Source organism: Leucobacter chromiireducens subsp. solipictus (assembly GCF_016758195.1).
GTDB lineage: Bacteria > Actinomycetota > Actinomycetes > Actinomycetales > Microbacteriaceae > Leucobacter > Leucobacter solipictus.
Genome location: NZ_QYAC01000008.1, coordinates 57,672 through 172,326, shown reverse-complemented (window position 1 = coordinate 172,326; position 114,655 = coordinate 57,672). Strand labels below are relative to the sequence as shown.

Here is a 114,655-nt window from a genome sequence, read left to right as displayed (position 1 = left end):
CGGCGACTACCTCGTCGTCGCCGCCTCCTCCGAGGAGTTCAACGCGGGGAAGGGAAAGCAGACCTACCACGACTTCGAAACGCGCAAGAACATGCTCGAGGCGGTGCGCTACGTGGACCTCGTGATCCCCGAGCACAGCTGGGATCAGAAGATCGGCGACGTTCAGAAGTACGAGATCGACGCGGTGGTCATGGGCGGCGACTGGGAGGGCGATCCGCGCTTCGAGGTGCTCCGCGACTACTGCGAGGTGATCTACCTGGATCGCACCGAGGGCGTCTCGACGACAAAGATCAAGCGGGATCTCGGCGTCAACGCGTAACCCACCCGAGTACACGAAACGGCCCCGATCGCCAGGCGCGAATCGGGGCCGTTTCGTGTACTCGGCGCTACAGCACCTTGGAGAGGAACGCCTTGGTGCGCTCCCGCTGCGGGTTGTCGAGCACCTCGGCCGGATCGCCCGCTTCGACGACCACGCCGCCGTCCATGAACACGAGCTTGTCGGCGACCCGGCGCGCGAAGCCCATCTCGTGGGTCACGACGATCATCGTCATGCCGCTCTCGGCAAGGCCCTGCATCACGTCCAAGACCTCCCCCACGAGCTCCGGATCGAGCGCCGAGGTCGGCTCATCGAACAGCATGAGCTTCGGGTCCATCGCGAGCGCCCGCGCAATGGCCACGCGCTGCTGCTGACCGCCCGACAGGTGCGCCGGGTAGTAGTCGTGCCGGTCCGCGAGCCCGACGCGGGCGAGCAGCTCCATCGCCCGCGCCTTGAGCGCCGCCTTGCCGCCCTTGCGGAGCAGCGTGGGGGCGAGCATCACGTTTTCGAGCGCCGTCATGTGCGGGAACAGGTTGAAGCGCTGGAACACCATGCCGATGTCGCGGCGCTGCTTCGCGGCCTCGCGCGGGTGCATCTCGTAGAGCTTGTCGCCCTGCTCGCGATACCCCACGATCTCGCCGTCCACGAACAGCCGGCCGGCGTTGACGGTCTCGAGGTGGTTGATGCAGCGCAGGAAGGTCGACTTGCCCGAGCCGGACGGGCCGACCAGGCAGAGCACCTCGCCCCGCTGCACTTCCAGGGAGATCGACTTCAGCACGAGGTTCGAGCCGTACGACTTCGAGACGCCCTCGGCGCGCACCATCGGCGTTGCCAGTGCGGTTGCGTTCACGGTCATGCTGCTCCCCCAGCTCGCGGTGTTCCTGCGGCACCCTCGGTGCCGGGGTCCTCGGTGCCCACCACGCCGATCACGCCGGTGGGAATGCTCGGTTTCATCACGTCGGGGCGCGCCCCGACCCCCTTCGCGAAGTGGCGTTCGAGGAAGTACTGGCCCACCATCAGGATCGAGGTGACCACCAGGTACCAGATCGACGCCACGATGAGCATCGGCACCGGGTTGTAGGTCACCGCCGCGATGTCCTTCTGCTTCATGAACAGCTCAAGCGTGAACGGCACGGCGTTGACGAGTGAGGTGGTCTTCAGCATCGAGATCACCTCGTTGCCGGTGGGCGGGATGATCACGCGCATCGCCTGCGGCAGCACGACGCGGGTCATGGTGTGCCACCAGCCCAGGCCCAGCGCCTCGGCGGCCTCGTCCTGCCCCTTGTCCACGGACAGGAGCCCCGCGCGTACGATCTCGGCCATGTAGGCGGCCTCGTTCAGCGCGAGGCCGATGATCGCGAGCGTGAACGCGGTCATGATCGTCTTCGTCTCAAAGGCGAAGATCGGGTCCATGAACGGCAGCCCGATGGTGAGCTGCGGGTAGATCACGGCAAACAGGCCCCAGAAGGTCAGCTGCACGTACACCGGGGTGCCGCGGAAGATCCAGAGGTACACCCAGGCGACGGCCTTCACCACGGGGTTGGGCGAGAGCCGCATCACGGCGAGGGCGATGCCCAGCACGATCGCGATCACCATCGAGTAGACGGTGAGCTGCAGCGTGTAGCCCACGGCCGCGACGATGCGGGTGTCGAAGAGATACTTGCCGACCTCGGGCCAGTTGAAGGCCTCGCGGTTCGCGGCGTCGAAGATGAACAGCGCCGCGAGCGCCAGCAGCACGACCGCGAGCACCACGCGGCCCGGGTGCTTCAGCTTGATCGCTTCGATCGGCTCGGATTCGTAGAACGGCTGGGGCTTCGGGTTCGCGCCCGAAGCCCCGCTCGTGTGTTCAGTCATGAGGTACGACGTCCCCCTCAGTACTCAGGGCCTCAGGAACCGGCGTTAATGGTGGCCTTCTCGATGGCCCCGTCCTCGACCCCGGCCTTCGTCAGGATCTCGAGGTACGTGCCGTCGTCCATGAGCGACTGCAGGGCGGCCTGCACGGCCTTCGTCAGGTCCGAGTCCTTCGGCAGCGCGTAGCCGTAGGGGGCGACGTCGAAGGTCTCGCCTGCGGCCTCGATCTTGTCGCTCTGCGCGGCAATCGCGTCGAGCGTCACGGGCGAGTCGGCGCTGAACGCCTCCGCCTGGCCCAGCACCACGGCGTTGGTGGCCTCAGCCTGGCCCTCGAACGGCATGATCTCGATGGCGGGCTTGCCGGCGTCCTCGCAGGCCTGCGACTTCGCGGGGAGCTCGTCGGTGTGCTCGAAGGTGCCCGCCTGCACGGCGACCTTCAGGCCGCACGCGTTGTTCGGGTCGACGGTCTTGCCCACCGGCGCGGCCCAGAGCACACCGGCCTCGTAGAAGTTCACGAAGTCGACGGTCTTCTGCCGCTCGGCGTTGTCGGTGAAGGAGGAGGATCCCATGTCCATGGCCCCGCCCTGGATGCTCGGGATGATCGTGTCGAAGCCGGCTTCTTCCCACTTGGGTTCGAGGCCCAGGCGCGCGCTGACGGCGTTGGCCAGGTCGACGCCCCAGCCCACGATCTCGCCGGAGGAGTTCTTGTACTCGTTCGGCGGGTAGGAGGCGTCGGTGCCGAGCACCAGTTCGCCCTTGTCCTTGATCTCGGCCGGGAGGAGCGCCACTGCGGCCTCGTCAACGGTGATCTTCGAGGTATCGGTGGACTCCTGCTGCGGGCCCTCCTCGTTGGTGACGCACCCGGTGAGGGTGAGTACGGTGGCGGCGGCGAGCGCGGGAAGCGCGTAACGAATCTTCATTGATTTCTCCAATGTGAAGCCGACGGGGCTCCGGGTGGTGCATGTCGCTCTGAGTGTAGTACCCCGGGGGCGGGGTAGACCTACAGAGTCTCTACCCCGCTCCATACAGAGGCTGCTGCCGGGCGCTCGGGGCGCGGAATTGCGCGCCGGATCGCGCCACCCGCGCACATAACATTCCGGTTAAGCGCGCGACGCCACGCCGTCACCGCCCGCCAGCTGGAGCCGATACCCCATCCCGGGCTCGGTGAGCAGGAAGCGCGGAGCGCTCGCATCGCGCTCCAGTTTCTTGCGCAGTTGCGACATGTAGAGCCGCAGGTATCCGGTATCGGTGACGTGTTCCGTCCCCCAGATGTGCGTCAGCAGCGTCTGCCGCGTGACCAGCCGACCCGCGTTGCGCGCCAGCAGGTCGATCATCTGCCACTCCGTCGGGGTGAGCCGGATCTGCCGCCGCCCGCCACCCGCGGTGTCCACCACGCTGCGCGCGGCGAGATCGACCGTGATCTCCCCCAGCTGGACCACGAGGTCGGGTGCCTCCTGGCGCGCGGGGTCGCGCTGTGGAACGCGCCGCGTGAGCGCGCGCACCCGCGCCAGCAACTCCTCCACCGAGAACGGCTTTGTCAGGTAGTCGTCGGCACCCGCATCGAGCGCCTCGACCTTGTCCGCGGTCCCCGCGCGGCCCGACACGACGAGAATCGGTGCCTCCGACCACCCGCGCACCGCGTGAATCACCTCGACGCCGTCGAGCCGCGGCATCCCCAGATCCAGGATCAAGAGATCGGGATGCTGCGCGATCGCGGCGGAAATCGCCGCCGCCCCATCGACGGCGGTGAGGATCTCGTAGCCCTGCGAGGTCAGGGTGATCCGCAGGGCGCGCAGCAACTGCGGATCGTCGTCGGCGAGCAACAGCTTCACGTTTCGGCCACCTCCGCAGGCGCGGGGGCGGCCCGCAACGACACCACCATCGTGAGCCCCCCTCCCGGCGTATCCTCGGGTTCCAGTGTGCCACCCATCGCCTCGACGAAGCCCTTGGAGAGCGCGAGCCCCAGGCCGAGCCCGGTGCTGTTATCCGTGTCGCCGAGCCGCTGGAACGGCTGGAACACCTCGCCGCGGCGATCCGGCGCGATCCCCGGCCCGTGATCCACGACCCGCAGCTCGACCCGACCCGCAAACGTGCTGCTCGCGATCAGCACCGCCGTGCCCGCCGGGGCGAAGCGGCGCGCGTTGGCGAGCAGATTCACGAGGGCCCGCTGCAGCAGCACCGGATCCGCAAGCGCCTGCCGCTCATCGTGCGCGAGCGCGAGCGAGACCTCCGCGGGCCCGAGCCCGAGTTCATCGAGCGCCGGACCGACCACGTCCGCCGGATCCAGCGCGACGGGTTCGATCGTGAGCGCATCCGCCTGGAGACGGGTCACGTCGAGCAGGTCCGTGACCAGGGCCGTCAACGCGGCGAGGCTCTCCTCCGCGGTCTCGAGGAGGGCGCCGCGATCCTCCCCGGACAGGTGGGGGCCGGCGGCACGGAGACCCCCGACGGCCGCGGTCGCCGCGGCCAGCGGCCGCCGCAGATCGTGGCTGAGGGCGGAAAGCAGGGCCCCGCGCACGCGGTCCGAGGCGGCGATCGGCTCGATCTCGCTGGCGGTGTCCGCGAGATGCTGGTGTTCGAGCGCCGCGTCGAGCTGGGCGATCAGCACCGCGAGGAGGCGCTGCGCCGCCGCGGGGAGGTCCGGACCGTACAGCGCGAGTTCGGCGGCCGCGCCGACCGGGTGCTGGGTGGCGGCCGGTCCGTCGCACTCCCCCGAAACGGCCACCACGTCCCCGCCTTCGGTGAGTGTGACCCCGCGCAACCCAAACGCCTCGCGGACGCGATCCACGAGCGCCTGGACCGCGTTGTCGCCGCGGAGCACGCTGCCCGCCGCCGTCTGGATCAGCTCGGACTCCGCGGCCGCGCGCCGGGCGGCCCGAGCGGTGCGCGCGGCCCGATCCACCACGTAGCTCACGAGCGCCGCGATCGTCATGTACAGCAGCAGCGCGACGACGTGCAGCGGATCCGTGATCGTGACGGTGAACAGTGGCGCGATGAACAGGAAGTCGAGCGTGATGCCCGAGAGGACGGCGGCGAAGAGCGCGGGCCACAGCCCGCCCACCAGCGCGACGACGACCACCAGCAATTGGTAGCTGAGCACATCCCCCGTGATCGACTCCGGGCTGCGCAGCGCGTACAGCAGCCAGGTCAGCAGCGGGCCGCCGACGAGCGCCAGCGCGAACCCCGCGAGGCGACGCCGGATCGTGAGCCCGCCGCCCAGGCGCGGCAGCGCACGCGTGCCCCCGGCGGCCGCGGCGTGCGGCACGATGTGCACGTCAATGTCGCCGGACTCCCGGATCACGCTCGCGCCGATCCCCGGCCCCGTGACCGCGGCGGCGAGGCGGCCGCGGCGGCTCGCGCCGAGCACGAGCTGGGTCGCGTTGTGCGAGCGGGCAAACTCCACGAGTGCGGTCGGCACGTCGCCCCCCAGCACCTGGTGGTAGCTGCCGCCCAATTGCTCGGTGAGGGCACGCTGCTGGGCGAGGGCGGCCGGGTGGTCGCTGCGCAGGCCGTCGGGGCTGGTCACGTGGACGGCGACCAGGGCACCACCGGCGGCGCGCGCCGCGATCCGCGCTCCGCGCCGCAGCAGCGTCTCCCCCTCGGACCCGCCCGTGAGCGCGACGACCACGCGCTCGCGCGCCTCCCAGGTGCGGTCGATGCCGTGCTCACTCCGGTAACTCGTGAGGGCCTGATCCACCTCGTCCGCGAGCCACAGCAGCGCGAGCTCACGCAGCGCGGTGAGGTTGCCGAGGCGAAAATAGTTCGAGAGCGCCGCGTCGATGCGCTCGGCCGGGTAGACGACCCCGCCCGCGAGCCGATCGCGCAGCGCCTGCGGGGCAAGGTCGATCACCTCGATCTGGTCGGCCTCGCGCAGGAAGCGATCCGGCACCGTCTCGCGCTGCGGCACCCCCGTGATCTGCTCCACCACGTCGTTCACCGAGGCGATGTGCTGGATGTTGAGCGTCGAGAGCACGTCGATCCCGGCGTCGAGCAACTCGGCGACGTCCTGCCACCGCTTCTCGTTGCGGGACCCGGCGGCGTTCGTGTGCGCCAGCTCGTCGACAAGCGCGAGCTGCGGAGCCCGCGCGAGCACGGCGTCGAGGTCCATCTCCGCGAGGGTCACCCCTCGGTGCACACTGCTGCGGCGCGGGATCTCGGGCAGCCCCCGCGCCGCAGCCGCGGTCGCGGCCCGTCCGTGCGTCTCGACGATCGCGATGACCACGTCCGATCCCGCGTCCCGCAGCCGGTGCCCCTCCTCGAGCATCGCGTAGGTTTTCCCCACGCCGGGGGCGGCGCCGAGCAGCACCCGCAGTCGCCCCCGTGTCCTCATGCCGCGGCCTCCCGTTCGTCAAGCTCTAGATTAAGCCGGAGCACGTTGATTCGTTCGGAACCGAGGAACCCGAGATCCGGGGCCTCGACGTGCGCGGCCACGAGCTCGCGCAGCTCGGCTTCGGGGATCCCTCGCTCCGCGGCGATCCGTGGCACCTGCAGCGCGGCGTACTCCGGGCTGATGTGCGGGTCGAGGCCGGAGGCCGACGCGGTCACGGCGTCCGCGGGGATCGCGTGCTCGGGCACCCCGTCGCGCGCGGCGATCTCGGCGCGCCGCTCGGCCACCGCGGCCACGAAGTCCGGGTGTTCCGGCCCCCAGTTCGAGCCGGAGGATGCAGCACCGTCGTACCCCTCGCCGGCGGCGGAGGGGCGCGGCTGGAAGTACTGCGGCAGCGGCTCACCGCTCGGGTCGGTGAAGGGCTGCCCGATCAGGGCCGACCCGACAACCGCGCCGTCCGGGCCGGTGAGCACCGAACCGTTCGCCTGAGCCGGGAAGACCAGCTGGCCGAGCCCCGTGATCACGGCGGTGTACCCGACCCCGAGCAGCAGGGTGCAGGCGAGCAGCGCGCGGACCGCGACGGCGAGGGTTTTCCCGGCGGTGCGGGAGTGTGCGTTCATGATCTTCTCTCTGTTCCGTGTGACGTGTGGGCTGCGGCGAGCGCTAGAACCCGGGGATGAGGCGGACCAGCAGGTCGATGAGCCAGATCCCGAGAAACGGGGTCACGATCCCGCCCAGCCCGTAGATGGCGAGGTTGCGGCCCAGCAGCTTCGCCGCGGTTGCCGGCCGATACGTCACGCCGCGCAGCGCGAGCGGCACGAGGAACACGATCACCAGGGCGTTGAAGATCACCGCGGAGAGCACCGCGGAGGCGGGCGAGTGCAGCCCCATGATGTTCAGCACCCCGAGCCCGGGGAAGACGCCCATGAACAGCGCCGGAATGATCGCGAAATACTTCGCGACGTCGTTTGCGATCGAGAACGTCGTGAGCGCGCCGCGGGTGATGAGGAGCTGCTTGCCGATCGCCACGATATCGATGAGCTTCGTGGGGTCAGAGTCGAGGTCGACCATATTGCCGGCCTCTTTCGCGGCGGAGGTGCCCGTGTTCATCGCGACGCCCACGTCGGCCTGCGCGAGCGCCGGGGCGTCGTTCGTGCCGTCGCCCGTCATGGCGACGAGTCGCCCGCCATCCTGTTCGCGGCGAATGTAGGCCAGCTTGTCTTCGGGGGTGGCCTCCGCGAGGAAGTCGTCCACACCCGCCTCGGTCGCGATGGCCGCGGCCGTGAGCGGGTTGTCGCCGGTCACCATCACGGTGCGGATCCCCATCGCGCGCAGCTCCCGGAAGCGCTCGGTGAGGCCCTCCTTCACGACGTCTTTCAGGTGGATGACGCCGAGCAGCCGGGCCGAGCCGTCCGCCCGCCGTTCCGCCACCACCAGCGGGGTGCCGCCGGACTGCGAGATGCGCTCGACCGCGGCGCGCATCTCGGCCGCGTCTCCGGCGGGGATCGGTGCCCCGCCCTTCTCGAGCCACGCGGTCACCGCGGATCCGGCACCCTTGCGCAGCTGCCCGCCATCCGCGAAGTCCAGGCCGGACATGCGGGTCTGCGCGGTGAACGGGACCACGACGGCCTCGGGGTCGGTCGCCACCTGCACCCCCTGGAGCTGTGCCAGATCGACGATCGAGGTGCCCTCGGGCGTGGGGTCCGCGAGCGAGGAGCGCGACGCTGCCGCCACGAACTCCGCGTCGCGCACGCCCCCGAGCGCCACGAACTCGCTCGCCCGACGGTTGCCGTAGGTGATGGTGCCGGTCTTGTCGAGCAGCAGCGTCGTGACGTCACCGGCGGCCTCCACGGCGCGGCCCGACATGGCGAGCACGTTGCGCTGCACCAGCCGATCCATGCCCGCGATGCCGATCGCGGAGAGCAGCGCGCCGATCGTGGTGGGGATCAGGCACACGAGCAGCGCGACGAGCACCGTGATGCTCACGGGTGCCGCGGCGAACGAGGCGATGGGGCCGAACGTCAGCGTGACCGTCACAAAGACGATCGACAGTGCCGCGAGCAGGATGTTCAGCGCGATCTCGTTGGGCGTACGCTGCCGCGCGGCCCCCTCCACGAGGGCGATCATGCGATCGACGAAGGTCTCCCCCGGCTTCGCGGTGATCTGCACCACGATGCGGTCCGACAGCACCCGTGTGCCGCCGGTCACCGCCGAGCGGTCACCCCCGGACTCACGCACCACGGGCGCGGATTCGCCGGTGATCGCCGACTCGTCCACGGAGGCGATGCCCCACACGATGTCCCCATCGCCCGGGATCGGCTCCCCGGCGACCACCACCACCACGTCGCCGGGCCGCAGTTCGGCAGAGGACACCTCAGCGGTCTCGGCCCGCTCCGCCGCGGGATCCCCCGCCGGGTCATAGCCGAGGAGCCTGCGCGCCGTGGTGCTGGTGCGCGTCTGCCGGAGCGAGTTCGCCTGCGCTTTGCCGCGCCCCTCCGCGATCGATTCCGCGAGGTTCGCGAAGAGCACCGTGAGCCAGAGCCACACCGCGATGATGCCCGTAAACGACCACGGGATCGAGGAGCCGCCGGAGGCCTGCGGCCCGCCGAGGAACGGTTCCGCGACGGCGAGCACGGTGGTGAGCGCCGCCCCAACCCAGACGATCAGCATGACCGGGTTGCGCCACTGCGCGCGCGGGTGGAGCTTGCGCAGCGCGTCGGGAAGCGCGGCACGCACCTGCACCCAGGTGAGCGTCTTCGCGGGCTTCGCTGCGGCGCGCACGGCGGCCGCCTGCTCGGCGGCCTCTCGCCGCGCCTGCTCGGGGGTGTGAGTGAGCGTTGACATGTGTTACCTCAGCCCTTCCGCCAGGGGCCCCAGCGTCAAGATCGGGAAGAATACGAGGGCGGTGACGAGCACCGCGGTGCCGGCCATGAGGCCGACGAAAAGAGGCCGGTGCGTCTGCAGCGTGCCCGCGGTTGCGGGCACGGCATCCTGGGCCGCGAGCGAGCCGGCGAGCGCCAGCACGAGGGCGATGGGGATGAAGCGTCCGAGCAGCATCGCGACCCCGATCGCGGCCGTGAACCACGGGGTGCTCGCGGTGAGCCCCGCGAAGGCGGAGCCGTTGTTGTTCGCCCCCGAGGCAAACGCGTAGATCACCTCGGAGAGCCCGTGCACGCCGGGGTTCGCGATCGACTCGCCGACCACGCTCTCCCGCACGCCGGGGATCGCGAAGCTCAGGGAGACGCCCACGAGGACCAGCACCGGCATCACCAGGATGTACAGGCTCGCCAGCTTCATCTCGCGCGGTCCGATCTTCTTCCCGAGGTACTCGGGAGTGCGGCCCACGAGCAGCCCGGCGACGAACACCGCGATGATCGCGACGATCAGCATGCCGTACAGCCCGGATCCGACGCCGCCCGGGGCGATCTCGCCGAGCATCATGTTGAGCATCGGCATCATGCCGCCGAGCGCGGTGAAGGAATCGTGCATGGCGTTCACCGCGCCCGTGGAAGTGAGCGTCGAGGCGGAACCGAAGATCGTCGATCCGACGATCCCGAAGCGCAGTTCCTTTCCCTCGAGCGCTCCGCCGGCGAGCTGCGGACCGGTGCCGTTCCCGGCGAGTTCGAACGCCGTCAGCGCCGTCACCGAAACGAGGGCGAGCGTGGCCATGACCGCGAGGATCGCGAGGCCCTGACGGCGATCGCCCACCATCCGGCCCAGGGTGCGCGGGAGCGCGAACGGGATCAGCAGGATCAGCAGGATCTGCACCAGGTTGGTCCAGCCCGCGGGGTTCTCGAAGGGGTGCGCCGAGTTCGCGTTGAAGAAGCCGCCGCCATTGGTTCCGAGCAGCTTGATCGCCTCCTGCGAGGCGACCGGGCCGCCCGGAAGCTGCTGCGTCGCCCCCGCGAGCGTGGACACCTCGGTGAATCCGGCGAGGTTCTGGATCACGCCGCCCGCGAGCAGCACCAGCGCCCCCAGCACCGAGATCGGCAGCAGGATCCGCACGGTGCCGCGAATCAGGTCGACCCAGAAGTTGCCGATCGTGCCGGATCGACGCGCGGCGAAGCCGCGCACCAGCGCGATGGCGACCGCGATGCCGGTGGCCGCCGAGACGAAGTTCTGCACCGCGAGCCCGGCACACTGCACGGCGTATCCGACGGTCGCCTCCGGCGAGTAGGCCTGCCAGTTCGTGTTGGCCACGAAGGAGATCGCGGTGTTGAACGCGATCCCCTCCGGGACGGGCGGGAGCCCCAGCGAGGCCGGGAGCCACTGCTGCGTGCGCTGCAGGAGGTACAGCACCAGGACGCCGACCAGGGAGAACGCGAGCACGGCCCGCAGGTAGGCCTGCCACGACTGCCCACGCTTCGGGTCCACCCCGATCACCCGGTACAGGCCACGCTCGACCGCCCAGTCGCGGCCGCTCGTGTACACCCACGCCATGTAGTCGCCCAGGGGACGGTACGTGATCGCGAGGATCAGGATCAGCGTCCCGACCGTGGCGAGAAATCCGAGCCAGGCCATCAGAACCGCTCCGGCTTCACGAGGGCACACACCAGATAGGCGATGGCCCCGAGGCCCAGCAGCGCGGCGAGCGCTTCCAGAATGATCACAGCTTCTCCACCGCCTTCCCCACCAGCGCCACGAGGGCGAAGAGGGCGAGGGCGCCGAGGAGATACACGACGTCGAGCACGAGAAGCTCCGATCGAAGAACCGCCGCGGGCGGTCCCGCGGAGCGCCCGAACCGGGCGCTGACCTCAGTGCATCACCCCTGAGCGGCCCCCGGGAGACCCCCTCACGGAATCCATACGGGCGCGGCCCGTGCGCCCGCGGATCCTTACGGTTTCCTCACGCCCGGGACCCCAGAAACGCCGGTGGGCGGTGCCCCCCTCAGGAGGCACCGCCCACCGGCGTCACTGCTGCGGACTACTCGGTGTCGTCCGTGCGGCGTCGCGCGCGCAGGGCGAGCAGCCCGGCACCCAGCACCAGCAGCACGCCGCCACCGATCAGCCACGGCGTCAGTGCGCCGCCACCGGTCGTGACGAGGCCGGGCATCGTCCCCGGGGTCCCGGGCGTCGGCGGATCCACCGGCGGCACCGGAGTGGCCGCGAACTCGTTCACCACGGTGAGCTGCGCGGCAGCTCCGGCGGCGACGGTCACAGCCCCCACGGCCGGGTCTCCGAGGTTCGGCGTGATGCTCACCGTGGCGGCACCCCCGGCCTCGGTCTCCCGCAGCTCACAGGCCGCGCCCACAGGGAGCTGCTCGTAGCTGGCGGTCAGTCCGCCGTCCCGCGACAGTTCGCGCTCGGCCCCATCCGGAACCTCGATCTCGACGGTCTTCCCGTCGCGGTCGATGGTGCAGGCCAGCGCGACCGTGAACACCGCGTCGGTGACCTCCGCAGCCCCCGGGCCCGTGATCCGCTTCTCGACCTCGATCGCACCGACGTCGAAGGTGTTGATCACGCGGAGCGCAAGCGCGTCGCCGGCTCCGATCACGACGGGTTCGACCACCGGATCGCCCGCGGCGGTCACGATCTCCGAGGAGGTCGCGCCACCCGTCACGGTCTCCGTGAGCTCACACGCGGCACCGATCGGCAGGCCGGTGTAGTCGGCCTCGTAATCGGTCTCCGCCGTGAGCGGGCGGGTCGCCCCCTCGGGCACGGTGACCGGCTGGCCGCCGATCTCGCAGGCGAGCGACACCTCGAACGGTCCGGTTCCCCAGCGCTCTGCGCCCGCACCCGTGATCTCCTTAGTCACGTGCAAGCTGCCCGCGTCGTAGGTGTTCGCGGCGGAGACCAGCACGGTCTCCTCGAGCGTCTCGATCACCACGGGGCCGTCGGCCGGATCCGGCGTCACGACCGACGTCGTCGCACCGCCGGTGCCGGTCTCCGTCACCGCGCACTCGGCCCCCGTTGGCAGGGTGTCGATGCGCTTCACTGTGCCCGCATCCGCCTCGGCCTTCGTCAGCTCAACGGTGCCGTCGTACACGGGCTGCCCGTCAAGGGTGCAGACCACCGCGAAGGTGAACACGGTCTCCGGGGCGACCGCCGCCGCACCCGCGCCCTCGACGCGCTTCGCGAGCTCGAGCGCGCCGAGCGACATGGTGTTCGTGAGCTGCAGGTCGACGGCGGCCTCGCTGTCGGCGATCACGAACGTCCAGGACCCGTCCTCGTTCGGCGTCACGGGTGCACCGTTGACGGTGAGGCTCGCGTCGCCGCGCTTCGTGTCCGTCTCGGTCAGGGTGCACTCGGCCCCCACCGGGAGCTGGTCCACGAGCCACGCCGTACCGCCAGCGGTCAGCGTCGCCTCCGCGGGATCCAGCGGGAGCTCCTCGCCGAGGAAGGTGCAGACCGCCGCGACCGGGAACTCGCCGTAGTCGATCGCCTCACCGTCCTGGTTCGTCGCGCCGTTCGCGACCTCCTTGGTGACCGTGAAGGCTCCCAGCTCATACGTGTTCGTCAGCTTCGCGACGGGCACGGGGTCGGTGTCCCGCCCGATCGTGACCGTCTCGGCCTGCGACGAGGTCTCGCCGTTCGCACCGGGAACATCCTGCAGCTCGCACTCGGCACCCCACGGGAACTGCTCGTCGAGCGTCACCGTCTCGCCCGCCGGCACCGTGAGCGTGATCGGATCGAGCGTCACGGCGCCGCCGATCGAGCCCTCGCGTTCGGGGACCGTGCAGACAACCTGCACGTCGAAGGTTTCCGGAGCGAACTCCGCGCCGGGGCCGGTCACCGTCTTCTGCACGGCGAGCGGGCCGGTGGCAAGTGCCACACCGACGCGCAGCCCCTCCGTGGGGAGCACGCTGGCCTTCGTGACGCCGTCCGAGGCGACGGTCTGTGCGCCCACCGCGATGGAGTTCCAGGCGACGGTGTCGGCGGTCATCTTCGGGGCCTGCGCCGGAGTGCGGGTCTCAAAGGTGTAGGCGAGACGTTCGCCCGGCTGCAGCGGGTTCGCGGAGAAGTCGAACACCGTCTTCACGTGACGGATGTTCAGCGCGGCGAGTTCCGCCTCGCTGGCACCCGCCGGGATCGGCGTCCAGTAGTCCACACACTGTTCCTGGGTCGGCTTCAGGTCGGCGTTGCACACGGCGTCCTCGGAGCTCGAGTAGAACTGCGTGGGCGCAGCGTCCGTGCGGTATCCGTCGTCCGTCACGACGGCGGTGTTCCCCACCCAGCTCGGCTGCCACTCCGACTTGCGCGGCAGCAGCACGAGCGCGCCCTGATCATCGGGCTTCGGGAGCGAGTCGATCGTGACGACCGTGTCCATCTCGAGCGTGCCCGTGTTCTGGAGCTCCTCGCGCCAGGTCTCGACGCCCAGCGGCTTCGTGATCGGCACGCAGTTGTTGAAGGAGTATCCGGTGTCCGCGTCGCCGAACTGCGGCACGCAGGCCTTTCCGGCGTTCGGGTTCGGGACGTCCGCGAGGCCGAGGCCCGTGTCGTTCGCCCGCACGTACTTCTTGCCGCGCAGCGCGCCCGCCTCGGTCGGGTAGACCTCGGTGTCCGTGCCACACTCGGTGATCTGCACCCCGGGCGGGGCCTCCTCAAAGTTGCAGCCGCCGGTGAAGGGCTCGTCGCTCGAGACGCTGAAGGCGTTCACCAGCTTGTGCTCCTCGCCCGCGAGCACGCCCGGCCGGAACATCATGTTCACGGTGATCGTGTACGCCTCCTGCGGGTACAGGACCGTGCCCTCCGGGAAGGTGAAGCGCAGGTGCGCGGGCTCGGCGCCCGCCGCGATCGGATCGAAGTGCTCGTCGAGATACTCCACCTTGATCTGCGCCGGATCGACCGGCATCACCGAGCGCTCGGGTGCCATGCGGTTTTCCAGGGCGAAGCTGAACCGCTTCTCGACCTCCATGTCGGGGTCGAACACGAGCTGGGGCAGGCCGTCCGCCATCGGGAGCACGTCGACGATGACGGGATCGGAGATCCCGAGCTCCTCGTTCGCGTGCTCGTCGTCGGACCGCGGTGCCGTGTTCGTGGTCTTCAGCGTGAACGGGATCACCACGCCCGGCTGCTGCGCGCCGCGCGGGGTCTTCTCCACCGCGACCTGAATGCCGCCCGCCAGGTAGGTCACCTGGTCGGTCGCCTCGTCCGTCGCGACGAGCGGGAGCGGGTCAGGCGAGCCCGCGACGGGCACCTTCACGTGGCTCTCGGCTTCCGCGTCGACCGTGTTCGTGAACAGGCCGCCGGGTGCCGTGGGCGACTCCCCGGGCGCGCTGAACTGCGCGTTGGAATCCGGCACCGCGCGGTCCGGCTCGGACACGAGGTAGGCGCGGCGCTTCACGTCGAGCGCGATCTCCACCTTCGGGTTCGCGGGGTTCTCAAACGCTCGCGCGTTGCCCGCGCCGTCCACGGTCTGGAACGTGAGTCGGATCCCGCGGATCTTGTCGTAGTCTGCCGGCGCGATGTCGGCGAGCAGCGCGGCGGCCGCCCCCTCGATCTTGCCGCCGGTCACGGCGACCGGGGCCGCGGTCCCGGCGAGCCAGCCGTCCCCGTTGGGGGTGCTCGTGTCTGCCGTGAAATCGAGCGCGTTCGCCGGAAGCCCGGAGGTGAAGTCACCGGTGAGCACCTCGGCCTGCACCCGGTTCACGGGCGTCGGCACGAGCAGCGTGTCGTTCGTGAAGCCCACGAATCGGTAGGCGTTCCAGAAGCTCTTCGCCGAGGCCTCCCCCGGGACGCGGTTCTCGGCCGAATCGGTGACCACGAGCTTTTCGGCCCGCGCCGTGCCGGTGGGCCGCGCCGTCAGATCCATCCGGATCGCCGGCCACTCCTCCGCCGTGTGCTGCGGATCGCCCGGCAGCCACTCCACCCGCTGCTGGTCAGGCGTGAACGTCTTCGTGGTCTGCACGTCGAGCTCGAAGGTGTCGAGCTGGATCTGCGCCGCGTCGTCCGCCTCCGCGTGGGAGCCCGTGGGTGCCCCGGGCACGTCGCACAGATCGCACGCGAGCGCCTCGGCCTCGTTCTTCACCGGGGAGTCGACGCGCGTGACGGGTGCCCCGCCCTCGCGGTGCGTCTTGCGCAGCTGCAGGTCCATCACCAGCGTGGCGGTGGCACCGCTCTCGATGGAGTTCGTGTTCCCCTCCGCGTCGGCACGGCCCTCGGTGTGCAGCTGAACCTTCACGGTGTCGGCGAGCAGGGCCTGCCCGGCCGGCGTGTTCGCGAGCGCCACGGCGGCACCCGGCGCGTGCCGGGTCTCGGTGCCATCGGACGCCGTGAGGATCACGACCGTCTGGTCCGGGTCCGCACCCGCCACCGTGTTCGGCACCGAGACGATGCGCTGCAGGTTGAAGACGTCGAAGGGGCTCGCGCCCCCCGCGCCGGGATCGATGATGTCGAGCTGCTCGAGCCGCGTCACCGAAGTGTTCGTGGCCACGAGCGTGACGCGGCTCGTCGGGTACTGCGCCTGGTCGGCGTCCGCCGGGGGCACGCCGAGCACGCCGCCCGTCCAGCCCTTCGTGAGCTTCACGCCCACGGGCCGGTCGATGATCGAGATGATGTCACCGTCGTCGTCGTGCCCCATGACGGTGCCGTCGCCGGCCACCGAGGTGCCGCTCGCGATGTTGTTGACGTCGCCGAGCGTTGGCGTGTTGAAGGTGGCGGTCCCGAGCACGGGCTCGCCGGCGGGAACGCGCTTCGCGTCCCGCAGCTCCCACTCGAGGTCGAGGGAGCGCACGCCCGTCGATCCCGGGCTCGCGCTGTTGGTCTTCGCGACGCCGGACCCCACGGCGGGGGCGAGCGGATCGGTCGATGCGGCGCGTGCCGCCGAGTTCTCCGCGTACAGGAGCCGGACCCCGGTCGTGCTGAGCTGCTCAGCGGCCGTCAGTGCGAGTTCGGGGACACTCCCCTGGTAGGGCAGGTTCCCCGCCGCCGCGGCGATGGTCTGCCACTGTCCGGCTGCGGCGTTCCACAGCTGCACGTCCGTGACCTGGTCCCACTGCAGCGAGGGGTCGAGCTCGGGCGTGATCGCCTTGATCTTGAACAGGTTGAACGCGTTGTAGACGGTGCTCTGCACGGGATCAGTCGGGCCCGTCGCCGCATCGAAGTTCGCGCCCGGCGCGAGGCGGGTGTCGGCGACCACCATCTGGTCGACGCCGGTGCGTCCGCCCGTTGACCAGTACAACCGCGAGGTCGCGTGCGCACCGCTCCGGGACGGGACAATGCCATCCTCAGGCAGGATCCAGACCTTCTCGAGCAGGTCGTGGACGCCGATGATCGGGTTGTTGATCTGGAGTTCCTGGCAGCTCTCGGCGGAGACGCCCGGCTCAACGCCCGGCGCGCCGGTAGCCGCGGAGGCGGCGCAGTTCTCGACGATCTCGTGCGCACCTCCCGGTGCCTCGACGGCGGGCAGCCCCTCCTTCAGCTCCGAGGTGAAGTTCGGCTGCACGGTGTTCCCGGGCTCAAAGCCGGGGTCCTCGTTCGCGAAATCGAACTGGAGACCGCCCATGCGGTCGCGCAGCTCCTCGGGAATCACCATGGTGAAGCTCGTCGCGCCGACCACGTTCTCCGCGCCCGGCAGATCCTTCCATACGCCATCGACGGTGTCGTAGTAGCGCACGGTGAGCGTCGCACCCGCGGGCACGTCGGTCCGCGTGATCTGCTGGGGACGGAACGAGTCCCAGAAACTCGACGACGTCGGCGCGCTGTTCGGATCGTTCGGATCGCTCAGCGCGGGATCCGTCACCACGATGTGGTGTGCGTTTGCGTTCGAGGCGGGCTTCGGCTTCAGCTGCGTGGGGAGCTGCACCGTGGCCGTCTCGCCCTGGTAGCCCCACATTTCACCCGGGTTGACCTTCTTCGTGGTCTCAAGCTCCAGGTGCTGTTCCGCGAACACGAGGTCGTCCTCGGCTGGCGCGGTCGCGGTGCCGTTCGGGTTCGTTCCGGTCACCAGGATCTCGTTACTGAGGGTGGTGCCGGGCTCGGCCGCATCGGTCGCGGTCGCATCGAACTCGATCGTGCTCTCGCCGCCGGGCTCGATGCCGCCGGGGGCGGGCGAGGTGAACGTGATCTCAAAGAAGTTCAGCGAGCCGAAGTCGGCGGGAAGCTCCGGGTACGGCTGCCCGTTCGCCAGGACCAGCTCCACACTCGCGGGCTGCCCGTTCGTATCCACGTAGTCGAGGGTGACGGTGCCGGCGGTCGCCGTCGTCGGGAACTGCACCGTCCCCGTGAACCCGGTGAACTCGAGCATCTGCACGCCGTCGACCTCGCCGAACTTTCCGGTCGCGGGCTCGCGAATCGTGAGGGTCTCAAGGTTGGTCAGGCTCGTGTTCGTGCCGGTGAGCGTGACGCCGGTGGTCTCGCCCGCGATCAGCTCCTGCTGGGCGAACTCCTTCGTTGCGCCGACAGAGAGCGGATCGGTGACGATCGTGTAGTCGGCCCCGTTCTCGGCCTCAGCAGCGTCATCACCGAGCGTGACCTCGCTGGTCACGGTGTTCTCGACGGTGGTGGTGCCGGGGAGCTCCGCGACGTCGGGGCCCTGGACGAGTCCCAGTGCGAAGCCACCGCCCGCGGTGGCAGGAATCGTGCCGCCGTCGGCGGCGGTGAAGGTGACGCGGATGCCCTTCGCGCCCGCGGGCGGGGCGTTCGGCATGTCGTCGGCGGAGAGCACCTGGGACACCCAGGCGCCATCCACGTAGTACTCGACCGTGGCGGTCGGCGCGGCGCCCTCCGGGAACGTGAGGGTCTCGAGCGCCGTCATGTCGAGGTGGTCAAACGGGTTCGGGCTGGCCGCCGGGTCCTTCGGGTCGGTGAGCACCAGCGATTCCACGCCCGCGTTTGAGGTGTTCGTCCCCTGCACGGTGAGCGTGGTTGGGGTGCCAGGCACGGCCTGTCCGCGATCCGGGCTGTAGCCCTTCTCGACATCGGTGCGGAGCTTCAACTCCACTTCCGGGGTCACCGTGGCCTGGTCCGAGACCTCGGCCGCGTTCTCCGCGTCGGCAACGGCGGTGTTCACGATCGGCACACCGTTGGCCTCGTAGGGGAGATCGTCGCGGAGCTTCACCTGGATGGTGATGACGGCGTCCGCGTTCTCGATCAGGCCGACGGTGCCGTCGCCGAGGGGGTCGATGAATTCGACCGTGACCTGGTTGCCGTCCACGACGGGCGGGTTCGCCGTGGCGTTCGCCACCGAGACGCTGCCCGGAATGATCTCGAACTCTGCGGGGATCAGATCGGAGAGCGTTGCCCCGCGGCAGCCGAGGTCAGTAATCGTGGAGCAGCCGAGCTCGATCCGATACTCCATCGTCTCGCCGGGCTTCAGCGTGGTGGTCGAGGCCGTTTTGGTGATCTCCAGCACCGCCGTGTCTTCGGCGGCCTGCGCGACCTGCGGCGTCGTGATCGCCATGCCCAGCGCAAGCGCGGCCCCGAGTGCCCACGCGATCCCGCGCCGTCCGGTCTTCTGTGTCTGTCGCAAGCGTCGCACGCTTTTCCCCATTCCCAACCCACCGGTGGTACTCCCCGAGGTCGTTCTGAGGGAGCAATTTGCTCTTACAGTATCCGATGAGCGAGCCATGCGCATCATCTGATGACGTCCGGTGTCCCTCAGCGCGTTCGGACGGGCGGCTGGGACGCGAAGAGGGCCCGTGCCAACTGGCACGAGCCCTCCCCTCACTCGTGATTCAGAGATGAATCACGATCTCATCACGCTAGGCGTGCCGTCCCGCCCGGCGACGGGCGAGCAGCAGTGCGCCGCCACCCAGCACCAGCAGTGCCGCGCCACCCAGGCCGTAGGCCCACGGCGCCACCCCACCGGTGACGGCCAGGCCGCCCACGGTCACGGCACCCTTCGGGTGCTCGGGCGTGCCCTCCGGGTCCTTCGGGCCCGGCTTCGCCGGCTCCTCGGGATCGGTCGTGGGCACCTCGGGGCCGGGGCCCTTCGGCTCGCTCACGATCACGCCGGCGTCCCACGTGGGGTCGATGCCCTGCGTCGCCTTGATCGCACCGGTCAGGTGCGCGTACTCGTAGTCGAGCGTCAGATTCGCGTTGGAGTCATCGAGGATGATCCAGGTGCTGAACCCGTTCTTGCCCGCGTCCGAGTCGAGCGCGAGATCGCCGCCACCCGTCTTCGTGAACTCGTAGACCTTCGCCTGAGCCGGCGTCAGCTCGAACTGCACGCGGTACGTGCCCGCGCGAAGCTCATCGAAGACGTACAGCCCGTTCTTGTCGGTCGTGGTCTCGGCGATCAGGGTGCCCTGCTCGTCGAAGAGGCGCACGATGACGTCCTTCAGGGTGTACTCGGTGTCACCCTGCAGGCCATCCTTGTTCGTGTCGATCCAGACCACATCGCCGATCGCGTAGGTCTTGTGCTTGAACCCGAAGTCCAGCGACGGATCACGATCACCGTTGTTCACGAGATCGTCACGCGAGACTGCGGTCCACTCCGAGGAGTCGAGCTCGCGGTCATCCGTGCCGCCGGTCTTCGTCGGGATCAGGCCCTCGAGTGCCTTCTGCGTGCCCGTATCCTCCTGGTCGATCGTGACCGTGTAGGTCTCGCCGTCCTTCAGCGCGGGCAGGTTCGGGAACTCGTAGAAGCCCTCGTTGTCCGTCACGGTCGGCTCAACCAGGTTGCCGAAGACATCCGTGACGGGGTTCCCGTCGGGACCCGTGAGCACGAGCTTGACGCCCGGGATCGGGGTCTCGTCCTCGTGGGTGCCCTGGATGCCGTCGCCGTCCACGTCGAGCCACACATAATCGCCCACGGAGACCGACTTCAGCACCACGCCCGCGTCCCACGTCGGGTCGATACCCTGCGTGGCGCGCACCTTCGTGCCATCCGCGGTCGTGTAGTCGTGCGTGAGGGCGGTGTTCGTGTCGTCGAGCACGATCTTGCCCGTGCGGCCGGAGACCGGGTCCGCGTTGGAATCGGTCTCGGCCGGATCGACGGTCGGCGTGGTGAAGACGTACTTCGCCTGCTGCTCGTCGGTCAGCACGAACTCGACCTCGTAGGTTCCGGCTGCCAGCTCATCGAAGAGGTAACGGCCGTTCGCGTCGGTCTGCATCTCGGTGACCACGTTTCCGTCGGCATCGAGCAGGCGGACGGTGACGCCCTCGAGGAACTCGTCCTCGCCCTGCTGTCCGTCGCGGTTGGTGTCCACCCAGACGATGTCGCCGATGGCGTAGCTCTTCACCTGGAAGCCGAAGTCCAGCGACGGATCACGGTCGCCATCGTTCACGAGATCGTCACGCGACACCGCGGTCCAGGTCGACGAATCCTTCTCGCGATCGTCGGTGCCCTTCTCCTTGGTCGGGATCAGACCCTCAAGCGCCTGCTTCGTGTCCTCGTCGTCCCGCACGATCGACACCGTGTAGGTCTCACCCGGCTGTAGCGCAGGCAGATCGATGAACTCGTAGAAGCCCTTGTCATCCGTCACCGTCGGCGCAACCAGGTTGCCGTCAATGTCGGTCACCGGCTGGCCGTTCGGGCCCGTGAGCGCAAGCTTGACACCCTTGATGGGGTCCTCGCCGGCGTCCTGGATACCGTCGCGGTTCACATCGAGCCAGACGTAGTCGCCGACCGAAACCTTCTTCACCGCGCTGCGCGGGGTGTTGAAGAACTTGGTCTCCTGCGAGGTGCCGTCCTCGTCCACGATCAGCGCGACCGGCTCGGTCTTCTTGACGAAGCCCTTCGGTGCTTTGAGCTCGTGCACGGTGTAGGTGCCGGCCTGCTTCACGGTCGGAACCGCGTCGCCGCCCGTCTTGCCCGCAACACGGAGCTTGCCACCGACGATCTACATATCGGAGATGACCACCTCGCCCGCCGCGTCACGCAGCTCGAAGCGTGCGTCACGGTCGGTGATCGGATCGCCCGTGGGGTCGATCTCGTTCAGCTTCGAGATGTCGAGGGGCATGTCGTTCGTCGGCGTGATCGTGACCTTCTCGGGTCCGATCGCATTCTCGATGCCCTTGCCGTCCTCGAAGTTCGTGATCTTCACCTTGAAGAACAGCTCGGTGAGCTTGCCGCCGGCGATCTGCTGACCCGACGCAACCGTGATCTTGTTGCTTGCCTGGTCAAACTTTGCCGTGAGCTGAGTGCCGGGAATCGTGTAGGTGCCCTTGCCGGCGTCGCCGCCGGTCGTGACCTGATCCGGGTTCACAAAGCCGATGAACTCGAGGTCCTTGACCAGCTCGTCGTTGATGTCGAAGAGCATGTTCTTGTATTCCAGCGTCGGCATGAACTGCACGCGGTAGATGTACTCGTCCTCAACGAGCGCACCATCCTCGGTCAGCGGAGCACGAAGGTTCGTGGTGAACTCGTCCTTCGCCGCGTTGTACACCGTCTTCTTCACGTCGATCTCGCGGCCGGCTGCGCCAGCCGTCGAGGTCGTGTGCGACTTGAAGACGATCTCGCGATCCTCGCCGGTGTAGTCGGCGCGGTTCGTGACCTCGATCGCGCTCTTGCCCTCAATCGGCTTGGTCGGGATGAGGACCGTGAACTCGAAACTCTGAGTCAGCGGCTTGGTTGCAGCCCGTCCGTTGACGTCCTTCGGGAAGGCGGCGTTCGGGCGGAACTCCAGGTTGCCGTCGGCGTTCAGCGCCACATCGATCGTGTCCTGATCGATCGGGAACTCCCAGGCGTACTTGCCCGTGATGCTCTTCGTGATCGCGGGCAGCGTCTTCTCCGAGACATCGAGCAGCGTGTGATCGATGTAATCGGTGATGATCGACTTCTGCGGGTCACCCGTGTTCGCCCCCACCGTGAAGGTGAAGGGGATCTGCGCGACGGTCTCGCCCTTGCCCAGGATGATCGGCTTGGAGTCCGTCCGCTTCTTGAACTTCTCCTGGTCGTTGATCCCGGTCGTCGGGTCCTTTGTCGTCACGACGTGACCGTCGGTCGTGACCGTGCGGCCGTTCCCGTTGTCGTAGGCGAAGTGCGCGGAGTTCTTCAGGCCGGTGAACAGCTGGGACACGTAGGGCTTGTGCTCGGGGTCGTTCTGCACCGCCAGGCCCTCAACGCTCACGAGCTCGGCCTTCGCCGTGATCGTGTGCTTCTTCGTGAGGTCCTGACCGACGTTGATGCGCAGCACCTGGCCGTCGATCATGTAGGAGCCGACGTAATCGTTCCCGGCGAAGTCCTCGGCGGAGACGCCGCTGACGAGCGTGTACGCGGGGCTCAGGAAATCGTCGCCGAGCACCCACTTCTGGTTCGCGGGCAGCGTGTCGGTGATGACCACGTTGCGCTGCAGCTCGTACTTCTTGCCGACGAAATTGGCGAACTGCGTCAGGTCCGCGGTCAGGGTGTACGTGATGGGGAGCGTCGGCTCGATCGCCGGGCCCTCGCCCTTGAGCGTGACCGGGGTGTCACCCGTGAGGTCCGAGGACTTCTTGAACGCGGCGCCATAGTTCGGAGCGGGCGCCTTCGGCGTGGAGGACCCGATGGTGTAGCTCTTCGAGCCCTTCACGCCCGCAATATCAGCGGTGTTGGTGAGCTTGATCTCGAACCGCTGACCTTCCTTGTCCTTGACCAGGTCGTACTGTGCCTGGAGCTGGTCGCGGAGCTGAGCGAGCGCAGCGGCGTCGGCGATCTTCGCGGTGTAGAAGAGCTCGTAGATCGAGTTCTGCTCCGCGGGGAAGGCGTGGGTGAACGAGGTTCCCGTGTACTCCGCGGCGGACATGTCCACGGCGAGCGGGCCCTGCTTGTTCATGCCCTCCGCGTCCCAGACCGTCTTCCGCATCTGGAACGAGCCGGGCACGAGGCTCAGCCCCTCGGGCAGCGTGTCCGTGATCGTCACGTCGCGTGCGGCCTTGCTGTTCACCGTGATCACGTAGTTCAGTTCCGTATTCAGGAACTCGTCGCTGAGGACCACCTTGCCCTGATCGTCGACGGTCACCGCGGGGAACTTCGCGTCGTACCCGTTCTTCGAGCCACCGTCGGTGATGGTCGTGAACTGATCGCCACCCTTCTGGATGATGATGGTCTGGCTCTGTTCCTGGCCGTTGACCTTCCAGGAGATCGGCTGCTCCGACGACTCCGTCACCGTGTCGACCGTAAAGTTCAGGTCGAAGCCGCCGTTCGAGACCGGAATGGGGTCCTTGAACTTGATGGTCAGAATGCCGTCGGCAAGCGTAAAGGACTCGATGGACTCAACGCCCTTCGGCCCCTCCGCGATGGTGAAGCCCTTCGGCACCTCGATGACCGCGGTGTGTCCCGCCGGAATCTCGCTGCGGCTGAAGGTCACCCCGAGGACGTAGGACTCGCCCTCGACATACACCGGCTGGCCGTTGTGCGTCGCCAAGTTGCTCGGCAGCTGCAGGTGCACAGTGCCTTCCGCAGCCATCGCGGGAGCGGCGTTGAAACCGGTCACCACGAGCAGCGCTGTCAGGACGCCGGCGAGCAGGGCTGACAGCCCGCTCCAGCGTCGTTTGGGCGCGGCAATTGCGCCCGGATATGCCGAAGGCATACATCCCCCAATATTTGTATCGGCGCGCCAAAAAACGCCCCGAGTACCCCGTTGTGTGTGCGGGTGGCTCGGCTCGAATCCCCTCGAGTCGTGTCTGCGCGATCCCCATCGCGCTCTGACATGCACCTGCACGGGCCAAAATGCCCCACTCGACACTACCAGCGCGAGGCGCGCCTTACCACGGAACCGAGACGGCCCGCGCGGACTCGACACACCGTCGCATCGCGCCAAGTTCCGCATCACCACGCCAAATTTGGTGCCGCTGGCGCACGTGCGCCCCAGCAACGGTCGCAAAGATCACCCGCCGCGTCACCCTCTCCGCCGGTCGCTCGGCATGCGTTCAGCGAACGGGCGCGCGCGACCCGCGCAGAGTGCAGTGGGCCCGGTTACGCTGAAGATATGGAACGTGGCCCCACGCCTCTGCACGACGCGAGTGCGCCGGGCCCCTGGTTTCTCCGAGATCCGCGTCTCGCCCGCGCCTACTTCGGGCTGCAGGCCGTGGCCGGTGCGCTCTGGTGGGTCGCCGTGTTCACGAGCGACGCCGTCCGTCACGCCACCCTCGGCGCACTGAATCCGGTCCTCATCTTTGGGCTGGATCTTCCCCTGTTTGTCCTCGCTTCGGGTGCTGCGGCAGCCGGGTGGCGGCCCGGTGCCGCGGTGAGCGCGCTCTGGACCACGCTGGTCACGATCGGCATGGTGGCCTATGCCACGGCCACCGGTCTGGCCGGGTGGGGCGCGGTGCTGATGCTCGCGGCCGCGATCGGGAGCATCGGCGCAGCCCTGGTGCTGTGGCTCGGCCGAGTTCCGAGCGAGCTCCTCCTCCGTGGTCCGCTCGCGGGGCGCACCGATATTTCCCGGACCCCCGGGGCGCGACTGCGGCGCACCGCAGCGCAAACCAGCGTGTTCTGGGTGGTGTTCCTCTGCGTTATCCCGCTCGTGATCGCTTGGCTCGAGTCGCGATGGGGCCTCGCCGGCGAGTTTGGGGCCGTGTGGCGGTCAGCCGGGGCCGTACTCTTCGGTGCCGCTGGCGCGCTCAGCGTGTGGTCTGCCGTATCCCTCGCCACCATCGGACGGGGCACCCCGCTGCCCTCAGCGGCAACCACCGCCCTGGTGATCCGCGGCCCCTATCGCACCGTGCGGAACCCGATGGCGCTCGGCAGCATCGCCCAGGGCGTCGCCGTGGGCATGATGCTCTCCTCGTGGCTCGTGGTGATCTACGCCATTGCGGGCGCGATCGTGTGGGACTGGCTGGTGCGCCCTCACGAGGAGCGGGAGCTCACGGAGCGATTCGGCGACGCGTACCGGGCCTACCAGCGCCGAGTGCGGTGCTGGATCCCCCAGCCGCCTCGCGTGTGACGTCCTACCAGGGGTGGGGGGCGTAGTCCTTCAGGAAGCACCCGTAAAGATCTTCCTGGTCCTCCTCGCCGCGCACGATCGGGTCGTAGACCCGGGCCGCTCCATCGACCAGATCGAGCGGCGCGTGGAAGCCCTCCTCCGCGAGACGCACCTTCGTGAAGTGTGGGCGCTCGTCCGTGATCCAGCCGGTGTCCACCGCGGTCATCAGGATCTGATCCGTCTCGAACATCTCACCCGCGCTCGTGCGGGTCAACATGTTGAGTGCGGCCTTTGCCATGTTCGTGTGCGGGTGGCCAGGGCCTTTGTACCGGCGCGAGAACTGCCCCTCCATCGCCGAAACGTTGACGACGTAGGTGCGGCGAGCCGGCGAGGCCGCCATCGCGGCGCGCAGCCTGCTGATCAGGATGAAGGGCGCGGTCGCGTTGCAGAGCTGGACCTCGAGCATTTCGAGGGGATCCACCTCCTGTACGTGCTGGACCCAGCTATTGACGTGCGCCACGTCGGGGACGAGCCCGCCCGCGTCGATCGCGCTCCCGTCCGCGTGCTTCGCCAGCGAGGACGATCCCGGTGCCATCGCGAGCGCGCTCAGATCGGCGCCCGTGAGGCTCTGCGCCAGCCCCGCCGCGACTGTCCCGGCAAGCGCGGTCGCGTCGAGGGGATCCAGTGCGACCGTGCCGTCCGCACCCACGGAGGTCTGCAGGGCCCGCGGATGCAGCTCGGCCGGGCTGCCGAGCGTCATCGTGTCGGGGAACCGCCCCGCGGGCAGCGGCTGCGATTCCGCATCCGCGAGCAACGAGTACGAGCCGGGTGAGCGTCGCACCGTCTGCGCCGCGTTGTTAATGAGGATGTCGAGCGGACCACCGGCCGCGACCGAGTCGGCAAGCGCCACCACCTGCGAGGGATCACGCAAGTCGATCCCCACGATGTGCAGCCGGTCGAGCCAGTCCGCCGAGTCCGGGAGCGAGGCGAAGCGACGTGCGGCGTCGCGCGGGAAGCGCGTCGTGATTGTGAGATCCGCACCGTCGCGCAGCAAACGCAGGGCGATATGCATGCCGATCTTCGCCCGGCCGCCGGTCAGGAGCGCGCGCTTTCCGGTGAGGTCCGTGCGGGCGTTCCGCTTCGCGTGGCTTGACGCCGCGCAACTGGGGCACAGCTGGTGGTAGAAGGCATCCACCTGCGTATACGGCTGCTTGCATATGTAGCAGTTGTGCGCCTTGCGCAGCTCGCCCGCCACGGGCGCTGTGGCACTCGTGGTGAGCGGCAAGCCGCGCGTCTCGTCATCGATACGGTCCGCGGCACCGGTCGCGGTCGCGGCGATGACCGCGCGGTTCGCCTCGGAGATCTCGTTGCGCGTGGTGCGTCGCCGCACCCGCTTCGCGGCCTTGTACATTCCCGCGGTCGCGCGGCGGACCGCCACCACATCGGGGTGGTCCGAGGGCAGCTCGCCCGCCGACTCCAGCACCCGAAGGGCGATCGCAAGGTCGGCGGGGTCGATCGTGCCCGGAGCCAGCTCGGCACCAGCGGGTATTTCGGTCATTGGGCCTATTTTACGCGAGATCCCTGACCGCCCCCACCCGCACGGCTGGGGGGGCGCTACGCGCAGTTTCCGCAGACGCCGGAGAGCGCCATCAGCATGAAGCAGTTCGGGCACACGGGCTGCACCCGCTCCGGTGCGGCCGCGGGCTTCGCCTTCGGCTCGGCTTTGGGCTTCGCGACGCGCCTCGTGCCGGCACGCTTCGGCTTCGAGCCGCCGAGTTCTTCCGTGACGAGGTCGATCTCTGCCGCCTTGCCGCGGCCGTGGTCGGGGTGGTCGACCGCCCAGGTGCCGGGGTAGCGGAGACTCTCCCAGCGCGGGGCCGCGGCCCCCACGACCGCGATGATCTCGTCCTCGCTTTGGAATCCGACGGAGTAGCCGCGATGGACATAGATGTTGGGGGCATCGTCGGAGCGCACCACGGTGATGCCGTCGGCCGAGCGCACCAGCCGATCGATGGGCATCCGGTTGAGGAGGCGCTTCAAGAACACCCGGTTCGCGACCGAGGCCCGGCGGTGCACCAGCGCCTCATCCAGCGAACCGTAGCGATTCAGGATGGATTCGGATGCTGCGTGCTGCTCCATGTGTGTGCCTCTCAAAGAATCGTGCGGACCCGAAAACGGGCCACCCACCAGTATCCCCTACGGCGCGGTGCTCGGCGTACCGCACCGAACCCGTGCCCCCGACGAGCAGGGGCACGGGTCGACCACTCCTGCCGCATATTCCACTACTGGTATACGCGGAAACTCACCCGCCGGACGCCGCCATCGGTCACCACGCCGCTCTCGATCTGGGCGCGAGCGTGCGCGTGAACGTCGGCCACGCCGAGACCTTCCAGATACTTCCGGTGTTCCGTGAGCGCCGCGGTCGCGGCGTCGAGATCTTCATCGGTGACGTCGACCGCGTGCGTCGGATCAGCGTCGGCGAAGACCGCGATATGCCGCACCCCGGACCAGGGCTCGCCCTCGAGGTCCGGGAAAATCCAGGAGTTCCCCGCGTCCGAGACCGCGTCGAGCGTGGCGAGCCCCACCGCTCGGTGATCGGCCTGGTTCCGGTACACCCCTCCGAAGGCGAGCCCGAAGTTCAGCGTGATGACGACCTCGGGCCGGTGCCGCCGGATCGCGCCGGCGAGCGCGCGGCGCAGCTCGAGGCCGAACTCGGTGCGACCATCGGAGAACCCGAGGAACTCAAGCTCGCTCACTCCGACGTGAGCGATCGCGTTGCGCTGCTCAATCTCCCGCGCCGGCCCCGCCTGTTCCGGCGGCATGCCCTCGATGCCGGCCTCGCCGGAGGTCGCGAGCACATAGGCGATCTCCTTGCCCCCGCGCGTCCACCGATTCACCGCGATCGCGGTGCCGTACTCGGGGTCGTCCGGGTGTGCCATGAGCACCAATCCACGGGTCCAGTCATCGGGAAATTCTTCCAGTGCGCTCATCTGCGTGCCTCCGATCGCTCCGCTACCCGGACGGCGGCCCGAGTAGGACAGTACTCACAGTCTCGCAGCTTCCGCCGGCCTCGGCCAGGCCCCGGAACGCGTCGGATCCTCCCGCGCGGGCCGGCGCGGTCAGTCGGTCGAAGGCTCCAGCCGCCACGGCTCGTAGGGCGCGGTGCCGTGTTGGAGGCGGTCCGTCGTGCGTCCTGCCAGGAACGCAACGTGGATGCCCGAGGCGGGTCCCGGGAGATCTTCATGGTCGACCCACACCCGGCCGTCTCGCCCCGTCACTCGGGTTTCGAGTCGTCGTCCGTCCACGCCGCGATCCCGCACGTGCTCCGCGACCCGCCCGTGTGCGGCGGCATCGAGGAACTCCGCGGGGAGCGCCGCGTGCTCGGGCGTCGCCGGGAACCACCAGGAGCCGAAGCCGACGTGGATGCCGATCCGCCCCGCGTCCTCCGGGTTCTTTCCGGCATCCCCCGCGTCCGGCGGAACCCGGATCCACCAGATCGCCGTAGCCCGGTCCTGCGCGGGGTCGATCGTGACCGCCGAGCGGTCCGGAGCCCGGTGGATCGTGCACGTCCGCCCGAACTGCGCCTCCGCGAGATCGGCCGCGATCTCGAGGACCCGCCCCACCGGATCGGACATGAGCTGGCGATGCACGCGTGCGGCGTCTGCGCGTGCCTGTCGCGCAGACGCCGCCTCCTCATCCTCGGCATACGCGGGCAGCTCGCTCGCGTCAGGAACCTCGAGTTCCACGTGAAACACCGCAACGTCGCTTGCCGAGGGGCCCGCCGCGACCCGGGCCATCGGCGTGCGGACGGGTCGGGAGGTATCGCGCGTGAACGCGCGGGGCTGTCCCGGGACCGGCACGAACGGGTACACGACCCCGGCGATTGCGCGGACCGTGCCGGTCACCGGCCAGTGGGGCACCGACTCCGGGGTTTCCCCGTGATGCTCCTCCCGGAACCACGGCAGCTCGGTTTCCGGCAGCGGGAGCGGTGTGGTGCCGGGCTCCCGCGCGGAGTTCGGTCCCGGCTGCGGGTCCACGGCTCGGAGGGTCCAGGTCGCCGACTGCCCCAGCTCGAATCCCATGCCGCAACAGGCATGTTCCCCCTCGCTGATCTCGACAAGGATTCTCATGTCTCGATCGTACGTCCCGCGGATCGCGCGGCACCAGATCCGGGTCCGCGGATCCGGACCCGGCGCCTGATCCGACGCCGGGCGCGGCTGAGGCCCCGGGGGGGGCGGATCACACGCCCGCTGCTGCGGCGAGCGCCCGCTCCCGGCTCCTGCGCGGAACGTGCGCATAGAACTCGGTGTCGTTGTAGCCCTGCGGCAGCGGCAGGCCGAAGCGCTCGGTGATCTCGCGGGGGATCGTCACGCTGATCGTGGCGCCGTCCGACTGGTTCACGTTGCGCGAGACGTCCAGGAACGGGAAGCCGTTGGTCACATCGGGGTCGTAGTCCTCCTTGAGGGCCCGGAGAGCCTCCGCGCGCTCCCCGGTGACCGTGGCCCGGGCGTCGTAGGCGGCCAGGAGCGCGTAGGTTTCAAACATGGTCCACCCCTGCCCGATCGCCGCGTGCAGGGTTCCCCCACTGTAGAACCCGTCGAGCCCCTTCACGAAGGTCTCCAGGTGCTGCCGGGGGTGTCCGCGGTCGTACTCGACGAGGCCATCGGGGAGGAAATCGTAGACGCGTGCGTACCCGGTGGCGAAGACGATCACGTCGACCTCGAGCGTGCGCCCGTCCGTAAACGTGACCGTCTCCCCGTCGATGTGGGCGATGTCGGGACGGTGCTGGATTAGGCCGTGCGAGAAGGCGTGCAGGATCGTGTTGCTCACGATCGGGTGTGTCTGCCCGACCATGATTCCCTCGGCGGAGGGCAAGCCGTACACGGACAGATCCCCCACGGACGCGACGATGAGCTCGAGCAGCTGCTGCGGCTCGATTCCCGAGGTGGCCTCGGTGGCGGGCAGCTGAGCGCGGCCGTCCATCACGTCGGGGAGCGCGGCACCGAAGATCTGCTTCGGCAGCACCGGGTACGCGCGGCGCGTGGAGAGCGTGGCCTCCTCGGCGTGGAACGCCGCATCGGAAGCGATGTCCACGCCGCTGTTCCCGGCACCGACCACGAGCACACGCTTGCCCCGCAGTTCCCGGGGCGATCGGTACTCCGCGGAGTGCAGCGCGCGCCCGGTGAAGCTCTCCAGCCCCGGAATCTCGGGAAGCTGCGGCTGCCACTGGGAGCCGACCGCGGCGAACACCCCGCGGTACGCGCGGACCTCGCCGTTCGAGAGCTCGACCTCCCAGTACTGGCCGGCATCGATGACGACCGGCTCGGCGCGCACCACGGAGAGGCCGAACTCGCAGCGCTCCTCGAGGTAGTGCTCATGCGCGAAGTCGCGGACGTAGTCGCGCATGTCTGACCATTTCGGGTACATCGGCAGGTGCTCCGCCATCGGGAAGCCCACAAATCCGCCCGCGATGCGGGAGGTGATGAGGCTGCACGACTCGTACATCGGGGTGCCGGGGTTCTCGAGGTCCCAGATGCCGCCGATGGCGCGGTGCCGCTCGATGATGTCGACTTCGAGGCCCTGGCTCAGAAAGGCGCGGGCAGCCATCATGCCGACGGGGCCGGCCCCAATGATGCAGAAGGTGGTGGGAAGCGTGGTGAGGGTCATGAGATGTTCCTGTTCTGTGCGGGAAGTCTGTGGGGTATGGGGGTCGGAGGGCGAGCGGAGGCGTGCCTGCGCACCGCTCACGTCACGTCATCGACACGAGGATCTTGAGCTCGGCGTGATCCGGGCTCGCTAGCCTTTCGAAGCCCTGCGCCACGATGTCGGTCACGGAGATCCGGCTCGTGATGAATGCCGCGAGGTCGAGCTTCCCGCTCTGTGCCAGAGCGATCGCCGCGGGGTGCTGATTGGCGTAGCCAAAGGCGCTGCCGATCTCGCGATCCTGCATCGTCAGCTCAGCAGCGATGTTCAGCTCGATCGGGTTGGGGTGCATGGCCACCACCTGCATGCGGCCGCCCGGCGCGAGCAGTCCCAGGAGTTGGTGCACGACCGCGGGAGCCCCCGCAACGTCGAAGGCCAGATCCGCGCCCATGCCGTCGGTGCGGGAGCGCACCAGTTCGGCGAGATCCTCGGCCCCTGGGTCAACCACCGTCCAGGACTCCCCGACCCGAGCCGCCATCGCGCGCCGCGCAGCGGACACCTCGCTGACGATCACGGTGATCCCGCGAGCGGCGAGGACCGCGGCGACAAAGAGCCCAACGGGGCCCGCGCCGCCGACGACCGCGGTCTGTCCGGCGCGTGCCCGCGAGTGCTCCACGGCGTGGAGGGCGACTGCGAGCGGCTCGATGAGCGCGGCCTGATCCAGCGGGAGCTCCCCCACCGGATGCACCCAGCGCTGATCCACCACGACGTGTTCGCTCAGCCCGCCGCCCCCGCCCGAGACGCCCAGGGCGCCCAGCTGCTGGCAGGCGTTGTACGTGCCGCGGCGGCAGGCGGGACAGGTCCCGTCGACGAGCATCGGTTCCACCACGACCGCGTCGCCGACGGCGAGGCCCGTGACCCCCTCGCCAAGCTCCTCGACCACTCCGGAGAACTCGTGGCCGAGCACCACGGGGAGCGTCTCGCCGGTGAGCGGGTGGGGTGTCGTCGCGGAAGGCATCGGCGGCATCGGCCCGTGGAAAAAGAGGTGGAGGTCGCTGCCGCAGAGCCCCGTGTATGCCGGGGCGATCTTGACCGTCCCGGGCCGGAGCTGCGGCTCGGGAATCTCCTCGAGGCGGACGTCTGTCGCCCCGTAATACATGAGTGCCTGCACGGTGTCTCCTTCGAACCGTCGAACTGCTCCCGCACCGTCGCGGGGCTGTCCCTAATATCTCGAATCCCGCCGGCCGTGACTATTGAGTTTCCCGTCGCACTGTTAAGCTCCGGCTTAACTTCCGTCCGCTCGCACTCCTGGAAAGTCGTCACCGTGGCCGAATTCCTTCCGCTCGCCCTCGTACACTCCCTCGACGTGCTGCTCGCCGAGGGGTCGTTCCGGCGCGCGGCCGAACGCCTGCACATCTCCCCGCCCGCCATGACCCAGCAGATCAAGCGGCTCGAAGAGACGGTCGGCTATGCACTCGTGGTGCGCGGGCCCCAGCCCGTAGCGCTCACCGATCGCGGTGCGCAGTTCATGCTGCACGCGCGCGAGGCGCTCGACGCTTCTCGCCGCGCGCTCGGCACCGACGGGCCTCCGCGACTCCGAATCGGGTTCATTAGCGGCTTTCCGCGGAGCCTGGACGAAGAGTTTCTGGTGCGCTTTCGCGCGGCCCAGCCCGACACCCAGCTGGAGTTCGTGCAGCTCGGCTGGGGCGAGCAGGCCAGCCGCCTGCTGGCGGGCGACATCGATGCGGTGCTGGCCCGCCGCCCCTTTGATCACGAGGACGAACTCGACACGGTCGTGGTGCACCGCGAGGCGCGCATCGTTGCCCTCGCCGCGGGCTCCCCGCTCGCGGATCGGGCAACGCTCCGGCTCGCCGACATTGCACAGCTTCCGGTGCTCCGCGCCAGCGCCACCTCCGCCGAATGGAACGACTACTGGAGCGTGGATCCCCGCCCCGACGGCACCCCCGTCACCTATGGCGGTTGGGCGCACACCATGGAGGAGGCGCTCACCGCGGTCGCCGTATCCGGGAACATCATCATCACCGCGGAGTCCATCGGGGTCCGGTTCACACACCCCGGCGTGCGCTACGTCCCGGTGACCGACGCGCCCCGCTGCGCGGTCGAGCTGTGCACGCGCCGGATCGACCGCCGGCCCCTCATCCGCGCGCTTCGGGACGCGGCGGCCTCGGTGGCGGCACCCGGGGCTGCCGAATGATCACCCGACCGTGTCCCCGCCCAGCGAGCACACGCGTGATGGGAAACTAGTCACATGCCAGTCACCGCACTCATCACCGGGGCATCCGCAGGTCTGGGCCAGGAGTTTGCGCGGCAGCTCGCGCGATCCGGCGTCCGCCTCGTGCTCGTGGCCCGCGACGAATCGCGCCTCCGGGCCCTCGCGGAGGAACTCGGCACTCGAAGCGTTCCGCACGAGGTACTCGCCGCGGACCTCACCGTCGCGGCCGAGCTCGACCGCGTGGCTGCGCGCCTGGCAGATCCCGATCGGCCCGTCGACATCCTCATCAACAACGCGGGGTTCGGGGTCTACGCGGGCTTCGAGCGCAGCACTATCGCCGATGAACGACGCCTGCACGAGCTCCTGTCCTGGGTGCCACTGCGGCTCGCTCACGCGGCAGTGCCCGGGATGCTCGCCCGAGGCAGTGGCTGGATCCTGAACGTCGCAAGCGTCGCGGCGTTCACCCCCACCGGCACCTACGGTGCCGCGAAGGCGGCGGTCGTGTCGCTCTCCCGGTCCCTGAACGCGCGATACCGGCGGCGCGGGATCCGGGTCACCGCGCTGTGCCCCGGCCTCCTGGCCACGGAGTTCCACGAGCGCATGGGTGAGGATCACCTACCGCGGCTCCCGGCGCTCGCCTGGGCGCGCACGGAACGCGTCGCCCGGGAGGGCCTGCGCGCGGTCCGCGCCGGCAGGCCCGTGCTCGTGTCGGACTGGCGCTACCGCCTCATGCAGCCGCTCACCCGGATCCTGCCCGCCCGCGTGCTCGAGCGGGTCTCCACAACCACCGAGTAACGGGGCAGCCGCGCCCTTCCTTTACAGCGCCATCCAGCAGTACAGAGCTTGGCCACGATCATGGGCCGCGCGTGCGAGGTCGCGCCACTCCCGCAGCATCGGGAGGAGCTGCGCCGGATCCCCGGCACCCCAGAACTCTTCACTCTCCGCCCAAGGGCCCACTACCGCGGCGAGGCGTTCGTCATCAGACTTCGCCAATGCCTCGGTGAAGGCCTCCGGCAACGCAACCACCCAGGCGGCCTCGTGCTCGGGATCGCTGACGAGCCGGGTCCAGGGCCGGCCACCCGGCACGGCCTCCTCTGGCACGTCGAGGAGCAGCGCCAGCAGCGTCCGTGCCAGCACGCTCGCGTCGACCCCGTCAACGGTCGGTGCGTGTGTGCCCGCCGGGCCCGCGTCCACCGTGGCCGCAGCCGCCGCATCGTCGACCGCCGCGAAGTACGTATTGATGACTCCCATGCGCCCTATTCTGACACCGGCGCTGACCCGGGCATCGAAATCTTCAGCGAACGATATCCGGCCCCGTCTTTCGTCGGAACCCAGCGCCGCCAGTGCGCTGCGGAGAGCCGCACCGGGCATGCCTCCCGCACGGCTGCGACCGCCGTGCCGAGACGCTCGTCGCCCGGGAACGTGAGCCAGAGTGAGAGGGTGGCACCGCTCGTGCCGAACGTCGCACGGATCCCCGAGGTGCCGAGCGTTCGGCCATAGCCATCCACAGCGAACGCGTCCATCGCATCCGCACTGACCCCGGGATACGGTGCCCCCGTTGCCGGATCCCGCAGACTGGCCGGCGCACTCAGCGTGAGCCGCGCCAGCGCGTGCCCGTGCCGCGTCACCTCGGAGCGATCTGCCGTGTCGAGCGCCGCGGCGAGCACGGGCACGTCCTGCTCGCGAACGCTCCACTCGCGGTGCGTTCGCGCCGTACGGCGGGGGCCTCCGAGGCGTTCGGCGGCGAGCGCCCGCCAGCGCTCCGTGGCGGCCTCGGGCCCACCGGACCACAGTTCGAACGCCCACCGCGGCGGCCCGTCAGGCAGCGTGCACGCCGCCAGGAAGGCCTGCACCTGAGCGAGCGCGATGGCGGGTGTGCGCGTGCGCAGGCGGTGGGCACCACCGGATGACGCGGGGAGCCCGTCGTACGTCACACATTCAGGGCGCATCACCCGAACCCCCCGTCCGGGGTTCCCACGAGCCAGAAATCCTCCGGGGAAGCCGCAGGCTTCAGCGCCGCAATCCAGGCGCTCACCGCCGAAACCACCGCCGCTTCCAGGTCCTCACGGCTCCAGCCGCGGGGCCGGGCCGGAACATCCGGATCCCAGCCGTCCTCGGTCCACTCGACGCCGAACAGGTTCCGTTCGCGTTCGAAGCGCCGATCCAGCGCGAACGCGTCGCGTCCCTCGAAGCGCGCCCACACATCAAAGGGGCCCTCAGCATCCTGATCGACGAACACGTCGACCAGGATCGCGTCGGCACCGCCTTCCTGCGCACGGGCGGCGGCCAGGAGTTGCTCCAGATGCCCGGCCACCCCGGTAGCCGTAGCGGCTCGGGTCAGAATCCCCTGCAGGGTGTCGGCATACTCCTCTGGCGTCATGGGGCCAGCGTAGTCGGCCCGGCCGCGTTTGAGTTCGGCGAACCGGGGACTTCCGCGACGACGCTCAGTTCAACGCGCATGTCGGGGCGGGCCAGCCCCGCGACCCCAAGCGCGCATCGAATCGGAGCACGCCCCGAGGGCATGCGTCGCGCATACACCTCGTTAAAAGGGACCCGAGTTGTCTCAATATCGACAAGATAGATCGTCATCTGGGCGACGTTCGCCAGGTTGGCGCCCACCCGCGCCAACTTGCGTTCCAGTTGATCAAACACTGCCTCGCTCTGCGCGGTGATGCCGCCGTCGACGAGGCCGCCCGAGGCAGTCGGGATAACCGTCAAATACGCGACGCCGTCCAGAACGGTGAACTCGGCGGAGAGCGCCGTTCCGGTATCGGCGGGGAAGCGCTGAATGCGTGACTCGAACACTGGGTTTCCTTTCGTGGGAGGATGCGCGGCACGCGCGGGAGGTCAGAAGGCTTTCTCGGGGTTCATCAGATTTTTCGGGTCCAGGGCTCGCTTGATGGCGCGATGCATCTCGATGACACTGGGGCCGAGATCCTGGCGGGCCCAGCCACGTTTCGCGGCACCGATACCGTGCTCACCGGAGACGGTGCCACCAAGCTCAAGCGCGTGTCTGACGATCTGTTCCATCGCGCGCTCAAGCCTTCGCCTCGCCTCGCCGGGGTCCGCGCGACTGTCGGTGGGTGCGCAGAGCAGGAGGTGGAGATTCCCATCCCCTGCATGAGCGGCGATCCGGCTCTCGAGCTGCGCGTGGTCGGCGACCTCACGGATCACTTTCACGATCTGCGCGAGGCGGTCGATCGGCACCGACAGGTCCTGCGGGAGTACGGGCGCGGTGTCGGCCGGCGCCACAAGCGCTTCTTCCACGTCTGCTCGCCCACTGCGCACCGCAGAGCCGCCGCGACGCACCGCCAAAACCTCCGCTTCGTCGGCCGGTGCGACGTCCCGCACAGCCACCGCGTGTGGCGCGACTACCGCCCTGAGCGTCGCGGTCTCTGCATCGACGCCCATGCCGTCGAGCTGGAGCAGGAGCAGCGCCGGATCCGAGCCCCATTCCTGTACGCGGCCGATCAGAGAGGTGAGCACCTCAGTGTCTCGGCTCGCGAGCGCTCCGCGGTCGAGGAGTTCGCACATGCTTGGCACGAGGCGATCACGGATCGCGTGGTTTGCCGCGAGCGCCGCCTCGATTGTGCCGAACGCGGCGAGCATCATGCGTGCATCCGTCGGCCGTGGACAGAACGTGAGACCGACGCTCACGACGATGCCGAGCGTGCCCTCAGACCCGATGAATAGCCGCCGCACGTCGTAGCCCGTGGCATCCTTCATCACGGGGTGACCGAGGTCCGCCATGCTACCGTCCGGCAGGACGACGCGAAGCGTGCGGATCCAGCGGTCCGTGGTCCCGTACTTCACGCATCGCAGGCCGCCAGCGTTGGTAGCGACCGTACCCCCGATCGTTGCGCGACGAAAACTCGCGGGGTCCGGGGGGTACATCATCCCGTGTGGAGCGAGAACGTCGTCGATCTGGCCGAGTGTCACGCCAGCCCCGACGCGGAGGCGGCGCCCGGCGAGGTCGAGCGACTCGATCGCGGTCAGACGCGAGAGGTCGATAACAAGACTGGGCCGCAGGGGAACCGCGCCCCCGACGAGTCCGGTGCGGGCTCCTCGGGGGACTATCGGTGATTCGTGCAAGTGAGCGAGGCGGACGAGCCAGGCGACGTCCTCAGCGGTCGCTGGAAACACCAGCAGCGAGCGTGCGACAGCCGTCACGGGTGATTCGTCACGGAGCCGGGCGGGATCCGAGGTGAGCTCCGCATGGGCCGCGAGGTCGGGGCGCCGCGCCCGGATTTCGTCGAGCAGATCACCGAGTACGCCCTCAATCGTGGTCACGATTCCTCCTCGATGAACAGTCGTGCAAAGAAGTGCTTGGCCTTCTGGATTCGTCGATGCTAGCATCACCGTACGGATTAACAAGACATCGTCTGATATAGACAGACGGCACCTCGTCCCGATGAGCAAGGAATCAACGATGACCACCGAATTGCTGACCGCCCCCCTCCGGCATCCCGATGTCGTGATGGACCCGCGGCGACTCGGCGCCCTGCAGCCGACCCGGCTGAGCGCAGCGCGCAGTGTCTACGCGAAACTCGTCCGCGAGCGTTGGGCGATCGATCTCGTCGACGCCAGCGTCAACGCCGACGGCGCCGGTCGGATGCTGTACCGCATCGATGCGACGGGACACATCATGCACCTCGTGGTGTTTTCCTATGAACCGTCGCTCGTTGACCGCAGTCCCCGCATCATCGGCTCGAGCTGGGACGTGGAGGGCGCCCTCATCGACGGCGAGGTCACCGAGGCGGAACTCCGAGCCACCCAGGAGGCGATCCCCCGCCTCTACGCTGGCCGCGCCACTCCGAGCACATTGATCTGGTTCCGCGCCAACCGGAGCATTCGGCTCTTCGACCACGTCACCGACGCCCTCGTCGCGGGAGGCCAGCCAGATCTCGACCGCATCCGCGAGGTGGGGTATCTGCTCCGGAACACCGGCCTCGACGGGAACGGGACCTTCGGAACCAAGGACTTCCAGGAATACGGTGCCACGCATCCGCTCGGCGTCCCCTTCCACGCGCAGCTCTTCACCGCGTACATGATGCGAGAGATCTCAGTCGACCTTGTGAACGCAATCGCGCGAGTGCGGGCACCGGGTGCCGCACAGGTCGATGCCGCCACGCGTGGCGCAATCGCCGTGGGCAATGGCTCGGCGCTTGGACTCGTCCTCCTCACGATGAACCGACCGCAGCTCGTGAACGCGTGGCTCCAGGGCTACGAACAGCTCGCGGCTGCGGTCAGCAGCCTCCCCATCAATGAGGCGAATCACGCTCGCGTCACCACCATGCTCGAGCAGGCAATCGCGCAGAAGGAGAATGACCGCACCGACTATGGCGTGTTCCCCGCGGGCGAAGCGCTGGCGGTCGATCTCCGGGCCCTGCGCAGAATCCTCCGCAGACTCGCCCACGCGAACGCTGTCGAGGGTGGGACGTTCACGCTCGGCGAAGTGATCGACCGCGCCCCGACGTCGCTGCTCCCCGAGGCCACCGAGCTGTACCGCTCGCTCCTCCTTGAGCTCGCACCGGAAGCCGCGGTCCAAGACGCGCTCGCCGCGCTCTTTGTCTCGGAACGTCGCCAGCTCGATCCCCTCGAGACCGTGGCCGATCTGCGAGCGCAGCTCGCTGATGGCTTCGCCTGGGCCCGGGACCTTCCCGTGGTCGCCCCGGAGGAGCAGACGCGCGTCTGGTACAAATCCCGGAACTCCGAGGAGCCGCGCAGCGGCCCATCCTGGGAGGTCCCCGAGCATACTCATGACCTGGCCATCGACCTCCGGGCCGCGGTGCTGCGGCTCGACGAGTGTCTCCAAGGCACGCCCCCGGATACGCGGGTCGGACACGTCGCGCTTGCCCACCCTGAGCTCGAGCAGGCCATCGCTTCGGTGCAGTGCCTCGCCGCACTGCCCTACGCGGTTCCACGCTTCGACGTGCGCGACACACACTTCGTCCCCGCCCATATCATTCGGCTCTTCAACGCATTCTGCTTCGGGCTCGAGAAGACTCACGACGTGCACCAGCGCAATCTCCGTGGCCTGATCTTCGAGGGCGCGCACTTCCGCGTCGATCGAGACGAACCGGCGCGCGACTGGCGTTGGGAGGTGCAGTCGTGACCGACTCGGCACCGACCAAGGCACCCTCGAAAAACGGCACACCCGTGCTGCAGACCGGAATCAAGATCCTGGCGACGATCGACGCCCTCGCGCGCGCCGGGCGGCCGCTCTCGGTCTCTGCCCTCGCGGAGACCATGGAGTGGAGTCGCGCAACCGCACACCAGTACCTCCAGACCGCCGTTGCCGCGGGCTGGGCATTCCAAGACCAGAACTCCGCGTACTCGCTCAGTTTCCATGTCGCGGAGGTCGGCTCGAAGGTCAACCCGGCCGAAGAGATCCGGCCCGTGCTGCTGCCGCCGATGCAGGACGCCGTCGACCGCCTCGGGGCGCCTGTCTCCTTCGCCGTGCTGGAACAGGCCACCCCCATCATCGTCGAACGCATCGAACCGATGCGCGCGATGTTCATTCGGCGGGGCTTCGAAGCGCGCGTCTCGCCGAAGTCCTCCGCCTCTGGTCGGATCCTCGTTGCCTTCTCCACTCCCGAGGCACGACGCGCCATCGCGCGAGTCGAGGAGGTACTCGCCGAATCGGCCTATACGGAGATCCGCGAGCTCGGCTACTCGATCGTGCACTCGCAATGGCTGGGCGACCTCATCACCGCTGTGGCCGCTCCGATCTTCCACCGGGGCGTCTGCATCGGTGCGCTCAGCGTCATCGCGGAGCGAGGAGCCCATCCCGACGACGTACTGATCCGTTCAATGCTCGAGACGTCGAGCCTCATCAACCGCGAACTGGAAGCCGGATAGCCCGAATGACACACCCTCACCCCGCCGCACCTGCGGCTTCACTGCTCGACGCGTTCCCGGGTACCGATCCCGGGACGCTGCCTGTGACGGATCACGTCCCCGAACAGATTCGCCTGTCGCGCCGGGAGCTCGCGCTCATCTTCGAGCGCCTCATCATGGCCGCAGGATGCCCGTCCGGCGCATGGCCAGGTGCCCGGGACTATGCGCTCGAGACGGTCAGCGTGCTCGGGCCCGACGCCCTCGACGTGTTCGAGCATGCGCTCGTGCGCCGCGAAGGGGCAGCGTGGCCGCTCGTCACTCCGGAAGGGGCCGATACCGTCGACGCCAGTGGCGCGCCGATGATCCTCGTCGGCAACACGATCGCGAATGCGCTCCTCGCGTACTTCGCGGATACTCCCGACGGAACGTTCACAGTGACCGGTCTCTCCGACGTGCGCGGCCACGAGGGCCTCATCGTGCGGGCCGCCTACCACGGCTTCGCCTTGCGCTTCGCGCCGGACCAGGAATCGGGGGCGCTGGCCATCACCGCCACCAGAACGACCGCGGATACTGCGTCCGAGGTCGTCACCCTCCTCCGCGGCGGGGTCGCATGCAGTGGCGCACAGTGGTGGCGCCTCTACCAGCCGTCCAATTTCGCCTTGAGCGAGGAGACCGAACTCTCGCGCTCCCACACCGGGGTGAGCGAAACGCTCCTCCACTACGCCGTATGACCCGCACAGAACAGGTGAATCAATGATCGTCGACAGTCTGATTTGCTCCCGGTTGGACCGGGAGGGAATCGAGGAGATTCGCGCCGGAGGCGTGGACTCGGTAACCGTAACCTGCGGGTTCTGGGAGGACGCGAACGAATCCCTAGATTCGATCGTCCGCTGGCGCGAACTGGTGGCGGAGCACCGCGACATCGCGGCGATCGCGACCACGGCTGCCGAGATGACCCAGGCACGCGACCAAGGTCGCCTCGCCATCGTTCTCGGATTCCAGAACAGTTCGTTCCTCCAGGGACGGCTCGGTTATGTCGAGGCGTTCGCCCAGCTGGGTGTCCGCGTCGCACAACTGACCTACAACATCCAGAACGACGTCGGCGGCAGTTGCTACGACCCCGAAGACTCCGGCCTGACGCGGTTTGGGGAAGAAGTCGTCGCGGAGATGAACCGGCACGGGATGGTGATTGACCTCTCCCATGTTGGGAACCGCACCGCGCTCGACGCGGTGCACACCTCCGAGCTCCCCGTCGCGGCGACGCACGCCAACGTGTTCGAGCTGATTGAGCACCCCAGGAACAAGCCCCTCGAGGTCCTCCGCCCGCTCGCCGAGCGCGGCGGCATGATCGGGTTGACGACCTACCACAACCTCACTCGAGGCTATGTCGCGACCCCAGCCGAGTGGGCCGAGATGGTGGCGCGCTCGGTCGATCTCCTGGGGATCGAGTGCATCGGCATCGGCACCGACTCGAACCAGCGCGGCACCGACTCGTATCGCGAATGGATGCGGCGCGGACGTTGGAGCCGCCGGCCGCAGCTCGGCGCTGCACCTCCGCCAGGCGTCGAACCCTCGCAGCGTCCCGATTGGTTCTCCGGGCCCCAGCACTTCGGAAGGTTGGGCACCGCGCTCGCCGAACGCGGGTTTTCCGCGGCGGAGTGCGAACAGATTCTGGGCGGGAACTGGATGCGGTTCTACGACGCGGTCATCGACACCCCTCTCACGCACACCCCCGATTGGAAGGTGGTCACGCAATGACCCCCACGTCTGCACACGGCACCGGCGCCGTAACCGTCGACTCGGTCGTCAAAATCTTCCGCCGCAATCGGCTCGAGATCCAGGCCCTCAGCGAAACGAGCGTCGACTTCCGGGACGGCGAGTTCATCTCACTCATCGGCCCAAGCGGATGCGGGAAATCGACCCTGCTGAAACTCATCGCGGGGCTCGATACGCCGACCCGGGGCGAGGTTCGCGTGGACGGCACCGTCGTCACCAAGCCGCTCCGCACCGCGAGCGTCTCCTTTCAGAAGCCGACGCTGCTCCCGTGGCGAAACGTTGTCGACAACATCCTCCTCCCGATCGAGGTGCGCGACGGTCGCCCATCCGCGGAGGATCGCGCGTACGCGGCGCAGCTCATCGAGATGATGGGATTGCAGGATTTCGCGCACCACTACCCGAAGGAACTCTCTGGCGGCATGGAGCAGCGGGCTGCGATCGCGCGATCGCTGGTGACCCGCCCCGAGCTTCTCCTCATGGACGAGCCGTTCGGAGCGCTCGACGAGTTCACGCGAGAAGACCTGAACGAGGAACTCCTGCACCTGTGGCAGGCCGAGCCGAAGACCGTCGTCTTCGTGACGCACAGTATTTCCGAGGCGGTGTTCCTTTCTGACCGCATCATGGTGATGTCCGCCCGCCCGGGCCGCATCGTGGACGTCATCGACGTGGACCTCCCCCGCCCGCGCACCGCAGAGCTGCGCACGTCCCCTGAATTCACCGAACTTGTCCGGACGGGGCGGCTCAGCCTCGAGGCGGCGAAGGCCGGAACCCGCACGCCCGCGGTTGCGTGAGAAAGCGAAAGAAGCATGAGCGCGAACACCACTGAACTCCTGCCCGTAGGCACCGGGGAGCGCCCTGTTGCCACCCCCGGGTTCGGCCTCTCCGATATCCGCCGGTTGCTCGCGTCGACGACGACCCGCGCGGTGATCATCGCGATCGCCCTGCTCGCGGGCACCTTCTGGTTCTGGAACTACAGCGCGAAATCAGGTCTGATTTCGCCACTGCTCGTGGCACCGCCCGACGCAACCTTCCAGGTGCTCGGCCAGATGATTGAATCCGGAACGATCTGGGTGAATCTTCGGGCCACCGCACTGATCACTCTGCTGGGCCTCGGCATCGCCATCGTCGCGGCGCTGGCGATCAGCTTCGTGTTCGTGTTCTCCGAGTCGCTGCGCAAGGCCGTCTACCCGTTCCTGCTCATTATCCAGACCTTTCCGAAAGTCGCGATCGCGCCACTCATCATCGCGGGCTTCGGCTACGGCACCACCCCGAAGGTGATCCTCGCAGCCCTCATGGCGTTCTTCCCGATCCTGGTCAACGCGCTCGTCGGGCTCACGAACATCAACCAGGATCAGATCAACCTGTTCAAATCCATCGGGGCCTCGCCCTGGCAGGTCATTCGGAAACTCCGGATCCCGAATGCAATCTCGTACCTTCTCCCGGCCATGCAGAGCGCGGCCGTGCTCGCCCTCATCGGCACCATCGTCGCGGAATTCGTGTCCGCGCGAGAGGGCATGGGCTTCGCGATCCAGGCCGCGGTGCAGACCGGATCCGTGTCGACAACTTTCGCGCTCCTCATCGTGCTCGGCTGCTTCGGCGTCATCATCTGGCTCGTCATGGCGGGCCTCAATTTCCTGCTCCGCCGCTACCGTCGCTGAGCTTGCCACCCAGCACCCACAGAACAATGCCGTTCGAAAGGACCCCACTCATCATGAAACGCACTGGATTCATCGCTCTCGCTCTGATCGGCGTCGCCGCGCTCGGCGGCTGCGCCGCGGGTGACGCCGCGCAAGCGCCAGAGGCCGACGGAAAGCCGCTCGAGAAGATCACCTTCGCCGTCACCGACCAAACGCTCTCCGCAGCGACCGCGAGCTATGCGACAGTCCCCGTTGAACTTGGCTACTACGCCGAGGAAGGCTTAGATGTCACGATGCAGCCGGTCGAGACCGCGCTCGCAGGGGTCCAAGCGGTAGCCGCCGGAAACGCGGTCTGCACGTACGCATCCGCCGCGACCGCGATCCCCACCGCGGCGTCGGACCCGACGATCTCCCTTGTCGGGTCGACCGAGGGCAATATGTTCCGGGTGGTTGCGCCCGAGTCCAAGGGGTTCACCTCCGTTGCTGACCTCGCAGGCAAGACGATCGGCAGCAACTCGGCGACCGCGACAGGGGTGAACTACGCAATCGGCGGTATGGAAGCGGCCGGCCTCACCGCATCCCCCGACCAGTTCCTGCCGGTCGGGTTCGGAGCGCAGGCGGCGTTGGCCTTCGAACAGGGTCAGATCGACGCCTATTCGGCCTGGGACAGCCCCAACCTGGTGATCGAATCTCTGCTCGACGAGAAGCTCGTCAACCTGGATTCGGCGATGAACGACCTGAACGGTACCTCGATCTTCGTCTGCTCGACGGAGGCGTTCGAGAATGATCCCGAGATGATCGCGGGCATCTGGCGCGCATTCTTCAAGGGGGCGGTGTTCTCGGCAGAAAACCCCGAGGCAGCGATCAAGATGCACTGGGAGGCGTACCCGTCCGCGAAGCCGACCGACGGTTCCGAGGAAGAGCGCTTGGCACTGGCGGTACGGCAGCTTGAAACCCGGCTGGAGCTCACGGGGGGCGTCGGATCGGCCGGGAAGTACGGTGAGCAGACCACCGAGGACCTCCAGCAGATGGTGGATCTGCTCACCGAGTCCGGGGTGATTGAGGGCAACGCTGCCGACTACGACGTCGAGGCGCTGTTCCATCACGACCTCATCGACCAGATCAATGACTTCGATCCCGCGGCGATCCGCGACGAAGCCAAGCGCACCGCCGAGTGACTTCGCCGGGGGTGCGGACATCAGCGTCCGCACCCCCGGTTTCCCGTATCCGCCGCACACTCGTGAGGACCCATGACCAGCACCGTCGCCGCCGAAATTGCCCGCCACATTACGCACCGGGGCGTTCCCCGCGCCTATCACGTTCCCGGGGAGAGCTTCCTCGGGCTCCTCGATGCGCTCCGAGACGAGTCGTGCCGACTCATCGTGGCACGGAATGAGGGCGGGGCGGGGTTTATGGCGCTCGCGGAGTCTCGGGTCACCGGGAGGACCGGCGTGGCGATGGTGACCCGCGGTCCCGGTGCCGCCAACATCGCCATTGCTATTCATACCGCATTCCAGGACGCGACCGCTCTCGTCGTCTTCGTCGGACTCATCCCGCGAGTCGACCGCGAACGCGAGTCGTTCCAGGAATTCGACATCCACGCCTGGTTCGGGAGCACCGCGAAAGCCGTCTTCGTGCTCGATCACCCGGAGACCGCAGCGGAGCGGGTCGCACGAGCATTCGATCTCGCCGAGTCGGGGCGTCCCGGGCCCGTGGTCGTTGGTCTTCCTGAGGATCTGCTTACGGTTCCCGTCATTGCGGCTCCGGTGTTCCCGGCGAAGCGCACTCTGCCCCGGATCATGGGTCGCACGGAGGCGGCGGCGGTCTCGGCGCAGCTCGCCACCGCGGAGCGCCCCGTCATGGTCGTGGGCGGTGACGACTGGGACTCGGACTCAGCCGGCTTGCTCCGCCGCATTGCGGAGACCTCGGCGATCCCCGTGGTCTCCGATTTTCGGGCACACGATGCGTTCCCGCACGCGTCACCTGCGTGGGTCGGGAGCCTCGGGTACGGTCGAAACGAGGGTGCACGCCGTGCCTACGCCGACGCAGACCTCGTGGTGTACCTCGGAACGGCTCGGAAGGACGTACTGTCCGACGGGTTTAGCGCGGGCAACGAGGCCACGACAGTCGTGGTCGTTTCCCCCGACCCCGACCTCCGCGAACACACTGGACGCGTGGATCTGCACGCGGTGTGTCGCCCCTCCGAGTGGCTCGAAGGGCTCGCTCAGGCGACGCTGGATGCACCGCACCCCGAGAGGGCAGCCCGGCTCGCCGAGCTCCGTGAGGCGTACGTGGCGTGGAGTCGGCCACTCCCCGAGGACCCCGCGCAGCTTTCCCCCGAGACCGTCTTCGGCGTGCTGCAGGAGGCGCTCCCCAGCGACGCCATCGTCACCGTGGGCGCAGGCAACTATGTGATCGGCGCACTCAGATACCTGCATCACGAACTCCCGCGCAGTTTTGTCGGGCCCCGGAACGGTGCGATGGGCCTCGGCGTGCCCGGCGCGGTCGCGGCGTCACTCGCGTACCCGGAACGCACCGTGGTTGCGTTAGCGGGCGACGGGTGTTTCGGTATGAACGGGCAAGAACTCGCCACGCTCGCGATGTTCGGCGGCCGAGCGCTCGTGTTCCTCTTCGATAACGGCGGCTACGGCACGATCCATGCGCACCAGGAGCGGGAGTTCCCCGATCGCCCGGCAGGGACCTATCTGCAGAACCCGGACTTCGCGGCACTCGCGCGTGCACACGGGATCGTCGCGCACCGTATTGAACATCCCGACCAGCTCGGCCCCCGTGTCGCGGAGGCCGTCGCAGCCGCACACTCCACGTTCTTTCATCTGGTATTCCCGCAGATTAATTCCGGGCTCGGCCTGCATGACGGCTCAGGGACGGAGACGCGATGACGCACGCGACACCTGGTGTCGACGCGGTAGTGACACTCACCGCGGGGGCCGCCGCGGACTGGCGCCGGACTCCCGTCGCCGAGCGCGTGGCAGTTTTACGCCGAGCTGCGGGGTTGTACGCCGAGCGCGCGACGGAACTCGCTCGGACGATGGCCGAGGAAATGGGGAAGCCGATCGCGCAGGGACGGGGCGAGATCGATAGCTGCGTGCGGATCCTGGAATACACAGCCCGCGAGGCGGTGCCTCTGTTGGCCGAGACCACGCTCGATACCGAGCCCGGTCAGACCGCCCGGGTCCGAATGCGCCCGACCGGCGTGGTGTTGGGCATCATGCCCTGGAACTACCCGCACTATCAGCTCATCCGGCTCATCGCGCCAAACCTGCTGCTCGGCAACGGCGTCTTGATCAAGCACGCCCGGATCTGCACCGGGAGTGCCCGCGCCGTAGCCGACATCTTCGCGGCGGCTGGGGCTCCCCCGGGGCTCGTTGCCGATTCCGGCTTCGACCATGCACAGACGGCCGCCGCAATCGATCACCCCGCTATCACGGGGGTCTCTTTCACCGGCGGTGACGCCGCCGGTGCCGGGATCGCCCGCCGCGCGGGTGCTGCCGCGACAAAGGTCGTCCTTGAGCTTGGCGGCAACGACCCCTTCATCGTGTTCGATGCGGCGCGAGTCGACGAGCTCGCCATCGCAGCGGCCGACGCACGGCTCGCAAACGGCGGTCAAACCTGCGTCTCACCCAAGCGGATCATCGTCCGTGCGGACCTCATGCCACGATTCGCTGAGCAGTTCAGCGCTCGCTTCCTCGCAGCCATCCCGGGCGACCCGCTCGAGGAGCACACCGTGCTCGGCCCGCTGGCGACCCCGGCGGGTGCCGCTGCACTCCGCGAGATCCTGCAGTCCGCGGTGACTCTAGGCGTCGAGGTGCGCGGTGACCGCAGCGAACTCACGCGCAGCGGTCCCGCGTTCTCCCCACAAATCGTGTTCGATCCCCCACGCGATCACCCGGTCTGGACCGAGGAACTCTTCGGGCCGGTCGCCGTGCTCTGCGCGGCGGCCGATGTCTCGGAGGCCATCGCCCTCGCTAACGACTCCGCATACGGTTTGGGGGCGACGGTGTACGCCGAACGCGTGGACGAGGCTGACCGCTTCGCGGCCGAACTCGAGTGCGGAATGCTCGCACTGAACGGACCGAAGGGCGGTAACCCGGCGTTCCCCTTCGGCGGAGTCAAACGCTCGGGCTTCGGCCGGGAACTGGGATCCCTCGGCATCCGGGAGTTTGCGAACCAACAGCTGCTCGTCACGCATGATCGTCCCTCTGGCGAGCACTCGCTGGAGGTTCCAGTGACGTGATGAACACGATCTGAGAGAGTCTTACCACCGGTCCCAGTGTGGAGTAGGTGATGATTGTCGCGATGCCTCACGACATCACCGAATGCAGCACGAGAGTGCCCGAGCGATCGCATGCCTCGCTATCGGTGAGGTCTTCGCGGATCCCGATACCCACGTCCTCTCAGAACGCGCGACCTGATTCCTCAAACACCCAGGTCCTGTCCCCCTCGACGACCGCGGAGAGCAACGTCGCAAGATCTTGGGCAATCACCGTGGTCTCCTCGAACTCGGGTTCCTCACCGTGCACGATCACACCGTCGTTCCGCACCGCGAGATACGCGTAGTGCCCCCGCACCGCCAACAGGACTGGCCAGTGCCGCCGCCAGAACCGTGCAATGTCGGCGCGCTGCGCGTCGCTGCCCGCGGCCTCAAGGCTGAGCTGTCCGAACGCGTTCCAGGCAAACGCCTCGGGAACCGGATCACGGTAGTCCTCCGCGGACAGGAACCACACCGCGTCGTCCGCACTGCTCAGTCGAGTAAACGAGGTCGCCCAGGCAACGAACTCGGGCGGTGCATCGCGCAGAGGCTCGGGTACGCCCGCACCCGCGGCCCTATCCGCCACCACCGAAGCCTCGAAGACCCAGCCTCGATCCTGCAGCGCCCGGGCGACGACGTGGGCCTGAGGCGTGCGCGGCTGAGGAGACGGATCCATCCCCGTACTCTACGCACTCACGAAACGCTCCCGCAGCCCCCGCTGCCGGTGCCGGTACCGCTGCCGGTGCCCCACCACCCGGAACCCCACCGAGAACGCAATCTCATGCGTTCGAGCCGACGAGAAGGTGCGAAAGTGCGGTGTCGGCGCAGAACGGGAGTGCCTGAGGAGCCTGAGGAGCTTCAGAAACGCAGCAGGCCCCCGGTTTTCCGGGGGCCTGCTGCGTTACTCTCGTGCGCGAGGGGGGACTTGAACCCCCACGCCCTTGCGGGCACTGGCACCTGAAGCCAGCGCGTCTGCCATTCCGCCACTCGCGCGAGTTGTCGAGCTGAGCGTTTCCGCCCTGCCAACTCCACAACCTTAGCAGCACCATGCCCCTCACACCAAAGCGGGCTAAACTGAAACGAACCGTCATCGCGGATTCGCGGTGCAAACCGAAAGGGCGTCACCAACTCGTGGGCATTCTCGACAGCGTAGAGCGTGGGCTCGAACGTGCCGTAAACGGCGCATTCGCGCGCACATTCCGCTCCGGCGTGCAACCGGTGGAGATCGCTTCGGCGCTCAAACGGGAGCTCGATATTGGCGCGGTGATTGTGGACCGGGACCGCGTGTTGGCCCCGAATCGCTTCACCGTCCGCGTGTCAACGAAGGACGCCGAGCGGTTGCAGAACCTGGGAGCCGCACTCGAACAGGAACTGCGGGGCGTGGTGCTCAAACACGCGAAGCGGCAGAGCTACCAACTGCTGGGTGAACCCGATGTGGAAGTCCGCGCCGACGAATCTTTGACGACCGGCGTGTTGGAGATCGACGCCCTGCGTGTCGAGGGCTCCGTGGACTGGGTGGCGGCCATCGATGTGGACGGCACGCGACACGAACTCCCCCGCGGCACCACCACGGTGGGTCGCGGCAGCGATTGCGGGATCCGGATCTCGGACACGGCGGCCTCGCGGAAGCACCTCGAGCTGATCTGGGACGGTTCCGCCGGCATCGCTCGGGATCTGGGCTCCACGAACGGCTCGAAGATCAACGGCCAGCGCTTCCGCGAGGCGGCCCTGGTGCAGGGCATCACGATCACGATCGGGCAGACCTCACTGGTGTTCCAGATGGTGCCCTCCCGCGACGCCGCAGCGCAGCGCCGCCCGGCACCGGCAGCGCCCACCCGGCCCGCACCCGCGGCACCCGCGGCATCCCAGCCTGCACAGCCCGCGCGGCCCGCGAGCCCGGCGCGTCCCGCCGAGGCGCAGGTGCCGCCGGCGGCGGATCCCGGAAACTTCCCCCTCCCCGGCGCACGTCGGGCGACGCCGCCCGCGTCGAACCGACCGGCGGGCGGACAGGCGGGCGGCGACACGCCCGGCATTGATGAGGACTTTTGGAGAGGCCTATGAGCGAGCTCACCCTCCTGGTCCTACGGATCGGGTTTCTACTCCTGTTGTGGCTGTTTATCTTCGCGATCGTGTACGCGCTCCGAAGCGACCTGTTCGGTGCCCCCGTGCGGCGCATGCGCGGCGACGGCACCGGCGCGGCGTCCGGCTCGGGCGGCGGTGCGCACGTTGTCGCCCCGAGCCCCACGCCCGTCGCGGCGGCGCCACCGCACTCGGCATCCGGCGCCCCGGCATCGTCGGTGCCCCCGCTCACGCCCTCCGGCGGGGCGCTGCCCACGGCCGGTGTGAGCCACTCGGGCGGCCCGGCGGGCACGCTCGCGATCATCTCCGGCGTCGCGAGCGGAACCACGATCCCGCTCGACGAGGACGTCGTGACGATCGGCCGCAGCGGCGATTCCACGCTCGTGATCGTGGACGAGTACACCTCGACGTATCACGCGCGGCTGTCGCGCTCGGGCGATCAGTGGCTGCTCACGGACCTCGACTCCACGAACGGCACGAAGCTGGGCGGCGAGCGCGTCACCAAGCCGGCCATCGTCCCGCTCTACACGCCGGTCACGATCGGCACGACGACGTTTGAGTTGAGGCCATAAGCGTGACGGTTGCGTATGAGAGCGCCATCGGTTCCCACGTGGGAATGGTGCGCTCGAACAACCAGGATTCCGGGTATGCCGGGGATCATCTGTTCCTCGTTGCCGACGGTATGGGCGGGCACGCGGGCGGCGACGTCGCCTCCGCGATCGCCGCCAAGGAAATGTCGGCCTTCGACGTGGCGCCGCTCGGCAGCCCCGAGGCAACCACGAACACGCTGCGCACCGCCGTCCTCGAGACCAACGCGAAGCTGCGGGCCACCGTGCTCGATCGGCCCGAGCTGGCCGGCATGGGCACCACCTTCACCGGCTTCATCACGGTCGGGAACCAGCTGGCGCTCGCCCACATCGGCGACTCACGGCTGTACCTGCTCCGCGACAACGAGCTGCGGCAGATCACCAAGGATCACACCTTCGTGCAGCGTCTCGTCGACAGCGGCAAAATCACCGAGGAGGAGGCCGCGGTGCACCCGCGGCGCTCCGTGCTGATGCGCGTCCTGGGCGACGTCGATTCGTCGCCGCAGGTCGACACGCAGGTGCTCGACACGCGCCCCGGCGATGTCTGGCTGCTCTGTTCCGACGGCCTCTGCGGCTACGTGGACGATCCGGACATCGAGAAGATCCTGCGGCGCCGCACCTCGCTGCAGGGTGCCGTCGACGGGCTGATCGACAAGAGCCTGTCCCACGGGGCCCCGGATAACGTCACCGTGGTGCTCATCGAAACCGTCGAGGCGCCGGATCGCGACCCCAACGAGACCCTCGAGCTTCCGGCACCGAATCCGCGATTTGCCGGATCCGCCGCCTCCGCACCGGCGCCGCGCGACGGCGCCGTGTCGACCGCACGCAACCGGATCCTCAGCCGCCGCCCGGTGCGCCGCCCGCCGCTCATCGCGGAGAGCCACTTCGAACCCCGCGTCGACGAGTACCTCGCCGAGCTCATGGCCGAGACCCGGCGCCGCAACCGCCGGCGCCGCCTCCTGTGGGCCTTCGGCGGCCTCGCCGTGCTCGTGGCGATCGGCGGCGCGCTCCTGTTCGGCTACCAGTGGACGCAAACGCGCTACTTCGTCGGCACCGACGGCGAGACCGTGATCATCTACCGCGGCGTGCAGCAGAACATCGGTTCGTTCCAGCTGCACTCCGTCGCCGAGGACACCGACATTCCGGTGTCCGAGCTCGACGGGCTCGAGCAGCGGCAGGTGGAGCGCACGCTCGCGGCCGGATCCATCGAGGAGGCGCGCGAGATCGTGCTCCGATTGGGGGTGCACGGTGAGTAACGCCCAGACCGGGAACGACGAGCCCCGGACCTTCGAGAAGACCCGGACGAGCGAGACGGTGCTGCAGCGGATCACCGCGCTGCGCGCCCCGCGCCTGCTCATGGGCCTCGAGCTGTCGCTGCTGCTGTTCGCGATCGCCGTGGGCGTCGCGGCCGTCATCATCATCGATATGACGGTGAACGGGGCGGTGACCGCGACGCTGCTGCCCTCCGGGGCGCTCTTCATCATCGCGCTGCTCGCCCTGCACTTCACGATCCGCAAGGTCACGCCCGACGCGGATCCCCTGATCATGCCCATCGCCGCGTTCCTCAACGTGGTGGGCGTGGCAATGATCTACCGGATCGACCTCGCGAACGACCTCACCGGGTGGGGCGCCGACTCGGTGCGGCAGCTCGTGTGGTCCACCGTCGCGGTGGTCGCCGCGATCGTGGTGCTCGCGCTGATCCGCAACCACATCGTGCTGTTCCGCTACACCTACCTCACGGGCCTCGCCGCCGTGATCTTGCTGCTCATGCCCATGCTGCCGGGCATCGGCAAGACCATCAACGGCGCACGGGTGTGGATCCACATCGGCTCGTTCTCCTTCCAGCCGGGTGAGATCGCGAAGATCCTGCTCGCGATCTTCTTCGCGGGCTATCTGGTGCGCAACCGGGACTCGCTCGCGATGGTCGGGAAAAAGGTGCTCGGCATCCGCTTCCCGCGCGGCCGCGACCTCGGTCCCCTGCTCGTGTTCTGGCTGGCGGCCATGAGCGTCCTGGTGTTCCAGCGCGACCTCGGAACGTCGCTGCTGTACTTCGGCTTGTTCCTGTCGATGCTGTATCTCGCGACGGGCAGGATCGGCTGGATCATCCTGGGCGTCGGATTGTTCCTCGTGGGCGGCCTGGTCGCGAGCCAGACCCTCGAGTATGTGAACCAGCGCTTTGAGAACTGGTTGAACCCCTTCGCGGATCCCTACGGGGTGAGCCACCAGATGGTGCAGGGCCTGTTCGGGATGGCCAACGGCGGCATGACCGGCACGGGACTGGGTCAGGGCTACCCGGCCGACACCCCACTCGCGCAGAGCGACTACATCATCCCGAGCCTCGGTGAAGAACTCGGGCTGATCGGGCTGTTCGTGATCCTCGCGGCGTATCTGCTGCTCGTGGGCCGCGGCCTGCGCATCGGCTTTGCCGGGCAGGACGACTTCGGCAAGCTGCTCGCCGCGGGTCTCGCCTTCGCGATCGCGCTGCAGGTGTTCATCGTGGTCGGCGGCGTGACCCGCCTGATCCCGCTGACCGGGCTCACGGCGCCGTTCCTCGCGGCGGGCGGGTCCTCGCTCGTGTCGAACTGGATCATCATCGCCCTGCTCATATTGCTCTCCAACTCTGTCCGCAATCGACCGAAGTTGGTGATCCGCGCATGAACAAGCAGCTGAAGTTCATTACCCGCACCGTGTTCGCGATGTTCATCGCGCTCTTTTTCGCGGTCACCATGATCCAGTTCGTCACCGCGGACGAGCTCCGCGCCAACGAGCTCAACGGCCGCACGGTCAAGAACGGCTACAAGGTCGAGCGCGGCTCGATCCTCGTGGGCGGCGATCCGGTGGCGTTCTCCACGCCCACCGACGACTCCTTCCGCTACGTGCGGCAGTACTCCGCGGGACCGCTCTATGCCCCGATCACCGGCTATTTCTCGCATTCGCAGGGCATCTCGGGCCTCGAATCGGCGATGAACCAGGAGCTCTCCGGCATCGGCAACGCACAGTTCTTCACCCGCATCATGAACACGTTGAACGGCGTCGCCCCGCAGGGCAGCTCGGTGGAGACGACGATCGACGCACGCGTGCAGGAGGCGGCCGCTGCCGCGATGACGGAACAGGGCTTCGAGGGTGCCGTGGTCGCCATCGAGCCGAAGACCGGCAAGATTCTGGCGCTGGTGTCCACCCCGAGCTTCGATCCGAACCTGCTGTCCTCGAACAGCAACGCGGACATCATCACGAACTACAAGCAGCTGGAGGAGGATCCCACGCGACCCCTCCAGAACCGCGCGATTGCGGGCGATCTGTACCACCCCGGCTCGGTCTACAAGCTGCTCGTCGCGGCCGCCGCAATCGAGAGCGGCGACGCGAGCCCCAGTTCCTCGTTCCCGAACCCCGCGCAGCTCACCCTGCCGCAGTCGACGAGCGTGATGCAGAACGCCTCACGCACCGCCTGCGGGCCTGACGAGAAAGCGACCCTCGAGCAGGCGATCGTGCTCTCCTGCAACATCCCGATTGCGGAGTTGGCGATGAAGCTGGACCCCGACGCGGTGTCCGAGATGGCGCGGGCCTTCGGATTCGAGCAGGATCTCACGATCCCGCTCACCGTCACCCAGAGCGTCGCGCCCACCCCGGAGAGCGACGCGGAAGCCGCGCTGTCCTCGATCGGGCAGCTCGACGTGCGCGCCACCCCGCTGCAGATGGCAATGGTCTCCGCGGGCATCGCGAATGGCGGTACGGTGATGAAGCCGACCCTGGTTGAGCAGGTCATCACCCCGGATCTTCGGGTGGAGACGCAGTTCAGTCCGACCGAGTTCAGCAAGCCGATCTCCTCGAAAACCGCGGATGCGGTGACCGGGATGATGGAGAAGGGCGTCTCCTCCGCGGACGGGCTCGCGATGAAGTCAGCGATCCCGGGCGTCCGCGTCGCGGGAAAGACGGGGACCGCGGAGAACGGCACCAACGCCGAAGGGAATGACCTGCCCTTTACGCTGTGGTACACAGGGTTTGCTCCAGTGGACGACCCAGAGGTTGCCGTCGCCGTTGTGGTCGAAGACGGTGGCGGAGAAGCATACGGTTATGTGGGGTCGTCGTACGACATTCCCACGGCCATTGGAAAACGAGTAATGGAAGCGGTGTTGAGCGAATGAGACCAGCAGCAGGGATCACATTCGGCGGACGCTACGAGCTCAGCTCGAGGATCGCCGTCGGGGGCATGGGCGAGGTATGGAACGCTACCGACAGCATTATCGGTCGCACCGTCGCCATCAAGATCCTCAAAGATGAGTACATGGGAGACCCGGGCTTCCTCGAGCGGTTCCGCGCCGAGGCTCGGCACGCCGCACTCGTGAACCATGAGGGCATCGCGAACGTCTTCGACTACGGCGAGGAGCAGGGCTCCGCGTACATCGTGATGGAGCTCGTGCCCGGCGAGCCGCTCTCGTCGATCATCGAGCGTGAGGGCCGCCTCCCACCGAACCGCGTGCTGGGGATCGTGGCCCAGACCGCGACCTCGCTGCAGGCCGCGCACGATGCCGGCCTGGTCCACCGCGACATCAAGCCGGGCAACCTGCTGATCACGCCCGAGGGCCGCGTCAAGATCACCGACTTCGGCATCGCGCGCATCGCCGACCAGGTGCCGCTCACCGCGACCGGCCAGGTCATGGGCACGGTGCAGTACCTCGCGCCGGAGCAGGCGAGCGGCCACACGGCCACCTCGACGACCGACATCTACTCGCTCGGCGTGGTCGCCTACGAATGCCTCGCCGGCCGCCGGCCGTTCACCGGGGAATCGCAGGTCGCGATCGCCATGGCGCAGATCAACGACACCCCACCGGATCTGCCGAGCGACATCCCGGAGCCCGTGCGCAACCTCGTCTACGCGTGCCTTGCGAAGGACGCCTCCGGGCGCCCGCAGACGGCTGCGAAGCTCGCCCAGGCGGCGACCGCGCTGCACCGCGGCGATGTGCAGCTCGCCGCGAGCTACGTGCCGCAGGTGCTCGGCGAGACGGCCCCCGCGACCACGGTGCTGCCCGAGCAGACGGCGGGCATGGACGCGGCGACCACGGCGCTGCCGCGCACCACCGCGCTGCCCGGCCAGGCCGCCGACACGGTCGCGCTCGGCGAGGAGGGCCTCGAGGGCGATCCCGAGGACACCCCGAAAAAGAAGAAGAGCCCGTGGACGTGGCCGCTGATCACGCTCCTCGCGCTGCTCTTGATCATCGGCGGCGGCACCGCCTACGCGCTGCTGAGCGGCAACTCGGGCGATCCGAAGCCGACCACCACGTCGAAGACCCCGCCCAAGACGACCAAGCCGCCCACGACCACCACACCGCCGCCCGTCACGACGGGCGTGGTGGATGACGGCCAGCTCATCGGCATGAACATCGATGAGGCCGTCGGGTACCTGCAGGGTCTCGGGTTCTCAAACGTGAAGCCGCAGCCGGGCAATCAGGCGCCGGACGACCAGCTGAACATCGTCACCTCGGTGAACCCCACGGGCGATCGGGTGCCCTTCGATCAGCTCATCACCCTGACGTACAACGTGCCCTACGGCGAGGTCGCGCAGCCCGCGGCGCCGACGGCGAGCCCGGCGAGTGTGAACTCGGGCGCGGTGTCGAACGTCAGCTGGGGCGTCGCGAGCTGCCCCACCGGCCTCACCCTCCAGGCGTACAACGTCACGATCGGCGGCGACGGGACCGGTCCGGGCTCCGTGCAGTCGCCGAACGTGGCGGTCACCGCGAACGAGCTCGCCGCCGGTGCGAGCGACGGGTCGATCAGCGTGAGCTACTCCGTCACCTGCGGGAACGGCTCCTCGGTGACGCGCACCTCGCCGGCGTCGGAGGCTGCGACCATCACGGTCAAGGCACCCGCCGAGCAGAAGCCCGACCCCGAGAAGCCCGAGCAGGGGTCCGGCGACTAATCCTCGCCGCCCGCCTCCCGCACCTGCCCGCCCGATCCCGATAAACTTGGAGACAGTCCCATGAGCACGGAAGAGGTGACTATGCCCGAGACGGCAGATAACGGCGAGCAGCGCATTCTCGCCGGGCGCTACGCCATCGGGGAGTTCGTGGGGCAGGGCGGCATGGCGACCGTCTACCGCGGCACTGACACGAAGCTCGGACGCCAGGTCGCCATCAAGGTGATGAAGGCCGACCTCGCGGGGGACGACCAGTTTCGGTCTCGCTTCCGCCAGGAGGCGCAGTCGGCCTCGCGCATGGCGCACCCGACGGTGGTGCGCGTGTTCGACGCTGGCGACGACCTGATCCAGACCGCGGACGGCCCGAAACGTCTGCCGTTCATCGTGATGGAGTACGTCGAGGGGCGCAACCTGCGCGAGATCATGGCGGAGCGCAAGCTCTCCTCGTCCGAGGCTGCCCGGATCGTCGACTCGGTGCTCACCGCGCTCGAATACTCGCACCGCGCCGGGATCGTGCATCGCGATATCAAGCCCGCAAACATCATGGTGACCCAGAACGGTCAGGTCAAGGTGATGGACTTCGGCATCGCACGCGCCGTCTCCGAGACCTCATCGACGCTGCAGCAGACCACCGCCATCCTGGGCACCGCCGCCTACTTCTCGCCCGAGCAGGCCAAGGGCGAGGCGATCGACGCGCGCACCGACCTGTACTCCACCGCGGTGCTCCTGTTCGAGCTCCTCACCGGCGTGGTCCCGTTCCGCGGCGACAGCGCGGTAGCCGTGGCGTACCAGCACGTCAGCGAGCGCCCGAAGCCGCCGAGCGAGCAGAACCCCGAGGTCACCCCGGAACTCGATCGCGTGGTGCTGTATGGTCTCGCGAAGGATCGCGCAAAACGCTTCCAGTCCGCGTCGGAGTTCCGTGAGGCCCTGCGTCTCGCGGCGAACGGCACGATGCCGAAACTCGACCTCCAGCAGCAGGACACCGTCCTGTTCTCCGGCGGCGAGGAAGTCTCGGAGTCCGACCTCGCTCTGCGCCAGCTCGCCGAGGGGGGCGGCGGATCACGTACGCAGAGCCGGCCTCCGGTGATGTGGACCTGGGCCGCGATCCTCACGATCGGCGCCGTCATCATCGCCGTCGTGTTCTGGCTCGTCACGCTCGCGCCGAAGCAGTTCCTCCCGGATTCGTCCCGCGAGATCCCGGCGCTCGTGGATCTGGAGCGCGCTGAGGCGATCGAGTTGCTGCGTTCCAAGGATCTCGTCGCCTTGCCCGTCGAGCAGACGAGTGACACGACCGCGGCCGGCCACGTGATCTCCAGCGACCCGGAGTCCGGAATCGTGTTGAGCCCGGGCGATGCCGTCACGATCTATATCTCGACCGGCCCCGAGTCCGCGGAGATCCCGGACTTCTCTCGGATGTCGCTCGAGGAATACACGAAGGCGATCGAGGATCTCGGGCTCACCATCGGCGTCGTCACCACCGAGGACAACCCGCTTGAGGCCGAGGGCCGCGTGCTCGCGGTCACCCCCGAGGTCGGCTCGAAACTGGAGTCCGGCAAGAGCGTGGACCTCACCGTGTCGAGCGGCCTCGTCCTGGTTCCCGACATCACCGGGCAGCCGATGGACGTGGCCAGCTCGCTGCTGGATGGCCTCGGGCTGAGCATCACGCAGACGCCCATCAACAACTGCCCCGCACAGGCCGGGTATCCGATCCTCGAGCAGTCGGTGGTCGGGCAGCAGGCCCAGGGCTCGGGGCTCGAAATGAAGTACTGCACGGGCTAACGCCCCGCGCCGGCTCGACCGCCTGCTGCGGATGCGCGAGGGGCCAGGCACCGGTCGGTGTCTGGCCCCTCGCGCATCTGACGCTCAGTGCGTCACCGCGTCACCGCGTCACCGCGTCACCGCATCAGCGGCGTGAGTGAGCGCGCGATCTCGGCCGCGTTCGGCAGCCCGACGGCCCCGAGCCAGTTGCCCAGTTGCTGATAGCCGCCCTCCGTGAGCACCGATTCCGGGTGGTACTGCACCCCGTAGATCGGGAGCTCGCGGTGCCGCAGCGCCATCACGATGCCGCCCGCGGTCTCCGCGGTGATCACCAGTGTCTCGGGCACCGTCTCGCGCACCACGGCGAGCGAGTGATACCGGGTCGCGTTGAACTCTTCCGGGACGTCCCGGAAGAACGCGTCGTGCGTGTGCCGCACCCGCGACACCTTGCCGTGCATGAGCTCCTCGGCGTGGGTGACCGTCGCACCCAGCGCCTCGGCGATGGCCTGGTGTCCGAGGCACACACCCAGCACGGGGATCCCGGTGCGCAGGGCGATCCCCACCATCGCGATCGAGACGCCGGCGTCGCTGGGGGTGCCAGGGCCGGGTGAGATCAGCACGCCGTCGAACTCTGCGAGCAGCTGCTCGAGATCGCCGGCGGTGAGTTCGTCATTGCGGATCACCCGCGTCGACGCACCCAACTGCTGCAGGTACCCGTTGAGGGTGTAGACGAAGCTGTCGTAGTTGTCGATGACAAGAATGCGGGTCATGTTCCCACCGTAACTTCCTGCGCGGGGAGCTGCAGGGCAACCCAGGGATAGACATAGGTGATGAGCGCGTACACGACGGCCGCGAGTGCCGCCAAGAGCACGATGACCCGGAGCCACGCGGGGCCGGGGAAGAACCGCCACAGAATCGAGAACATTAGCTCGCAGCTCCCTTCAGCGCCGGATTCAGTTCGAGCAGCTCCGCGGGGGGCCCGTCCGCACGGGCTTGGAAGCCCTCGAACACGGAGTAGGCGATGGCGCGCTCGTCGCTGCCCGCCCACTTCGGGTGGCAGGTCGTGAGGGTGAGGATCTGGTCCACTCCGGGCTGCCCCTCAAGCCGAGGGAACGGGTTGAGCACATCGGTCTCGTCGGGCAGCACGTACTCGATCGAGCGGAAGCGGTAGGAGTACCAGCCGTCGGCGGTTTCCACGAACATGGGGTCGCCGACGCGGAGGTTCATCACTTCGCGGAACGAGTTGATGAGCGGCCCGGAGCGGTGCCCCGCGAGCGCCACGTTCCCCGGCTCGCCAGGAAGCTGGGTCATCTCGTAGTGACCGACGCCCATCTCATCCAGGTTGAGCACCGTCCACCAGTCCGTGGTTTCACCGATCCGGTTCGCGTAGGTGGTGCCGAAGGCCGGGGCGTGAAGCACGGCGAAGGCCTCGGAGGGTGCCGGCTTCGGCGGGACCGGGATTCCGTCGGTCTGCAGCGGTCGTGCTTCGGCGTCCCACTTCGCGGAGTCGCTGGCGGAGAGCTCCGATTGCTTCGCGGTGACCGTCACTCCGGTGTGCCACGGCTGCCAGACGATGAAGCCGAGCACCCCCAGGCCGGCGACGAGCAACAGCTCACCGATCACGGTCAGCGGGCTCAGGCGCGCTCTGCGACGGCGACTCCGGCCGCCTCGAGTCTGGGACATGCTGACATTCTAGATCGCGAGCCTGAGTCTCGCCGCGGATCCCGCTAGAATCGAGCCATGGCAGCAGCAGGGAAAAACGTGAGCAAGCGTCAGTCGGGCGAACTCGAGCGCGATCGGGCAGAACGTGCTGCCGCGCGCAAGGACGCCCCGAACCCCGTCTGGTTCAAGCCAGTCATGTTCGGCTTCATTCTCCTCGGCCTGATCTGGATCGTGCTGTACTACATCACGAGCGGCAGCCTGCAGCTCCCCGTTCCTCCGCTGGGGCAGGCAAACATCTTCGTCGGCTTTGGCCTCGTGCTCGTCGGCTTCCTCATGACCCCCTGGTGGAAGTAGCCCAAGCCACGCGTTTTTCCCTCGGAATCACACCGGTGTAATTCCTCCCCAGGCTGGGGACAAGGCTGTGGATAACTTCCCCCCACCCCGGGAATACCGGCCCCCTGGCCCGGTTCGTACGCCAAAGCCCCCTCCGTACGGAGGGGGCTTTGGCGTACGTGGGCCCCGGCGCGGCCGCCATGGGCTAGGCTGACTGCCAACGACACGGGGTGCCGCATCCAGCGGCTGAGATCAGACCCGTCGAACCTGCTCTCGTTAGCACGAGCGAAGGGATGTCTCAATGAACGCACCATTTTTCGAGCCCGCGCCGGATCTCGCGGAGGTGACGGCCGATCTCCTCGCGCGGCTTCGCGAGCGAACGCCCCTCGTCCACTGCATCACCAACGGTGTGGTGCAGGGCTTCACCGCGAATGCGCTGCTCGCGCTCGGCGCGGCCCCCGCGATGGTCGACATCACGGGCGAAGCCGGGGTCTTTGCCCGCGTCGCCGATGCGCTCCTGATCAACCTCGGGACCCCCGCCCCCGAACACCGGGACGCGATGCGCGAGGCCGCGGCCGGCGCGCGAGCCGCCGGGACGCCGTGGGTGCTCGATCCGGTGGCGATCGGGACGCTGCCGATCCGCACGGCGCTCGCCCACGAGCTGCTCGCACAGCGCCCGACCGCAGTCCGCGGCAACGCCTCCGAGGTGCGGGCGCTCGCCGGGCACGGGTCCGGCGGCCGCGGCACCGACTCGGCGGACGCTCCCGCCGCGGCGCTCCCCAGTGCCGCGGCGCTCGCCCGACAGCACGGGGCGGTGATCGCGATCTCGGGCCCCGCGGACCTGGTGCACACGACGGACGCCACGGTCCGCGTCCTGGGCGGGGATCCCCTCCTGACCCGGGTCACGGGAGGTGGCTGTGCGCTCGGTGCCGTCGTTGCCGCGCTGCTCGCGGTGCGCGGCGAGCACGCTCCGGCCACGGCCGTGGCCGCCGCGCACGCGCTGTATGGCCTGGCCGCGACCGCCGCCGCCCGGACCGCCGCCGGTCCCGGGAGCTTCGCCGCGGCACTCCTCGACGCGCTGGCCCGCCTCACGCCGGAGAACGCCCGGCGCGACGCGCGCTTCGGGCGCGCCGATTCTTCGGCGCTGGCCACGGGAGTCCCAGCATGAGGCCCGCGCTGACCCTCGTCACCGACGCCGCGCTCTGCGGATCCCGCGGCCTCGCGGCCACCGTGCGCCACGCGGTGCAGGGCGGGGTCACCACGGTGCAACTGCGGGACAAGCACGGGACGGCGTCCGCACAGCTCGCCGAGCTCGACCGACTGGCCACGGTCATCGACGGACGGGCGGACCTGCTCGTCAACGACCGGCTCGATGTCGCGCTCGCGGCGCGCGAGCGCGGCCTCCCGGTTGCGGGCGTGCACCTGGGGCAGGGCGACGCCGGCGTGCGGCAGGCGCGAGCGGAGCTGGGGCCCGACGCGATCGTCGGGCTCACCGCGAACACCGCGGCACATCTCGCCGCCGTCGCGGCGCTCCCCGCGCACACGGTCGACTACCTGGGCGTCGGCGTGATCCGCCCCACCGTGACCAAGCCCGACCATCCGACCCCGCTCGGAGTGCCCGGGTTCCGCGACTTCGCCGCGGCCACGGCGCTGCCGTGCGTGGCCATCGGCGGGATCCGGCGCTCCGACGTCGGCCCACTCCGCGCGGCCGGTGCCGCCGGCATCGCCGTGGTGTCGGCGCTGTGCGCCGCCGCAGATCCGGAGACTGCGGCGAGGCAGCTCCGCGCCGCATGGCAGGGGGTGTCGCGATGAGCGCCGGGATCCTCACCCCCAACGTCCTGTCCATCGCCGGCACGGACCCGACCGGCGGGGCCGGCATTCAGGCCGACCTGAAGTCCATCGCCGCCGGAGGCGGCTATGGCATGGCCGTGGTGACCGCGCTCGTCGCGCAGAATACCCGCGGGGTGCGCGCGGTCCACATCCCCGAGGCCGGGTTTCTCCGGGCACAGCTGGATGCGGTCTCGGACGACGTGCGTATCGATGCGGTGAAGATCGGGATGCTCGCGAACGTCGAGGTCATCACCACCGTCACCGAGTGGCTCCAGGCGGTGCGCGGGGACGCTGGGTCCGACCGGGAGGGCCCGACGCTCGCGGCGTTCCCCGTGATCCTCGATCCGGTGATGATCGCCGCCAGCGGTGATCCGTTGCTCGCCCCGGAGGCGGTCGCGGCGCTGCGCGCGCTGCTCCCGCTCGCCGACCTCGTCACCCCCAATCTGCACGAACTGGCAGCCCTCACCGCCGAGGCCGTGGCAGGCAGCTGGTCGGAGGCGCTCGCGCAGGGGGCCCGCCTCGCCGCGGCATCCCGCGTGCGGGTGCTCGTGAAGGGCGGGCATCTCGCCGGGGCGGCGGCCCCGGACGCCCTCGTCGCCCCGGACGGCACGGTGACCGAGTTCCCGGGTGCCCGAATCGCAACCCCGCATACGCACGGCACGGGGTGCTCGCTTTCCGCCGGGATCGCCGCACGGCTCGCTCGCGCGCCGGGTGACTGGGCGGGGGCCGTCGCGCGATCCCGCGCCTGGCTCCGGGAGAGCCTCGCTGCGGCCGATCAGCTGCGCGTCGGCGGCGGTTCCGGCCCCCTCCACCACTTCTTCGGGCTGTGGGAGCGTGGCGGCCTCGACACGGCACCGAGTCCGGCGACGATCCGGGCCGAGTGGTGGGACGGCATCGCGGCGATCCGCGCGGACACCGAGGCGCTGGGCTTCATCCGCACCCTCGCGGACGGCACGCTCGATCGCGCGCACTTCCTCGAGTACGTCGTGCAGGATTCGATCTACCTGCGCGCGTACGCCCGAGTGCTCGCGCGCCTGTCCGAGATCGCGCCGAGCCCCGAGGAGCAGGGCTTCTGGGCGCGATCCGCGCACGCCGCGATCATGGGTGAGCTCGAACTGCACCGCGCACGCCTCGGCGACGCGGACGACCGGGCGGGCGCGGCCCCGCTGCCGTCGGCGACGACCAACGGCTACGTGAATCACCTGCTCGCGGCCAGCACGCGCGGCTACGCCGAGGCCGTGGCGGCGGTGCTGCCGTGCTTCTGGATGTACGCGGATCTGGGGGCGCGCCTAGTGAACGGCGACATCGATGCGCGGGCGCGATCGGCGCAGCACCCCTACGCGGAGTGGATCGCCACCTATGACAACGCCGAGTTCGCCGCCGACACGGAGACCGCGATCGGCTACGTCACCGCGGCCGCTGCGGCCGCGACGCCGGAGATCCGCGAGCGAATGTGGCGCGCGTTTGCCGCCGCGGCCGGCTGGGAACGCGAGTTCTTCGGGCAGACCCCCGCGCGATAACGCGGCGGTCTGCCCGGGAACCCGGGAACCGCGCTAGAAGATCGCCGGCATCACCACGAGGTAGCCGCAGGCCAGCCCCGCGAGCACCACCCCGATCGCGACCAGCGCGGCGATTCGGGCGGTGCGGCGGCGCGGTCCGCGCGTGGCCAGCAGCACGCCCATGGTGGCGGCACCCACGATCATGCCGCCGAGGTGCGCCTGCCACGAGATGTTCGTGCCCGGCAGGAAGCCGATCCCGACGTTGATCGCGAGGAGCACGGCCAGCGAGGTCACATTGACCCGGGCGGCGCGGAAGGCGACCAGGGTCGCCGCGAGCACGCCAAAAATGGCTCCGGACGCCCCCACGGTGGGCACGTTGATCGTCTCCGGCGACACATAGGCCCAGTACATGACGCCCAGCGAGCCGCCCACGCCCGCGAACAGGTAGAGGACCAGGTACGTCACCCGGCCGATCATCTGCTCCAGGTTGCGGCCGAACAGCCACAGCGCGTACATATTGAACAGGATGTGGAAGATGAAGCCAGTGGAGTGCGTGAACATCGCGGTGAACATGCGCCACGGCTCAAAGCCCATGTCGGCGGGGAGGACGTCAGCCGGCAGGGAGTACAGCGGGGCGTACCACAGCGCGCGGGTGACCTCGTCGGCACCGAAGTACGAGGTGATGAGTTGCAGCACAAACACCACCGCGCAGGCGATCATGATGCCGTAGGTCACCGGGGTGTCCGAGGCCGCGATCCGGCGCCCGGTGACCCGCGAGGCACGTGCCGCCCGCTTCGCGGTGCTCGGCTGCGTCTGCTTCGTGCACTCCGGGCACAGCACGCCCACGGCCGACACCACCTGGCACTCGGGACAGATGGTGCGGCCGCAGCGCTGACACAGCGTGAAGCTGTGCACGCGCGGGTGGCGATAGCAGACGTCGTCGGGCCCGTATTCGACGCGCTCGCCGAATGCGGGCCCCGATCCGCTCGCCACCATGTTCGTTACGCCTCGACGATGTCGACGCCGGTCATCACGACGTCCTCGACGGGGCGATCCATGGCGCCGGTCTGCACCGCGGAAATGGCATCCACGACGGCCTTCGAAGCGTCGTCGGCGACCTCGCCGAAGATGGTGTGCTTGCCGTTGAGCCAGTCCGGCGCGATCGTGGTGATGAAGAACTGCGAGCCGTTGGTGCCCGCGAGGCGCCCGGTCATGTCGGGGCGCTTGCCCGCGTTTGCCATTGCCAGCTGGTACGGGTGGGTGAAGCCGAGCTCCGGGTGGATCTCGTCGTCGAAGTTGTAGCCGGGGCCGCCGGTGCCGGTGCCCGTGGGGTCGCCGCCCTGGATCATGAAGTTCGGGATGATGCGGTGGAAGATGACGCCGTCGTAGAAGCCCTTCTGGGCCAGATCGACGAAGTTCTTCACCGTCTTGGGGGCGTGGTCCCCGAACAGGTTGATGACGATATCGCCGTGGTTGGTGTGAATGGTTGCTACCGAGGTGTGAGTGGTCATGGCTCCTAGTCTAGGCGGGGCTCTCAGAGACCCCTGAGCACTCGCCGTGGGAAAGCTCAGGGTCACGAGCTGAGCTTTTTCCCCTCCCCAGCGTGGCGATTCTCCAAAAACCCAGGCCTCTCGGTGTAGCGTGGGTGGGAGCAGAGCACTCACGCTCACCGCCTCGCCCAGCTAGGAGGACCGTAATGAATCTCTCACGCAAGCGCCGCCGTGAACTGCGCAGCCTGCGAGGCAACGCGCAGGATCTGCTCGATCAGCAGCGCGTCGTACTCAGCCAGGCCGGCGATGTTCTCAGTCAGGCAGGCCACCAGGCCAAACTCCTGAGCGATGAGCATCTCGCTCCCCGGGTCGAGGAGACGCTCGAAGCGGTGCGTCCCACGGTCGATCGCGGTGTGGCCACCGCCCGCCGTGCCGCCGATAGCGTGCGCCGGGTGACCACGCCGTTCGTGGCCAGCGCGCTGGCGCGCACGATCCGCACGCTCGACGAGCTCGACAACGACGACGCCGCGGCGAAGGTGCGGGGCTTCGGTGAGCGCGCGGGCTACCTTGCGCCGGTCAAGACGAAGAAGAAGGGCCGCGTGGGCGGCATCATCGCGATCGGCCTGGGCGTCGCCGCGGCCGCCGGCGTGGGCTACGCGCTGTGGCAGGCCTTCCGCACGGACGACGAGCTCTGGGTCGCCCCCGAGCACTAGACCACACGACCCGGTTACCGGGTTCGACCACTCCGCCGCCGGCACCCCGCAGTGTCGGCGGCGGTGTGGTTCGTGCGGCGGAGTGTCGCGACCGGCTGTTGCGGGGCCGCGTGACGGAACTCGGCGACCGGTGTTACGCGGCGGGATCCTGGGTCGGCTGCGTCCGCTGCGCGCCGGGCTTGCCGTTCTTCGCGGCGGGCTTCGTGTTCTTCGTCCCGGCTTTGCCCCCGCGTTGCGACGACTTGCCAGCCTTCCCGGCGTTCTTGCCCTGCCCTTTCCCGCCGCGGGCGGGCGCGCGACGAGAAATGCCCGCCATGCGCAACCCCGTCTGCACGAGAGAGAGGGTGCGCAGGGAGCCGAGCTCCTTCATCGACACCCACCGGGCCTCGTCAGAGGAGCCGTCCACCTCGTTCTGCAACGGGCCGTCTTTGACCGAGGCGCGGTAGACGATCCGAATGGTGTGCAGTTCGGGATCGCTGCCCTCCGGCACCTCTTCGCGGACCATGACCCGCGAGTCCACGCCGAGGAGCTTCCCCACGCGGGCTTCCAGCCCGGTCTCCTCCATCACCTCGCGCACCACTGCCGCCCGCGGGTCTTCCCCGCTTTCCAGGCCGCCGCCGGGAAGCGTCCACCCGTGGAGGTGACCGCGACGCCAGTGCGTGAGCAGGATCTTGCCGCGGCGCTCTACCACCGCGTAGGCGGCCACTCGAAGATCCATGCCCCCGAGCCTACTCGGTTGTGCCGGAGAGGCTCGCCGCCGCCCCGCGCGGGCGCGTGCTTGCCTCCTGGGCGCGCCAGCCGATGAGCCACCGGTCGAGCCGTGCGTAGGCATCGGCCCGCGGCCCCGGTGCCGAGAGGAAGAGGTCGTGCAGGCCGCCGTCCACGCGGTCCACCGTCACCGAGGACCCCAGTTTGAGCGCGGCTTTCGCCACTTCCTCGACGTCGAGCACCGTGTCTGCCCGCGTCAGCTCATCGCTCCATCGCAGGGGCAGCGCCGAGCGCGCGGAGAGCAGCACCCCGATCGGGATCTCAATCCCCAAGCCGTGGCTCACCTGTTCGTGCCCCCGGAGGATCGCGCGCAACCAGCCCGTCGACACCGCGTGACTGCGCTCCGGCCGCCATCGCGGATCGAGCGTTGCGAGTTCTGCCTGCGGGCCGACCTCGCGCTGCGCGCGGGAGTAGAAGCCGTAATCGAGCTGCGGCGCGACCTCCTTCGGCTTGAAGCGTGCCCCCAGGGTCACGAGCGGCGCGATCAACTGGCGGCCCGCCGTGGCGAACTGAAACTCAAGCCACGGGCTGTTGAGCACGAGCGCGTCGGCGCGACCCGGGTGCCGGCCCGCCCACAGGCTCAGGACCAGGCCGCCAGTGGAGTGCCCACAGAGCACGAGCTTTCGCGTGGGATCCGAGCCGCCGACCTCGGCGATCAGCTCGAGCGCCCGCCCGATTTCGGCGTCGTATTCCTCGAGCTCGTCAATGTACCCCGCGGTCTGCCCGTCGCGCAGGCTCCGGCCGTACTTGCGCAGATCGAGCGCGAAGAACCGCGCGCCCCGCGCGGTCCAGAACTCCGCGAGCTCGCGCTGGAAGAAGTAGTCGGACCAGCCGTGGACGTAGAGAACATCCACCCCGTCGAGCAGGCGTCGCTGTCCGCGCAGCCGCGACCAGAACCCCGGGGCCGCCGGATCGGAACGCACGAGGGTCGCGCTCAGCGGGCCTTCTTCGTCGGCCCCGAGGTCGATGTCGGTGCATACGTACCCCGGCCCGAGGATGTCATCCCGCCACGCCGTCATGCGGCCAGTCTACGTCGATACGAGCGAGCGATCAGCTGCCGGGCCGCAGCACCAGCTCGCCCAGGCTCACCTCCGCGGAGATCCGCGCGGTCGCGTCCGGCGCGACCCGGAGGTCATTCTGCATGTCGCCGAGGCTCGAGTGGGTCTGCACGGCATACACCTCGTCGGGGAGTTCCAGTGTCGCGCTGCCCACCCCGACCGTCACGTCGACCGTGCGCGGAGCGGGGCCCCGGAGTCGTGCATCCAGCTCTCCCATGGATACGTCGAACGCGGCGGTCTGCACCCCGGTGAATTCCCCGGTGAACTCCCCCACGCCCACGGTGACGTCCAGGTCTCGCGCCATGCCGGTCAGCCGCGCCTCGCCCGCCCCGATCTCCACGGACACGCTCCCGAACCGCCCATCGCTCGTGAACTGTCCCACCCCGACCGTGGCGTCGAGGTCCAGCTCCCGGGTGGCGAACTCCTGCGGCAACGTCAGCGTGCCCACGGTGGATGTGCTGCGATCCGGCGGGCAGAACCCGAACCAGCAGCTCCCTCCCAGCCCGCGCGGGCTCGTCACCACGAGGCTGTCCTCGTCACGGTTCAGGCGCCACTGGTCGCCGCGGGGCCCCGTAACCTCGAGCGTGGCCTCGGTCACCGGCCCGTAGGCGAGGGTGAATTCCGCGGTGCCGATGTTGAGGTCGAGGTCGGTGACGCCCCGCGTGGAGACGGCCTGCGTCCCGCCCGCGGTGCCCTGCACGGCGGAGCCGATCGCGGCGGAGGCGGCGGAGGCGCCGATCCCGAGGATCATCAGGCCGCCGACGGCGGCGGTGGTCCACATGATTGCGCTTCCCACTGCGCTTCGTCCGGCGGGTGTGGTGGGGGTGGGCTGTGGCTGCTGAGTCATGAGGTCGCTCCGGTCTGAGGGTGTGGGAAGCTCTGCGGGGGCACCGCGCCGGTGCTCTCGAGGTGGGCGATCGCGGCGAGCACGCGGCGATTGCCCGATTCGTCGGGGCTGAGCCCCAGCTTCTGGAAGATTGCGGTGATGTGTTTCTCGACGCTGGCCTCCGAGAGGAACAGGAGCCCCGCGATCGCGTGGTTCGAGCGCCCCTCGGCTACGGCCGCCAGCACCGTGCGCTCGCGCTCGGTGAGCGCGGCCATACGGTCGTCACGGCCGCGGCGATTCAGCAGCTGCGCGACCACCTCGGGGTCGAGCACCGTGGCCCCGGACGCGATCCGCTCGATCGCGTCGATGAAGTCGGCCACGTCGGCGACCCGATCTTTGAGGAGATACCCGAACGCCCCGCCCTGCGCGGCGATGAGTTCGCTGGCGTAGCGTTCCTCCACGTACTGCGAGAGCACGAGCACGGGCAGCTGCGGATGCGCCGCGCGGAGCTCACGCGCCAGGCGGATGCCCTCGTCCGTGAACGTGGGCGGCAGTCGCACGTCGAGGATGCACAGTTCCGGGGCCTCCCGCAGCACGGCCGCGGCCACGCCGTCCGTGTCCGGAAGCGCCGCCACGACCTCGTGGCCCGAGTGTTCGAGCAGCCGCACGAGCCCCTCGCGGAGCAGCACGGAGTCTTCGCAGATCAGGATGCGCACGGGACGCTCACCTCCAGGGACGTGGGCCCGCCCTGCGGGCTATCGATGCGGACGGTGCCGCCGGCCGCCTGGATCCGGTTCGTGATGCCGTCGAGGCCGCCGCCGGGGAGCACGCGCGCCCCGCCGATGCCGTTGTCTTCGACCCGCGCCCACAGGGTGTTCCCGTCGCGCAGCCGCACCACCACGCGGCACTCGCTCGCCCGGGAGTGCTTCGCGGCGTTCGTGAGGGACTCGGCGATGGCGAAGTACACGGCGGTCTCGGCCTCGCGGCTGCAGCGGCCCTGGAGCCGCACATCGAGCACGACGGGGATGTGCGAACGCCCGGCCAGCGCGGAGAGCGCCGCATCCAGGCCCCGGTCGTCGAGCACGGAGGCGTGGATCCCCCGCGCGAGCTGGCGCAGCTCCGTGATGGCGGACTTCGTTGAGGTGTGCGCCTCCGCGATGAGGGCCTTCGCGCCCTCGGGGTCCGCGTCGATCTGCTGCTGTGCAAGGCCGAGCGTCATCCCGACCGACACGAGGCGCGGCTGTACGCCGTCGTGCAGGTCGCGCTCGATCCGGGTGCGCTCCACCTCGGCGGCGCGCACGGCACCGGCGCGCTGCTGCGCCGAGGCCTGCGCCTGCCGGGTCAGCTGCTGCGCCTTCGCACCGGCGGTCGCGAGCGGGATCGTGATGAGGCGATGCAGGAGCGCGATCCCGACCGTCACCGCGAGGCTGATCAGGGCGCTCAGGAAGCCCCAGAGCGGCGTGTCCAGGGAGGCAAAGAGCCCCACGATCGAGGTGTATTCCGGCAGGGCACTGAGGTCGCCACCGAACAGCAGCGCGAGTCCCGACGCCGCCGACCAGAGGAAACTCTGCACGAACGTCAGCATGATGACGCCGAGCACGGCCGTGATCAGGAAACTCGAGACCGCCCGCCACATGCTGCCGTCCACGAACTGCCACCACATCGTGCGGAGGAAGCCCGGGAACCCGGGCTCCTGCTGGCGCACGGGCCGCAGGGCGGGCAACTCCAGGCGATAGAGGCCGCCGATCCGCTCGGTCTCGAACCACGCGATCCCGAACAGCGCATAGACGAGCGCGATCAGCGGGAAGACGCCGATCCCGAGGAGAATGATCGTGCCCAACCCGAGGGCGAACAGCGCACAGAGGATCGCCACCACAACCCAGCCCAAGACGCCGATCGCGGCGAGGTGCAGGATGGTCAGGGAGATGCGAAGCGGGGGCCGTGTGGGGGCCGCCGGTGCGCTCGGAGAACTGCTCATACTCCTACGGTAGAGCGCGGGGGACGCACGCGGCAGCCGGAAGGCCGGAGACTCGCGTTCCGGGTTTCCCTACTGCGGAACCGGAGCACTCCCGAGCGCCTCCGCACCCTGGGCCGCGGGGGCCGCTGTGCCGAACCGCGGGGCCCGGGGCGGGCGACGCGCATCGGACTCCCCCGCAAGGGTGCCGTCCGGGGCGATGTGGCTGAACATGTGCCCCACCACCGCGAGAATGTGCGGGTCCTCGATCCGGTACAGCTGGCGGCGGCCGTCTCGCCGCGCCGCGACCATGCCCGCCGCGCGCAGCTTCGCGAGGTGCTGACTCGTCGCGGGCACGGTCGCCCCGGTGCGTTCCGCGAGCGTCGAGACGTCGTACTCCCCTTCCGAGAGCAGCCACACGATGTGGAGACGATGGGGCGTCGAGAGCATGTCGAAGGTGCCCGCGGCCGCAGCCAACTGGGCATCCGTCACCGTCGGGTCAGGGGGAACGTCCATACCTCTATGATCCTCCGTTCTGTGACTTGCGCAAGTCAGTGTGTATTCGAACTATGCTGGCGGGGGTGCCGCGCGGCCACGCCCCGGCACCCGCAGCGCATCCGAGTGGAAACGAGGAACCCGAGTGACGGCCACCCAGCCCGGGCCCTTCAGCGGGGTCGACGTGGCGCTGCGCGCACGCGAGCGCCGGATCGCCGACCTCGTGGTCCTCGGGGCCGTCGCCGTGCTGTTCTGGATCCTCGTCGAGCTCGGTCAGGGATGGCTCGCCCCGTATGACCCGGAGCTCGCCCCGGAGAGCGTCGCCACGGATCCCGCGCAGCTGCCCGCCTACGCGGCCCGATCCCTCCTCCGCATGTTCCTCGCGTTCGGGGCCGCCACCGTGTTTTCCCTGGTCGTGGCGACCGCGGCCGCGCGGCACCCCCGCGCGGGCCGCGTGATCCTCCCCGTCCTCGACGTGCTCCAGTCCGTGCCGGTGCTCGGGTTCCTCTCGGTCACCATCGGGCTCTGGCTCGCTCTGTTCCCGGGGACCATCCTGGGGCTGGAGCTCGCGGCAATCTTCGCGATCTTCACGAGCCAGGTGTGGAACATGACCTTCGCGTACTACCAATCCCTGATCACCCAGCCGCGGGACCTCGATGAGGCGGCGCGGAGCCTCGGCCTGAGCGCCTGGCAGCGGTTCTGGAACCTGGACGCCCCGCACGGCGCGTTCCCGCTCGTGTGGAACGGGATGATGAGCTTCGGGGGCGGGTGGTTCTTCCTGATCGCGTCCGAGGTCATCACCGTCAATCACCGCACCCTGGCTCTGCCCGGAATCGGTTCCTTCGCCGCCGCGGCCGCCGAGCGCGCCGAACCCGGCAATCTGCTGCTCGCCGCGATCGTCATGGTGCTCCTCGTCTTCGGCGTGAACTTCGTGTTCTGGCGCCCCCTCACGGCGTGGGCCGAGCGGTTCCGCACCGGAGACACCAATACGGCGGAACCGCAGCGCAGCGTTGTCCTGGATGTGCTCCGCAGATCCGCGGTGCCGCAGCTGATCCGCCGCGCCGCAGCCCCCGGCGTCGAGCTGCTCGACCGCCTCACCCGCTCACGGGGGCGCGCCACGCGGCTTCGACGGCGCCGCCCGCGCCACCGCACCACGCGCCGCGCGCTCGGGATCCTGGGTGTCGCGATGCTCGGCGGGGGTCTCGTCGCGATGCTCGGCTACATTGCGGAGCACTCCGGGCTCGCCCAGTTCGCGGTCGCGGCGGGGCTCGGAACGCTCACCTTTGCGCGCGTGCTCATCCTCCTCGTGCTGGGCACCCTCGTCTGGGTGCCTATCGGGATCTGGATCGGCCTCAATCCGCGGGTCACCCGGATCGCGCAGCCCCTCGTGCAACTGCTCGCGAGTTTTCCGGCGAACTTCCTGTTTCCCTTCGCCGCCATCGCGCTCCTCTCCACGGGGATCAGTCTCGACCTCGGCGGCATCCTCCTGATGTCGCTCGGCGCGCAGTGGTACATCCTGTTCAACGTGATCGCGGGCGCCGCCGCGATCCCCATCGATCTGCGCGACGCGGCGCGATCCATGCGGCTCTCGCGCTGGATGACCTGGCGCCAGTTGCTCCTCCCCGCCGTGTTCGGCTCCTGGGTCACCGGGGCGCTCACCGCGGCCGGTGGCGCGTGGAACGCCTCCATCGTCGCCGAGATCGTGAGCTACGGGGGCGACACGCTCACCGCGCACGGCCTCGGGGCCTACATCGCGGAGGCGACCGCGCACGGAAACCTCGGCAACGTCCTCGTCGGCGTGCTCGTGATGAGCGTGTATGTCGTGGGGCTGAATCGGTTCCTGTGGCGGCCCCTCTACACCCTCGCCGAGTCACGCTACGCCCTCAACTAACCCCACCGGAGATCAGACATGAGCTTTCCCACGGACGGATCGGCCGCGCGCGCACGGGCGCTGCCGGATCGCACCGAACTGGTCCGCGCGGACGGGCTCTCCCTGTCCTTCCCGACCGCCGAGGGCGGGCAATTCGATGTGCTCTCCGAGGTGGCCCTCACGCTGCGCTCCGGCGAGATCGTGGCGCTGCTCGGCCGGTCCGGATCCGGCAAATCCACGCTCCTGCGCCTCCTCGCGGGGCTGATCGAGCCCACGACGGGGACCGTGTCCTATCGGGGTGCCCCACTCACCGGCGCGAACCCGGGGACCGCCATGGTGTTCCAGTCGTTCGCGCTGATGCCGTGGCTGACCGTCCTCGACAATGTCGAACTGGGGTTGCGCGGGGCGGGGGTGCCGCGCCGGGAGCGCCGGGAGCGGGCACTCGCGGCGATCGACGCCATCGGGCTCGACGGCTTCGAGTCGGCGTACCCGCGCGAGCTGTCCGGCGGGATGCGGCAACGCGTCGGCTTCGCGCGCGCGTTCGTGCAGCACCCCGACGTGCTGCTCATGGACGAGCCGTTCTCCGCCCTCGACGTGCTCACCGCGGAGAACCTGCGCGCCGAGCTGGTCTCGATGTGGGAGGCGCCCGGCTTCCCCACCCGGTCGATCTGCATTGTGACCCACAACATCGACGAGGCGGTGCTCCTCGCCGACCGGGTGCTCGTGCTCGGCGGATCGCCCGCGCGCATCACCGCGGACGTTCCCATTCGGATCCCCCGCCCCCGCGATCGGCGCAGTCCGACCTTCGCCACCGCCGTCGACGAGCTCTACGCGCGGGTCACCGGTCAGGACCATGCGGCCGCGCGCGCGGCGGGCCCGCCCGGTCCGCTGACCCACCCGCTGCCGGACGCGACCGTGGGCGGCCTCGCCGGGCTCGTGCAGATCGTGGTGTCTCACGATGGGCAGACCGATCTTCCCGATCTCGCCGACGAACTCGCCTTCGACGTCGATGATCTCCTCCCGCTCGTCGACGCGGCGCAGCTCCTCGGCCTGCTCGAGGTCGAGGGGGCACAAGCGTTCCTCACCGAGCTCGGCTGGGCCTGGCAGTCGGCCGACATCCAGGGCAGCAAACGCCTGTTCGCCGAGCTCGCCGCAGCTCGCGCCCCGCTCGTGGCGACCATCGTCCGCGCACTGGAGCACAGTAACGACGGTGCCCTGCGCGACGATTTCTTTCGGGATCTGCTCCGCCGCGCGTTCAGCGCCGACGACGCGCAGAAGCAGCTCGATCTCGCGATCGACTGGGGACGCTACGGCGAGCTGTTCGACTATGACGCGGACACCGGCGAACTCGTGCTCACCGAGCTGGCCGCGGGATTCACGAAGTTGCTCCGCGGGGATGGCGCCGCCCCGGACGGCGAGCCGCGGTAGGGCTCCCCGTCCGGGGCGGGAGTTCGGGTTAGCGCAGTTGTCCCGCGCGCTTCACGGTGTAGATCGGGATCACCGCGAGGCAGAACACCCCGATGATTTGCACCCACGCGGAGTACGGCCAGCTCAGCTCGGGCATCACCTCGAAGTTTTGCCCGTACCAGTTGATCAGGGTCGTGCCCGGGATGAGGATGGCCCAGAGCACCGTGAAGATCTTCACCACGTTCAGATCGCTCGTGGAGATCTGCTGCGCCGTGCCCCGTGCATGGAAGCGGTGTCGTTCCACGAGGAACTCCACGCGCCCCGACAGCGCGTCACCCTGCTGGATGAGCGCGTCGAGTTCCCCGCGCGGCACTACCCCGCCTTCCCCGGCGTGCCTGCGGAGGAGCCGGGCCAGCTGTGTGAGCCGCCCCACGGAGTAGGAGACCTGGCTCAGCACCGCGTCGATGTCGGTGAGCACGGTGCTGACGCTCGGGAGATCGCTGACGCTGATCCCGCGGGTGTCTCCGCGCTCCTCCGCGAGCACCGCCACGGAGCTGCGGACCTGTCGAATATCGGCTTCGATGCGGCCGAGGCTTTCCGCGTTCGCCTGGAAGCCGGCACGCACGATCGCGAGTCCCACCCCCGCGGTGCCGCGATCCTGCGCCTCATCCCAGTGCAACCGCGCCTCGACATCCTGGAGCACGGGCAGGCCGTGCCCCGGCTCGATCGTGACGATCTCCTCGGTTCCGAGGACCACGATCGCCTCGCTCACGGTCGCCCCCGTCGGATCCGGCGTGACAAATCGCACCGGGAAGCGGATCCCGGGCGCGGAACCGTCGCTCGCCGTGGTGCTCAGACGTTCGGCGCGCTCCCACTCGTGGGGCCCGGCCACCAGCACGCGCGTCCAGCTGCGGTGTGTCAGGGTGCGCAGGCTCATCGCAGCCACCCCTTCCGCTTGATGTAGGCGAGCGGCACGAGCGCGAAGATCGCGGTCGTGGCCATCACGAACCATTCGCCCCAGGGCAGCGCCAACTCGGGCATGTTCGCGAAGTTTTGCCCGTAGTACGCGGCGATCAGGGTCGGCGGCGTGAATACCGCGGTCACCACCGTAAACACTTTGATGATCTGGTTCTGTTTGAGATCCAGGGTGGTCATCAGGGACTGCTGCACGTTCCGCACCTTGGCGTGCTGGAACCGCGCGTGACGCCGCCCGCTCTGAATATCAGAGAGCAGCGTCGAATAGTCCTGTGCGGCCGTGCCGCTCGAGCGTCGCACCCGCCGGGCCGCGCGCTCGAGCATCAGCTGCCCCTGTACGGTGCGGGCGATGAGCTCCTCCGCACCCCCGAGCGACACCGCGGTCTGAGCGATGTCGGCGACGCCCACCTGCCGGCCCTCGAGGGCGTAGCCGCCGCTACTGTCCACCGCGTCGTCGGCGAGCTGGTTCAGGACGAGAGAGATCCGGTCCACGGTGACCTGCATCGCGTCGTTGAGGGCCTCGATGATGATCAACAGGGCTTCTCGGCTCGTCGCCGTCTCGGGAAGCCGCACGACGCGCTCCTGCGCCGTCGCAAGCGCCTCGACCTGGTGATCCGGTTCGACCGTAATCAAGAGTTCGTCGTTCAGTGCGATCAGGATCGGCGCGCCCGTGAAGGCGGTTTCTGTGGGCGAGGCCGGGGCGTCGGGCAGGGGCAGATCCACGGGCAGCACGGCGAAGTTCTGCTCGTAGATCGGATGGCGCGCGTCTGGGTTCAGGGAGAGCCCGTACTGACGATGAATGTTCGCGAGCATCGCGCGATCGGAGGCCCGCACGCGGAGCCAGCCGCTCCGCGGGAGATCGGCCGGACCGAGTTCCTCGGTGTGCACGGTCGGGGTGGTGTTCTCAGTCATTTCGAACGTCTTTTCTTCTGGGGTCGGCGGCCGAGGGCGGCCTCCGACCAGACACGTAGGGGTCGGCTTACCCGAGGGTGAGCCCGTACAGGTGCAGCCCGGCGAAGCAGGCGATGATGCCGGCGTAGAGCACCACCACGGCCCAAATGATCTCTTTCTCGATCTTCGAGGTCTGCGGTCGCGCCGGCTCGGTCTTCGCGAGCGCGCGCTCGGTACCGGGGGCATCGGTCCCGAGACTGTTGAGTTCCAGGCGCGAGCTCCACACGTTCGGCGAGGTGCGTGAGGTCTGGAGGTTCTTGGTCGACATGGTGAGGTCCTTCACAGTTGCGGTGTGTGTTGATCTGCCCCGCGGGGCATCGGGTGCGGGCCGCGCGGGCCCTAGCGCAGCCAGCCGCGGCGGCGCACGTAGATCAGCGGGAGCATTGCGAACACGAAGCTCAGCACGATGATCATCGGCTCGGCGTAGGTCCAGCTCAGGATCGGCATGAACTCGAAGTTCATGCTGTAGTAGGTCGAGAGCAGCATCACCGGGAGGAACACCGCGGTGACCACGGAGAAGACCTTGATGATCTGGTTCTGCTTCACGTTGAGGGCGAGGTTGTTGGTCTGCTGCAGCAGCCGCACCCGATCGTGCACGAAGTCGATGTGCGGTTCGATCGCTTCAATGTCCTCGATGATGCGTGCCAGATCGGTGCGGTTGTCCCAGTCCCGCCCGCGCGTCAGCGTGCGCAGGTGACGCGCGGCCTCCGCGAGCGCGAGCTGGCTCTCCATGCAGTGCGACAGGAGCTCCTCCATATCCGCGAGCTCCTGCTGGGTGGCGGTGACGTCGCTGACGCCGAACTCGCGCGCCTTCTTCGTCTCCAGGCTGCGCAGAATTGCGCTCGTCTGCGCCATCATGCGTTCGCTGCTCATGCTGAGGTTCGTGACGAGTTCGTCGGTCGTATCCGCGATGCTCTCGAGAATGCTCGCCGCGATCTCGATGGAGCTGTCCCCCTCACGTCCGTCCCGCTCCATGCGGGCCAGCGCGAGGTCAATGGGGGCGCATCCCGTCAGGGGCTCCAGCGTGATCACCGCGTCGCGCCCAACGGCGATAACGATGCTCGTCTCGCGGTACGCGCTCGCGTCGCGGTCCACAAAGGTGACGGCCAGGGTCACGAAGTCGCCGCCGTCGCGGAAGGGCGTCGCCGCGGCATCGCGCAAATCGGCGCCCGTCTCTGCGCGCAGGCGTTCGAGCAGCTGGGCGTCCCCGCCGAGCACGCGCTGCCAGCGGCCGCCGAGCATCGTTTCGACGTGGCCCGAACGGGCCGTCTGCGGTGGTGTGGTGGTCATGGTGTCTCTTTCCGATCGGAGTGGGCGCGCAGCACGGCGCTCACTCGTCGTCCTTGTAGAAGGTGCTGTGGGTCCCCGACGTCGACGACGTGCGGGTCTCCAGGCCGTAGTTTGCGAGGTGCAGTGTCAGGGTCACGCCGAAGGTGATCACCGCACTGAGCAGGACCATCCGGGTCGTGAACTTCTCGTAGCGGGTGGCGCGGCGCCTCTCGCGCGTCGGCACCGCGGTCGTGAAGGCCTGGCTGCGCCAGTTCTGCTCGGCCGGGTGCGAACGAGGGCCGTGGGGGCCGTGGGACGCACCGTCGCGGGTGCGCACCGGCGGGTCGTAGACCTGCCAGAACAGAATGGGTTCGTGGATCGCTGCAGGCATGCCTGAGCCTCCTCTCACGCCTCAGGGAGACGATTCGGGGATCGTGGACAGGCGCTTCCATGTCAGAGCTTCGGCATTGCGTGACGTAGCCAGATGGCAGCCACTTGGGGAACCCCCTTAATCCGAGGGAACCTGTCCTGATCTTGAGCATCTCTCGATACCGTCAGATCAGTGGCCTGTGTTCACGTAAGAGCCTCACCGAACGAAGCGCACGCCCCACACTAGCAATACTTAATCACTTGCGCAAATGAAGTAGAACTGTTCCGTTTCCGATCCCGGCGGGGCGCCCGGGAATCGACAGGCGTCCGGGAACGAAAGACGTCCGGAAACGACGAACGCCCGGTCAGATTTCTCTGACCGGGCGTGTGTGTGGTGGTGGATCCTGGGAGAATCGCTTGCTTGCGAAGAACATCGTTGATATGGTGCGAAATATTTTCGGTCAACCGCAGAAAGTATTGTGAATAGCGCTTATTGTAGCGCTTATCTTGTTATGTGTTTGTCGATTTTTATAAGATGTTGATATTCATATTGGCGGTTGTAGCTCTCCGCCTTCCTTTGAAAAACCCCCTGGAAACCGTCTTGGAATCTGGGGGGTTTCTGTTTATGCGCGCACATCTTTGTTTCATGTGCTGATCTGGTATTTTACCAATTTTTAAAGCTGAAAACCGCTTGAATAAGCCATTTTGCTGATATTGGGAGTGAGTCAAAAACGACTCGTTCAATGACTAATAAAGGAGCTACAACAATGGCAATTCACACAACAGCAGAACACACAAACATTGAAACCGCTTTCATGACCATTCTTCCGGTCAGAGCTGGCGACATGGAAACAAAGAAGGACTTTGAAACAGGTAAGGACAAACTCACCACAGACGGAGAAAAACAGTATCTAACTGGTTTGAAGGCTCTGAGGGTTGAAGGCAACAAACTAACAAGAGAACTCAAAAACGTTTCAATCTCAGTTCTTGAACCTCTCGATTTACAGCCTGGGGTGGTTTATGCCCCTGTTGGCAAGATGCAGATTACGCCTTACATCACTCAAACCAAACAACAGGGATTCTCTTACATCGTTCAGAGCTTGAAGCCTGTGAAAGTTGGCGGTGGTGAGTAATGGCACACCTATGCAGAAGCTTGAAAGAGTTTGATGATCATTTGATGCAATACATGCTCCAAGGTCGTTTGGTTGATACCGCTCTAACAAATTGCTTTCTTGGTGCTGTGGGTCTGATTCCTGAGATCTCTGAGCCTCTACCAACTCGGGATTTTGAACCAATTGAGCAAGTTGAAGAAAAGACTGTAGTAGAAGACCTGTCAGCAGAGTGGGAGGCGTTCAAGAATGGCTCTTAGTGATTTCTTGGAAACCTCGAAGCCGGCTATCTTCCAACGTCCTCGAATGAATTTTGATCGAGTGAGATTGATTGATATCACCGCGGAATTTGGTGCTGGAACTTCTACAAGGTTTGTTCGGAGACTGGCAACAAGACTCGGGATTGATGCGGTCAAAGATGCTGACGGATATCTATGTTTTGTTCGTGAAGATGTTGAAGTTATGAAGGACTGGGCAAAGCATCACCGAGACAAAATCAGATAGTAAAAATCTGGATGCGGCAGGTGGGCGACCATACAGGGAATTCAAGTTGCTATCACGATGGCTCGAAGCGGAGCAAGAGACATAAGTGAAAGCAACGCGGAATGACCGAAATGGGCGAATGCCTGCCGCACTCAGACGCGGAGCGTCTGAGAAGGTTCCCGGTAGTTCGTAGAACAGTATTACCGGGAACCTCTGAGACCAACACTAAATCAACGCAAATTCGTTGAAATCATGCGGATATTTTGGTCTCAACTTTTGGTCTCAACTTCCGTCTGTGAGACCAAATTTGACGAAGTTGAGACCACTTTTCGAAGGTTGAGACCACTAAAACGAAATTTCATTGGTCTGAATTGGTAAGAGATAAGAGCACTGAAAACCAAGGAAAGGAACTCAGGGCACAGACATAAGGAAAAACAAACATGAAGCTAAACAAGAACTATCGGAATAGGAGTTGGATCGGAACGATACCAGCGGAGAAATTTGATCAAGAAGCAGTTGAAAAAGCTTTGGACGAATACACATATATAGGTCAGCTTGAAAGAGGAACTGAACTCACTGAGGCAAATCCCGAAGGCTATTTGCACTGGCAGATCTATATAGAAAACAAAAACCAAATCAAGCTTGGAACTCTTATTAATAAGTTGCATGGTGCTCATTGGGAACCACGTCGCGGAACTCGTCGCGAAGCTTATGAATATTGCACGAAGAAAGACACTTCCCAAGGAGTGCAGATCTCAAACGGAACTATTGATATCACGAAGTCGGAACAGGGTCGGAGAACCGATCTTGAAGAGTTCAGAACAGAGATATTACTAAAAGGGAAAACTGCCAACGAAGTCATTTTGGAAGAACCAACTGCATGGAGATACGCAGCAGGTTTGAAGGCTTTGGAAACTGCTCACCGTGAGCAACGCTCGCACTATGCTCGCTCGAATTTCAGAGATGTCCATGTGTCATATATCTGGGGCGAAACAGGAACGGGAAAGACGTTCGGAGTCTATGAAAAATATGGTTTAGAAAACGTCTTCACGGTTGGAGAGTGGCGACACCCTTTTGACAATTACAACGGTCAGGAAGTGCTGTTGCTTGATGAGTTTTATAGCTCTCTACCGCTTGAAGTCTTGTTAAAGGTTTTGGACAAGTATCCCTATGAGCTCGATGCACGGTATGGGAAACGTCAAGCTGAATTCACGAAGGTCGTGATGACAAGCAACGAACCTCTTTCAACGATGTATCTACAAGAGCAGTCTTTGAGTCCTCGGAAGTGGGAAGCACTTTTGCGAAGGATTGATGAAGTTCAAAACCGTGTCTCATGGACTGAATCGGTCGATGAAACACATCTATATAAACAAACAGATAAAGGAGAAAAGAAGAATGAAAAACGTATTGAAGAGAAAGAGAACAGTGATATCCCTGGGTTCAGCACTTGCGATATTTTGCATGGCACTTACTGCGCTTGTGGTGCAATCTGAGCCTGCTAATGCAGCTGTTCCAACTACTTGCAATTCAAATGGCGTATCTCAGTCTGTGCATTTGACTGGGAAGAAGCACGCTAATGGCTCGGCTGAAGTCTTGGTGAAGTTCAAGAATGGTCAAAGCTGTTTGCTTCCTGCTATCTGGAAGTAGGTGATTCTAATGTTCTTTGGTATTGCTGAAAGAGATTATTCAGTAGGTGAGATCGTTGATCTGTCTGATGACTTGACTCATGTTTTTGAGGTGATGAGTCCGATTCATGAAGGTGATGAAATCTACTTTGATCCATGTGATGAAAGGCATTGCGTTGATTGCTATTCGTCTTAGAGATCATTCTGATCCGCATCCTGGCGGATTTGCACAGAAATAGCCCTTGTTATTAGGTTAAATACCTGGTCAGGGGCTATTTTTGTGGTTGTGCGGAACCATCCGCTCGCGTTCGGGGCGATCCCCGTTATTGAAATTTATTGATAGTTGAAGAAACCTTTTTCAAGTGCTGCGGTTGCCTCGGTTTTCTGACCATCAAGAATATGTGTATATGACTCGGTCATTTCTTCTGTCATGTGTCCAAGAACCTGTTTTGCCACTTGGAGACTGATTCCTTCTTGAGCCATCATTGTCGCTGCCATTTTGCGGATGTAGTGCGGTGTGAATGAGACGGGTTTCACTCCTTCACCATATTCAGGAATCATGCTCACACGGTGATGTTCTTCAAGTAGTGATTTCAAGAGCTTTCTGAAATCGTCTTGCGTTTGTCCATGCTTCTGACCTTCGTAATTCAGCTTGGTGAATACCTGATCTTTTGCCCAAGACTGCACAGCATCACCCTGCACACGCGTGTGCATTTGCCATTCAACAAAAGCAACAACGAATGATGAAGGAAGATGAATCTCACGGTTATAGGAACCTTTGACACGCTTCACAATTTTGTAAGGTGATGGATCCAACTGCCGATCAACAATTAGTACAGTTATGTCATTCGGTCTGCTCTGAACAGAACTCCATTCCATTCCAAGGAACTCTGAGATTCTGAGTCCAAGGCTGAGGAACATGAGGGGATAGAACTCCCACCGGTCAGCGTCTTGCAACCATTTGAGCAACTTCCTGAATTCTGCAACGCGAACTGTCATCTCACGCGCATCAGTTTCTTGTTTCTGTGGTTGATAGACACCAAGGGATAAATGTTCTGCAGGGTTGGTTTTGATCCACCCTTGCTTCATTGCATAGTTAAGAATCTTCTTCATGTCTTTGAGGAAGTTTCTTCGTGCTCCACCCTGCTCGACGGGTATGCGTTCTATTGCTCGCTGAATTTTGGTTTTGGTGATCTCGCTGACCTTGTGGTCTCCAAAGGGTTCAATATAGTGATTTTTCACGGTTAGACGCGTTCGATACTTCGTTTGAACACCTGACCCACTGGATGCATCCCATGCGCTTAGAACGGCGCTCAGGGTCTTCTGAGAGGGCTTCTTGCCTCCACCTTCCAAGAATCTTTCGTAATTCTTGTTGAATCGGGTTTGAGCTTCACTCCAAGAGGCTCCATAGCCACGAACTTGGCTCTTATGCCCTTCAGCGTTGAGAACCTTCTTCTCAATGACGAATCGCCCTTGTGGATCGATGTATTCACTGCCTGAGCCTTTGCGTCTTCTGCGCTTTGGAGCTTCCACAGATTTCACCTCAGAAAAATAGCGCTTATGGTAGCGCTTATTTTACATATAAAAATGCCCCCAAACCGCTGATTTTCAACGATTTGGGGGCTGGTGGTGGATCCTGGGAGAATCGAACTCCCGACATCCTGCTTGCAAAGCAGGCACTCTACCAACTGAGTTAAGGACCCGTCTGGAATCTCACTCTCGTGATCTTCGCTGGGAACTCGGTATTTCTCCGATGTGATTCGCGCCCTGGGGCGGTTCCTCTTCCCGACTGAATAACTATATCCACGCGCCCCAGCGCACGCAAATCCGGCGTGTCGCACGGCCAGGCACCGTCTCCAGGTTCCGAAAACGACTGAAGGGCAGTCGTTTTCTCGACTGCCCTTCAGGATTTGGTGGGGCTACCAGGACTTGAACCTGGGACCTCTTCATTATCAGTGAAGCGCTCTAACCACCTGAGCTATAGCCCCTTGACCAAGAAATGACTTTACCGGAAGTCGGCGCGAAATCGAAATCGAAATCGCAGCTCGGGCGCGTTTCCCGTAAAATCCCGCTCGCGGAGGCCGTGCTCACCCGAAGTTCGGGCGAGACACGCCCGAAAAACGCGTGTGCCCGATCCCGGAACTGGGATCGGGCACACGCGGTGATGCGAGCCTAGTTACTCGTGAAACCGAGCTGGAAGCCGCCGAGTACGCGCACGAGCAGGTTGTACACGAGCGAACCAATGGCGCCGAGGGCCGTGCCCACGATGACGTTCAGGATGCCCACGACCACCGAGAGACCCATGACCTGCGGGAAGCCGATGATCTTCATCAGGCTGTTCTCCTCGCCGACAATGTCCATGAAGAGCTCGTCGACCTTGCCGAAGACGCCCGTCTGGAGCAGCACCGTGTAGATGAGGATGGTCGAGACGACGCCCACAATGGCCAGGCAGATCGACACGAGGAACGAGAACTTCACGGAGGACCAGAAGTCAACGTATACGAGCTTCAGGCGGACCTGCTTGGCAGGGGCCTTCTTTCGGGTCTTCTTCGCGAGCTTGTCTGCGACGGTATTACTCATTCAGGTTATCCTCGTTCTCCGCGTTCTCGGCGCCCGGTGCTTCGGACTCATCGTCGTCGAGCCCGCGTTCCGAATTTCGCGCGATGCCAATGATACGGTCCGCCTCTGGGAATCGTGCAAATACGACCCCCATCGTGTTCCGTCCCTTCGCCGGCACCTCCGCAACGTTCGATCGGACCACCTTACCGCTTGCGAGCACGACCAGCACCTCGTCGCCTTCATCAACGATGAGCGCACCGACCAGGTCCCCGCGATTTTCGTCGAGCTTCGCGACCTTGATCCCGAAGCCACCACGCTGCTGTACGCGGTACTCATTCGCCGCCGTGCGTTTCGCGTAGCCGCCCTCGGTGACCACAAACACGAAGCCACCTTCGTCGCTCACGCGGGACGCCGACAGCAGGGCATCACCGTCGCGGAAGTTCATGCCGCGGACGCCGCTCGTCGACCGGCCCATCGGGCGAAGTGCCTGATCAGATGCAGTAAATCGAACAGACATGCCGTGCCGGGAGACGAGCAGGACGTCGTCGTCGGCCTCGGCGATCAGCGCGGAGACGAGTTCGTCGCCCTCCCGCAGCTTGATCGCGATGATGCCGCCGGTCCGGTTCGTGTCGTACTCCCCCAGCGCCGTCTTCTTCACGAGTCCGTCGCGGGTGGCGAGGAGCAGGTAGCCGCTCTCGAAATCGCGCACGTCGAGAATCTGCGTGACCGACTCGTCGGGGGCGAGCGCGAGCAGGTTCGCGAGGTGCTGGCCCTTCGAATCGCGGCCGCCCTCGGGAATCTCGTACGTCTTCGCCCGGTACACGCGCCCGGTATTCGTGAAGAACAGGAGCCAATGGTGCGTTGTCGTGACGAAGAAGTGCTCGACGATGTCGTCGGCGCGCAACTGCGCACCCTTCACGCCCTTGCCGCCGCGATGCTGCGAGCGGTAGTTGTCGATGCGGGTGCGCTTGACGTAGCCGCCCCGCGTGACCGTGACCACCATCTCCTCTTCCGGGATGAGGTCTTCCATCGACATGTCGCCGTCGTACCCGTGCAGGATCGTGGTGCGGCGCTCATCGCCGTACTTGTCGACGAGTTCCCGCAGCTCGGTTGCCACGATCCCCCGCTGCTGCTCGGGCGAGGCGAGAATGCCCTGGTACTCCGCGATCTGCGCTTCGAGCTTCGCGGCGAGGTCGAGGATCTTCTGGCGTTCCATCGCCGCGAGTCGGCGCAGCTGCAGTCCGAGGATCGCATCGGCCTGAATCTGATCGACGTCGAGGAGCGACATCAGCCCCTCGCGCGCCTCGTCGACCGTCGGCGAGCGGCGGATCAACGCGATGACCTCGTCGAGCGCGTCGAGCGCCTTCAGGTAGCCGCGCTGGATGTGCGCCTCGGCCTCAGCCTTCTTGAGGCGGTACTCCGTGCGACGGACGATCACCTCAACCTGGTGCTTCGCCCAGGCGGTGATGAAGCCGTCGAGCGGGAGCGTCCGCGGGACGCCGTCCACGATCGCCAGCATGTTGGCGCCGAAGTTTTCCTGGAGCTGCGTGTGCTTGTACAGGTTGTTCAGGACAACCTTCGCGATCGCATCCCGTTTCAGGACGATCACGAGGCGCTGACCCGTCCGGCCACTGGTTTCATCGCGGATGTCGGCGATGCCCTGGACCTTCTGATCCTTTACCAGGTCCGCGATCTTCACGGCGAGGTTGTCGGGGTTCACCTGATACGGCAGTTCCGTCACCACGAGGCAGGTGCGTCCCTGAATCTCCTCGATGTTGACCACGGCGCGCATCGTGATCGAGCCGCGACCGGTCTGGTAGGCGTCGCGAATCCCCTTGGTGCCGAGGATCTGCGCGCCGGTCGGGAAGTCCGGTCCCTTCACCCGCTCCATGAGCGCTTCGAGGAGCTCCTCGCGCGACGCGTCGGGGTGTTCCAGGTGCCACATGGCGGCCTCGGACACCTCACGGAGGTTGTGCGGCGGGATGTTCGTCGCCATGCCGACCGCGATGCCCACGGAGCCGTTGACCAGCAGGTTCGGGAAGCGGCTCGTGAGAACCGTGGGCTCCTGGGTGCGGCCGTCGTAGTTGTCCTGGAAATCGACGGTGTCCTCGTCGATGTCCCGGACCATCTCCATCGCGAGCGGCGACATCTTGGTCTCGGTGTATCGGTGTGCCGCGGCGCCGTCGTTGCCGGGCGAGCCGAAGTTGCCCTGCCCCAGCGCGAGCGGGTACCGCAGTGACCACGGCTGCACGAGCCGGACGAGCGAGTCGTACACGGCGGTGTCACCGTGCGGGTGGAACTGGCCCATGACATCGCCGATGACGCGGGTGCACTTCGAGAAGGCCTTGTCCGGGCGGTAGCCCCCGTCGTACATGGTGTAGATCACACGACGGTGCACGGGCTTCAGGCCGTCACGCACATCGGGAAGCGCGCGCCCCACGATCACGCTCATCGCGTAATCGAGGTATGAGCGCCGCATCTCGAGCTGGAGGTCGACCTGATCGATGCGACCGTGGTTCGCCGCGTCGTTCACGTCCGCCGCCTCGACCGTGGCGTCCGTGTCGGTTTCGGGGGTCTGGTTCTCAGATGTCAAGGAAGCGCACGTCCTTCGCGTTCTGCTGAATGAAGCTACGTCGCGCCTCGACATCCTCGCCCATCAGAGTGGCGAAGGTTTCGTCGGCTGCCGCAGCATCCTCCATGGTGACCTGCAGCAGCGTGCGGGTCTCGGGGTTCATCGTGGTGTCCCACAGTTCTTCATGGTTCATCTCACCCAGGCCCTTGTAGCGCTGCACGCCACTCTCCTTGGTGAGTCGGCGCCCGGCCTCGGCACCCGCCGCGAGTCGCTCATCGCGCTCGGCGTCGCTGTACACGTATTCGTGCTCGGCGTTTGCCCATTTGATTCGGTAGAGCGGGGGCTGTGCGAGGTACACGTATCCCAGGTCGATGAGGGGGCGCATGTAGCGGAAGAGGAGGGTCAGCAGCAGGGTGGTGATGTGCTGGCCGTCCACATCGGCGTCGGCCATCAGCACGATCTTGTGGTACCGCGCCTTCTCCGGGTCGAAGTCCTCCCCGATGCCCGCACCAAACGCCGTGATCATGGCCTGCACTTCGGCATTGTTGAGCGCCCGATCGAGGCGTGCCTTCTCCACGTTCAGGATCTTGCCTCGGAGCGGGAGGATCGCCTGCGTGTGCGGGTCACGTCCGGTCTTGGCCGAACCACCTGCGGAGTCACCCTCGACAATGAAGATCTCGGACACCGAGGGATCCTTGCTGGTGCAGTCTGACAGCTTGCCGGGCATCCCGCCGGACTCGAGGAGACCCTTTCGACGCGCGGTCTCGCGCGCCTTCCGCGCGGCCATTCGGGCGGTGGCCGCCTGGATCGCCTTCCGGATGATGTCTTTCGCGGGCCCGGGGTTCCGCTCGAACCAGTCCCCCAGCTGATCGCCCACGACCTTCTGGACGAATGCTTTCGCCTCGGTGTTCCCCAGCTTGGTCTTCGTCTGTCCCTCGAACTGTGGTTCGCCGAGCTTGACGGAAACGACGGCGGTCAGTCCCTCGCGGACGTCGTCGCCCGAGAGATTGTCGTCTTTCTCCCGAAGAATGTTCTTCTCACGCGCGTAGCGATTCACCAGCGAGGTGAGTGCGGCGCGGAACCCCTCCTCGTGGGTACCGCCCTCGTGCGTGTTGATCGTGTTGGCGTAGGTGTGCACGCTCTCCGTGTACGAGGTAGTCCACTGCATCGCAACCTCGATCGCGATCTTCCGCTCGGGATCCTCGGCCTCGAAGCCGATGATGTCCTCGTGGACCAGGTCCGCACGCTTCGCGGCGTTGAGGTATTCGACGTAGTCCTCGATGCCCTTCTCGTACAGGAACTCGTCCTGGCGGGGCGCGGGAGCGACGAGTTGGCCGTCGGCGTCTTCCACCGGCTCCTGCGGACGCAAATCCATCAGGGTAATACGCAGGCCCTTGTTGAGGAACGCCATCTGCTGGAACCGGGTACGCAGCGTCTGGTAATCGAACTCAATAGTCTCGAAAATCTCCGCGCTGGGCCAGAACGTGATCGTCGTGCCGGTCTCGTCGCTGGCGGCGCCCTGGGCGAGGGGGGCGTCGGGAACGCTTCCCGTGAATCCCATGTTCCACGTGAAACCTTGGCGCCGAACCTCGACTTCGAAGCGGGTCGACAGCGCGTTCACCACGGACGAACCCACGCCGTGGAGCCCGCCGGACACCGCGTACCCGCCGCCGCCGAACTTTCCGCCGGCGTGCAGTACGGTGAGCACGACCTCCACCGTGGAGCGTCCCTCAGTGGGGTGGGGATCCACGGGGATCCCACGGCCGTTGTCAACGACGCGGACTCCCCCATCCTCAAGGATGGTGACGTTGATGGTGTCGCAATACCCGGCCAACGCCTCGTCAACCGAGTTGTCGACGATCTCGTACACGAGGTGGTGCAGGCCTCGGGGTCCGGTGGAACCGATGTACATGCCGGGCCGCTTGCGGACCGCGTCGAGGCCCTCGAGGACCTGGATGGCGCCGGCGCCGTAGTCTTCCGCGGCCGTAGCCTGTTCTGAACTCATGCCTTGAATAATCCTTTTCTGGGCGTCTCAGAGCGCTTTTTCACCCCGGATACTTCCGCACGCCAGTCTATCAACTCTGCACGCTGCTACGGGGGATTACGGGCGTGTGGGGGCAAGTTTTCGGCTGGGGTCGTCCCCCAAGGGTTCCCCGTTGGCTGAAACTACCCGTACGTATCCCTCGGGCCGCGTCCGGGAACGCTGCGCGGACCGTGGCGCCAGCTCGGAGCACCCGGCGCAAGAAAACGCAGGTCCCGGATCTCGGCGCCGGGGTACTCGCGGAGGATTCGCGTCAGCATCTCCGCGCGCAGGCGCCGCAACTCGGTCGCCCAGGTCGTTGAGTCGCACTGGATCTGCAGGACGCCATTGCTGATCCCGATCACCTGAGTATGCTCCGCGGTCGCCTCACCGGCAAACTCTGCCCACTCCCCGAGCAAGCGCGCCTGCTCGAGTTCTCCGCTCCACCCCATATCGCCGGCCATCGTCACCAACACGTCACTGAGCGTTCTGGGGTCTCGGCCGTGCCCGAACGCCTGGCCGCCCGGGCTCTCCGCGTTCGCCCGGCGGCGCCGTCGGGCGGGTTGCCCCTTCCACACCGACTTCGCGCGGAGGTACGCGTCACTTGCAAAGCCCATCTCGCCGGGACGTTCACTCATGCGTCGACCTCACCGGAACCCTCCGCAACTTCAGTCAAGGGATCGTCGGGCGCCACAGCGAGTACCGTACCCGCATCGATGTGCACCCGATGCCAGGATACGTCGTCAGGAACGTCTCCCTCAACGGCGGCGGTGACGATCACCTGCTCGAAATCACGTACGGCCGCCATGAGGCGTGTGCGACGGTGCACGTCGAGCTCCGCAAAGACGTCGTCCAGAATGATCACCGGGTCGCCCGCCGCCGATTCGGATCGCAGCAGCGACGCGAGGGCGAGCTTCAGGGAGAGCGCGAACGACCACGACTCACCGTGGCTCGCATACCCCTTGACCGGAAGGTCATTCAACTGCAGGAGGAGGTCGTCGCGGTGGGGACCCACGAGCGTGACGCCGCGTTCCTGCTCACGGCGTCGGGTGTGGGTCAGGGCCTCCCGGAACTGCCCCTCGAGTGTTTCACGTGAAACCTCGGCGTCGAGGGTGTTGGGGGTCGATGTTTCACGTGGAACGTTGCCCGACGAATCGCGCATGGACTCCGCGAGGAAGAGTAGGGGGCGATGATCCGAGGAGACGAGCGCCTCGTAGCTTGCCGCAAGTGGGGCCTGGAGATCTCGCACGAGTTCTCGCCGAGCGAGCATGATCTGGGCGCCGAAGTTGACCAGCTGGTCATCCCAGACCGAAAGGAGCGAGTCTGGGGCGCCGCCGCGCGAACGGTAGGACTTCAAGAGCGCGGTGCGCTGCTTGAGTACGCGATCGTAGTCGGCGAGGGCACCTGCGGCGACCGGATGTCGGGCGACCAGTGCGTCATCGAGGAAGCGGCGCCGAACGGTGGGCTCTCCACGAACGATCATGAGATCTTCAGGCACGAAAGCCACCGAGGAGAACCACCGAGTGACCTCCCGTGGCCGGACTCCGTTTCCATTGACCTGCGCCCGATTGGCGCGGTCGCGGTGGATCTGCAGTTCGAGCACAACCTCCCGGCTCTCCCCCACCACGCGCATGCGGGCAATCGCCGAATCGGCACCGGCGCGAACGAGCGCCGCATCGCCGGTCACACGATGCGATCGAAGGGACGAGAAGTACGCGATCGCCTCGACGAGGTTCGTCTTCCCCTGCCCATTCCGACCAATGAGGAGATTGGGGCCAGGCGCCAAACTGAGCTCAGCGGTGCGGTAATTCCGGAAGTCGCCGAGGGAGAGATGCGCGACTCGCACCGAGGTCTCCTATCGCAGCAGCAGGTTCGGCTGCAGCAGGTACTTGAAGCTCTCCTCGTCGACCTCGTCCTTGCTGCGCTGGCTCGTGATGAGCACCGGCCCGGGCTTGCCGGGGTTGTCGGTGCGCGTGAACGCGATGCGTGCGAACTCGGAGTGGGTCGACCGGAGGCCGTCCAGGAGGAACTGCGGCTTGAGTGACACCACCATGTCGTCGCCCACGAGGTGCGCATCGACCGTTTCGACCGCCTGGGCCGATTCCGTTCCCGCGGCCTCGAGCGTCACGGTGCCCTCAGCAAAGGAGAAGCGCAAGGCTGCCTCGCGCTCGAGCACCAGGCCCACGCGGCCCACGGCCTCGACGAGCTCGGCAGTGTTGACAACCGCGTAGTTGTCGACATTCTCGGGGAACAGGCGTCCCACGGGCGGGTAGTTTCCCTTGATCAGCAGCGAGGTAACGGTTTTCGAGGCGCCGGTGAAGGCAACGAGCTCGCGTTCCCCATCTTTCACGATCGCGACCTGTACCTGGCCGTCACCGGAGAAGGTCTTCCCCACCTCGGTGACGATCTTCGAGGGCACGAGCGCGGTCATGGCGCCCTGGGCGCCAACGTTCTCCCAGTCGATGCCGCGAGTCGCGACACGGTAGCGATCGGTCGCTGTGAGCGTCAATGAGTTCTCGTTGATCTCGAACTGGACGCCCGTAATGACGGGAGTGACATCGTCCTTCGACGCGGCGAGGGAGACCTGCGCAATGGCGTCCGCGAATACGTCCGCGGGAACGGCGCCGGAAACCTCATCTACCCGGGGAACCTGGGGGTACTCCTCCACCGGCATCGCGGGGAGGCTAAAGGATGCGGAGCCACACCGCACCTCCACGCGGCTCTCGAGCAGCGACACCTCGACGTCAGCGTGCGGGAGGCGCTGAGCGATCTCGCTCAGCAGGCGCCCCGAGACCAAGGCCCGACCGGCTTCGCCCACCTGAGCGAGGACCGTGGTCCGAGCCGACACCTCGTAATCGAAGGAGGATACGGTGAGTTGTTCGCCCTCCGCCTCAATCAAGGCGCCACTGAGCAGTGGCTGCGTCGGGCGCTGCGGGAGCAGCTTCACCGCGAACGATACCGCTTCGCTGAACACGTCACGGTTAACGGTGAATCGCATGTGGCTTCTCCTCCCGCCCCGCAAGCGTGGCTGTTTCGTTGGCTTCACAATCTTTGCACACTCGGCGGCGAGGAGCATCAGCAGGGGCTGGAAGCGGAGTTTTCCCCAGATCGGTCCGCGTGATCGAGTGCCCCTGAAAAAGAAGAGAAGTTGTTAACAGTGTTAACGGCTGTGGATTCTGTGGATAACTCCGAACATCCCTGTCATACACAGCGAATTACAGCCTTGTGACTTGTTGGCGAGATCTGGATAGCGCCGCGTTGGCGGAATGACGCCAAATTCTCGTGGCGCCGCTTCTGCACAGGCGCCGCGAAATCCTCCACAGAAACGCCCGGGTTCTCCCCAGCTATCCACACCCGACCCACAATCTGTGGATAACTCGGGTTAGCGGCTGCCCTGTTTGATGCGGGTGGTGAGCTCGGTGACCTGGTTGTAGATGGAGCGACGCTCGGCGATCAGCTGCGAGATCTTCTTGTGGGCGTACATCACTGTGGTGTGATCTCGCCCGCCGAAGAGCTGCCCGATCTTCGGCAGCGACAGCGGCGTGAGCTCGCGGCAGAGGTACATGGCAATCTGTCGGGCGGTCGCGATCTGCTGGGCACGCGTCGGGCCGTACAGGTCATCCACCGAGAGATCGAAATACTCGGCCGTCCGGCTAATGATGTCCGAGGGCAGCACCTCATTGTCCGCGTCGAGCGTGATGAGGTCCTTGAGCACCGTGTGCACCAGCGGCATGTCGATCCGCTGCTGGTTCAGGCTCGCATAGGCGGTGACGCGAATCAGCGTGCCCTCAAGCTCGCGAATATTCGAGGAGAACTTGCTGGCGATGAACTCCAGGATGCTGTGGTCGATCTCGAGGTTCTCCCGCTGAGCCTTCTTGCGCAGGATCGCGATGCGCGTCTCGAGATCGGGCACCTGAATGTCGGTGAGCAGGCCCCACTCGAAACGGGACAGCATGCGTTCCTCGAAGCCGCGAAGCTGCTTCGGCTGGACGTCACTCGTGATCACCACTTGCTTGTTGTGATCGTGCAACGTGTTGAACGTGTGGAAAAAGGCCTCCTGGGTCTCCACCTTGTCCTCGAGGAACTGGATGTCATCGACCAGCAGGATGTCCACGCTCCGGTACCGCGCGTGGAACGCGGCGCCCTGGTTGTTCGCAATGGAGTTAATGAAGTCGTTCGTAAAGTCTTCAGAGCTGACGTACCGAACACGCACATCTGGGAAGAGCTCCCGAGCGTAGTGACCAATCGCGTGCAGGAGGTGGGTTTTCCCCAGCCCGGAGTCCCCGTAGATGAAGAGCGGGTTGTACGCCCGTGCGGGCGCCTCGGCGACGGCGACGGCCGCGGCGTGAGCAAAGCGGTTGGATTGCCCGATGACAAAACTGTCGAAACGATACTTCTCGTTCAGCCGGCTATCCCCCGCGTCCTCGCCGCCGTGGCGCCCCCGCGGTTCGGCCAGCGGACGGGTCGGCTCCTGGCGTGCCGGGGCGGCGTCGTCGAAGCTCGGCGCCACGGCGGCAGCGGGCGCCGGTGCGGAAGTCTGCGGTTCGGGCTCGATATCCGGGTGAGCGTCCTCATCGACGATCACGACGAAGTTCTGAATCTCCTGGGCCTCAGGGATCGCCGCGATCGCCTGCATGATCGCCGGCCGGAGACGGTTCTCCAGAAGCTTCAGGGTGAACTCGAGCTGCACCGCAAGGTACAGCGTGCCCGCGGCGATACCGCGCGGCAGCGCGAGCGCCAACTGGGCGCCAACTGCGGGTCCTACTGCGGGATCCTGCATTACCGATTGGGTAACGCGGTCCCAGACCTCTTGTACTTCGTCCTCTGTCACGCAGGTACCCGGCTCGATCGTGGTGGGCTGTGGGGAATGTTATACCCAATCTTATCCACAAGCTGAACCGCGTGAATATGCGGGGAAACCTGCAGGGGTGGTCGGTGTGGGTACGTCTGAGGACACGTTAGTCACAGATTTGTCCACAGGCAAGTCCCCGGGGTGGTCGGGCCAAGTGTGGGGGCCTCAGGGGCGTGCCGCGGGACCGGTGTCCACGATCTTTTTGACGGGACCGTCGATTGGGCGTAGAGTAAATACCTTGTATGGGTGAACTGTCGCCCGTCCCAGATCCGACTTCCTCGACGACATGAGCTTCGGGGATCAGTTCCATAAGTCACGGAGTCTTCACATGAGCAAGCGTACTTTCCAGCCCAATAACCGCCGTCGCGCCAAGGTGCACGGCTTCCGCGCCCGCATGCGCACCCGCGCCGGCCGCGCCATCGTTGCTGCACGTCGCGGCAAGGGCCGTAGCAAGCTCACCGCATAATTCTTTCGTCCCAGGAGTACCATGCCTGCCCAGCGGCACCGCGTTACTCGGGGCGACGATTACCGACGGATCGTTCGATCCGGCTACCGCGTGGGTGGTGCATTCTGCATCACCCACGCGGTTTTGCGTGAGGCGGGGGAACCGGCTCGATTCGGGTTCATCGTCTCCAAAGCCGTCGGCAACGCGGTGCAGCGAAATCTGGCTCGGCGCCGGCTCAAGACCATCGCAGAGCGGCGCATCGCTGCGGGCTTCACCGGCGTGGACGTGGTGTTCCGAGCGCTTCCCGCAATCCTCGAGCCGGAGTTCGCGGTGCTCGAGCACGAGGTCGAACGCGCCCTCAGGCGCGTGGAAACGCGCCTCTCCCCGGTTCAGGACCCGTCGTGACTCGCCTGCTTCGGGAACTGTGGGTGATGCCGCGGAACCTTGCGATCGCGATCATGCTTGGGTATCGGCGGGTGATCTCCCCCTTGTACGGGCAGGTCTGCAGGTATTATCCATCGTGTTCCCGGTACTCTATGGAGGCCTACCAGCACTTTGGGTTGATCGCGGGAATTGGACTCACCGTGTGGCGCCTGCTGCGGTGCAATCCCTTTACCTCGGGTGGAATCGATGACGTTCCCACCCGGAAACACGAGAACTTTGTGATTAACTCGCGCGGCTTCGTCCGCCCCATCGAGCGAAAGGCCTAACGCGGTGGATTTCTTCGAGACAATACTCTGGCCACTGCGCTGGCTCGTTGAGCTGGTCCTGGCGGTGTGGCACCAGGCCCTCACCTGGCTCGGCATGGAAGCGGCGTCCGGCCTCACCTGGGTGCTGTCCATCGTCGGACTGGTGATCGTGGTGCGTTCCGCCCTGATCCCGGTCACGGTGCGACAGATCAAGTCCCAGCGCCGCATGATGGACCTGGCACCGGAGATGAAGAAGGTCCAGGACAAGTACAAGAACAAGAAGGATCAGTACTCGCGCGAGGCCATGAGCCGCGAGACGATGGCGCTGTACAAGAAGCACGGGACGAACCCGTTTGCCTCGTGCCTGCCCATGCTGATCCAGATGCCCGTCTTCTTCTCGCTGTTCTACGTGCTCCGTCACGCCTCGGAGAACAAGACCGGCATCGGCTTCATGACCAAGGACCTCACGCAGAGCTTCAACGAGGCGAGCATCTTCGGTGCCCCGCTCAAGATGAACTTCACGCAGGGCTGGGAAACCGGCAACTGGGTCGTCGTGATCCTCCTCGGCATCATTGTGGTGTTCATGATCGCCTCGCAGTTCTTCACGCAGCTGCAGATCATGTCGAAGAACGTGTCGGACGAGACGAAGAACTCCCCGATGTACCGCCAGCAGCGGATCCTGCTCTACATCATTCCGTTCGCGTTCCTGTTCTCGGGCGTGACCTTCCCGCTCGCACTCAACGTGTACTGGATGACCTCGAACATCTGGACCATGGGGCAGCAGTTCATCGTGATCCGCAACATGCCCACCCCCGGCAGCGATGCCTGGCGTGCACGTCAGGCCCGGCTGAAGGCCAAGGGTAAGCTGACGGACGAAGAGGTGCGTGTGCTCGACGCCCAGACGCCGACGAAGGCGGAGGGCCAGCGCCAGCAGCCGATCAGCGCCAAGCGTGCCAAGAAGAAGGGCAAGTGATCTCCGACGTGACTAGCGAACAGGACACCCCCGCGACCGAGAGCGACCTCAGCCTCGCCGAGCTCGAAGCCGACGGCGACCTTGCCGCGGACTACGTTGAGGGCCTGTTGGATATCGCCGACCTCGACGGGGACATCGACATCGACGTGGCGAACGGCCGGGCGTACGTGTCCGTGACCGGAGGCGGCGAGGAACTCGATCGGCTCGCGGCACCGGACACGGTTCAGGCGCTGCAGGATCTGACGCGCCTCGCCGTGCAGGCCAAGACCGGCCGGTTCTCACGCCTCATCATCGACGTCGGCGGATCGCGGGATGCGCGGGCGACCGAGCTGAAGGGCCTGGTCGACGCCGCCGTTGCGCAGATCGCCGCCGGTCGCGCCGAGGTCGAACTCGAGCCGATGTCCTCGTACGAGCGGAAGCTTGTCCACGATGAGGTCGCGGAGCGCGGCTATCGCTCGGAGTCGCGTGGTGAGGGCCGCGATCGGCGCCTCGTGATCAGCCGCGCGTGAGGTCCCCGATGAACCTGTTTCACGTGAAACGCCCGGGATGCGCGCGATGACCGAGCCTGGTGCCCCCGAGCTGGAGCATGAGCCGGCCGCCGCGGCCGACATCGCCGGCGATCGTATCGAGGTGCTCCGCGCCTTCGCGGCGGATCTGGCCGCCCGCGGCGAGGAACTCGGCCTGATCGGGCCGCTCGAACTCCCCCGGCTCTGGACCCGCCACCTGCTGAATAGCGCGGTGCTCGCACCCCTGATTCGCGAGGGTGCCCGGGTCGCCGATATTGGCACCGGCGGTGGCATGCCCGGTCTGGTGTTGGCGATTGTCCGTCCGGACGCGCGGTTTCTGCTGATCTAACCGATGGAGCGCCGCTGCAATTGGCTCACCGAGCAGATCGAGCGGCTCGGGCTCGAGAACGCGGAGGTACGTCGCGGGCGGGCTGAAGAGTTCCACGATGCCTTCGAGGTCGACCAGGTGACGGCGCGTGCGGTCACCGCGCTGCGGAAGCTCGTGCCGATCACGGCACCGCTGCTCCGCGACGGCGGCGAGATGCTCTTCCTCAAGGGGCTCTCGGTCGACACCGAGATCGAGGCCGCAACGAAGGCCCTGCGCAAGCACCGCGCGAGCGATATCCGCGTCGAAGAACTCGGGGCCGGGCAGCTTGCAGAGACGACGCGCGTGTTTCGGGCTACCATCAGAAGTCATGACTGATTCAGAGAAGTCGTTGGTCGGCGACCACCTCGTCGACAAGATTCGGCGACGCCGGAAACTGGCCGAAACGGTATCCCCGCTCCCCTCGGAGACCCGGGTGATTACGGTGTCGAATCAGAAGGGTGGCGTGGGGAAAACGACCACCACCGTGAATCTCGCGGCGGCACTCGCGCGCCGCGGTGCACGAGTGCTGGTGATCGATCTCGATCCGCAGGGGAACGCCTCAACCGCGCTCGGTGTGATGCACCGGCCCGAAGTCACGAGTGTGTACGACGTCCTGTTGGGTGACAGCGGCCTCGCGGACGCGCTGCAGCCCACCACTGACCACGAGAACCTGTGGTGCGTCCCCTCGACGATCAACCTCGCCGGCGCCGAGATCGAGCTGGTGTCCCTGGTCGCGCGCGAGCAGCGCTTGCGCACCGCGCTGCAGAGCTTCCTGGCCGAGGCGGACGAGATGTACCACTACGTGTTCATCGATTGCCCGCCGTCGCTCGGCCTCCTCACGGTCAACGCTTTTGTCGCGGCGAGTGAGGTGCTGATTCCGATCCAGTGCGAGTACTACGCGCTGGAGGGGCTCAGCCAACTTCTCGGGAACATCCAGTTGATTCAGAAGCACCTGAATCCCGGGCTGGACATCTCGACCATCTTGCTCACCATGTATGACGCGCGGACCAATCTCGCCCAGGAAGTGGCGGGAGAGGTTCGGGCGCACTTCCCGGATAAGGTGCTGGGTGCCGTGATCCCCCGGTCCGTGCGTATTTCGGAGGCACCGAGTTACGGCCAGACCGTGCACGCGTACGACGGTGCCTCGATCGGTGCGCTGGCCTATCTCGAGGCCGCGGCCGAGGTTGCCGAACGAGGCGCAGATGTTGCAATTTCGACAGAGAGGCGCGATTGATGGCGACGAAGAAGCGAAGCGGCCTCGGCCGTGGCATCGGGGCACTGATTCCCGAGGCCCCCACCACCGGGGATCGCCCGGTGGACGTGTTCTTCCCCGCCGCGACCGCGGCGGATCCCGCGGTGCCCGCGAGCGATCCCGCCGAACCGGCCGAGTCGAACGGCGGCGAGTCCGCGCTGCAGGAGGTGCCCGGCGCGCGCCTCACACGCCTCGCGCTCGCGGACATCATGCCGAACCGCGTGCAGCCGCGCACCGAGTTCGATGAGGAAGCGCTCGCCGAGCTCACGCACAGCATCCGCGAGTTCGGCGTGTTCCAGCCGATCGTGGTGCGCGAGATCGAACCCGCGCCGGCCGCAGGCCCCCGCTACGAGATCATCATGGGTGAGCGCCGTTTCCGCGCCTCGACGCAGGCCGGGCTCGATACGATCCCCGCGATCATCCGGAGCACCGCGGACGAGCACATGCTCCGCGATGCGCTGCTCGAAAACCTGCACCGCGCCCAGTTGAACCCGCTCGAAGAGGCGTCCGCATACCAGCAGCTGCTCGCCGACTTCGGGATCACTCAGGAACAGCTCGCCGAACGCATCGGCCGCTCGCGCCCGCAGATCTCGAACACGATCCGGCTCCTTCGGCTGCCGGAGCCCGTCCAGGCGCGCGTCGCAGCGGGGGTCCTGACCGCGGGACACGCGCGTGCGATCCTCTCGCATGACGGGGACGGCGAGTCCATGCAGCGGCTCGCCGACAAGATCGTGAACGAGGGCCTGTCCGTGCGCGCAGCGGAGGCCGCCGCGGCCGAGGGACCCGCGCGCAAGACGCCGAAGGCCCGTGCCGGCGGTGTGCAGGCGCAGCTCGGCGAGATCGCCGATCGGCTCGGCGATCGCTTCGATACGCGCGTGGCGGTGAAGCTCGGGGCGAAGAAGGGACAGATCGTCATCGACTTTGCGACGATCGCGGACCTCAAGCGCATTCTCTCGGAGCTCGGGGACCCCGGCTTCAGCTGAGCGCTCGCCCCGGATCGTCAGCTGTGATTGACTGACGGTATGACCGACGCACCTCGAATTGTCAGCGCTGAACGTGTGGTGGCCGCGAGTCCACCGACCATCTTCGAACTGATCGCGGACCCGTCTCAGCAGCCGCGGTGGGACGGGAACGACAACCTCGCGGAGGCGGCGCCGGGGCAGCGGGTGCACGCGGTCGGCGACGTGTTTGTAATGACCAACGTGGGCGATCGCGTGCGCGAGAACCGGGTCGTCGAATTCGTGGAGGGCCAGCGCATCGCCTGGCTCCCCTCCCCGGTGGGTGAAACCCCGCCCGGTCACCTGTGGCGGTGGGAGCTCGAAACGACATCCGGCGGCACCCTGGTGCGGCACACCTACGACTGGACGGGCTTGACCGATGAGCGCCGCTTCGCGCGTGCACAGGCGAACACCGTCGAGGGCCTGAGCGCCTCGATCGTCCGCCTCGCGGAACTCGCCGAACAGATCGAGGCGGGGCAGGCGGCACCGAGCCAGCAATAGCGCGAGGGCCGGTGGATCCAGATGGATCCACCGGCCCTCGGCGTGCGCTGGCGACTAGATGATGCCGGCGAGGTGCTCCTCGATCATCGGCTTCGGCATGGCGCCGATGATCTCGCGGACCTCTTCGCCCCCCTTGAACACCTTCATCGCGGGGATGGAGGTGATCCGGTACTGCGCGGCGAGGTTCGGGTTCTCGTCCACGTTGAGCTTCACGATCCGGATCTTCCCGTCCTGCTCGGCGGCGATCTGGTCGAGGACCGGCGCGACTGCGCGGCACGGGCCGCACCAGGCCGCCCAGAAGTCCACGAGGACGGGGATATCGCTCTGCAGCACGACCTTGTCGAAGGTCTGCTCGTCGACGTTAATGGGTTCAGACATGTTGACTCCTCAAAAAGTGCGGGATGAAAATGGGTGGACTAGGCCGAAGCCAATGCCGCGGTCTGCGCCTGCTCCAGCGCCGCGAGGTAGTGCTCGGCGTCGAGTGCCGCAACGGTGCCGGACGCCGCGGCCGTGACGGCCTGGCGGTAGTTCGGATCCGTCACATCACCGGCGGCGAAGACGCCAGCCGCGGAGGTGCGCGAGCTGCGGCCCTCGACGGCGATGGTGCCCTCTTCGGTCAGATCGAGCTTGCCGTGCACGAGATGGGTGCGGGGATCGTTGCCGATCGCCACGAACAGGCCGGAGAGCTCCAGCTCCCGCTCCGTGCCATCCACGGTGTCGCGCAGCGTGACCCCCGTGACCTCGGTCTCCCCCTGAATTGCGGTGACCTCGGAGTTCCACACGAACTCGATCTTGTCGTTGTCGAAGGCCCGCTGCTGCATGATCTTCGACGCCTTGAGCTCGTCGCGGCGGTGAATGACGTACACCTTGTCCGCAAAGCGGGTCAGGAAGGTGGCCTCCTCCATCGCGGAGTCGCCACCGCCCACCACGGCGATGGTCTTCTCACGGAAGAAGAAGCCGTCGCAGGTGGCGCACCAGGACACACCGTGCCCGGCGAGGCGATCCTCATCGGCCAGCCCGATCTTCCGGTAGGCCGAGCCCGTGGCGTAGATCACGGTCAGCGCCTCGTGCACGGAGCCGTCGCCCGCGGTGACGCGCTTGACGTCCCCGGAGAAGTCGACCTCGGTGATGTCGTCGTAGCGCACCTCGGTGCCGAAGCGCTCGGCCTGCTCCTGCATCCGCTGCATGAGCTCCGGGCCCTGGATGCCCTCGGGGAAACCGGGGAAGTTCTCGACCTCGGTGGTGTTCATCAGTTCGCCGCCAACCTCCACCGAGCTCGCGAACAGCACGGGCTTCAGGCCGGCGCGCGCGGCGTAAATGGCTGCGGTGAACCCGGCTGGGCCGGAACCGATGATGATGATCTGCTGCATGAGGCTCCTCGCACGCATCGCGGGTGATACGGCCAGGGAGGCCGCACGGTGGGTATAACCCATCCTAGGCGTGTGCTATTCCTGTGCGGGAGAACCGGCACTCAGGGGATCCGCAGCCTTCCGATCCTGGGGCGATCCGGCCGCGGCCCCGGCCTCGGTACCGGATTCCGGCTCGGTGCCGTCACCGCGCCGCCTCCGGAGGCTGCGCCAGATCCCGAAGCCGAGGAGCAGGGCCGCGAGGCCGCCCAGGACCCACAGGCCGATCGTCTCGACGGAGCTGCGAATGGAGATCGGCAGGGTTCCCGTGAATACGGTGGGCTCCCCCGAAGCCGCCGCAATGCTCACGATGAGCCCGGACTCGCCGGAGGAGACCCGGCTGCGCACGGGGACGAGGACGCGCTGGTTGGCCTCGGCGGGGACCGCGACGTCTTCGTACGTGCGCTCGGCGATCGAGAGCCCCGCGGATGACGGATCGACGCGCACCTGCACGCGCGCGTCGAAGGGCAGCGCGTTCTGGAGTTGCACGGGCACCCGGGTCGAGGTTCCCACGAGCTGCGTGTGCTCAGTGCTGATGGCGCGGACTCCGGTGAGGAGTTCGGCGTCGCGTTCGCGATAGGCGCCAGCGACCTCAGCGAAGTCCACCCCCGGGGCGGCGAAGCGCGTGGCGAAGAGTTCGAGGAGGCGAGTCCGCTGGTACCCGCTCAGATATTCCGGCTGCACCAGCACGGCCCCGATCGCGTTCACGGAGGACTCGCGGCCTGCGGAGGACCGCAGCAGCTCCCGACGGTCCTCGAGCGTGTCGCCCGCGCGAAGCGTGGCCTTTCCCTCGGGGAGCGCCGCGACCGGCGTGGGCTGCACAAATTCGAGGGAGTCGATCAGGCGGAGCAGCCCGGCGGGTTCGGGTGCCCCAGCCACGGCACCCCGGTCGAGGCCGAGGAGCAGCCCGGACGAGCCTGCCTGGGCCGCGACGGCAAGCTCCGCGCTGAGCCGCGCGGCACCGAGGGCGCGCTCGGCCGCCGTATCGGCGCCGAGCGCGGTGCGGGCCGCATCCCCGAGCGCGGCATCGATGACGAGCGCGGATCCGGTGCCCAGGGCGACCCGGGGCGCCGTGGCACCGGTGACGTTTCCGGAGTCCACGACCACCGTCGGCAGACCGCTTGCCTCGAGCAGATCCAGCGTCGCCTGGTCAACGGCGCCCTCCGCGGGCCAGGCCACCGGCTGCGCGTCGGTCCACTGCATGAGTTCGCGCAGGGTGGGGAGCGCGGGCACCCGGGGAGTGTCGGCGGTGTCGGCGGCGTCATCGGCGTCTTCCGTGTCGGCCGCGGCGTCTGCGCCGGTGGCCGGTGCCGCCGCGGCACCATCACGGGGCTGCTCGGGGTCCGCGGGTTTCTCGGGATCCGCCGGTTTCTCGGGATCCGCCGGTTTCTCGGGATCCGCCGGATCTGCCCCGGCGGGATCGGCCTCGGCCGGATCCGCGTCGGCGGGATCTTGTTCGACGGGGAACTTCCCGAATCGCGACACGAAGTCGAGACTGGTCGGGGCGAGAAGCCGGGTAAAGCCGAGTGCCGCCTGCGCGGCCGGGTCCGCGTCGGCGAACTGCAGCAGGAACGACGGAAGGTTCAGCGCGGACATGCGTGCCAGCAGGTCCCGAGAACGCTCGGGCGCCTCGGTGCCGTATGCGCGAATCCCCGCGATGATCCGGGGATCGATGGCGAGCGTGGCGTGATGGGCCCGCGCCTCGGTGAGGAGCTCGTCCCAGCCAGGCGTGAGCGCGGACAGCTGCTGCCGCGTGGGGAGCGTGTGGATATCGCTCGGGAAGACCAGCGGCACGATCATCCCGAGCGGCACGGTCGCCGGCGTCGCCGCCGCGCCACGCCACACGAGCGGCGCGGTCGCCTGCACTGACGTTGCCGCGGCGTCGGCGTCCGCGTCATCGGCGGTGGCGTCATCTGGGTCATCCGTGGCCTGATCCGGCGTGAACTCGGCCGCGATGAGGTGAGTCCCGAACGGGGCGTCGGCAGCGAGCGGGATGCGGGCGCGGGCCACGGTCACCGTGGTCGCCTGGTCCTCGCCGGCCCCGGTCGCGCCCAATTCGGCCTCGGCGATGCGGGGACTGCCCGGGGGGAGCTCTCCAGCGATCTCGGTGCGATCCGTCACTGGCGTCGCACCGAAGCGCAATTCGACGCGACCGCCGGGCACCGGGTCCGGGCCGGGATTGCGAAGCAGCAGGGTGAACTCCACCTCGGAGGTGTCCGGCCGGATCACGGCGTCCGTGGGGGCCACGAGCAGCGTGGGGGCCTCCGCACGGTCTTCTGCCGCGCCGTCCGTGTTCGCGGCGTCCTCGGCGCGTGCGGCCGGCACACCCCACGTGACCGAGGTGAGGGCGCCGGCCAGGAGGCCAAGCGACAGCAGGGCCGCGGACAGGGCGCGAAACCGGGGAGCGAAGGGCATGCGCACCAGTCTAAAGACCGGGACCGGTGCGGTCCCCCAGGTACCCTTGGAGGATGCCATCTCTTGCCGAATCCATGGACGCGTTGCGCGCGATCGCCGCATCCGCACCTGTCGCGACGCTCGCCGAGGCGTTTGCGGCTCGGGGCCACGAGTTTGCGTTGGTGGGTGGGCCCGTTCGGGACGCACTGCTCGGCCGCCGCGTGACAGATCTCGACTTCACCACCTCTGCGCGGCCGGATGAGACGCGGGCGATCCTTGACGAACTCACCCCGAACGTGTGGGATGTGGGCCGAGACTTCGGCACGATCGCGGCGCGGGTGCGCGGCGAGGTCGTCGAGATCACGACCTATCGCGCGGAGATCTACCGCGAGGACTCTCGGAAGCCGGTGGTGAGCTACGGCGACACGATCGAGGGCGACCTGGTGCGCCGCGACTTCACGATCAACGCCCTGGCGCTGATGCTTCCCGAGCTGCGCCTCGTCGACGTGTCGGGCGGGGTTGATGACCTGCTCGCGGGCCGGATCCACACCCCCGGCGCCCCCGAGGCCTCCTTCACCGATGATCCGCTGCGGATGCTGCGCGCCGCTCGGTTCGCCGCGCAGCTTGAGTTCGAGGTGTCCGCCGACACCCAAGCGGCGATGGTGCAGCTTGCCGAGCGGCTCGACATCATCTCGGCCGAGCGGATCCGGGACGAGCTCGTGAAGCTCCTGAGCGCCGCCGACCCCGTCCCCGGCATCCGGCTGCTCGTGGACACGGGCCTGGCCGAGCGGTTCCTCCCCGAGCTCACGGCCCTGCAGAGCACGCAGGACGATCACGGGCGTCACAAGGACGTGTACGAGCACAGCCTCACCGTGCTGCGGCAGGCGATCGAGCTGGAGATCGCGCGGCGGCCGTCCGAGCAGGAGGCGCCGGATCTGGTGCTCCGGCTCGCCGCGCTGCTTCACGACATCGGGAAGCCGGCCACGCGACGATTTGAGCGCGGCGGTGTCACCTTCCACCACCACGACATGGTGGGGGCCAAACTGGCACGGAAGCGACTCCGGGAGCTGCGCTTCGACAACGACACCGTGAAGCGGGTTGCCCGGCTCGTCGAGCTGCACCTGCGGTTCTTCGGGTACAGCGATCAGCCGTGGACCGACTCGGCCGTGCGTCGCTACGTGCGGGATGCGGGAGGCGAACTCGAGCAGCTCCACATCCTCACGCGCGCCGACGTGACCACGCGCAACCGGCGCAAGGCGGAACGGCTGGAGCACGCGTACGACGACATCGAGCGCCGGATCGCGGAGCTCGCGGAGGCCGAGGAACTCGCGGCGGTGCGCCCCGAGCTCGACGGTGCCCAGATCATGTCGATTCTGGAGATCCCGCCGGGGCCGCTGGTGGGCCAGGCGTACCAGTTCCTGCTCGAGCTGCGGCTCGACGAGGGGCCCATCGGGGAGGCCGCGGCCGAGGCGCGGCTCCGCGATTGGTATGCGGCGCAGGGCGCGGCATGATCGAGCATCCCACCCCGGCCACCACACCCCACCACTCACACACGGAGGAATCCACGATGCAGGCAGCGGACGCGAGCAGCTGGTTCGGCGGGACGCCACGCATGATGTTCGTGCACGCCCACCCCGACGACGAGACGATTACGACGGGCGGAACACTCGCCGGTCTCGCGGCCGCCGGGCAGGAACCGCTCCTGGTAACGCTCACCCGCGGTGAACGCGGTGAGGTGGTCCCGGGCCCGTTTTCCGCGCTGCAGGGCACCGAGGGCCTCGCGCCGCACCGACAGGCCGAGCTCGCGGCGGCGCTGTTCATGCTCGGACTTGAGCGCCACGCCTTCCTCGGCGTCGAGCCCGCGCGGGCGGCGGGCCTCTCCCCCGTCATCTACGAGGACTCGGGCATGGAGTGGGGGCCGGACGGTCGCGCGGCTGCCGCCCCGGATGCCGGGCGGGACGCCCTCACGCGCGCGCCCGCGGTCGAGGCGCTCAACGATCTCCTCGCCGCAGCGCACGACGCGGGGGCGCGGGGCATCGTGAGCTACGACGACGGGGGCGGCTACGGCCACCCGGACCACGTCTTCGCCCACCGGATCGCCCGTGCGGTGGCCCACGCCCTGGGGCTCCCCTTCTGGGAGATCGTGTCCGATCCGGCCGCCGCCGTGGGGGCCGAGGCGGTCGACTCCCCCGTGGCGGATGCCGAGACGGGCACCGAGACGGATGCCGTGGCGGTGCACGACGTCACGCCCTGGCTCGACCGAAAGGTCGCCGCACTGCGAGCCCACGCGACCCAGCTCACCGTGGACGGCGACGACATTGTGCACGTCGGCGGCCAGCGGCAGCCGATCGGCGCGCAGGAGGCATTCCGGCTCCGTGAGAACCCGACCGGGTAGCGGAACGCGGGGCGGAGTAGACTATGGCGTCGGGCGCGCCGAGCGCCAGAACTGAGAACAGGGGTGCGATGAGTGTGAAGGTGGCCCTCGCGGGCGTTGGCAACTGTGTGAGTTCGCTCGTGCAGGGAGTCGAATACTATCGGGGCGCCGCCGATGACGCCCAGGTCCCGGGGCTGATGCATGTCCGGCTCGGCGGCTATCACGTGTCGGACCTCGAGTTCGTCGCGGCGTTCGAGGTCGACGCGGAGAAGGTCGGGCTGGATCTCGGGTCCGCCATCTGGGCCGGCCACAACAACACGATCAAGTTCTCCGACGTGCCCGAGCTCGGCGTGACGGTGCAGCGCGGCCCGACCCTTGACGGTTTGGGCGAGTACTACCGCGACGCTGTGACGGAGTCCACGGCGGATCCCGTTGACGTGGCGCAGGCGCTGCGCGACTCCGGGGCCGAGGTGCTCGCGTGCTACCTGCCCGTCGGCAGCGACGACGCGGTGAAGTTCTACGCCCAGGCCGCACTCGATGCCGGCGTCGCGTTCGTGAACGCGGTTCCGGTGTTCGTGGCGAGCGATCCCGAGTGGGCGGCGAAGTTCGTCGCGGCCGGGGTGCCGATCGTCGGCGACGATATCAAGAGCCAGGTGGGCGCAACGATCACGCACCGCGTGCTCGCCCGCCTTATGGAGAGCCGCGGCATCGCGCTCGACCACACGTACCAGCTGAACGTCGGCGGCAACATGGACTTCAAGAACATGCTGGAGCGCAGCCGCCTGAAGTCGAAGAAGATCTCGAAGACGCAGGCCGTGACGTCGAATCTCGACGTGGACATGCATCCCGACGACGTCCACATCGGCCCGAGCGATCACGTGCCGTGGCTCGAGGACCGGAAGTTCGCGTTCGTGCGGCTCGAGGGCCGCGGCTTCGGCGACGTGCCGATGACGCTCGAGTACAAGCTCGAGGTGTGGGACTCCCCCAACTCGGCGGGCACGATGATCGACGCGATCCGGATCGCCAAGGTGGCGAAGGATCGCGGCCTGGGCGGCCCGGTCGAGGCCGCATCCGCGTACTTCATGAAGTCGCCGCCCGTGCAGAAGCCGGATCACGCCGCGCGCGAAGAGCTCGAGGCCTTCCTCGCGGACCCCGCCGCGTAACGACTCTCCCGCGGTTCCCGTGTTGCACGACACCGGAGCAGCTCTTCGACAGCCTCGGACTGCATCCTCGATGCGGACCGAGGCTGTCGTCGATTTCCGCGGTGATGGCGGCCGGAGTGGCACCTGAGGGTGCCGGATCGCGGGCCTCGGGTGCGTCACCCATCCCAGCGGAGATTCACGGAAACCTCGGAGATTTTCTCGCGAAAACCGGGCATGGGCGCAGGATCTCCGTTGGTTTGGTTGTCGCGGCTCCCGGCTCCCGGCTCCCGGCTCTCGGCTGGCGGCTGGCGGCTGGCGGCTGGCGGCTCGGCTGCGGGGCGCCTGGGGCTGCGGGGGCACGTGCTATCCCGGGGCGAGGCCTGTGACAGACACGCCTGCGCCCAGCGTGCCGTAGACCTCCAGCAGCCGCTGCGCGTGCGCGTCCCAGTTGTGGGCGAGCGCGAACGATCGGGCCTCTCGGCCCAGCGTCGCGCGCCGTGCGGGATCCTGCAACACCCCGGCGATCGCATCGGCCCACACCTCGGGGTCGCGCCCGGCAACCCGCAGCTCCGCGGTCGGCGGGGACGCCTCCAGGAGCCCGGTGTGCGCGGCGACGACCGCCGGCACGCCGCTCGCCGCGGCCTCGAGCGAGACCAGCCCAAACGACTCCGAGTGCGAGGGCACCACGACCACGCTGCTCTCGGCGAGGAGCCGCGCGGAGGCCGCCCGATCCTGCGCGGGGAGGAACCTGACACGATCGGCGATACCGCCTCGCGTGGCGAGGGCGCGCAGCTCGGCGGCGTAGGCCTCGGCCCCCGGCGTGGGCTCCCCCGCGATGACCAGCTCGGACCGCGCCCAGAGTTCCGGATTGCGGCGCGCCAGCGCGAGGGCGGCCTGCACGGCGAGATCCTGGCCCTTCAGTGGCTGCACGCGCCCGAGCACGGTGATGCGGAGCGGCCCCGCGGCGCCGGGCGCGGGGCGGAAGAGTTCGGTATCCACGCCCGGATGGATGATCGCGGCGGGCCGCCCGGGCTCGCCGTATCCCTCGGTGATGCCGCTCAGCTCGCTGCGGCTGCACGCGATGAGCTGGGCCGATCTCGTGAGGGCGCGCTCCCCCGCGAGCCGCAGCGCGGGCTCGGGACGATCGCCCGGGGCCAGGCGCGCGTTCTTCTGCGCGGCGACCGTGTGGAACGTCACCGCCGGCGTGATCCCGCTGCGTTGCGCGAGCGGGAGCGCCGCGAGCCCGCTGAGCCAGTAGTGCGCGTGCACCGCGTCGAAGGGACCGTGCGCGGCGAGCTGCGTGGCAAACTCCGGCACGAGCCTCGGCAGGAGTTCCTTGCGGAGCTCGGGATCTCCGACCGGGAGGGCGGTGAGCCGGACGCCGGCCTCGAGCTCACGCGTTCCGGCGGGCAGCTCGGCCGTGGCTCGGGTGAAGGCGGTGACCTCGTGCCCGGCGCGAGCGAGCGCGGCCGCGGCTGCGGCCACCACCACGTTCATGCCCCCGGCATCGCCGCTTCCCGGAACCGCGGCGGGCGAGGTGTGCAGGGAGATGAGCGCGATCCGCATGCCCACAGCCTACGGGCGAAACGGAGCCCGAACTTCGGCGGAACGGCGACCCCACCGAGGCAGGAGAGATGCTAAGCTGTTCAGGTTGTCTGTGCGTGGCGTACTCTTCGCGACGCGCGGGCACGATGCACAAACACCCTCCTGCCACAGAAATCCTGTGGCCGTGAAGTCCGAAGGAGGTGGGTCAGTACATGCATCCGTACGAACTCATGGTGATCCTCGATCCGGGTATCGACGAGCGCACCGTGGCTCCCAGCATGGAGAAGTTCCTCGGCGTCATCCGCAACGCGGGCGGCGAGATCGAGAACGTCGACATCTGGGGCAAGCGTCGCCTCGCTTACGAGATCAACAAGCAGGCTGAGGGCATCTACGTCGTGGTGAACTTCACCGCGTCGCACGAAGCCACCGCTGAGCTCGATCGTCAGCTCGGCCTGTCCGAGGCAGTGCTCCGCACCAAGGTGCTGCGCTCCGACGAGCTCATCGCCCAGCGCGCAGCGCAGGCGAAGCACGAGCAGGCAAAGGCTGCTCGCGCAGCGAAGGTGGGCGCGTAGCTCATGGCCGGCGAGCCGCTGATCACTGTCGTCGGTAACCTCGTTGCCGACCCCGAGCCTCGCGTGAGCCAGGCCGGTAAGTCGTGGGTGACGTTCCGTATCGCCTCGACCCCGCGCGTGCGTGACCGCCAGTCGGGTGACTGGTCGGACGGCGAACCGCTGTGGCTCGGTTGCCGCGCGTACGGTGAGTACGCCGACAACATCGCCGCGTCGTTGACGAAGGGCTCGCGCGTGATCGTGCAGGGCCGCCTGACCCAGCGCAGCTACACCGACAACCAGGGGCAGCAGCGGACCTCTCTCGACCTTGAGGTCGAAGAGATCGGCCCGTCGCTCCGCTTCGCAACTGCCCAGATTTCTCGGGGACAGTCGCGCGGCCAGGTTGGCGGCTTCGGCGGCGGCAGCGGTCAGCCCGCAGGGCAGAGCAGCTGGGGTCAGCCCGCAGCGCCTCAGCAGCAGCAGCCACAGGACACTCCCTGGGGCGGTCAGCCGCAGCAGGGCGGTGCCGGTGACTTCGGCGGCGGCTTCGACGACGAGCAGCCTTTCTAAGGCCGCTTCTCTGTCGTCTCGCGCGGCAGGCACCCTCCCGTCCGCTCTGACGGCGAGCATCAACTTTTTGTTTCGAGCGTGCTTGAGACATCACCAGAAAAGAGACCAACTATGGCAGGCAAGTCCAGCGGCGCAGCCCGCAAGCCGGGTCGCGGCAAGAACGCAAAGGTCGTCGCACCCGCCAAGAAGCAGACCGTCGGCGTCATTGACTACAAGGACGTCGCAACGCTTCGCAAGTTCATTTCCGAGCGTGGGAAGATCCGCGCGCGTCGGATCACCGGCGTTTCCGTGCAGGAGCAGCGACTGATCGCGAAGGCCGTGAAGAACGCCCGCGAGATGGCACTCCTCCCCTACGCCGGCTCCGGCCGCTAAGGAGAACGAGAATCATGGCGAAGGTAATTCTCACGAACGAGGTCCAGGGCCTCGGTTCCGCCGGCGACGTCGTTGACGTCAAGAACGGCTACGCACGCAACTACCTCGTGCCCCAGGGCTACGGGGTGCACTGGACCCGCGGTGGCGAGGCTCAGGTTGCACAGCTCCGTGCCGCTCGCGACGCACGTGCGCTCGCTTCGGTCGAGGACGCTCAGGCGCTCAAGGCCAAGCTCCAGGAGGGCAAGATCCGCCTCCAGGCGAAGACCGGCACCGGTGGCCGCCTCTTCGGTTCGGTGAAGCCGGCCGCGGTTGCGGCTGCGATCGCCGACGCTGGCCTCGGCCAGGTCGACAAGCGCAAGATCACGCTCCCCAGCGTGAAGTCGACGGGTGAGTACAAGGCGACGGTGCACCTCCACGAGGGCGTCGACGCAGTGGTGACCCTCCAGGTCATCTCGCAGCGCTAAGCTCGCGACACCCGCAACGGCGGGGTGGTGATCCTCTTCGGATCGCCACCCCGCCGTTGCGCTTTTCCGGAGGCAGATAGCGCGCGAAGAACGGGTGAACCGGGCGTGTCGCGGGAGCATCGCGGGCGTGTCAGCCGCGGCTTGACAGCGCGCCTATCGCAGGGTAGTTCTCCACACTTCACGACGCGCCGTCGTCTTCAATGTCACCCTGAAAGTTGAATAACTTTCCCCCTGTGGAAAGTATAAACACCAGATCAGAGCGATAATTCGGCGGAATACTCCACACCTATCCACACGTTGTCCCCAAGCATGTGGATAACATGTGGGAAAAATCGCCCGGTTATCCACGAAGTTATCCACAGGTAGAATTGTGTGAGGCTTGAGCCCCTCCCCGGGTGCCCGTAACGTGAATGTCCGGGGTCGGGTGTCTGATGGAAGAGTCGCCGTTCCCAAGGCATCGAGAAGGAGTGATCGAGTGTCGATCGCACACCTGGGTATCCCAGATTCCCCCGCGGAAGAATTTCCCCGCGGACACGAACGCACGCCGCCGTACGACCTGCTCGCCGAGCAGAGTGCGCTCGGCGGAATGCTCCTGTCAAAGGACGCGGTCGCGGACGTCACCGGCCTGCTCGCCGGGGGCGACTTCTACGTCCCCAAGCACGAGGTGATCTACGAGGCCGTGCTCTCCCTGTACTCCCGGGGCGAGCCCACCGACGTCATTACGGTCACGGACGAACTGACGAAGAGCGGCGAGTTGCAGCGTGCGGGCGGCGCCGAATACCTGCACACCGTCACGAGTATCGTTCCGACCGCCGCGAACGCCAGCTTCTACGCCGAGATCGTCGCGGAGAAGGCGCTGCTGCGGCGCCTCGTCGAGGCCGGCACCCGGATCGTGCAGATGGGCTACGCCGGAGAAGGCGAAGCGATCGACCTCGTCAACGTCGCACAATCAGAAATCTACGGCGTGACCGGTGAAAGCCAGGGCGAAGACTACGTGCCGCTGCATCTCGCCGTCGATGCCGCGCTTGAGGAGATCAACAAGGCGAACAGCGCGACGGACGGCATGCTGGGCGTGCCGACCGGCTTCAGCGAACTCGACGCCATGACCAACGGCTTCGCCGGCGGGCAGATGATCATCATCGCGGCCCGACCCGCGATGGGCAAGTCAACCCTGGCGATGGACGTGGCCCGCAACGCCTCCGTGCACGCGAACGCCCCGACCGTGTTCTTCTCGCTCGAGATGGGGCGCGCGGAGATCGCGATGCGGTTGCTCGCGGCTGAGGCGAGTATCCCCATGCAGACCCTCCGCAAGGGCTCGCTCGACAACCGGGACTTTCAGAAGCTCGCCGCCACGCAGGCGCGGGTGGCCGAGGCGCCGCTGTTCATCGACGATAGCCCGAACCTCACGCTCGTCGAGATTCGTGCGAAGTGTCGCCGGCTGAAGCAGCAGCACGGCCTGCGCATGGTCGTGATCGACTACCTGCAGCTGCTCTCCAGCGGCAAGAAGTCCGAGAGCCGTCAGCAGGAGGTCTCGGAGTTCTCGCGTGCGTTGAAGCTTCTCTCGAAGGAGCTGGACGTTCCCGTGATCGCGCTGTCGCAGCTGAACCGTGCATCGGAGCAGCGCGCCGACAAGATGCCCGCCATCAGCGATCTGCGCGAGTCGGGCTCGCTGGAGCAGGACGCCGACATGGTGATCCTGCTGCACCGCGAGGCCGTGGGCGATCGGGACAGTCCCCGCGCGGGCGAGGCGGACTTCATCCTCGCCAAGCAGCGTAACGGCCCCACGGGGACGGTCACCGTCGCGTTCCAGGGCCACTACTCGCGCTTCCAGGACATGCCGAGCGGGATCTGATCCATCCTCCTGCGGGCCGGGACCTCCCGGCTCGCAGGCCGACGATCCCTGAGAGGGCATCTCGGACGCGAGCGGTACACTACAGGGAGTATGGAAAGGGGAGGCATGTCCGCTGCGGCACCGACATCAGCGCGATCGACGACCACCCAGCCTCCGATCTCGCGCACGGTGCGCCTGATCCGAGTTGCGGTCCTGATCGTTGCCGGCATGGTCATCGCGTTCTCCGCGACCCTGCACGAGCAGCTCTCCTTCGACGTTGGCGTGGCCACGGCGGCGCTCGGTGCCATCGGCATTGCGCACCTCATCGAGTGGCTCGCCGCGCCGGCCGCGCAGCGCACCGTGGTCCCCCTCATCCTCGGGATCATCTCGGTACTCGCCGGGGTCATTCTTCCGTTCTTCACGGGGTCGGTGCTCGTCTTCGCCTGCGTCATCGCCGGCTGGGCGCTGATCAGCGCGCTCCTGGAGTTCCTCGGGGCCGCCGTACGCCCCGGGTCGCGCCAGGACGCCACCCTCGTGGGTGCCGCCGGCGTGCTCCTGGCGCTGTTCGTGCTGTTGGCGCGCGAAGATCAGGTCGCCGTGCTCGGGTTTTTCGGCGCGTACGCGATCCTCGTTGGCGTCTTCCTAGGAATCTCCGCGTTTGATACGCGCCGCGTCACCGAGATCACCGGTGACGAAGCGGGCAGCGCGCCCGCCGCCCGGTAACCCCCTCACACGTCTGACCGAAAGCACCCGATGACTCAGTCTCCCGAGCCCACCCCGCAGGATCCCGTGAACCCGAGCCGCCGCGACCGACTGCGACCGCTGGAGTTGCTGGTCTTTGCGACCGTGCTGGGTGTGTTCGCCGGCCTGATCGTGCTGCTCACCACCCGCGACTGGGTCCTCGGCCTGATCTTCCTCGGCATCGGCTTTATCGTGTCCGTCCTCATGGTCGCCCTCGTGGGGCTGGGCGGAAAGCCGAGCGCCGAGGACGAGGCCGCGCGGAAGGATCTGCAGCAGCCCGACAACGGCAAGAACTGGCACTAGCCCGCGGCGGACGGATCTCGTTCGAGTCGCGCCCACCGGCGTGACTTGCCGCGCGTCCACGCCCGCGCGGCGCGGCTCGAGAGGGCGAGCAGGATCAGAATGTCGAGCGCGAGCGTGAGCAGCGTGGCGCGCACGGTCAACCCGTCGTCGCCCGCAAAATAGGCGATCGCGGCGCTCGTGATACTGAGGGCCGTCCACGCCTGCACCAGCATGCGCGCGGTGTTGCTGCCGCGCCACAGGCCGAAGCCGAAGACCAGGAGCACCAGCGTCCAGAGGGCCACGGCCCCCAAGATGATCCCGAGCACCACGGGCTCCGATTCGGCGTCAAGGTCGAACTCCGTGCGCAGGCTCGGCCACTGTCGGAGGAAGCCGAGCATCCACAGCGGACCGCCCAGCGCCCGCAGCACGAGCAGCACGGTGCCGCCCACGAGTGCGCCGGGGCGCTGCGCTGACGGCGCGATGTCGGGTTCCGGCGGGAGGAGATCCTCCGCGGCTTCGAGGACGCTCCGCTTGCGTGGCTCACGAGTCATGGCTCGAAACACCTCCCGAAAGGATCAGGATCGGGAGGTCCCCGTCCGTGCGGATCGTATCCCCGCCGCCGTTCCGGGAGTGGTAGCCGGTCGAGAAATCGTGCAGGATCTCGAGCTCCACGTCCGGGTTGCCCACCCGCACCGTGGCGATCACGTGGTCTCGTTCAATATCGGTGTCCGCGTCGATCCGGTGGGTGATCTGCAGGGTGAACAGCGAAAAGCCCACTGCGCGGTCGAAGGTGCCCGCCGCGAGCCAGTCCACGCGGGTCCCGCCGGGGAGTAGCCATCCCTCGGGCGTGCGCCAGAACCTGATGTGGTGCCGCTTTGCGGGGTTGCCCTCGACCTCCTGTTGATATGCGAAGTCGTGGGGGCGTGAGAAGAGGAACAGCGGGCTCACCGGCGCGCGGTCGTAGCTGCGGCGGGTGAGCGTGGAGGCGATGATCCCCCACGAGGAGCGAAGGGTGATGGGATCGGCTCGGACCCACTTCGCCCGCTCCATTGCGGTGTGCAGCTCGGCCTCGCTGCCCCGGAGCGCCAGGTTGATGGGGTCGCCCAGCAGCCCGTCGCTCGTCCGGGTGCGGCCGATGAAGTAATCGGGCACGTAGATCGTCGTGAGGATCCGGTGCAGCCGCGGGAGCACGAGGTAGGCGAGCAGCACCCAGAACGCGATGAGGAAGAGCACGCTGAACCAGGTGAACTGCAGCGTCTCAGTGAGCAGCAGCCAGGACAGCCAGATCGCCGCGAGGCCCGCGTAGACGAAGAAGAACTGGTCAAACAGCGCGGAGATGGGCACGCGCCGACGCCGCTCGGGGCGGGGCGTCGGCGCGGCACTCATGTTCACATCGTAGCGAACCCCTGGTCAGGGCCTAGTCTTCGGGATCGTCCGGATCGATTGGTGCGTGGTGATCGAAGCCGACCACCGACCGCTTCCAGTACCCGCTGATCTCGATCTGCTCGCGCGGGAGCTCGAGCTCGCGCCGCAGGTACCGGCGCAGCGGGATCAGGCGGCCCGCCTCGCCGCCCGCGAACACGTACGTCTCGGCGTCGACCCCCGCGGTGCGTGCCGCGTCCGCGAGCCCCTCGGGTGCTGCGGTCACGGCGACCTCGCGCCCGCCCTGCGCGAGGAGGTACCGCCGCACCCAGTCGAGTGGGCCGGTGACGTCGACGATCACCTCGATCCGCGCGCTCTCGGGCATCGCCTCGATCCAGCGTGCAGCCGCCGGCAGCGCCGTTTCGTCGACGATGCACAGGACGCGTGGGGCGTCGAGGGCCGCCGCAATCGAGCCGCGCGGGCCGACCATCACGAGCTCGTCGCCGGGCTGAGCGCGCGTGGCCCAGTGCGCCGCGGGGCCCGGATCCTCGTGACGGAGAATGTCCAGATCGAAGACCCGGTGACCCGTCGCCGGGTCGGTGCCGACGTTCAGCGGCGTGAAGTCGCGGCCATACATGACGCCCTCTGGGCGCACGATCCCGCTCCCCGTGGGGCTCTCGGCGGTCGGCGCGAGAAGCTCGCCGGTGACGGGGTCGGGGAAGAAGATCTTCGCGTGGTCCTCGGGGCCCGTGCTGACCCAGTCCGCGAGCTCCGGGCTGGAAAACGTGACGCGGATGAACCGTTCCACATCGGCGACGCGCGTGACCGTGATCCGGCGGGCCGTGAAGCGGTGCATGGTGCGCGGTCGAGCGAATCGCGGCGGGGAACTCTGCGGGGTCACGAGGGATCCTTTCATCAGATGAATCTGTCTTCGAGCCTAGCAGCGGCCTCTCCGGCGGGGCGGAAACGCCGGAAACGCCGGAGGGCCCGAGGCGATGCCCCGAGCCCTCCGACGTTCACGCGCGGTGGCCGCCTACCGCGTGAGGAAATCGAGCAGGCGCGTCGCGTCACCGATGTAGGTGGCAGGGGTCAGCGCGAGGAGGCGCTGCTTCGCCGCGTCGCCGATCTCAAGCCCGGACACGAACTCGACGAGCTCGGCCTGGCCGATCCGGCGGCCCCGGGTCAGCTCCTTGAGCGCCGCGTAGGGGTCCGAGATCGTCGAGCGCCCGGCCGTGACCTCCGCGCGGAT

General features: G+C 67.3%; 105 protein-coding genes, 3 tRNA genes, 1 pseudogene and 2 riboswitches (2 of these 111 only partly in view). Of the genes and pseudogenes, 50 read left to right on the top strand and 59 right to left on the bottom strand.

What is annotated here, in order from left to right; all coding sequences use genetic code 11:
- On the top strand, positions 1-319 hold the 3' portion of the coding sequence (gene tagD, locus D3230_RS14715) for a glycerol-3-phosphate cytidylyltransferase (RefSeq protein WP_202345804.1). The gene continues 80 nt to the left of window position 1, outside the view; 319 of the gene's 399 nt are visible here — the last part of the coding sequence; its start codon lies beyond the left edge, outside the window; the stop codon is at positions 317-319.
- Between the two features lie 67 nt (positions 320-386).
- Here the strand turns inward: tagD and D3230_RS14710 are convergent, their stop codons facing one another.
- From D3230_RS14710 to D3230_RS14655, 12 genes are all read right to left on the bottom strand, one after another.
- Complete coding sequence (locus D3230_RS14710; RefSeq protein WP_272929067.1) at positions 387-1,172, bottom strand: amino acid ABC transporter ATP-binding protein; 786 nt, start codon at positions 1,170-1,172, stop codon at positions 387-389.
- Positions 1,169-2,170, bottom strand: a complete 1,002-nt coding sequence (locus D3230_RS14705; protein ID WP_202345803.1) for an amino acid ABC transporter permease — start codon at positions 2,168-2,170, stop codon at positions 1,169-1,171. Before D3230_RS14705 ends, D3230_RS14710 begins: the two co-directional genes overlap by 4 nt.
- A gap of 32 nt (positions 2,171-2,202) precedes the next feature.
- Positions 2,203-3,087 (bottom strand): ABC transporter substrate-binding protein, encoded by an 885-nt coding sequence (locus tag D3230_RS14700; RefSeq protein ID WP_202345802.1) that lies wholly within the window; start codon positions 3,085-3,087, stop codon positions 2,203-2,205.
- A 180-nt stretch (positions 3,088-3,267) separates the two neighbouring features.
- Positions 3,268-3,999, bottom strand: a complete 732-nt coding sequence (locus D3230_RS14695) for a response regulator (RefSeq protein ID WP_202345801.1) — start codon at positions 3,997-3,999, stop codon at positions 3,268-3,270.
- Positions 3,996-6,497: a sensor histidine kinase gene (locus D3230_RS14690; RefSeq protein ID WP_202345800.1), complete on the bottom strand. Its 2,502-nt coding sequence runs from the start codon at positions 6,495-6,497 to the stop codon at positions 3,996-3,998. Before D3230_RS14690 ends, D3230_RS14695 begins: the two co-directional genes overlap by 4 nt.
- Positions 6,494-7,114 carry a potassium-transporting ATPase subunit KdpC gene (gene kdpC, locus D3230_RS14685; RefSeq protein ID WP_202345799.1) on the bottom strand — a complete coding sequence of 207 codons (621 nt, stop codon included), beginning with the start codon at positions 7,112-7,114 and terminating at the stop codon, positions 6,494-6,496. The genes D3230_RS14690 and kdpC overlap by 4 nt, the downstream gene beginning before the upstream one ends.
- Positions 7,115-7,157: 43 nt before the next feature.
- Positions 7,158-9,338, bottom strand: a complete 2,181-nt coding sequence (gene kdpB, locus D3230_RS14680) for a potassium-transporting ATPase subunit KdpB (RefSeq protein ID WP_202345798.1) — start codon at positions 9,336-9,338, stop codon at positions 7,158-7,160.
- Between the two features lie 3 nt (positions 9,339-9,341).
- Positions 9,342-11,015, bottom strand: a complete 1,674-nt coding sequence (gene kdpA / locus D3230_RS14675; RefSeq protein ID WP_202345797.1) for a potassium-transporting ATPase subunit KdpA — start codon at positions 11,013-11,015, stop codon at positions 9,342-9,344.
- A complete protein-coding gene (locus D3230_RS14670) occupies positions 11,015-11,104 on the bottom strand; it encodes a potassium-transporting ATPase subunit F (protein ID WP_202345796.1) in 90 nt (29 codons plus the stop codon). The genes kdpA and D3230_RS14670 overlap by 1 nt, the downstream gene beginning before the upstream one ends.
- Positions 11,105-11,417: 313 nt before the next feature.
- Positions 11,418-18,902 (bottom strand): DUF5979 domain-containing protein, encoded by a 7,485-nt coding sequence (locus D3230_RS14665; RefSeq protein WP_202345795.1) that lies wholly within the window; start codon positions 18,900-18,902, stop codon positions 11,418-11,420.
- 232 nt (positions 18,903-19,134) lie between these two features.
- Positions 19,135-21,159, bottom strand: coding sequence for an SdrD B-like domain-containing protein (locus D3230_RS14660; RefSeq protein WP_202345794.1), 2,025 nt, complete (start codon positions 21,157-21,159; stop codon positions 19,135-19,137).
- 57 nt (positions 21,160-21,216) lie between these two features.
- A complete protein-coding gene (locus D3230_RS14655) occupies positions 21,217-23,886 on the bottom strand; it encodes an isopeptide-forming domain-containing fimbrial protein (RefSeq protein ID WP_202345793.1) in 2,670 nt (889 codons plus the stop codon).
- 399 nt (positions 23,887-24,285) lie between these two features.
- Between D3230_RS14655 and D3230_RS14650 the strand changes: the two genes are divergently transcribed.
- Entirely contained in the window at positions 24,286-25,242 is a 957-nt protein-coding gene (locus tag D3230_RS14650; protein WP_202345792.1) for an isoprenylcysteine carboxylmethyltransferase family protein, read from the top strand.
- Positions 25,243-25,246: 4 nt separating this feature from the next.
- Here the strand turns inward: D3230_RS14650 and D3230_RS14645 are convergent, their stop codons facing one another.
- The 6 genes from D3230_RS14645 to D3230_RS14620 form a co-directional block, all read right to left on the bottom strand.
- Positions 25,247-26,779, bottom strand: coding sequence for an SDR family NAD(P)-dependent oxidoreductase (locus D3230_RS14645; RefSeq protein WP_202345791.1), 1,533 nt, complete (start codon positions 26,777-26,779; stop codon positions 25,247-25,249).
- A gap of 56 nt (positions 26,780-26,835) precedes the next feature.
- Positions 26,836-27,360: a hypothetical protein gene (locus tag D3230_RS14640; protein ID WP_202345790.1), complete on the bottom strand. Its 525-nt coding sequence runs from the start codon at positions 27,358-27,360 to the stop codon at positions 26,836-26,838.
- A gap of 143 nt (positions 27,361-27,503) precedes the next feature.
- Positions 27,504-28,211 carry a PIG-L deacetylase family protein gene (locus tag D3230_RS14635; protein WP_202345789.1) on the bottom strand — a complete coding sequence of 236 codons (708 nt, stop codon included), beginning with the start codon at positions 28,209-28,211 and terminating at the stop codon, positions 27,504-27,506.
- A 129-nt stretch (positions 28,212-28,340) separates the two neighbouring features.
- Positions 28,341-29,351, bottom strand: coding sequence for a DUF6578 domain-containing protein (locus tag D3230_RS14630; protein ID WP_202345788.1), 1,011 nt, complete (start codon positions 29,349-29,351; stop codon positions 28,341-28,343).
- Positions 29,352-29,460: 109 nt separating this feature from the next.
- Positions 29,461-30,888: a flavin-containing monooxygenase gene (locus D3230_RS14625; protein WP_202345787.1), complete on the bottom strand. Its 1,428-nt coding sequence runs from the start codon at positions 30,886-30,888 to the stop codon at positions 29,461-29,463.
- An 82-nt stretch (positions 30,889-30,970) separates the two neighbouring features.
- Positions 30,971-32,035, bottom strand: coding sequence for an alcohol dehydrogenase catalytic domain-containing protein (locus D3230_RS14620; protein ID WP_202345786.1), 1,065 nt, complete (start codon positions 32,033-32,035; stop codon positions 30,971-30,973).
- 153 nt (positions 32,036-32,188) lie between these two features.
- On the opposite strand from D3230_RS14620, the gene D3230_RS14615 reads away from it, so the two are divergent.
- Both D3230_RS14615 and D3230_RS14610 read left to right on the top strand, forming a co-directional pair.
- Positions 32,189-33,079, top strand: coding sequence for a LysR substrate-binding domain-containing protein (locus D3230_RS14615; protein WP_202345785.1), 891 nt, complete (start codon positions 32,189-32,191; stop codon positions 33,077-33,079).
- A 54-nt stretch (positions 33,080-33,133) separates the two neighbouring features.
- Entirely contained in the window at positions 33,134-33,892 is a 759-nt protein-coding gene (locus D3230_RS14610) for an SDR family NAD(P)-dependent oxidoreductase (protein WP_202345784.1), read from the top strand.
- A 21-nt stretch (positions 33,893-33,913) separates the two neighbouring features.
- Here D3230_RS14610 and D3230_RS14605 read toward each other — a convergent pair whose 3' ends face one another.
- From D3230_RS14605 to D3230_RS14585, 5 genes are read right to left on the bottom strand one after another with little or no spacing between them, the layout of a single operon-like run.
- The gene (locus D3230_RS14605; protein ID WP_202345783.1) at positions 33,914-34,348 is read right to left on the bottom strand and encodes a hypothetical protein; all 435 of its coding nucleotides are present in this window, start codon (positions 34,346-34,348) and stop codon (positions 33,914-33,916) included.
- A gap of 5 nt (positions 34,349-34,353) precedes the next feature.
- Positions 34,354-35,046 (bottom strand): hypothetical protein, encoded by a 693-nt coding sequence (locus tag D3230_RS14600; protein ID WP_202345782.1) that lies wholly within the window; start codon positions 35,044-35,046, stop codon positions 34,354-34,356.
- Positions 35,046-35,477, bottom strand: coding sequence for a DUF6389 family protein (locus tag D3230_RS14595; RefSeq protein ID WP_202345781.1), 432 nt, complete (start codon positions 35,475-35,477; stop codon positions 35,046-35,048). Before D3230_RS14595 ends, D3230_RS14600 begins: the two co-directional genes overlap by 1 nt.
- The gene (locus tag D3230_RS14590; RefSeq protein WP_202345780.1) at positions 35,474-35,902 is read right to left on the bottom strand and encodes a Rid family hydrolase; all 429 of its coding nucleotides are present in this window, start codon (positions 35,900-35,902) and stop codon (positions 35,474-35,476) included. The genes D3230_RS14595 and D3230_RS14590 overlap by 4 nt, the downstream gene beginning before the upstream one ends.
- Positions 35,903-35,944: 42 nt before the next feature.
- A complete protein-coding gene (locus D3230_RS14585; RefSeq protein ID WP_202345779.1) occupies positions 35,945-37,387 on the bottom strand; it encodes an FAD-linked oxidase C-terminal domain-containing protein in 1,443 nt (480 codons plus the stop codon).
- 139 nt (positions 37,388-37,526) lie between these two features.
- Between D3230_RS14585 and D3230_RS14580 the strand changes: the two genes are divergently transcribed.
- From D3230_RS14580 to D3230_RS14540, 9 genes are all read left to right on the top strand, one after another.
- The gene (locus D3230_RS14580) at positions 37,527-39,212 is read left to right on the top strand and encodes a hypothetical protein (protein WP_202345778.1); all 1,686 of its coding nucleotides are present in this window, start codon (positions 37,527-37,529) and stop codon (positions 39,210-39,212) included.
- The gene (locus D3230_RS14575; RefSeq protein WP_202345777.1) at positions 39,209-39,958 is read left to right on the top strand and encodes a helix-turn-helix domain-containing protein; all 750 of its coding nucleotides are present in this window, start codon (positions 39,209-39,211) and stop codon (positions 39,956-39,958) included. Before D3230_RS14580 ends, D3230_RS14575 begins: the two co-directional genes overlap by 4 nt.
- Before the next feature lie 5 nt (positions 39,959-39,963).
- Positions 39,964-40,668, top strand: coding sequence for a hypothetical protein (locus D3230_RS14570; protein ID WP_202345776.1), 705 nt, complete (start codon positions 39,964-39,966; stop codon positions 40,666-40,668).
- 22 nt (positions 40,669-40,690) lie between these two features.
- Positions 40,691-41,695, top strand: coding sequence for a dipeptidase (locus D3230_RS14565; RefSeq protein WP_202345775.1), 1,005 nt, complete (start codon positions 40,691-40,693; stop codon positions 41,693-41,695).
- Positions 41,692-42,504: an ABC transporter ATP-binding protein gene (locus tag D3230_RS14560; RefSeq protein ID WP_202345774.1), complete on the top strand. Its 813-nt coding sequence runs from the start codon at positions 41,692-41,694 to the stop codon at positions 42,502-42,504. Before D3230_RS14565 ends, D3230_RS14560 begins: the two co-directional genes overlap by 4 nt.
- Before the next feature lie 15 nt (positions 42,505-42,519).
- Positions 42,520-43,371: an ABC transporter permease gene (locus D3230_RS14555; RefSeq protein ID WP_202345773.1), complete on the top strand. Its 852-nt coding sequence runs from the start codon at positions 42,520-42,522 to the stop codon at positions 43,369-43,371.
- 53 nt (positions 43,372-43,424) lie between these two features.
- On the top strand, positions 43,425-44,528 hold the full coding sequence (locus tag D3230_RS14550; protein ID WP_202345772.1) for an ABC transporter substrate-binding protein: 1,104 nt from the start codon (positions 43,425-43,427) through the stop codon (positions 44,526-44,528).
- A gap of 72 nt (positions 44,529-44,600) precedes the next feature.
- Entirely contained in the window at positions 44,601-46,250 is a 1,650-nt protein-coding gene (locus tag D3230_RS14545) for a thiamine pyrophosphate-dependent enzyme (protein ID WP_202345771.1), read from the top strand.
- Positions 46,247-47,605, top strand: coding sequence for an aldehyde dehydrogenase family protein (locus D3230_RS14540; protein ID WP_202345770.1), 1,359 nt, complete (start codon positions 46,247-46,249; stop codon positions 47,603-47,605). Before D3230_RS14545 ends, D3230_RS14540 begins: the two co-directional genes overlap by 4 nt.
- Positions 47,606-47,765: 160 nt before the next feature.
- On the opposite strand, the gene D3230_RS14535 is transcribed toward D3230_RS14540, so the two are convergent.
- Both D3230_RS14535 and D3230_RS14530 read right to left on the bottom strand, forming a co-directional pair.
- Complete coding sequence (locus D3230_RS14535; protein ID WP_202345769.1) at positions 47,766-48,296, bottom strand: hypothetical protein; 531 nt, start codon at positions 48,294-48,296, stop codon at positions 47,766-47,768.
- A 234-nt stretch (positions 48,297-48,530) separates the two neighbouring features.
- Positions 48,531-48,613, bottom strand: a tRNA-Leu gene (locus tag D3230_RS14530).
- A gap of 138 nt (positions 48,614-48,751) precedes the next feature.
- Here D3230_RS14530 and D3230_RS14525 point away from each other — a divergent pair.
- The 7 genes from D3230_RS14525 to pknB are packed head-to-tail and all read left to right on the top strand — an operon-like array spanning position 48,752 to position 57,976.
- The gene (locus tag D3230_RS14525) at positions 48,752-49,681 is read left to right on the top strand and encodes an FhaA domain-containing protein (protein ID WP_202345768.1); all 930 of its coding nucleotides are present in this window, start codon (positions 48,752-48,754) and stop codon (positions 49,679-49,681) included.
- A complete protein-coding gene (locus tag D3230_RS14520; RefSeq protein ID WP_202345766.1) occupies positions 49,678-50,271 on the top strand; it encodes an FHA domain-containing protein FhaB/FipA in 594 nt (197 codons plus the stop codon). The genes D3230_RS14525 and D3230_RS14520 overlap by 4 nt, the downstream gene beginning before the upstream one ends.
- A 2-nt stretch (positions 50,272-50,273) precedes the next feature.
- Positions 50,274-51,542 (top strand): Stp1/IreP family PP2C-type Ser/Thr phosphatase, encoded by a 1,269-nt coding sequence (locus D3230_RS14515; RefSeq protein WP_202345765.1) that lies wholly within the window; start codon positions 50,274-50,276, stop codon positions 51,540-51,542.
- Complete coding sequence (locus D3230_RS14510; protein WP_202345764.1) at positions 51,535-52,944, top strand: FtsW/RodA/SpoVE family cell cycle protein; 1,410 nt, start codon at positions 51,535-51,537, stop codon at positions 52,942-52,944. Before D3230_RS14515 ends, D3230_RS14510 begins: the two co-directional genes overlap by 8 nt.
- Positions 52,941-54,428 carry a peptidoglycan D,D-transpeptidase FtsI family protein gene (locus D3230_RS14505; RefSeq protein WP_202345763.1) on the top strand — a complete coding sequence of 496 codons (1,488 nt, stop codon included), beginning with the start codon at positions 52,941-52,943 and terminating at the stop codon, positions 54,426-54,428. Before D3230_RS14510 ends, D3230_RS14505 begins: the two co-directional genes overlap by 4 nt.
- Complete coding sequence (locus D3230_RS14500) at positions 54,425-56,200, top strand: serine/threonine-protein kinase (protein WP_202345762.1); 1,776 nt, start codon at positions 54,425-54,427, stop codon at positions 56,198-56,200. The genes D3230_RS14505 and D3230_RS14500 overlap by 4 nt, the downstream gene beginning before the upstream one ends.
- A 60-nt stretch (positions 56,201-56,260) precedes the next feature.
- On the top strand, positions 56,261-57,976 hold the full coding sequence (gene pknB / locus D3230_RS14495) for a Stk1 family PASTA domain-containing Ser/Thr kinase (RefSeq protein ID WP_202345761.1): 1,716 nt from the start codon (positions 56,261-56,263) through the stop codon (positions 57,974-57,976).
- Positions 57,977-58,092: 116 nt separating this feature from the next.
- Here the strand turns inward: pknB and D3230_RS14490 are convergent, their stop codons facing one another.
- The 3 genes from D3230_RS14490 to D3230_RS14480 are packed head-to-tail and all read right to left on the bottom strand — an operon-like array spanning position 58,093 to position 59,638.
- Complete coding sequence (locus tag D3230_RS14490; protein ID WP_202345760.1) at positions 58,093-58,725, bottom strand: anthranilate synthase component II; 633 nt, start codon at positions 58,723-58,725, stop codon at positions 58,093-58,095.
- On the bottom strand, positions 58,722-58,880 hold the full coding sequence (locus tag D3230_RS14485) for a hypothetical protein (RefSeq protein WP_202345759.1): 159 nt from the start codon (positions 58,878-58,880) through the stop codon (positions 58,722-58,724). Before D3230_RS14485 ends, D3230_RS14490 begins: the two co-directional genes overlap by 4 nt.
- Complete coding sequence (locus D3230_RS14480) at positions 58,880-59,638, bottom strand: class E sortase (RefSeq protein ID WP_202345758.1); 759 nt, start codon at positions 59,636-59,638, stop codon at positions 58,880-58,882. Before D3230_RS14480 ends, D3230_RS14485 begins: the two co-directional genes overlap by 1 nt.
- Positions 59,639-59,695: 57 nt before the next feature.
- Here D3230_RS14480 and D3230_RS14475 point away from each other — a divergent pair, with 57 nt between their 5' ends.
- From D3230_RS14475 to D3230_RS14460, 4 genes are all read left to right on the top strand, one after another.
- Complete coding sequence (locus D3230_RS14475; protein WP_202345757.1) at positions 59,696-59,971, top strand: cell division protein CrgA; 276 nt, start codon at positions 59,696-59,698, stop codon at positions 59,969-59,971.
- A 195-nt stretch (positions 59,972-60,166) separates the two neighbouring features.
- A riboswitch (TPP riboswitch) is annotated at positions 60,167-60,261 on the top strand.
- Positions 60,252-61,118: a hydroxyethylthiazole kinase gene (thiM, locus tag D3230_RS14470; RefSeq protein ID WP_202345756.1), complete on the top strand. Its 867-nt coding sequence runs from the start codon at positions 60,252-60,254 to the stop codon at positions 61,116-61,118. (Overlaps the previous riboswitch by 10 nt.)
- On the top strand, positions 61,115-61,762 hold the full coding sequence (thiE, locus tag D3230_RS14465; RefSeq protein ID WP_202345755.1) for a thiamine phosphate synthase: 648 nt from the start codon (positions 61,115-61,117) through the stop codon (positions 61,760-61,762). The genes thiM and thiE overlap by 4 nt, the downstream gene beginning before the upstream one ends.
- The gene (locus D3230_RS14460; protein ID WP_237467620.1) at positions 61,741-63,300 is read left to right on the top strand and encodes a bifunctional hydroxymethylpyrimidine kinase/phosphomethylpyrimidine kinase; all 1,560 of its coding nucleotides are present in this window, start codon (positions 61,741-61,743) and stop codon (positions 63,298-63,300) included. Before thiE ends, D3230_RS14460 begins: the two co-directional genes overlap by 22 nt.
- Positions 63,301-63,333: 33 nt before the next feature.
- Here D3230_RS14460 and D3230_RS14455 read toward each other — a convergent pair whose 3' ends face one another.
- Positions 63,334-64,275, bottom strand: coding sequence for a rhomboid family intramembrane serine protease (locus D3230_RS14455; protein WP_237467619.1), 942 nt, complete (start codon positions 64,273-64,275; stop codon positions 63,334-63,336).
- Positions 64,276-64,280: 5 nt separating this feature from the next.
- Positions 64,281-64,790 carry a peptidylprolyl isomerase gene (locus D3230_RS14450; protein WP_202345754.1) on the bottom strand — a complete coding sequence of 170 codons (510 nt, stop codon included), beginning with the start codon at positions 64,788-64,790 and terminating at the stop codon, positions 64,281-64,283.
- A gap of 185 nt (positions 64,791-64,975) precedes the next feature.
- Here D3230_RS14450 and D3230_RS14445 point away from each other — a divergent pair, with 185 nt between their 5' ends.
- Positions 64,976-65,482 carry a DUF5324 family protein gene (locus D3230_RS14445; RefSeq protein ID WP_202345753.1) on the top strand — a complete coding sequence of 169 codons (507 nt, stop codon included), beginning with the start codon at positions 64,976-64,978 and terminating at the stop codon, positions 65,480-65,482.
- Positions 65,483-65,615: 133 nt separating this feature from the next.
- On the opposite strand, the gene D3230_RS14440 is transcribed toward D3230_RS14445, so the two are convergent.
- From D3230_RS14440 to D3230_RS14415, 6 genes are all read right to left on the bottom strand, one after another.
- The gene (locus D3230_RS14440; RefSeq protein ID WP_202345752.1) at positions 65,616-66,200 is read right to left on the bottom strand and encodes an NUDIX domain-containing protein; all 585 of its coding nucleotides are present in this window, start codon (positions 66,198-66,200) and stop codon (positions 65,616-65,618) included.
- A gap of 10 nt (positions 66,201-66,210) precedes the next feature.
- Positions 66,211-67,269: an alpha/beta hydrolase gene (locus tag D3230_RS14435; RefSeq protein ID WP_202345751.1), complete on the bottom strand. Its 1,059-nt coding sequence runs from the start codon at positions 67,267-67,269 to the stop codon at positions 66,211-66,213.
- A gap of 31 nt (positions 67,270-67,300) precedes the next feature.
- Positions 67,301-68,089 carry a hypothetical protein gene (locus tag D3230_RS14430; RefSeq protein ID WP_237467618.1) on the bottom strand — a complete coding sequence of 263 codons (789 nt, stop codon included), beginning with the start codon at positions 68,087-68,089 and terminating at the stop codon, positions 67,301-67,303.
- Positions 68,090-68,151: 62 nt separating this feature from the next.
- A complete protein-coding gene (locus D3230_RS14425) occupies positions 68,152-68,850 on the bottom strand; it encodes a response regulator (protein WP_202345749.1) in 699 nt (232 codons plus the stop codon).
- Positions 68,838-70,112 carry a sensor histidine kinase gene (locus D3230_RS14420; protein WP_202345748.1) on the bottom strand — a complete coding sequence of 425 codons (1,275 nt, stop codon included), beginning with the start codon at positions 70,110-70,112 and terminating at the stop codon, positions 68,838-68,840. Before D3230_RS14420 ends, D3230_RS14425 begins: the two co-directional genes overlap by 13 nt.
- Positions 70,113-70,181: 69 nt before the next feature.
- On the bottom strand, positions 70,182-70,604 hold the full coding sequence (locus D3230_RS14415) for an ArsR/SmtB family transcription factor (RefSeq protein WP_202345747.1): 423 nt from the start codon (positions 70,602-70,604) through the stop codon (positions 70,182-70,184).
- Between the two features lie 124 nt (positions 70,605-70,728).
- Here D3230_RS14415 and D3230_RS14410 point away from each other — a divergent pair, with 124 nt between their 5' ends.
- Together D3230_RS14410 and D3230_RS14405 are read left to right on the top strand one after the other, a co-directional pair.
- Complete coding sequence (locus D3230_RS14410) at positions 70,729-72,474, top strand: ABC transporter permease subunit (protein ID WP_202345746.1); 1,746 nt, start codon at positions 70,729-70,731, stop codon at positions 72,472-72,474.
- Positions 72,475-72,492: 18 nt separating this feature from the next.
- Positions 72,493-73,881, top strand: a complete 1,389-nt coding sequence (locus D3230_RS14405; RefSeq protein ID WP_202345745.1) for an ABC transporter ATP-binding protein — start codon at positions 72,493-72,495, stop codon at positions 73,879-73,881.
- A gap of 28 nt (positions 73,882-73,909) precedes the next feature.
- Here the strand turns inward: D3230_RS14405 and D3230_RS14400 are convergent, their stop codons facing one another.
- From D3230_RS14400 to D3230_RS14380, 5 genes are all read right to left on the bottom strand, one after another.
- On the bottom strand, positions 73,910-74,797 hold the full coding sequence (locus D3230_RS14400; protein WP_202345744.1) for a CorA family divalent cation transporter: 888 nt from the start codon (positions 74,795-74,797) through the stop codon (positions 73,910-73,912).
- Positions 74,794-75,747 carry a CorA family divalent cation transporter gene (locus D3230_RS14395; protein WP_202345743.1) on the bottom strand — a complete coding sequence of 318 codons (954 nt, stop codon included), beginning with the start codon at positions 75,745-75,747 and terminating at the stop codon, positions 74,794-74,796. The genes D3230_RS14400 and D3230_RS14395 overlap by 4 nt, the downstream gene beginning before the upstream one ends.
- Positions 75,748-75,814: 67 nt before the next feature.
- The gene (locus D3230_RS14390; protein ID WP_202345742.1) at positions 75,815-76,054 is read right to left on the bottom strand and encodes a hypothetical protein; all 240 of its coding nucleotides are present in this window, start codon (positions 76,052-76,054) and stop codon (positions 75,815-75,817) included.
- A gap of 71 nt (positions 76,055-76,125) precedes the next feature.
- Entirely contained in the window at positions 76,126-77,076 is a 951-nt protein-coding gene (locus D3230_RS14385; protein ID WP_202345741.1) for a magnesium transporter CorA family protein, read from the bottom strand.
- A gap of 40 nt (positions 77,077-77,116) precedes the next feature.
- The gene (locus D3230_RS14380; protein ID WP_202345740.1) at positions 77,117-77,446 is read right to left on the bottom strand and encodes a hypothetical protein; all 330 of its coding nucleotides are present in this window, start codon (positions 77,444-77,446) and stop codon (positions 77,117-77,119) included.
- A 48-nt stretch (positions 77,447-77,494) separates the two neighbouring features.
- A riboswitch (M-box (ykoK) riboswitch) is annotated at positions 77,495-77,660 on the bottom strand.
- A 507-nt stretch (positions 77,661-78,167) separates the two neighbouring features.
- Here D3230_RS14380 and D3230_RS14375 point away from each other — a divergent pair.
- The 4 genes from D3230_RS14375 (at position 78,168) to D3230_RS14360 (ending at position 80,509) form a co-directional block, all read left to right on the top strand.
- Positions 78,168-78,557, top strand: a complete 390-nt coding sequence (locus D3230_RS14375; protein WP_237467617.1) for a hypothetical protein — start codon at positions 78,168-78,170, stop codon at positions 78,555-78,557.
- Between the two features lie 20 nt (positions 78,558-78,577).
- On the top strand, positions 78,578-78,793 hold the full coding sequence (locus tag D3230_RS14370; RefSeq protein ID WP_202345738.1) for a hypothetical protein: 216 nt from the start codon (positions 78,578-78,580) through the stop codon (positions 78,791-78,793).
- Complete coding sequence (locus tag D3230_RS14365) at positions 78,783-79,037, top strand: hypothetical protein (protein WP_202345737.1); 255 nt, start codon at positions 78,783-78,785, stop codon at positions 79,035-79,037. The genes D3230_RS14370 and D3230_RS14365 overlap by 11 nt, the downstream gene beginning before the upstream one ends.
- 419 nt (positions 79,038-79,456) lie before the next feature.
- Positions 79,457-80,509: a hypothetical protein gene (locus D3230_RS14360; protein WP_202345736.1), complete on the top strand. Its 1,053-nt coding sequence runs from the start codon at positions 79,457-79,459 to the stop codon at positions 80,507-80,509.
- A gap of 465 nt (positions 80,510-80,974) precedes the next feature.
- Here D3230_RS14360 and D3230_RS16470 read toward each other — a convergent pair whose 3' ends face one another.
- The 10 genes from D3230_RS16470 to dnaA all read right to left on the bottom strand — a co-directional run bounded on the left by D3230_RS16470 (position 80,975) and on the right by dnaA (position 92,572).
- The gene (locus D3230_RS16470; protein ID WP_202345735.1) at positions 80,975-82,183 is read right to left on the bottom strand and encodes a tyrosine-type recombinase/integrase; all 1,209 of its coding nucleotides are present in this window, start codon (positions 82,181-82,183) and stop codon (positions 80,975-80,977) included.
- 85 nt (positions 82,184-82,268) lie between these two features.
- Positions 82,269-82,344 (bottom strand) — tRNA-Ala (locus tag D3230_RS14350).
- 208 nt (positions 82,345-82,552) lie between these two features.
- A tRNA-Ile gene (locus tag D3230_RS14345) sits at positions 82,553-82,629 on the bottom strand.
- Between the two features lie 184 nt (positions 82,630-82,813).
- Entirely contained in the window at positions 82,814-83,221 is a 408-nt protein-coding gene (locus tag D3230_RS14340; RefSeq protein WP_202345734.1) for a DUF3566 domain-containing protein, read from the bottom strand.
- Positions 83,214-85,793 (bottom strand): DNA gyrase subunit A, encoded by a 2,580-nt coding sequence (gene gyrA / locus D3230_RS14335; RefSeq protein WP_202345733.1) that lies wholly within the window; start codon positions 85,791-85,793, stop codon positions 83,214-83,216. The genes D3230_RS14340 and gyrA overlap by 8 nt, the downstream gene beginning before the upstream one ends.
- A complete protein-coding gene (gyrB, locus tag D3230_RS14330; protein WP_202345732.1) occupies positions 85,783-87,777 on the bottom strand; it encodes a DNA topoisomerase (ATP-hydrolyzing) subunit B in 1,995 nt (664 codons plus the stop codon). The genes gyrA and gyrB overlap by 11 nt, the downstream gene beginning before the upstream one ends.
- A gap of 161 nt (positions 87,778-87,938) precedes the next feature.
- The gene (locus D3230_RS14325; RefSeq protein ID WP_202345731.1) at positions 87,939-88,430 is read right to left on the bottom strand and encodes a DciA family protein; all 492 of its coding nucleotides are present in this window, start codon (positions 88,428-88,430) and stop codon (positions 87,939-87,941) included.
- Entirely contained in the window at positions 88,427-89,638 is a 1,212-nt protein-coding gene (recF, locus tag D3230_RS14320) for a DNA replication/repair protein RecF (protein ID WP_202345730.1), read from the bottom strand. The genes D3230_RS14325 and recF overlap by 4 nt, the downstream gene beginning before the upstream one ends.
- Positions 89,639-89,647: 9 nt before the next feature.
- Positions 89,648-90,790, bottom strand: coding sequence for a DNA polymerase III subunit beta (dnaN, locus tag D3230_RS14315; RefSeq protein WP_202345729.1), 1,143 nt, complete (start codon positions 90,788-90,790; stop codon positions 89,648-89,650).
- A 384-nt stretch (positions 90,791-91,174) separates the two neighbouring features.
- The gene (gene dnaA / locus D3230_RS14310; RefSeq protein ID WP_237467616.1) at positions 91,175-92,572 is read right to left on the bottom strand and encodes a chromosomal replication initiator protein DnaA; all 1,398 of its coding nucleotides are present in this window, start codon (positions 92,570-92,572) and stop codon (positions 91,175-91,177) included.
- A 400-nt stretch (positions 92,573-92,972) separates the two neighbouring features.
- On the opposite strand from dnaA, the gene rpmH reads away from it, so the two are divergent.
- The 9 genes and pseudogenes from rpmH to D3230_RS14265 all read left to right on the top strand — a co-directional run bounded on the left by rpmH (position 92,973) and on the right by D3230_RS14265 (position 98,375).
- Positions 92,973-93,110 carry a 50S ribosomal protein L34 gene (gene rpmH / locus D3230_RS14305; RefSeq protein WP_010155609.1) on the top strand — a complete coding sequence of 46 codons (138 nt, stop codon included), beginning with the start codon at positions 92,973-92,975 and terminating at the stop codon, positions 93,108-93,110.
- A gap of 21 nt (positions 93,111-93,131) precedes the next feature.
- On the top strand, positions 93,132-93,494 hold the full coding sequence (gene rnpA, locus D3230_RS14300; protein ID WP_202345727.1) for a ribonuclease P protein component: 363 nt from the start codon (positions 93,132-93,134) through the stop codon (positions 93,492-93,494).
- Positions 93,495-93,520: 26 nt separating this feature from the next.
- Positions 93,521-93,799 carry a membrane protein insertion efficiency factor YidD gene (gene yidD, locus D3230_RS14295; RefSeq protein ID WP_202345862.1) on the top strand — a complete coding sequence of 93 codons (279 nt, stop codon included), beginning with the start codon at positions 93,521-93,523 and terminating at the stop codon, positions 93,797-93,799.
- Positions 93,800-93,803: 4 nt separating this feature from the next.
- On the top strand, positions 93,804-94,751 hold the full coding sequence (gene yidC, locus D3230_RS14290; RefSeq protein WP_202345726.1) for a membrane protein insertase YidC: 948 nt from the start codon (positions 93,804-93,806) through the stop codon (positions 94,749-94,751).
- Positions 94,751-95,260 (top strand): R3H domain-containing nucleic acid-binding protein, encoded by a 510-nt coding sequence (locus tag D3230_RS14285; RefSeq protein ID WP_202345861.1) that lies wholly within the window; start codon positions 94,751-94,753, stop codon positions 95,258-95,260. Before yidC ends, D3230_RS14285 begins: the two co-directional genes overlap by 1 nt.
- A gap of 46 nt (positions 95,261-95,306) precedes the next feature.
- A pseudogene (gene rsmG / locus D3230_RS14280) lies at positions 95,307-95,960 on the top strand (16S rRNA (guanine(527)-N(7))-methyltransferase RsmG).
- Positions 95,953-96,858, top strand: coding sequence for a ParA family protein (locus tag D3230_RS14275; protein ID WP_237467614.1), 906 nt, complete (start codon positions 95,953-95,955; stop codon positions 96,856-96,858). The pseudogene rsmG and the gene D3230_RS14275 overlap by 8 nt, the downstream one beginning before the upstream one ends.
- Positions 96,858-97,859, top strand: coding sequence for a ParB/RepB/Spo0J family partition protein (locus tag D3230_RS14270; protein WP_202345725.1), 1,002 nt, complete (start codon positions 96,858-96,860; stop codon positions 97,857-97,859). The genes D3230_RS14275 and D3230_RS14270 overlap by 1 nt, the downstream gene beginning before the upstream one ends.
- A gap of 39 nt (positions 97,860-97,898) precedes the next feature.
- Positions 97,899-98,375 (top strand): SRPBCC family protein, encoded by a 477-nt coding sequence (locus D3230_RS14265; protein WP_202345724.1) that lies wholly within the window; start codon positions 97,899-97,901, stop codon positions 98,373-98,375.
- A gap of 54 nt (positions 98,376-98,429) precedes the next feature.
- On the opposite strand, the gene trxA is transcribed toward D3230_RS14265, so the two are convergent.
- From trxA to D3230_RS14250, 3 genes are all read right to left on the bottom strand, one after another.
- Positions 98,430-98,753: a thioredoxin gene (trxA, locus tag D3230_RS14260; RefSeq protein WP_202345723.1), complete on the bottom strand. Its 324-nt coding sequence runs from the start codon at positions 98,751-98,753 to the stop codon at positions 98,430-98,432.
- A gap of 38 nt (positions 98,754-98,791) precedes the next feature.
- Positions 98,792-99,745: a thioredoxin-disulfide reductase gene (trxB, locus tag D3230_RS14255; protein ID WP_202345722.1), complete on the bottom strand. Its 954-nt coding sequence runs from the start codon at positions 99,743-99,745 to the stop codon at positions 98,792-98,794.
- A gap of 75 nt (positions 99,746-99,820) precedes the next feature.
- Positions 99,821-102,196: a DUF6049 family protein gene (locus tag D3230_RS14250; protein WP_202345721.1), complete on the bottom strand. Its 2,376-nt coding sequence runs from the start codon at positions 102,194-102,196 to the stop codon at positions 99,821-99,823.
- Positions 102,197-102,249: 53 nt separating this feature from the next.
- Between D3230_RS14250 and D3230_RS14245 the strand changes: the two genes are divergently transcribed.
- The 3 genes from D3230_RS14245 to D3230_RS14235 all read left to right on the top strand — a co-directional run bounded on the left by D3230_RS14245 (position 102,250) and on the right by D3230_RS14235 (position 105,712).
- The gene (locus D3230_RS14245) at positions 102,250-103,686 is read left to right on the top strand and encodes a CCA tRNA nucleotidyltransferase (protein ID WP_202345720.1); all 1,437 of its coding nucleotides are present in this window, start codon (positions 102,250-102,252) and stop codon (positions 103,684-103,686) included.
- Positions 103,683-104,570, top strand: coding sequence for a PIG-L family deacetylase (locus D3230_RS14240; protein ID WP_237467612.1), 888 nt, complete (start codon positions 103,683-103,685; stop codon positions 104,568-104,570). The genes D3230_RS14245 and D3230_RS14240 overlap by 4 nt, the downstream gene beginning before the upstream one ends.
- A 68-nt stretch (positions 104,571-104,638) precedes the next feature.
- Positions 104,639-105,712 (top strand): inositol-3-phosphate synthase, encoded by a 1,074-nt coding sequence (locus D3230_RS14235; RefSeq protein ID WP_202345719.1) that lies wholly within the window; start codon positions 104,639-104,641, stop codon positions 105,710-105,712.
- Positions 105,713-106,054: 342 nt separating this feature from the next.
- On the opposite strand, the gene D3230_RS14230 is transcribed toward D3230_RS14235, so the two are convergent.
- Positions 106,055-107,257 carry a glycosyltransferase gene (locus tag D3230_RS14230; protein WP_202345718.1) on the bottom strand — a complete coding sequence of 401 codons (1,203 nt, stop codon included), beginning with the start codon at positions 107,255-107,257 and terminating at the stop codon, positions 106,055-106,057.
- A gap of 191 nt (positions 107,258-107,448) precedes the next feature.
- Between D3230_RS14230 and rpsF the strand changes: the two genes are divergently transcribed.
- The 7 genes from rpsF (at position 107,449) to D3230_RS14195 (ending at position 112,065) form a co-directional block, all read left to right on the top strand.
- Positions 107,449-107,808 carry a 30S ribosomal protein S6 gene (gene rpsF, locus D3230_RS14225; RefSeq protein ID WP_087015190.1) on the top strand — a complete coding sequence of 120 codons (360 nt, stop codon included), beginning with the start codon at positions 107,449-107,451 and terminating at the stop codon, positions 107,806-107,808.
- 3 nt (positions 107,809-107,811) lie between these two features.
- The gene (gene ssb / locus D3230_RS14220) at positions 107,812-108,354 is read left to right on the top strand and encodes a single-stranded DNA-binding protein (protein ID WP_202345717.1); all 543 of its coding nucleotides are present in this window, start codon (positions 107,812-107,814) and stop codon (positions 108,352-108,354) included.
- A gap of 111 nt (positions 108,355-108,465) precedes the next feature.
- Positions 108,466-108,726, top strand: coding sequence for a 30S ribosomal protein S18 (rpsR, locus tag D3230_RS14215; RefSeq protein WP_087015192.1), 261 nt, complete (start codon positions 108,466-108,468; stop codon positions 108,724-108,726).
- A gap of 14 nt (positions 108,727-108,740) precedes the next feature.
- Complete coding sequence (rplI, locus tag D3230_RS14210) at positions 108,741-109,190, top strand: 50S ribosomal protein L9 (RefSeq protein WP_202345716.1); 450 nt, start codon at positions 108,741-108,743, stop codon at positions 109,188-109,190.
- Positions 109,191-109,665: 475 nt separating this feature from the next.
- Entirely contained in the window at positions 109,666-111,042 is a 1,377-nt protein-coding gene (gene dnaB / locus D3230_RS14205) for a replicative DNA helicase (RefSeq protein ID WP_202345715.1), read from the top strand.
- Positions 111,043-111,147: 105 nt separating this feature from the next.
- Positions 111,148-111,744, top strand: a complete 597-nt coding sequence (locus D3230_RS14200) for a hypothetical protein (protein WP_202345714.1) — start codon at positions 111,148-111,150, stop codon at positions 111,742-111,744.
- Positions 111,745-111,774: 30 nt separating this feature from the next.
- Entirely contained in the window at positions 111,775-112,065 is a 291-nt protein-coding gene (locus tag D3230_RS14195) for an ABC transporter ATP-binding protein (protein ID WP_202345713.1), read from the top strand.
- Here D3230_RS14195 and D3230_RS14190 read toward each other — a convergent pair.
- The 4 genes from D3230_RS14190 to purB form a co-directional block, all read right to left on the bottom strand.
- The gene (locus tag D3230_RS14190) at positions 112,062-112,595 is read right to left on the bottom strand and encodes a hypothetical protein (RefSeq protein ID WP_202345712.1); all 534 of its coding nucleotides are present in this window, start codon (positions 112,593-112,595) and stop codon (positions 112,062-112,064) included. The genes D3230_RS14195 and D3230_RS14190 overlap by 4 nt on opposite strands.
- Positions 112,585-113,430, bottom strand: coding sequence for an LssY C-terminal domain-containing protein (locus D3230_RS14185; protein WP_202345711.1), 846 nt, complete (start codon positions 113,428-113,430; stop codon positions 112,585-112,587). Before D3230_RS14185 ends, D3230_RS14190 begins: the two co-directional genes overlap by 11 nt.
- Before the next feature lie 31 nt (positions 113,431-113,461).
- A complete protein-coding gene (locus D3230_RS14180; protein WP_337249198.1) occupies positions 113,462-114,307 on the bottom strand; it encodes a siderophore-interacting protein in 846 nt (281 codons plus the stop codon).
- Between the two features lie 132 nt (positions 114,308-114,439).
- Positions 114,440-114,655, bottom strand: the 3' portion of a protein-coding gene (gene purB / locus D3230_RS14175; RefSeq protein WP_202345709.1) for an adenylosuccinate lyase. It continues 1,170 nt past the right edge of the window; 216 of the gene's 1,386 nt are visible here — the last part of the coding sequence; its start codon lies off the right edge, out of view; the stop codon is at positions 114,440-114,442.

Coding starts and splice junctions, on each gene's coding strand:
- D3230_RS14710 (WP_272929067.1), bottom strand. CDS start 1,172: ATGACCGTGAACGCAACCGCACTGGCAACGCCGATGGTGCGCGCCGAG.
- D3230_RS14705 (WP_202345803.1), bottom strand. CDS start 2,170: ATGACTGAACACACGAGCGGGGCTTCGGGCGCGAACCCGAAGCCCCAG.
- D3230_RS14700 (WP_202345802.1), bottom strand. CDS start 3,087: ATGAAGATTCGTTACGCGCTTCCCGCGCTCGCCGCCGCCACCGTACTC.
- D3230_RS14690 (WP_202345800.1), bottom strand. CDS start 6,497: ATGAGGACACGGGGGCGACTGCGGGTGCTGCTCGGCGCCGCCCCCGGC.
- kdpC (WP_202345799.1), bottom strand. CDS start 7,114: ATGAACGCACACTCCCGCACCGCCGGGAAAACCCTCGCCGTCGCGGTC.
- kdpB (WP_202345798.1), bottom strand. CDS start 9,338: ATGTCAACGCTCACTCACACCCCCGAGCAGGCGCGGCGAGAGGCCGCC.
- kdpA (WP_202345797.1), bottom strand. CDS start 11,015: ATGGCCTGGCTCGGATTTCTCGCCACGGTCGGGACGCTGATCCTGATC.
- D3230_RS14655 (WP_202345793.1), bottom strand. CDS start 23,886: ATGCCTTCGGCATATCCGGGCGCAATTGCCGCGCCCAAACGACGCTGG.
- D3230_RS14650 (WP_202345792.1), top strand. CDS start 24,286: ATGGAACGTGGCCCCACGCCTCTGCACGACGCGAGTGCGCCGGGCCCC.
- D3230_RS14645 (WP_202345791.1), bottom strand. CDS start 26,779: ATGACCGAAATACCCGCTGGTGCCGAGCTGGCTCCGGGCACGATCGAC.
- D3230_RS14640 (WP_202345790.1), bottom strand. CDS start 27,360: ATGGAGCAGCACGCAGCATCCGAATCCATCCTGAATCGCTACGGTTCG.
- D3230_RS14635 (WP_202345789.1), bottom strand. CDS start 28,211: ATGAGCGCACTGGAAGAATTTCCCGATGACTGGACCCGTGGATTGGTG.
- D3230_RS14630 (WP_202345788.1), bottom strand. CDS start 29,351: ATGAGAATCCTTGTCGAGATCAGCGAGGGGGAACATGCCTGTTGCGGC.
- D3230_RS14625 (WP_202345787.1), bottom strand. CDS start 30,888: ATGACCCTCACCACGCTTCCCACCACCTTCTGCATCATTGGGGCCGGC.
- D3230_RS14610 (WP_202345784.1), top strand. CDS start 33,134: ATGCCAGTCACCGCACTCATCACCGGGGCATCCGCAGGTCTGGGCCAG.
- D3230_RS14605 (WP_202345783.1), bottom strand. CDS start 34,348: ATGGGAGTCATCAATACGTACTTCGCGGCGGTCGACGATGCGGCGGCT.
- D3230_RS14600 (WP_202345782.1), bottom strand. CDS start 35,046: ATGCGCCCTGAATGTGTGACGTACGACGGGCTCCCCGCGTCATCCGGT.
- D3230_RS14595 (WP_202345781.1), bottom strand. CDS start 35,477: ATGACGCCAGAGGAGTATGCCGACACCCTGCAGGGGATTCTGACCCGA.
- D3230_RS14580 (WP_202345778.1), top strand. CDS start 37,527: ATGACCACCGAATTGCTGACCGCCCCCCTCCGGCATCCCGATGTCGTG.
- D3230_RS14570 (WP_202345776.1), top strand. CDS start 39,964: ATGACACACCCTCACCCCGCCGCACCTGCGGCTTCACTGCTCGACGCG.
- D3230_RS14565 (WP_202345775.1), top strand. CDS start 40,691: ATGATCGTCGACAGTCTGATTTGCTCCCGGTTGGACCGGGAGGGAATC.
- D3230_RS14560 (WP_202345774.1), top strand. CDS start 41,692: ATGACCCCCACGTCTGCACACGGCACCGGCGCCGTAACCGTCGACTCG.
- D3230_RS14555 (WP_202345773.1), top strand. CDS start 42,520: ATGAGCGCGAACACCACTGAACTCCTGCCCGTAGGCACCGGGGAGCGC.
- D3230_RS14550 (WP_202345772.1), top strand. CDS start 43,425: ATGAAACGCACTGGATTCATCGCTCTCGCTCTGATCGGCGTCGCCGCG.
- D3230_RS14545 (WP_202345771.1), top strand. CDS start 44,601: ATGACCAGCACCGTCGCCGCCGAAATTGCCCGCCACATTACGCACCGG.
- D3230_RS14540 (WP_202345770.1), top strand. CDS start 46,247: ATGACGCACGCGACACCTGGTGTCGACGCGGTAGTGACACTCACCGCG.
- D3230_RS14535 (WP_202345769.1), bottom strand. CDS start 48,296: ATGGATCCGTCTCCTCAGCCGCGCACGCCTCAGGCCCACGTCGTCGCC.
- D3230_RS14520 (WP_202345766.1), top strand. CDS start 49,678: ATGAGCGAGCTCACCCTCCTGGTCCTACGGATCGGGTTTCTACTCCTG.
- D3230_RS14505 (WP_202345763.1), top strand. CDS start 52,941: ATGAACAAGCAGCTGAAGTTCATTACCCGCACCGTGTTCGCGATGTTC.
- D3230_RS14500 (WP_202345762.1), top strand. CDS start 54,425: ATGAGACCAGCAGCAGGGATCACATTCGGCGGACGCTACGAGCTCAGC.
- pknB (WP_202345761.1), top strand. CDS start 56,261: ATGAGCACGGAAGAGGTGACTATGCCCGAGACGGCAGATAACGGCGAG.
- D3230_RS14490 (WP_202345760.1), bottom strand. CDS start 58,725: ATGACCCGCATTCTTGTCATCGACAACTACGACAGCTTCGTCTACACC.
- D3230_RS14485 (WP_202345759.1), bottom strand. CDS start 58,880: ATGTTCTCGATTCTGTGGCGGTTCTTCCCCGGCCCCGCGTGGCTCCGG.
- D3230_RS14480 (WP_202345758.1), bottom strand. CDS start 59,638: ATGTCCCAGACTCGAGGCGGCCGGAGTCGCCGTCGCAGAGCGCGCCTG.
- D3230_RS14475 (WP_202345757.1), top strand. CDS start 59,696: ATGGCAGCAGCAGGGAAAAACGTGAGCAAGCGTCAGTCGGGCGAACTC.
- thiM (WP_202345756.1), top strand. CDS start 60,252: ATGAACGCACCATTTTTCGAGCCCGCGCCGGATCTCGCGGAGGTGACG.
- thiE (WP_202345755.1), top strand. CDS start 61,115: ATGAGGCCCGCGCTGACCCTCGTCACCGACGCCGCGCTCTGCGGATCC.
- D3230_RS14460 (WP_237467620.1), top strand. CDS start 61,741: ATGGCAGGGGGTGTCGCGATGAGCGCCGGGATCCTCACCCCCAACGTC.
- D3230_RS14455 (WP_237467619.1), bottom strand. CDS start 64,275: ATGGTGGCGAGCGGATCGGGGCCCGCATTCGGCGAGCGCGTCGAATAC.
- D3230_RS14450 (WP_202345754.1), bottom strand. CDS start 64,790: ATGACCACTCACACCTCGGTAGCAACCATTCACACCAACCACGGCGAT.
- D3230_RS14445 (WP_202345753.1), top strand. CDS start 64,976: ATGAATCTCTCACGCAAGCGCCGCCGTGAACTGCGCAGCCTGCGAGGC.
- D3230_RS14440 (WP_202345752.1), bottom strand. CDS start 66,200: ATGGATCTTCGAGTGGCCGCCTACGCGGTGGTAGAGCGCCGCGGCAAG.
- D3230_RS14435 (WP_202345751.1), bottom strand. CDS start 67,269: ATGACGGCGTGGCGGGATGACATCCTCGGGCCGGGGTACGTATGCACC.
- D3230_RS14430 (WP_237467618.1), bottom strand. CDS start 68,089: ATGTGGACCACCGCCGCCGTCGGCGGCCTGATGATCCTCGGGATCGGC.
- D3230_RS14420 (WP_202345748.1), bottom strand. CDS start 70,112: ATGAGCAGTTCTCCGAGCGCACCGGCGGCCCCCACACGGCCCCCGCTT.
- D3230_RS14415 (WP_202345747.1), bottom strand. CDS start 70,604: ATGGACGTTCCCCCTGACCCGACGGTGACGGATGCCCAGTTGGCTGCG.
- D3230_RS14405 (WP_202345745.1), top strand. CDS start 72,493: ATGAGCTTTCCCACGGACGGATCGGCCGCGCGCGCACGGGCGCTGCCG.
- D3230_RS14400 (WP_202345744.1), bottom strand. CDS start 74,797: ATGAGCCTGCGCACCCTGACACACCGCAGCTGGACGCGCGTGCTGGTG.
- D3230_RS14395 (WP_202345743.1), bottom strand. CDS start 75,747: ATGACTGAGAACACCACCCCGACCGTGCACACCGAGGAACTCGGTCCG.
- D3230_RS14390 (WP_202345742.1), bottom strand. CDS start 76,054: ATGTCGACCAAGAACCTCCAGACCTCACGCACCTCGCCGAACGTGTGG.
- D3230_RS14385 (WP_202345741.1), bottom strand. CDS start 77,076: ATGACCACCACACCACCGCAGACGGCCCGTTCGGGCCACGTCGAAACG.
- D3230_RS14380 (WP_202345740.1), bottom strand. CDS start 77,446: ATGCCTGCAGCGATCCACGAACCCATTCTGTTCTGGCAGGTCTACGAC.
- D3230_RS14375 (WP_237467617.1), top strand. CDS start 78,168: ATGACTAATAAAGGAGCTACAACAATGGCAATTCACACAACAGCAGAA.
- D3230_RS14365 (WP_202345737.1), top strand. CDS start 78,783: ATGGCTCTTAGTGATTTCTTGGAAACCTCGAAGCCGGCTATCTTCCAA.
- D3230_RS14360 (WP_202345736.1), top strand. CDS start 79,457: ATGAAGCTAAACAAGAACTATCGGAATAGGAGTTGGATCGGAACGATA.
- D3230_RS14340 (WP_202345734.1), bottom strand. CDS start 83,221: ATGAGTAATACCGTCGCAGACAAGCTCGCGAAGAAGACCCGAAAGAAG.
- gyrB (WP_202345732.1), bottom strand. CDS start 87,777: ATGAGTTCAGAACAGGCTACGGCCGCGGAAGACTACGGCGCCGGCGCC.
- D3230_RS14325 (WP_202345731.1), bottom strand. CDS start 88,430: ATGAGTGAACGTCCCGGCGAGATGGGCTTTGCAAGTGACGCGTACCTC.
- dnaN (WP_202345729.1), bottom strand. CDS start 90,790: ATGCGATTCACCGTTAACCGTGACGTGTTCAGCGAAGCGGTATCGTTC.
- dnaA (WP_237467616.1), bottom strand. CDS start 92,572: ATGCAGGATCCCGCAGTAGGACCCGCAGTTGGCGCCCAGTTGGCGCTC.
- rpmH (WP_010155609.1), top strand. CDS start 92,973: ATGAGCAAGCGTACTTTCCAGCCCAATAACCGCCGTCGCGCCAAGGTG.
- rnpA (WP_202345727.1), top strand. CDS start 93,132: ATGCCTGCCCAGCGGCACCGCGTTACTCGGGGCGACGATTACCGACGG.
- yidD (WP_202345862.1), top strand. CDS start 93,521: ATGCCGCGGAACCTTGCGATCGCGATCATGCTTGGGTATCGGCGGGTG.
- D3230_RS14275 (WP_237467614.1), top strand. CDS start 95,953: ATGACTGATTCAGAGAAGTCGTTGGTCGGCGACCACCTCGTCGACAAG.
- D3230_RS14270 (WP_202345725.1), top strand. CDS start 96,858: ATGGCGACGAAGAAGCGAAGCGGCCTCGGCCGTGGCATCGGGGCACTG.
- D3230_RS14265 (WP_202345724.1), top strand. CDS start 97,899: ATGACCGACGCACCTCGAATTGTCAGCGCTGAACGTGTGGTGGCCGCG.
- trxA (WP_202345723.1), bottom strand. CDS start 98,753: ATGTCTGAACCCATTAACGTCGACGAGCAGACCTTCGACAAGGTCGTG.
- trxB (WP_202345722.1), bottom strand. CDS start 99,745: ATGCAGCAGATCATCATCATCGGTTCCGGCCCAGCCGGGTTCACCGCA.
- D3230_RS14250 (WP_202345721.1), bottom strand. CDS start 102,196: ATGCCCTTCGCTCCCCGGTTTCGCGCCCTGTCCGCGGCCCTGCTGTCG.
- D3230_RS14245 (WP_202345720.1), top strand. CDS start 102,250: ATGCCATCTCTTGCCGAATCCATGGACGCGTTGCGCGCGATCGCCGCA.
- D3230_RS14240 (WP_237467612.1), top strand. CDS start 103,683: ATGATCGAGCATCCCACCCCGGCCACCACACCCCACCACTCACACACG.
- D3230_RS14235 (WP_202345719.1), top strand. CDS start 104,639: ATGAGTGTGAAGGTGGCCCTCGCGGGCGTTGGCAACTGTGTGAGTTCG.
- D3230_RS14230 (WP_202345718.1), bottom strand. CDS start 107,257: ATGCGGATCGCGCTCATCTCCCTGCACACCTCGCCCGCCGCGGTTCCG.
- rpsF (WP_087015190.1), top strand. CDS start 107,449: ATGCATCCGTACGAACTCATGGTGATCCTCGATCCGGGTATCGACGAG.
- ssb (WP_202345717.1), top strand. CDS start 107,812: ATGGCCGGCGAGCCGCTGATCACTGTCGTCGGTAACCTCGTTGCCGAC.
- rpsR (WP_087015192.1), top strand. CDS start 108,466: ATGGCAGGCAAGTCCAGCGGCGCAGCCCGCAAGCCGGGTCGCGGCAAG.
- rplI (WP_202345716.1), top strand. CDS start 108,741: ATGGCGAAGGTAATTCTCACGAACGAGGTCCAGGGCCTCGGTTCCGCC.
- D3230_RS14200 (WP_202345714.1), top strand. CDS start 111,148: ATGTCCGCTGCGGCACCGACATCAGCGCGATCGACGACCACCCAGCCT.
- D3230_RS14195 (WP_202345713.1), top strand. CDS start 111,775: ATGACTCAGTCTCCCGAGCCCACCCCGCAGGATCCCGTGAACCCGAGC.
- D3230_RS14190 (WP_202345712.1), bottom strand. CDS start 112,595: ATGACTCGTGAGCCACGCAAGCGGAGCGTCCTCGAAGCCGCGGAGGAT.
- D3230_RS14185 (WP_202345711.1), bottom strand. CDS start 113,430: ATGAGTGCCGCGCCGACGCCCCGCCCCGAGCGGCGTCGGCGCGTGCCC.